Annotated in this window: 98 protein-coding genes, 1 other RNA gene and 1 other annotated feature (2 of these 100 running past the window's edge); of the genes, 56 read left to right on the forward strand and 43 right to left on the reverse strand. The window is 38.6% G+C overall.

Annotation, left to right across the window (positions count from 1 at the left end; translation table 11 throughout):
• On the forward strand, nt 1-554 hold the end of the coding sequence (gene pmbA / locus GWJ01_RS12675) for a metalloprotease PmbA (protein WP_109393136.1). 775 nt of this gene lie to the left of the window's left edge; only the last 554 of its 1,329 coding nucleotides appear in the window; the start codon falls outside the window, past its left edge; its stop codon occupies nt 552-554.
• Nucleotides 555-671: 117 nt separating this feature from the next.
• Here the strand turns inward: pmbA and rnk are convergent, their stop codons facing one another.
• The 12 genes from rnk to GWJ01_RS12735 all read right to left on the reverse strand — a co-directional run bounded on the left by rnk (nt 672) and on the right by GWJ01_RS12735 (nt 9,329).
• A complete protein-coding gene (rnk, locus tag GWJ01_RS12680; RefSeq protein ID WP_109393137.1) occupies nt 672-1,082 on the reverse strand; it encodes a nucleoside diphosphate kinase regulator in 411 nt (136 codons plus the stop codon).
• A 175-nt stretch (nt 1,083-1,257) separates the two neighbouring features.
• Nucleotides 1,258-1,530, reverse strand: a complete 273-nt coding sequence (gene npr, locus GWJ01_RS12685) for a PTS phosphocarrier protein NPr (RefSeq protein ID WP_006535359.1) — start codon at nt 1,528-1,530, stop codon at nt 1,258-1,260.
• Nucleotides 1,527-2,381: an RNase adapter RapZ gene (gene rapZ, locus GWJ01_RS12690; protein WP_023582880.1), complete on the reverse strand. Its 855-nt coding sequence runs from the start codon at nt 2,379-2,381 to the stop codon at nt 1,527-1,529. Before rapZ ends, npr begins: the two co-directional genes overlap by 4 nt.
• 79 nt (nt 2,382-2,460) lie before the next feature.
• Nucleotides 2,461-2,928: a PTS IIA-like nitrogen regulatory protein PtsN gene (ptsN, locus tag GWJ01_RS12695; protein WP_023582879.1), complete on the reverse strand. Its 468-nt coding sequence runs from the start codon at nt 2,926-2,928 to the stop codon at nt 2,461-2,463.
• 149 nt (nt 2,929-3,077) lie between these two features.
• Nucleotides 3,078-3,365, reverse strand: coding sequence for a ribosome hibernation promoting factor (hpf, locus tag GWJ01_RS12700; RefSeq protein ID WP_036913954.1), 288 nt, complete (start codon nt 3,363-3,365; stop codon nt 3,078-3,080).
• A gap of 23 nt (nt 3,366-3,388) precedes the next feature.
• A complete protein-coding gene (gene rpoN / locus GWJ01_RS12705; RefSeq protein WP_109393138.1) occupies nt 3,389-4,870 on the reverse strand; it encodes an RNA polymerase factor sigma-54 in 1,482 nt (493 codons plus the stop codon).
• A 59-nt stretch (nt 4,871-4,929) separates the two neighbouring features.
• Complete coding sequence (gene lptB / locus GWJ01_RS12710; protein WP_109393139.1) at nt 4,930-5,655, reverse strand: LPS export ABC transporter ATP-binding protein; 726 nt, start codon at nt 5,653-5,655, stop codon at nt 4,930-4,932.
• 6 nt (nt 5,656-5,661) lie between these two features.
• Complete coding sequence (gene lptA / locus GWJ01_RS12715; protein WP_075671459.1) at nt 5,662-6,195, reverse strand: lipopolysaccharide ABC transporter substrate-binding protein LptA; 534 nt, start codon at nt 6,193-6,195, stop codon at nt 5,662-5,664.
• Entirely contained in the window at nt 6,176-6,754 is a 579-nt protein-coding gene (gene lptC / locus GWJ01_RS12720) for an LPS export ABC transporter periplasmic protein LptC (RefSeq protein WP_075671457.1), read from the reverse strand. The genes lptA and lptC overlap by 20 nt, the downstream gene beginning before the upstream one ends.
• A 16-nt stretch (nt 6,755-6,770) precedes the next feature.
• Nucleotides 6,771-7,328, reverse strand: a complete 558-nt coding sequence (kdsC, locus tag GWJ01_RS12725) for a 3-deoxy-manno-octulosonate-8-phosphatase KdsC (protein WP_161711168.1) — start codon at nt 7,326-7,328, stop codon at nt 6,771-6,773.
• A 27-nt stretch (nt 7,329-7,355) separates the two neighbouring features.
• A complete protein-coding gene (kdsD, locus tag GWJ01_RS12730; RefSeq protein WP_109393140.1) occupies nt 7,356-8,330 on the reverse strand; it encodes an arabinose-5-phosphate isomerase KdsD in 975 nt (324 codons plus the stop codon).
• A gap of 18 nt (nt 8,331-8,348) precedes the next feature.
• Entirely contained in the window at nt 8,349-9,329 is a 981-nt protein-coding gene (locus tag GWJ01_RS12735) for a calcium/sodium antiporter (RefSeq protein WP_098941209.1), read from the reverse strand.
• A gap of 239 nt (nt 9,330-9,568) precedes the next feature.
• Here GWJ01_RS12735 and mlaF point away from each other — a divergent pair, with 239 nt between their 5' ends.
• From mlaF to GWJ01_RS12780, 9 genes are all read left to right on the forward strand, one after another.
• A complete protein-coding gene (gene mlaF / locus GWJ01_RS12740) occupies nt 9,569-10,381 on the forward strand; it encodes a phospholipid ABC transporter ATP-binding protein MlaF (RefSeq protein ID WP_109393142.1) in 813 nt (270 codons plus the stop codon).
• A gap of 3 nt (nt 10,382-10,384) precedes the next feature.
• Nucleotides 10,385-11,164, forward strand: a complete 780-nt coding sequence (gene mlaE / locus GWJ01_RS12745; protein WP_075671447.1) for a lipid asymmetry maintenance ABC transporter permease subunit MlaE — start codon at nt 10,385-10,387, stop codon at nt 11,162-11,164.
• 3 nt (nt 11,165-11,167) lie between these two features.
• A complete protein-coding gene (gene mlaD / locus GWJ01_RS12750; RefSeq protein WP_161711169.1) occupies nt 11,168-11,704 on the forward strand; it encodes an outer membrane lipid asymmetry maintenance protein MlaD in 537 nt (178 codons plus the stop codon).
• Between the two features lie 86 nt (nt 11,705-11,790).
• The gene (gene mlaC / locus GWJ01_RS12755) at nt 11,791-12,420 is read left to right on the forward strand and encodes a phospholipid-binding protein MlaC (protein WP_075671443.1); all 630 of its coding nucleotides are present in this window, start codon (nt 11,791-11,793) and stop codon (nt 12,418-12,420) included.
• A 1-nt stretch (nt 12,421) separates the two neighbouring features.
• Nucleotides 12,422-12,715: a lipid asymmetry maintenance protein MlaB gene (gene mlaB / locus GWJ01_RS12760; RefSeq protein ID WP_109393144.1), complete on the forward strand. Its 294-nt coding sequence runs from the start codon at nt 12,422-12,424 to the stop codon at nt 12,713-12,715.
• 140 nt (nt 12,716-12,855) lie between these two features.
• Nucleotides 12,856-13,110 carry a BolA family iron metabolism protein IbaG gene (gene ibaG, locus GWJ01_RS12765; RefSeq protein ID WP_006535338.1) on the forward strand — a complete coding sequence of 85 codons (255 nt, stop codon included), beginning with the start codon at nt 12,856-12,858 and terminating at the stop codon, nt 13,108-13,110.
• Nucleotides 13,111-13,158: 48 nt separating this feature from the next.
• Nucleotides 13,159-14,421, forward strand: a complete 1,263-nt coding sequence (gene murA, locus GWJ01_RS12770; RefSeq protein WP_109393145.1) for a UDP-N-acetylglucosamine 1-carboxyvinyltransferase — start codon at nt 13,159-13,161, stop codon at nt 14,419-14,421.
• A gap of 195 nt (nt 14,422-14,616) precedes the next feature.
• Nucleotides 14,617-15,678: a DUF2157 domain-containing protein gene (locus GWJ01_RS12775; RefSeq protein WP_109401359.1), complete on the forward strand. Its 1,062-nt coding sequence runs from the start codon at nt 14,617-14,619 to the stop codon at nt 15,676-15,678.
• Between the two features lie 33 nt (nt 15,679-15,711).
• The gene (locus GWJ01_RS12780) at nt 15,712-15,957 is read left to right on the forward strand and encodes a CPCC family cysteine-rich protein (RefSeq protein WP_109393147.1); all 246 of its coding nucleotides are present in this window, start codon (nt 15,712-15,714) and stop codon (nt 15,955-15,957) included.
• Between the two features lie 26 nt (nt 15,958-15,983).
• Here GWJ01_RS12780 and degS read toward each other — a convergent pair whose 3' ends face one another.
• The 3 genes from degS to zapG form a co-directional block, all read right to left on the reverse strand.
• Nucleotides 15,984-17,054 (reverse strand): outer membrane-stress sensor serine endopeptidase DegS, encoded by a 1,071-nt coding sequence (degS, locus tag GWJ01_RS12785; protein ID WP_161711170.1) that lies wholly within the window; start codon nt 17,052-17,054, stop codon nt 15,984-15,986.
• Between the two features lie 207 nt (nt 17,055-17,261).
• Nucleotides 17,262-18,653 (reverse strand): serine endoprotease DegQ, encoded by a 1,392-nt coding sequence (degQ, locus tag GWJ01_RS12790; protein ID WP_109401357.1) that lies wholly within the window; start codon nt 18,651-18,653, stop codon nt 17,262-17,264.
• Nucleotides 18,654-18,883: 230 nt separating this feature from the next.
• Entirely contained in the window at nt 18,884-19,288 is a 405-nt protein-coding gene (gene zapG / locus GWJ01_RS12795) for a Z-ring associated protein ZapG (protein WP_109393149.1), read from the reverse strand.
• 203 nt (nt 19,289-19,491) lie between these two features.
• On the opposite strand from zapG, the gene zapE reads away from it, so the two are divergent.
• The 5 genes from zapE (at nt 19,492) to sspB (ending at nt 23,692) form a co-directional block, all read left to right on the forward strand.
• Nucleotides 19,492-20,607, forward strand: coding sequence for a cell division protein ZapE (gene zapE, locus GWJ01_RS12800; RefSeq protein WP_109401356.1), 1,116 nt, complete (start codon nt 19,492-19,494; stop codon nt 20,605-20,607).
• A gap of 434 nt (nt 20,608-21,041) precedes the next feature.
• Nucleotides 21,042-21,470: a 50S ribosomal protein L13 gene (gene rplM / locus GWJ01_RS12805; RefSeq protein ID WP_006535327.1), complete on the forward strand. Its 429-nt coding sequence runs from the start codon at nt 21,042-21,044 to the stop codon at nt 21,468-21,470.
• A gap of 15 nt (nt 21,471-21,485) precedes the next feature.
• Nucleotides 21,486-21,878: a 30S ribosomal protein S9 gene (gene rpsI, locus GWJ01_RS12810; RefSeq protein WP_004245284.1), complete on the forward strand. Its 393-nt coding sequence runs from the start codon at nt 21,486-21,488 to the stop codon at nt 21,876-21,878.
• A gap of 656 nt (nt 21,879-22,534) precedes the next feature.
• Nucleotides 22,535-23,176, forward strand: coding sequence for a stringent starvation protein SspA (sspA, locus tag GWJ01_RS12815; protein WP_023582862.1), 642 nt, complete (start codon nt 22,535-22,537; stop codon nt 23,174-23,176).
• A 6-nt stretch (nt 23,177-23,182) separates the two neighbouring features.
• Nucleotides 23,183-23,692: a ClpXP protease specificity-enhancing factor gene (sspB, locus tag GWJ01_RS12820; RefSeq protein ID WP_109393151.1), complete on the forward strand. Its 510-nt coding sequence runs from the start codon at nt 23,183-23,185 to the stop codon at nt 23,690-23,692.
• A 117-nt stretch (nt 23,693-23,809) separates the two neighbouring features.
• Here sspB and GWJ01_RS12825 read toward each other — a convergent pair whose 3' ends face one another.
• The 4 genes from GWJ01_RS12825 to gltB all read right to left on the reverse strand — a co-directional run bounded on the left by GWJ01_RS12825 (nt 23,810) and on the right by gltB (nt 32,736).
• Nucleotides 23,810-25,078 carry an amidohydrolase gene (locus GWJ01_RS12825; RefSeq protein ID WP_109393152.1) on the reverse strand — a complete coding sequence of 423 codons (1,269 nt, stop codon included), beginning with the start codon at nt 25,076-25,078 and terminating at the stop codon, nt 23,810-23,812.
• A 14-nt stretch (nt 25,079-25,092) separates the two neighbouring features.
• Entirely contained in the window at nt 25,093-26,367 is a 1,275-nt protein-coding gene (gene dcuC / locus GWJ01_RS12830) for a C4-dicarboxylate transporter DcuC (RefSeq protein WP_098941196.1), read from the reverse strand.
• 501 nt (nt 26,368-26,868) lie between these two features.
• Nucleotides 26,869-28,266, reverse strand: coding sequence for an FAD-dependent oxidoreductase (locus tag GWJ01_RS12835; RefSeq protein ID WP_109401355.1), 1,398 nt, complete (start codon nt 28,264-28,266; stop codon nt 26,869-26,871).
• A 9-nt stretch (nt 28,267-28,275) separates the two neighbouring features.
• A complete protein-coding gene (gene gltB / locus GWJ01_RS12840) occupies nt 28,276-32,736 on the reverse strand; it encodes a glutamate synthase large subunit (RefSeq protein WP_161711171.1) in 4,461 nt (1,486 codons plus the stop codon).
• Between the two features lie 673 nt (nt 32,737-33,409).
• Between gltB and arcB the strand changes: the two genes are divergently transcribed.
• The 3 genes from arcB (at nt 33,410) to mtgA (ending at nt 37,356) form a co-directional block, all read left to right on the forward strand.
• On the forward strand, nt 33,410-35,746 hold the full coding sequence (gene arcB, locus GWJ01_RS12845; RefSeq protein ID WP_109393155.1) for an aerobic respiration two-component sensor histidine kinase ArcB: 2,337 nt from the start codon (nt 33,410-33,412) through the stop codon (nt 35,744-35,746).
• Nucleotides 35,747-35,983: 237 nt separating this feature from the next.
• Complete coding sequence (gene elbB, locus GWJ01_RS12850; protein WP_109393381.1) at nt 35,984-36,634, forward strand: isoprenoid biosynthesis glyoxalase ElbB; 651 nt, start codon at nt 35,984-35,986, stop codon at nt 36,632-36,634.
• Between the two features lie 20 nt (nt 36,635-36,654).
• Nucleotides 36,655-37,356 (forward strand): monofunctional biosynthetic peptidoglycan transglycosylase, encoded by a 702-nt coding sequence (gene mtgA / locus GWJ01_RS12855; RefSeq protein ID WP_109393156.1) that lies wholly within the window; start codon nt 36,655-36,657, stop codon nt 37,354-37,356.
• 2 nt (nt 37,357-37,358) lie between these two features.
• Here the strand turns inward: mtgA and GWJ01_RS12860 are convergent, their stop codons facing one another.
• Nucleotides 37,359-38,249 carry an AraC family transcriptional regulator gene (locus GWJ01_RS12860; RefSeq protein WP_109393157.1) on the reverse strand — a complete coding sequence of 297 codons (891 nt, stop codon included), beginning with the start codon at nt 38,247-38,249 and terminating at the stop codon, nt 37,359-37,361.
• A 494-nt stretch (nt 38,250-38,743) separates the two neighbouring features.
• Between GWJ01_RS12860 and GWJ01_RS12865 the strand changes: the two genes are divergently transcribed.
• From GWJ01_RS12865 to ureG, 7 genes are read left to right on the forward strand one after another with little or no spacing between them, the layout of a single operon-like run.
• The gene (locus GWJ01_RS12865) at nt 38,744-39,580 is read left to right on the forward strand and encodes an urease accessory protein UreD (protein WP_109401351.1); all 837 of its coding nucleotides are present in this window, start codon (nt 38,744-38,746) and stop codon (nt 39,578-39,580) included.
• Nucleotides 39,581-39,601: 21 nt separating this feature from the next.
• Complete coding sequence (locus tag GWJ01_RS12870; protein ID WP_023582851.1) at nt 39,602-39,904, forward strand: urease subunit gamma; 303 nt, start codon at nt 39,602-39,604, stop codon at nt 39,902-39,904.
• An 8-nt stretch (nt 39,905-39,912) separates the two neighbouring features.
• Nucleotides 39,913-40,239, forward strand: coding sequence for an urease subunit beta (locus GWJ01_RS12875; RefSeq protein ID WP_109393159.1), 327 nt, complete (start codon nt 39,913-39,915; stop codon nt 40,237-40,239).
• Nucleotides 40,236-41,939: an urease subunit alpha gene (gene ureC / locus GWJ01_RS12880; protein ID WP_161711172.1), complete on the forward strand. Its 1,704-nt coding sequence runs from the start codon at nt 40,236-40,238 to the stop codon at nt 41,937-41,939. Before GWJ01_RS12875 ends, ureC begins: the two co-directional genes overlap by 4 nt.
• 25 nt (nt 41,940-41,964) lie before the next feature.
• A complete protein-coding gene (gene ureE / locus GWJ01_RS12885) occupies nt 41,965-42,462 on the forward strand; it encodes an urease accessory protein UreE (protein WP_109393160.1) in 498 nt (165 codons plus the stop codon).
• A gap of 24 nt (nt 42,463-42,486) precedes the next feature.
• On the forward strand, nt 42,487-43,152 hold the full coding sequence (locus GWJ01_RS12890; RefSeq protein ID WP_161711173.1) for an urease accessory protein UreF: 666 nt from the start codon (nt 42,487-42,489) through the stop codon (nt 43,150-43,152).
• A 9-nt stretch (nt 43,153-43,161) separates the two neighbouring features.
• Nucleotides 43,162-43,779, forward strand: coding sequence for an urease accessory protein UreG (ureG, locus tag GWJ01_RS12895; RefSeq protein WP_006535303.1), 618 nt, complete (start codon nt 43,162-43,164; stop codon nt 43,777-43,779).
• A 112-nt stretch (nt 43,780-43,891) separates the two neighbouring features.
• Here ureG and dolP read toward each other — a convergent pair whose 3' ends face one another.
• From dolP to GWJ01_RS12915, 4 genes are all read right to left on the reverse strand, one after another.
• Entirely contained in the window at nt 43,892-44,470 is a 579-nt protein-coding gene (dolP, locus tag GWJ01_RS12900) for a division/outer membrane stress-associated lipid-binding lipoprotein (RefSeq protein WP_036933029.1), read from the reverse strand.
• A gap of 9 nt (nt 44,471-44,479) precedes the next feature.
• Entirely contained in the window at nt 44,480-45,070 is a 591-nt protein-coding gene (gene diaA / locus GWJ01_RS12905; RefSeq protein WP_004245257.1) for a DnaA initiator-associating protein DiaA, read from the reverse strand.
• Nucleotides 45,071-45,092: 22 nt separating this feature from the next.
• Nucleotides 45,093-45,470 carry a YraN family protein gene (locus GWJ01_RS12910; protein ID WP_161711174.1) on the reverse strand — a complete coding sequence of 126 codons (378 nt, stop codon included), beginning with the start codon at nt 45,468-45,470 and terminating at the stop codon, nt 45,093-45,095.
• 80 nt (nt 45,471-45,550) lie between these two features.
• Nucleotides 45,551-47,305: a penicillin-binding protein activator gene (locus tag GWJ01_RS12915; protein WP_109393165.1), complete on the reverse strand. Its 1,755-nt coding sequence runs from the start codon at nt 47,303-47,305 to the stop codon at nt 45,551-45,553.
• Nucleotides 47,306-47,366: 61 nt separating this feature from the next.
• Between GWJ01_RS12915 and rsmI the strand changes: the two genes are divergently transcribed.
• Both rsmI and rnpB read left to right on the forward strand, forming a co-directional pair.
• Nucleotides 47,367-48,245, forward strand: coding sequence for a 16S rRNA (cytidine(1402)-2'-O)-methyltransferase (gene rsmI, locus GWJ01_RS12920; RefSeq protein ID WP_075671389.1), 879 nt, complete (start codon nt 47,367-47,369; stop codon nt 48,243-48,245).
• Between the two features lie 60 nt (nt 48,246-48,305).
• An RNA gene (gene rnpB, locus GWJ01_RS12925) (RNase P RNA component class A) lies at nt 48,306-48,681 on the forward strand.
• 67 nt (nt 48,682-48,748) lie between these two features.
• On the opposite strand, the gene GWJ01_RS12930 is transcribed toward rnpB, so the two are convergent.
• Nucleotides 48,749-49,453, reverse strand: coding sequence for a pirin family protein (locus tag GWJ01_RS12930; RefSeq protein ID WP_109393166.1), 705 nt, complete (start codon nt 49,451-49,453; stop codon nt 48,749-48,751).
• 113 nt (nt 49,454-49,566) lie between these two features.
• Between GWJ01_RS12930 and GWJ01_RS12935 the strand changes: the two genes are divergently transcribed.
• Nucleotides 49,567-50,469: a LysR family transcriptional regulator gene (locus GWJ01_RS12935; protein ID WP_036933024.1), complete on the forward strand. Its 903-nt coding sequence runs from the start codon at nt 49,567-49,569 to the stop codon at nt 50,467-50,469.
• A gap of 88 nt (nt 50,470-50,557) precedes the next feature.
• Here the strand turns inward: GWJ01_RS12935 and GWJ01_RS12940 are convergent, their stop codons facing one another.
• The 5 genes from GWJ01_RS12940 to GWJ01_RS12960 all read right to left on the reverse strand — a co-directional run bounded on the left by GWJ01_RS12940 (nt 50,558) and on the right by GWJ01_RS12960 (nt 53,065).
• Nucleotides 50,558-50,950, reverse strand: coding sequence for a DoxX family protein (locus tag GWJ01_RS12940; RefSeq protein ID WP_075671385.1), 393 nt, complete (start codon nt 50,948-50,950; stop codon nt 50,558-50,560).
• A 184-nt stretch (nt 50,951-51,134) separates the two neighbouring features.
• On the reverse strand, nt 51,135-51,440 hold the full coding sequence (locus GWJ01_RS12945) for a YqjK-like family protein (RefSeq protein ID WP_227003101.1): 306 nt from the start codon (nt 51,438-51,440) through the stop codon (nt 51,135-51,137).
• Entirely contained in the window at nt 51,421-51,831 is a 411-nt protein-coding gene (locus GWJ01_RS12950; protein ID WP_109393167.1) for a phage holin family protein, read from the reverse strand. The genes GWJ01_RS12945 and GWJ01_RS12950 overlap by 20 nt, the downstream gene beginning before the upstream one ends.
• Nucleotides 51,832-51,837: 6 nt before the next feature.
• A complete protein-coding gene (locus GWJ01_RS12955; protein WP_161711175.1) occupies nt 51,838-52,143 on the reverse strand; it encodes a DUF883 family protein in 306 nt (101 codons plus the stop codon).
• 262 nt (nt 52,144-52,405) lie between these two features.
• Nucleotides 52,406-53,065 carry a DedA family protein gene (locus GWJ01_RS12960; RefSeq protein WP_109393169.1) on the reverse strand — a complete coding sequence of 220 codons (660 nt, stop codon included), beginning with the start codon at nt 53,063-53,065 and terminating at the stop codon, nt 52,406-52,408.
• 735 nt (nt 53,066-53,800) lie between these two features.
• Here GWJ01_RS12960 and sstT point away from each other — a divergent pair.
• Nucleotides 53,801-55,054, forward strand: a complete 1,254-nt coding sequence (gene sstT / locus GWJ01_RS12965; protein ID WP_109393170.1) for a serine/threonine transporter SstT — start codon at nt 53,801-53,803, stop codon at nt 55,052-55,054.
• A 110-nt stretch (nt 55,055-55,164) separates the two neighbouring features.
• On the opposite strand, the gene GWJ01_RS12970 is transcribed toward sstT, so the two are convergent.
• Entirely contained in the window at nt 55,165-57,183 is a 2,019-nt protein-coding gene (locus GWJ01_RS12970; RefSeq protein WP_109393171.1) for an oxidoreductase, read from the reverse strand.
• Nucleotides 57,184-57,452: 269 nt separating this feature from the next.
• Between GWJ01_RS12970 and GWJ01_RS12975 the strand changes: the two genes are divergently transcribed.
• Nucleotides 57,453-57,869, forward strand: coding sequence for a DoxX family protein (locus GWJ01_RS12975; RefSeq protein WP_109393172.1), 417 nt, complete (start codon nt 57,453-57,455; stop codon nt 57,867-57,869).
• Between the two features lie 150 nt (nt 57,870-58,019).
• On the opposite strand, the gene GWJ01_RS12980 is transcribed toward GWJ01_RS12975, so the two are convergent.
• The 5 genes from GWJ01_RS12980 to GWJ01_RS13000 all read right to left on the reverse strand — a co-directional run bounded on the left by GWJ01_RS12980 (nt 58,020) and on the right by GWJ01_RS13000 (nt 67,013).
• The gene (locus GWJ01_RS12980; RefSeq protein WP_109401348.1) at nt 58,020-60,818 is read right to left on the reverse strand and encodes a M16 family metallopeptidase; all 2,799 of its coding nucleotides are present in this window, start codon (nt 60,816-60,818) and stop codon (nt 58,020-58,022) included.
• Nucleotides 60,808-62,517 (reverse strand): ABC transporter ATP-binding protein/permease, encoded by a 1,710-nt coding sequence (locus tag GWJ01_RS12985; protein WP_161711176.1) that lies wholly within the window; start codon nt 62,515-62,517, stop codon nt 60,808-60,810. Before GWJ01_RS12985 ends, GWJ01_RS12980 begins: the two co-directional genes overlap by 11 nt.
• A 63-nt stretch (nt 62,518-62,580) precedes the next feature.
• Nucleotides 62,581-65,343 carry a TonB-dependent receptor gene (locus tag GWJ01_RS12990; RefSeq protein WP_109393174.1) on the reverse strand — a complete coding sequence of 921 codons (2,763 nt, stop codon included), beginning with the start codon at nt 65,341-65,343 and terminating at the stop codon, nt 62,581-62,583.
• Nucleotides 65,344-65,446: 103 nt separating this feature from the next.
• Nucleotides 65,447-66,475, reverse strand: coding sequence for a FecR family protein (locus tag GWJ01_RS12995; protein ID WP_227003100.1), 1,029 nt, complete (start codon nt 66,473-66,475; stop codon nt 65,447-65,449).
• Nucleotides 66,465-67,013: an RNA polymerase sigma factor gene (locus tag GWJ01_RS13000; protein WP_109401347.1), complete on the reverse strand. Its 549-nt coding sequence runs from the start codon at nt 67,011-67,013 to the stop codon at nt 66,465-66,467. The genes GWJ01_RS12995 and GWJ01_RS13000 overlap by 11 nt, the downstream gene beginning before the upstream one ends.
• A gap of 171 nt (nt 67,014-67,184) precedes the next feature.
• Here GWJ01_RS13000 and GWJ01_RS13005 point away from each other — a divergent pair, with 171 nt between their 5' ends.
• Nucleotides 67,185-67,982, forward strand: coding sequence for an energy transducer TonB (locus tag GWJ01_RS13005; protein WP_161711177.1), 798 nt, complete (start codon nt 67,185-67,187; stop codon nt 67,980-67,982).
• An 88-nt stretch (nt 67,983-68,070) separates the two neighbouring features.
• Here GWJ01_RS13005 and ettA read toward each other — a convergent pair whose 3' ends face one another.
• Nucleotides 68,071-69,738: an energy-dependent translational throttle protein EttA gene (gene ettA / locus GWJ01_RS13010; RefSeq protein ID WP_036911774.1), complete on the reverse strand. Its 1,668-nt coding sequence runs from the start codon at nt 69,736-69,738 to the stop codon at nt 68,071-68,073.
• 341 nt (nt 69,739-70,079) lie between these two features.
• On the opposite strand from ettA, the gene sltY reads away from it, so the two are divergent.
• Entirely contained in the window at nt 70,080-71,999 is a 1,920-nt protein-coding gene (gene sltY / locus GWJ01_RS13015) for a murein transglycosylase (protein ID WP_109393177.1), read from the forward strand.
• Nucleotides 72,000-72,100: 101 nt separating this feature from the next.
• The gene (gene trpR, locus GWJ01_RS13020; RefSeq protein WP_075671359.1) at nt 72,101-72,412 is read left to right on the forward strand and encodes a trp operon repressor; all 312 of its coding nucleotides are present in this window, start codon (nt 72,101-72,103) and stop codon (nt 72,410-72,412) included.
• A gap of 120 nt (nt 72,413-72,532) precedes the next feature.
• Here trpR and yjjX read toward each other — a convergent pair whose 3' ends face one another.
• A complete protein-coding gene (gene yjjX / locus GWJ01_RS13025; protein ID WP_023580954.1) occupies nt 72,533-73,069 on the reverse strand; it encodes an inosine/xanthosine triphosphatase in 537 nt (178 codons plus the stop codon).
• A gap of 51 nt (nt 73,070-73,120) precedes the next feature.
• Here yjjX and gpmB point away from each other — a divergent pair, with 51 nt between their 5' ends.
• On the forward strand, nt 73,121-73,768 hold the full coding sequence (gpmB, locus tag GWJ01_RS13030) for a 2,3-diphosphoglycerate-dependent phosphoglycerate mutase GpmB (protein ID WP_109393178.1): 648 nt from the start codon (nt 73,121-73,123) through the stop codon (nt 73,766-73,768).
• 43 nt (nt 73,769-73,811) lie between these two features.
• Here the strand turns inward: gpmB and robA are convergent, their stop codons facing one another.
• Nucleotides 73,812-74,720: an MDR efflux pump AcrAB transcriptional activator RobA gene (gene robA, locus GWJ01_RS13035; protein ID WP_109393179.1), complete on the reverse strand. Its 909-nt coding sequence runs from the start codon at nt 74,718-74,720 to the stop codon at nt 73,812-73,814.
• Between the two features lie 221 nt (nt 74,721-74,941).
• Between robA and creA the strand changes: the two genes are divergently transcribed.
• Nucleotides 74,942-75,400 carry a protein CreA gene (creA, locus tag GWJ01_RS13040; RefSeq protein ID WP_193528581.1) on the forward strand — a complete coding sequence of 153 codons (459 nt, stop codon included), beginning with the start codon at nt 74,942-74,944 and terminating at the stop codon, nt 75,398-75,400.
• 211 nt (nt 75,401-75,611) lie between these two features.
• Here creA and arcA read toward each other — a convergent pair whose 3' ends face one another.
• Nucleotides 75,612-76,328: a two-component system response regulator ArcA gene (arcA, locus tag GWJ01_RS13045; protein ID WP_006535263.1), complete on the reverse strand. Its 717-nt coding sequence runs from the start codon at nt 76,326-76,328 to the stop codon at nt 75,612-75,614.
• Between the two features lie 663 nt (nt 76,329-76,991).
• Nucleotides 76,992-77,112 (forward strand) — a sequence feature (Thr leader region).
• Between the two features lie 22 nt (nt 77,113-77,134).
• Between arcA and thrA the strand changes: the two genes are divergently transcribed.
• The 4 genes from thrA to GWJ01_RS13065 all read left to right on the forward strand — a co-directional run bounded on the left by thrA (nt 77,135) and on the right by GWJ01_RS13065 (nt 90,178).
• Nucleotides 77,135-79,594, forward strand: coding sequence for a bifunctional aspartate kinase/homoserine dehydrogenase I (thrA, locus tag GWJ01_RS13050; protein WP_109393181.1), 2,460 nt, complete (start codon nt 77,135-77,137; stop codon nt 79,592-79,594).
• Nucleotides 79,576-80,526, forward strand: coding sequence for a homoserine kinase (thrB, locus tag GWJ01_RS13055; protein WP_088493767.1), 951 nt, complete (start codon nt 79,576-79,578; stop codon nt 80,524-80,526). Before thrA ends, thrB begins: the two co-directional genes overlap by 19 nt.
• 3 nt (nt 80,527-80,529) lie before the next feature.
• Entirely contained in the window at nt 80,530-81,822 is a 1,293-nt protein-coding gene (gene thrC / locus GWJ01_RS13060) for a threonine synthase (protein WP_161711178.1), read from the forward strand.
• A gap of 163 nt (nt 81,823-81,985) precedes the next feature.
• Nucleotides 81,986-90,178 carry a calcium-binding protein gene (locus GWJ01_RS13065; protein WP_161711179.1) on the forward strand — a complete coding sequence of 2,731 codons (8,193 nt, stop codon included), beginning with the start codon at nt 81,986-81,988 and terminating at the stop codon, nt 90,176-90,178.
• Nucleotides 90,179-90,240: 62 nt separating this feature from the next.
• Here the strand turns inward: GWJ01_RS13065 and yaaA are convergent, their stop codons facing one another.
• On the reverse strand, nt 90,241-91,023 hold the full coding sequence (yaaA, locus tag GWJ01_RS13070) for a peroxide stress protein YaaA (protein WP_109401341.1): 783 nt from the start codon (nt 91,021-91,023) through the stop codon (nt 90,241-90,243).
• A gap of 304 nt (nt 91,024-91,327) precedes the next feature.
• Here yaaA and tal point away from each other — a divergent pair, with 304 nt between their 5' ends.
• The 5 genes from tal (at nt 91,328) to dnaJ (ending at nt 97,913) form a co-directional block, all read left to right on the forward strand.
• Nucleotides 91,328-92,281: a transaldolase gene (gene tal, locus GWJ01_RS13075; RefSeq protein ID WP_075674224.1), complete on the forward strand. Its 954-nt coding sequence runs from the start codon at nt 91,328-91,330 to the stop codon at nt 92,279-92,281.
• A 182-nt stretch (nt 92,282-92,463) separates the two neighbouring features.
• Nucleotides 92,464-93,447, forward strand: coding sequence for a tetratricopeptide repeat protein (locus tag GWJ01_RS13080; RefSeq protein WP_109393185.1), 984 nt, complete (start codon nt 92,464-92,466; stop codon nt 93,445-93,447).
• Between the two features lie 224 nt (nt 93,448-93,671).
• Nucleotides 93,672-94,259 carry a molybdopterin adenylyltransferase gene (gene mog / locus GWJ01_RS13085; RefSeq protein WP_088493762.1) on the forward strand — a complete coding sequence of 196 codons (588 nt, stop codon included), beginning with the start codon at nt 93,672-93,674 and terminating at the stop codon, nt 94,257-94,259.
• 483 nt (nt 94,260-94,742) lie between these two features.
• Entirely contained in the window at nt 94,743-96,668 is a 1,926-nt protein-coding gene (dnaK, locus tag GWJ01_RS13090; protein WP_109393187.1) for a molecular chaperone DnaK, read from the forward strand.
• 105 nt (nt 96,669-96,773) lie between these two features.
• Nucleotides 96,774-97,913, forward strand: a complete 1,140-nt coding sequence (gene dnaJ / locus GWJ01_RS13095) for a molecular chaperone DnaJ (RefSeq protein WP_109393188.1) — start codon at nt 96,774-96,776, stop codon at nt 97,911-97,913.
• Between the two features lie 77 nt (nt 97,914-97,990).
• On the opposite strand, the gene GWJ01_RS13100 is transcribed toward dnaJ, so the two are convergent.
• The gene (locus GWJ01_RS13100) at nt 97,991-98,836 is read right to left on the reverse strand and encodes a DMT family transporter (RefSeq protein WP_109393189.1); all 846 of its coding nucleotides are present in this window, start codon (nt 98,834-98,836) and stop codon (nt 97,991-97,993) included.
• A gap of 440 nt (nt 98,837-99,276) precedes the next feature.
• Here GWJ01_RS13100 and nhaA point away from each other — a divergent pair, with 440 nt between their 5' ends.
• Nucleotides 99,277-100,455, forward strand: a complete 1,179-nt coding sequence (nhaA, locus tag GWJ01_RS13105) for a Na+/H+ antiporter NhaA (protein ID WP_109393190.1) — start codon at nt 99,277-99,279, stop codon at nt 100,453-100,455.
• Nucleotides 100,456-100,645: 190 nt separating this feature from the next.
• Nucleotides 100,646-101,566 (forward strand): transcriptional activator NhaR, encoded by a 921-nt coding sequence (gene nhaR, locus GWJ01_RS13110; RefSeq protein WP_109393191.1) that lies wholly within the window; start codon nt 100,646-100,648, stop codon nt 101,564-101,566.
• A gap of 72 nt (nt 101,567-101,638) precedes the next feature.
• Here nhaR and rpsT read toward each other — a convergent pair whose 3' ends face one another.
• Complete coding sequence (gene rpsT / locus GWJ01_RS13115) at nt 101,639-101,899, reverse strand: 30S ribosomal protein S20 (protein ID WP_109393192.1); 261 nt, start codon at nt 101,897-101,899, stop codon at nt 101,639-101,641.
• Nucleotides 101,900-102,329: 430 nt separating this feature from the next.
• On the opposite strand from rpsT, the gene ribF reads away from it, so the two are divergent.
• From ribF to GWJ01_RS13170, 10 genes are all read left to right on the forward strand, one after another.
• Nucleotides 102,330-103,271, forward strand: coding sequence for a bifunctional riboflavin kinase/FAD synthetase (gene ribF, locus GWJ01_RS13125; protein ID WP_109393193.1), 942 nt, complete (start codon nt 102,330-102,332; stop codon nt 103,269-103,271).
• A 29-nt stretch (nt 103,272-103,300) separates the two neighbouring features.
• Complete coding sequence (gene ileS / locus GWJ01_RS13130) at nt 103,301-106,111, forward strand: isoleucine--tRNA ligase (RefSeq protein ID WP_161711180.1); 2,811 nt, start codon at nt 103,301-103,303, stop codon at nt 106,109-106,111.
• A gap of 3 nt (nt 106,112-106,114) precedes the next feature.
• Entirely contained in the window at nt 106,115-106,630 is a 516-nt protein-coding gene (gene lspA / locus GWJ01_RS13135; RefSeq protein ID WP_109401337.1) for a signal peptidase II, read from the forward strand.
• A gap of 69 nt (nt 106,631-106,699) precedes the next feature.
• A complete protein-coding gene (gene fkpB / locus GWJ01_RS13140) occupies nt 106,700-107,170 on the forward strand; it encodes an FKBP-type peptidyl-prolyl cis-trans isomerase (protein WP_088493753.1) in 471 nt (156 codons plus the stop codon).
• Nucleotides 107,151-108,104 (forward strand): 4-hydroxy-3-methylbut-2-enyl diphosphate reductase, encoded by a 954-nt coding sequence (ispH, locus tag GWJ01_RS13145; RefSeq protein ID WP_109393196.1) that lies wholly within the window; start codon nt 107,151-107,153, stop codon nt 108,102-108,104. Before fkpB ends, ispH begins: the two co-directional genes overlap by 20 nt.
• Nucleotides 108,105-108,328: 224 nt before the next feature.
• Entirely contained in the window at nt 108,329-109,150 is an 822-nt protein-coding gene (dapB, locus tag GWJ01_RS13150) for a 4-hydroxy-tetrahydrodipicolinate reductase (protein ID WP_161711181.1), read from the forward strand.
• A gap of 435 nt (nt 109,151-109,585) precedes the next feature.
• On the forward strand, nt 109,586-110,749 hold the full coding sequence (gene carA, locus GWJ01_RS13155; RefSeq protein ID WP_109401335.1) for a glutamine-hydrolyzing carbamoyl-phosphate synthase small subunit: 1,164 nt from the start codon (nt 109,586-109,588) through the stop codon (nt 110,747-110,749).
• A gap of 17 nt (nt 110,750-110,766) precedes the next feature.
• The gene (gene carB, locus GWJ01_RS13160) at nt 110,767-113,994 is read left to right on the forward strand and encodes a carbamoyl-phosphate synthase large subunit (RefSeq protein ID WP_161711182.1); all 3,228 of its coding nucleotides are present in this window, start codon (nt 110,767-110,769) and stop codon (nt 113,992-113,994) included.
• Between the two features lie 504 nt (nt 113,995-114,498).
• On the forward strand, nt 114,499-114,642 hold the full coding sequence (locus GWJ01_RS18935; protein ID WP_161711183.1) for a Hok/Gef family protein: 144 nt from the start codon (nt 114,499-114,501) through the stop codon (nt 114,640-114,642).
• A 179-nt stretch (nt 114,643-114,821) separates the two neighbouring features.
• Nucleotides 114,822-115,343, forward strand: the 5' portion of a protein-coding gene (locus GWJ01_RS13170) for an AraC family transcriptional regulator (protein ID WP_109393200.1). It continues 372 nt past the right edge of the window; only the first 522 of its 894 coding nucleotides appear in the window; its start codon is at nt 114,822-114,824; its stop codon lies beyond the right edge, outside the window.

Genomic DNA, 115,343 nt, shown 5'->3' on the forward strand with positions numbered 1-115,343 from the left:
GCATGATTTATCGAGAGTCTTCTTGTTTACTCGATAGTTTAGGTAAGCAAATTTTCCCTCAATGGTTAAATATTCAAGAGCGTCCTCACTTAATGAGAGGCTTGGCATCAACACCGTTTGATAGCGAAGGTGTGCGCACAACAGATGCCGAAATCATTAAAGATGGTGTATTACAAGAGTGGCTATTAACCACTTATTCAGCAAGAAAACTGGGTTTAAAAAGTAATGGTCATGCTGGTGGGATCCATAACTGGTATATCCCTGGGCAAGGTTTATCGTTTGATGCATTGTTAAAAGAGATGGGAACAGGTCTTGTTGTCACTGAATTGATGGGACAAGGCGTCAGCACAGTAACGGGTGATTATTCTCGTGGCGCGAGCGGTTTTTGGGTTGAAAATGGTGAAATCCAATACCCTGTAAGCGAAGTGACTATTGCCGGTAACTTAAAAGATATGTGGGCAAATATTGCCACTATGGGTGATGATATCGAGATACGCAGTAATGTTCAGTGTGGATCGTTGTTATTACCAGAAATGAGTATTGCAGGTGAGTAAATTTTAGATACTTATCGCGACCTTTAATCTCAGCCCGCAATGGGCTGAGATATCGCGTTTATCAGTGTGCTTTTCAATTTGAGAAGATAAAAATAAGACGCGAACCTTCAGCTCTGTTTAACGGTGTAATTCACCCGCAGCTTCCGGTTGGTATAGAATTTCTAATACTTTAACCTTGGTTTCAAGGCCATTTGGCAGCTTCCAACTGATCTCATCATCAACCGCTAAACCTAGTAGCGCAGCACCCATTGGTGCCATAACGGAAAGTTCAGTAGTGCTGTCTTTTAATGAAGCCGGATACACTAACGTACGAGTACGCTCTTCATTATTTTTTAAGTCCATAAAACGGACTTTGCTGTTCATTGTGACAATATTAGCAGGGATATCAGCTGGTGTAACAATGTCAGCACGATCTAATTCTTCATTCAATGCTTCAGCAATCGGGCTATCTGCAAATGCCGGTTGTTCAAGTAATGAATCTAAACGTTCAGCATCAAGTTCGTTGATGATAATTGTTGGCTTTGTCATACCACACTCCAATTTATTCCAATGCAAAACAACACCCCCACGGGTGAAGTGGGGGTGTTGTTAAACTCATATAAGAGATAATAGGCGGTTCTGTATAAAAAAGAAAGAGACAGTGATCACAGTCTCTTTCGGGTTATTTAGTTAAGAAATGCTAATCTATTGTTTTCTATTACGATTATTCTTCATCAAACCCCGATTCAAATAATGCGATAATAGCATCAATAGCTTCATTTTCATCACTACCAGTAACTTCTATATCAATTTGACTGCCTTGCTCTGAATCTAACATCAGCATAGCAATCACACTATCCGCTTGTGCTTCAACCCCTTCGTTGTTGCGTAAAATGACGGTTGATTGAAATGTTTTTACTAAATCAAACAATTTCATCGCAGGTCTTGCATGCATACCGAGTCGATTTTTAATCGCAACTTGTCGATATTGGGTCATTTGCGTTTTTCTAGTGTTCTGTGGCGTGATTGTACGTTTTTCCCTCTAGAGCGGAAATAATCTGCGAGTTGCTCCGCAACATAAACAGAACGGTGTTTACCACCCGTACAACCAATCGCAACCGTCAAATAACTACGGTTATTGGTTTCTAACATCGGCAACCAAAGTTCAAGGTAGCTTCTAGTTTGATAAATAAAGTTATGAACTTCGGTGTGTCTATCTAAAAATGCTGCGACAGGGCGATCAAGACCTGTCATTGGGCGCAGTTTAGGATCCCAATGTGGATTTGGTAAGAAGCGCACATCAAAAACATAGTCTGCATCAATAGGAATACCATGCTTAAAGCCAAACGATTCAAAGACCATCGTCAGCTCACGTTCACGCTTACCTAATAAGCGAGTACGCAACATTTCTGCGAGCTCATGAACTGACATCTCAGAAGTATCAATGATGAGATCAGCGCGTGATCGCAATGGCTCAAGTAGATCACTTTCGGTATCAATTGCCATTTCTAATGAAAGGTTCTTGGTCGAAAGAGGGTGAAGACGTCGAGTATCACTATAACGACGAATTAAGGTATTTCTATCTGCATCTAAAAATAAGAGTTGTGGAGAATATTCAGCGGGTAAACTTTCCAGCGCTTTTTCGAAGATCTCCGGCGACTCTGGCATATTTCGGACATCAATACTGACTGCGGCAGCAGAAGCATCACGTTCAGCCAGTGTTTTTGCGAGCTCAGGTAAAAGATCAACAGGTAAGTTATCAACACAATAAAATCCCATGTCTTCAAGCGCACGCAAAGCGACTGACTTACCTGAACCAGAGCGTCCGCTGACTATCATCAGCACCATGAGGTAGCTCCCCTATAATTTCCCAGTGATGAATATCATTCCACTGTATGCTATTCGCGTCCTACTAAACCCGTAGGGGTTATTCTGTGATAATCTGATAAAGCTCTTCATCACTTTGTGCGGAGCGTAGTCGGCGACATAAGTTTTTGTCTGCCAACTGTTTTGCAATCAAAGACAGTGTGTGTAAATGTTCCTTACATTGTGTCGCAGGAACGAGTAATGCGAACAACAAGTCGACAGGTTGATTATCAATAGCGTCGAAGGCAATAGGTTCGCTTAGGTGAAGAAACACACCAACTACTTTTTCTGTTTCATCACTTTCAATACGTCCATGAGGGATAGCTAAACCACCCCCAATCCCTGTTGTACCGACTTTTTCACGCGTCAATAAAGCTTCAAATATCAGTGTTTCGGGTAAATTAAGTGCTTTTGCTGCATTTTCACTGATAATTTCTAACGCGCGCTTTTTACTCGTGCAATGTACATCATTATGCGTACATGCCAGAGAAAGTACGTCGCTAATATTCATCTTTGTATCGTTGTTCATTGTCTTATTCACTTAGACCAGCAAACCAGATGCCACAAAGTGACATCTGGTTTTTTGTTACTGATATTGATTAGGCGTTGGATTAAACCGAGTCATAAACAACGCAGTAACTTCGCCGATTGTATCCCCATTTTACAATGGGAAATGAATTAATGTTGTCTCAGTTTATCTTTGTGTTTGGTTAATTGACGAGCCAGCTTATCCATTAATCCATCAATTGCTGCGTACATATCTTCTGCTTCTGCAGAAGCATGCAACTCACCGCCATTAACTTGAATGGTCGCTTCCGCGATTTTATTAACTTTCTCGACTTTCAGGATCACCTGAACGTTATTAATTTTGTCAAAGAACTGAGGTAATTTCGCGCTTTTTGCTTTGACTGTGTCACGCAGAGCATCGGTTAATTCAATATTATGACCAGTGATTTGAAGTTCCATAGTGTCTTCCTTCTCAATTATGCTCAAACCAACTCTTTGCGTTGATTTGAAGGCGGGATGGATAATGACTCTCTATACTTCGCAACAGTGCGTCGAGCAACTTGTATTCCAAGTTCTCCGAGCATATCAGCCAGTTTACTATCACTAAGTGGTTTCGCTGGATTTTCTGCTGCGATGAGTTTCTTCACTAAAGCCCTGATTGCTGTTGAAGAGGCTTCGCCTCCGCTATCAGTATTCACATGGCTAGAGAAAAAATACTTCAATTCGAAAATTCCTCTTGGGCAATGCAAAAATTTTTGCGTTGTCACTCGAGAAATGGTGGATTCGTGCATTTCAACCTGTTCAGCAATATCTGCTAACACAAGGGGTTTCATATGCTCTTCACCCAATTCGAAAAATGCCTGCTGTGTGTCAACAATGCAATGAGCGACTTTTAATAATGTCTCATTACGGCTTTCTAAACTTTTTATCAGCCATTTGGCTTCTTGTAAATTGTCACGAATAAATTTTCCATCGCTCTCATTTTGAGTTGATTGACCCAATGCCGCATAGGTCTCATTTATTCGTAGGCGAGGAATGCTATCTGTATTTAACTCAACTTGCCAGCGTTCACCTGATTTTTTTACCAGTATATCTGGAATAACATACTCTGACTCGCCTGTATCAATACTTAATCCGGGCTTAGGATCAAGAGACTGGATCATCTCAATAACAGATTTAAGTGTCTCTTCTCGTAACTTCGTTTGACGCATCAATTGGCGAAAGTCACGGTTACCTAGCAACTCTAAATATTGGCTAATCACTAACTGCGTTTCTTTAAGATAAGGTGTTTCTGTTGAAAAAGCGGATAGCTGAATCAAAAGACACTCTTTTAAATCACGCGCAGCAACACCAATAGGATCAAAGCGTTGGATACGTTTTAATACAACTTCGACTTCATCAAGCTCTAACTCATCATCGCCCATTCCAGCAAGGATGTCATCTGTTGTGACAGTTAAATATCCTGTTTCATCAATAGCATCGATAATACTTATCGCAATTGCTCTGTCTGTTTCTGAAAACGGAGTGAGATCAGCCTGCCATGTTAGGTAATCTTGCAATGAAGCAGTTGTTTCGCCTTGATACAGTGGAAGTTCATCATCAGTATAGTCATTACTGGTGCCAGAAGGTGTGCCTGCGGTGTAGATCTCTTCCCATTGAGTATCTAAAGGGAGATCGTCAGGCATCTCTTTTTGCTCTAAAGCATCCAGCGTATCGAACTCTTCAACTTCGTTTTCAGTTGTTGTTTCTGTTGTGGAGTCTGACTGATTTTCTGTATGAGAGGTATCATCTGAAACGGGATCTTGCTGATCATCGTCTTGTTCTAGAAGTGGATTAGACTCAAGCGCTTGCTGAATTTCTTGTTGTAATTCAAGCGTCGAAAGTTGCAACAAACGAATAGCCTGTTGTAGCTGTGGCGTCATTGCCAGTTGCTGACTAAGACGAAGTTGCAGACTTTGTTTCATAATAATGCGATGAGTCCTTTGCTGTTGTCATCCATGACAGAGTAAAAGTGAATCAAAGATTACAGGCGGAAGCCTTCACCTAAGTAAACACGTTTAACTTGCTCATTTTCAAGAATTTCTTCTGGTGAACCATGAGCAATAAGGTGACCTTGGCTGACGATATAAGCACGTTCACACACATCTAATGTTTCACGAACGTTATGGTCAGTAATCAGTACACCTAATCCATAATCACGTAGATGCTGGATAATTTTTTTAATATCTAATACGGAAATAGGGTCAACACCCGCAAAAGGTTCATCTAATAAAATGAATTTAGGGTTTGCTGCCAATGCCCGTGCGATTTCAACACGACGGCGTTCACCCCCTGATAATGATTGCCCTAAGCTGTTACGTAAGTGGCTGACATTAAACTCTTCTAGCAGCTCTTCTGCACGGTCTTTTCGTCCTTCAGGTGTTAGATCATGACGGATTTCTAAGATCCCCATAATGTTGTCATAAACGCTTAAGCGTCTAAAAATAGACGCTTCTTGAGGAAGATAACCAATGCCTTTACGTGCTCGTTCATGTAACGGTAACAGCGTAATGTCTTCATCATCAATTGTAATACTACCTGCATCACGAGCTACAATGCCAACAACCATATAAAATGTGGTTGTTTTACCTGCACCATTAGGTCCAAGTAAGCCGACAATCTCACCTGAATTAACGTTCAGGCTCACATCACCGACAACGGTGCGCCCTTTGTATGCTTTCGCTAAATTTTCAGCTTTTAACAGCGCCATAAAGTGTTACTTACCTTTGTTGTTAACACCAGGGCCTTTCTCTTGCAACTGGGAAGGCAGTAAAACAGTAGTTACTTGTTTACCTTTACCGCTAAAAGCTTCCATTTGCTGAGTTGGGACGAGATAAGTGATCTTATCACCGGTGATATTACTGTCTAATTGTTCAAGATAGGCTTTACCCGTTAAGGTCATTAACTCTTTATCCATTTCATAGGTCATTTTCTCGCCACGACCTTTGATAGGTTTGCCATCATCTTGTAACTGATAAAAAGTCACAGGGTTACCAAACGCTTCTATTACGATCCTTTTGGAGTCACCGCCTGGGCGTGTGACAACAACTTTATCAGCACGAATATCGATAGAACCTTGTTTGATCACAACATTTTGTGTAAAGGTTGTGACGTTTTTTTCTAGATCAAGCGACTGTTTCTCTGAGTTCACAACAATAGGTTGTTGTGTGTCATCTTTAAGCGCCATCGCAGGTACACTTATCGCTAAAAGTGTACCGATAATCAGTGTATTACGGATTTTTTGATTCATTAGGGATCTCATAATAGGTGTTTACCTTTTCAATCAGCTCTGCACGTTTCTCGCGCAGATTGCCTCGCATTTTTAAGCCGACTGATTTCAGTCCGACGCCGATAATAGTCACTTCATCATCAGAGGAAACATCCTGTGTATCCAAATTTGCAATAGCATTGTCTGTGCTTATTCTCTGTAGCTGAGAATCATCCGTTAAGCTATCAATTTGAACATCGCCATAAAGATAGAGCATTTTACTGTTTGTTAGCTTGGCTTTATTTGCGCGTACTGTCCATGTTGCATCCCCTGTCGGTGAATAGGTAGTTAAGACAGGGTTAGTAAACCATGTAAACTTTTGCTGAGCATAGTTTTTGACATCATCAGCAACAAGTTTATATCCGAGTATACCTGTTGGCTCGTAAACAAAAGATATCGATGATTTGGATTGATAGGTTGGCTGACCATCATCAACAATCTCACCATCACCGAATTCAGTGTTATTAGTATAGTTCCAGCCAATCAGCCCAAGGGCGATAATGGCAAGAATTAAGGTAAACCAGGATTTTAATTTATTCATTCTGTATCGTTATACGTTAAATCGAAAGACCTTTAGCTTCTTCAAGCCGACCTTGCGCTAAAAGGATTAAATCACACAATTCTCGTACTGCACCACGACCACCTGCAATGCGTGTCACGTAATTTGCACGAGGTGTTAGTAATGGATGTGCATCAGCCACGGCGACAGAAAGTCCCACTTTTTCCATTACAGGTAAATCAATCAGGTCGTCACCAATATAGGCTGTTTGTTCAGGTTTAAGGTTTAGTGTATCTAACAGTTGTTGATACGCCAAAAGCTTATTATGCTGACCTTGGTAAAGATATGTAATGCCAAGGGTTTTAGCACGATCTTCTAACAGCTTAGAGTGACGACCTGTAATGATAGCAACCTCAATGCCGGATGTAAGCAAACAACGGATGCCATACCCATCACGGACATTAAAGGCTTTTAATTCTTCGCCATTATTGCCCATGTAAATGAGTCCGTCAGACATCACACCATCAACATCACAAATCAGCAATTGGATTTTTTCTGCTTTTTTGATGATTTGCTCACTTACTGCACCATAACAAGTTTCTATCATTGTATTCATTTTTATCCTTCGAATGTTATGAATAGCTTATACAACACCAGCCTGTAATAAATCATGCATATGTAAAACACCTAACAGGATATCACTATCTTGTTCTGTTACTAATAGCGAGGTGATATGTTTTGCTTGCATTAAATTCAGTGCTTCAACCGCCAAACAATCAGGGCGAATACGAATACCGCCTTTTGTCATAACATCTGATATTTTGGCATTATTAAGGTCTATCCCTAAATCAAATATTCTTCGTAAATCACCGTCAGTAAAGATACCGTTGATCAGCATACTATCATCACAAATGACGGTCATACCTAATTTTTTACGGGTTATCTCGACAAGTGCTTCACGTAAAGTGGCGTCTTTAGTGACGCGTGGAATATCTGCCTCTTTATTCATTAAATCACTGACATGAAGGAGTAATTTACGACCTAACGCACCACCTGGATGAGAAAGAGCAAAATCTTCAGCAGTAAATCCACGGGCACGTAACAGTGCGATCGCGAGTGCATCCCCCATTACCAAGGTTGCCGTTGTACTGGTTGTTGGTGCAAGGCCTAAAGGACAGGCTTCTTTAGGTACTTTAATACAAAGATGAATATCAGACGCTTTCCCCATTGTACTTTGAGGAGTGCGTGTCATACAAATCAGTGTTATCTGTTTACGTTTAAGTACTGGGATCAGCGCGAGGATCTCGCTGGCTTCACCTGAGTTTGAAATTGCCAGAACGATATCTTTTTCTGTCACCATGCCTAAGTCACCATGGCTTGCTTCACCGGGATGAACGAAGAAAGAAGGTGTTCCTGTGCTGGCGAATGTAGCCGCAATTTTATGTCCAATATGGCCAGATTTACCCATACCCATAACAATCACTCGACCTTGGCAGTGAAAAATTTTTTCGCAGGCAAGAGTGAAGTCATCATTGATATATTGTTCTAGTTCAGCTAACCCATCACGCTCAATATGAAGGACTTTTTTACCCGCTTGCTGAAAATCAAACTCGGTCATTTTTTTGTACCATTTATTTTAGGTTAAGAGAGAATGTGCGACGCACAACACCGTAATATAAACAATAAAGCAAACTAACAAGAATATTCCTTTACCTCGATTAAGACGTCGTTTACGCCCTAATGAAAAGAGAGAAAACAGTAAACTGGCGACACCAAGCACAGCAAAGCTAAAATAAAATGTGTTGATATTAAATGTGCTTGGTGAGAGTAATGCTGGCATTCCTAACACAAAAGTTAGATTGAAAATATTAGCACCTATAATATTCCCTAATGCTAATTCATTCTCGCGTCTTAGTGCTGCCACAATAGTTGTGGCTAATTCAGGTAGGCTTGTTCCTATAGATAGCAAGGTTAAACCAACAAAAAAGCCACTAAGATGATACTGTTGCATTAAAATAAAGACATTATCCAATATCATTTGAGTAGCAACTGGAATAATAAGTAAAGCAATAACAACCCAAAAAAGTGCAACAGAATTACGGGGATTTGTCTGTAATTCGAAACGCGTTAAGGTTTCTAAAGGTAATACGTGACGCTCTTGCGTGAGTGTTTTATGCATCGTTTTTATCATTAGAAAGATGGATGCAAAACCAATAAAAAAGAGTAGCGTACCTTCTCTAAGCCCTAAGTTTCCGCTAGAAACGATAATGCCAACGAGCATGATGACTATAATCATCAAGGGAAGCTCTTTTTTGAGCACTGCGGATTGAATGTTCATGGGATAAATCATCGCGCCAATACCTGCGATGAGAAGAAGGTTGGTGAGTGTTGAGCCAATGGCCGTCCCGATAGCAATATCAGGCAAATTATGTACAGCTGCATCGGTTGAAACAAAAAGCTCAGGCAGTGAAGTACCAGTGCCTACAATTAAGATACCGATAACGGCTGGTGGGATTTTTAACGATTGCGCAAAAACGCTCGCACCATAAACTAATCGGTCTGATGCATAAACGAGTAGCATCAATCCAAAAATTAAAAGAGACAAAGTAATCAACATGCCATCAGTTTTCCAACAATGAGCGAATAAAGAAAAAACCAATAAGACAGGGCTGATAAAAAAACATATTGTCAAAAGGTTTTGCTAATTAACCATATTTTGACTAGCCAAGCACGAAAAGTAAAATTAACCGTGCAATAAATTGCTAAATAGTGGTGATTTCTTTGTAACATAGCGAATGACCTGCCAAAATAGCGTAAAAATTCGTTTATGCAGACAGGCTTGAGGATGTTTTATTCATGAACGCACAATCTGACAATCTAATTGAAGTGCGCAATATGAACTTCACTCGCGGTAGCAGAAAGATCTTCTCTGAGATTAATCTTGTTGTACCAAGAGGAAAAGTGACTGCGATTATGGGCCCTTCAGGGATTGGTAAAACAACCTTGTTACGCCTAATGGGAGGACAAATCCTTCCAGATAGTGGTGAAATTTGGTTTGATGGCGACAATATTCCTACGCTATCGCGCTCTGCGTTGTATCAGGCAAGAAAGAAAATGAGTATGCTTTTTCAATCGGGTGCACTGTTTACAGACATGAATGTGTTTGAAAATGTGGCATTTCCACTAAGAGAGCATACAAATTTACCTGAAGCATTGATCCGTACAACGGTGATGATGAAACTTGAAGCTGTAGGTTTACGTGGTGCGGCAAGTTTAATGCCTTCTGAATTATCAGGAGGAATGGCGAGAAGGGCGGCATTAGCAAGGGCTATTGCGCTTGATCCTGAACTGATTATGTTTGATGAGCCATTTGTTGGGCAAGATCCTATCACCATGGGTGTGCTTGTTAAATTAATTGATGAGTTAAATCATGCGCTTGGTGTGACTTGTGTTGTGGTTTCCCATGATGTACCTGAAGTGTTAAGTATCGCAGATTACGCCTATATTGTTGCAGAGCAGAAAGTCATTGCTCAAGGTAGCGCACAAGAATTACAGGACAATCCAAATAGGCAAGTAAGACAGTTTTTAGATGGTATTGCTGATGGCCCTGTACCATTCCGTTTTCCTGCGGGAGATTATCAGGACGACCTATTAGGACGAGGAAATTAGTACGTGGTAAATTTATTATCTCGCATTGGCGTTAGAGCGTTAGCGATTTTTGCAACCTTTGGTAGAGCTGGCATTATGCTCTTTCGTGCATTAGTCGGTAAGCCTGAATTTCGTAAACAGTGGCCTCTGTTACTGAAGCAATTGTATAACGTCGGTGTTCAATCCTTATTAATTATCATGGTATCTGGCTTATTTATTGGCATGGTGTTGGGATTACAAGGCTATCTTGTTTTAACAACCTTTAGTGCTGAAGCTAGCCTTGGCATGATGGTCGCACTTTCATTGTTAAGAGAATTAGGCCCAGTCGTCACGGCATTATTATTTGCGGGTCGTGCGGGCTCGGCTTTAACAGCTGAAATCGGCTTAATGAAAGCCACAGAACAAATTTCCAGTTTAGAAATGATGGCAGTCGATCCTTTAAGACGTGTCGTTGCACCCCGTTTTTGGGCGGGTCTTATTAGTATGCCATTGCTTTCACTTATTTTTGTTGCCATCGGTATCTGGGGTGGTGCAATTGTGGGGGTGGATTGGAAAGGGATCGATGAAGGCTTTTTCTGGGCATCTATGCAAGGTGCCGTTGAATGGCGACTCGATTTAGTAAACTGCTTTATTAAAAGTGTCGTTTTTGCTATTACCGTCACTTGGATAGCGCTCTTTAACGGGTATGACGCAATCCCAACATCAGAAGGGATTAGCAGAGCAACAACACGTACTGTTGTTCATTCATCGTTAGCCGTATTGGGTTTAGATTTTGTGCTAACAGCACTGATGTTTGGGAACTAAGTCATGCAAAGTAAAAAAATTGAAGTTTGGGTTGGTCTATTTGTTCTGATTGCGTTAGCTGCCGTGATTTTCTTATGTCTTAAAGTGGCTGATATTAAAGAAATGGGTAATCAACCGACTTATCGCGTTTATGCCAGCTTTGGTAATATAGGTGGGTTAAAAGAATGTTCCCCAGTTAAGATTGGTGGTGTGGTGATTGGCCGTGTTTCTTCTATCACTTTAAAAGAAGAAGATGAAGGGAATTATCGCCCTGAAGTCGCGCTCGATATTCTGAGCATTTATGACCACATTCCAGAAAGTAGCTCACTGTCTATTCGTACATCGGGTTTATTAGGTGAACAGTTCCTTGCATTGAATTTAGGCTTTTATGATGAAGCATTAGATTCTACTCTGCTCAAAGATGGAGGACGGATCACAAACACTAATTCAGCAATGGTATTAGAAGATCTGATTGGTCAATTCCTTTATAAAACGGGTGATGGTGATGATTCAGCAAAATCTGAATCTCAACCAACGCAAGAACACTCTGCATTACCTTAATCATTAATTCCTATACGATGCATTTATACATTTAGCGTCATGAATGCATCGTATTATTGAAACCCTATTTGAGGAGAAGCGAACGTATGTTTAAACGCTTATTGATGGTCGCATTATTAGTGATAACGCCTTTTGCAATGGCAGTAGATAAAACTAATCCTTACGCATTGATGGAAGATGCGGCGCAAAAGACTTTTAGTAAATTAAAAAATGAACAGCCTGAAATTCGTAAAAACCCTGAAGTTTTACGTCAAATTGTTCAGCAAGAATTATTGCCTTATGTACATATCAAATATGCGGGCGCATTAGTGTTAGGACCGCATTATCGTAATGCAACACCTGCACAACGTGATGCTTATTTCACGGCATTTGAAGCGTATCTTGCTCAAGTATATGGTCAAGCATTAGCGATGTATGAAGGCCAAGAGTACCGTATTGAGCCTGCAAAACCTTTCGCAGATAAATCAACTCTAACTATTCGTGTCACTATCATTGATACAAATGGTCGCCCACCTGTTCGTCTTGATTTCCAATGGCGTAAAAATAGCAAAACAGGCGAATGGCAGGCGTATGATATGATTGCTGAAGGTGTCAGTATGATCACAACAAAACAGAATGAGTGGTCAGATATTTTAAATTCTAAAGGTGTTGATGGTTTAACAAAACAGTTAGAAATCAGTGCTAAAACACCAATTACACTGGATGAGAAAAAATAACATGTCAGCTTCGTTAAATTGGGAAAAAAAGGAGAGTGTCCTCTATTTCCAAGGAACGCTAGATCGTGAAACGTTATTGCCAGCTTGGCAGCAACGTAAAGCATTATTAGCTGATATTAATATCATCGATATTTCTGCCTTAGGACATATTGATTCAACAGGGTTGGCGCTTTTTGTTCACTTAAAAGCAGAAATGGAAGAGCAAAATCGTCAATTTATTATTCAAGGCGTAAGTGAGCGTTTTCAGACCTTAATTACACTCTATGATCTTGATGAAATTATGAATATTGCCTAATACAGATTTTGAGTAAAGGTATTAAAAAGCCCCCTTCGTGATACTTTTATCATTAAGGGGGTTTTTGATGGTTTAAGAGTAGAGCGGATTCCATTAGGATAGACGACTGATTATTATTTTAACGTTGAGATTGAGCAATTATGGATACAAATGAAATCAAACAAGTATTAATGGACAGCCTGTCTTTAGATGAAGTCATCGTCAATGGTGATGGTAGTCACTTTCAAGTTGTCGTTGTTGGCGCAATGTTTGAGGGAATGAGCAGAGTAAAACAACAACAAACCATTTATGCCCCTTTGATGGAATATATTGCAGATAACCGTATTCACGCTTTGTCTATTAAAGCCTACACACCTGAAGAGTGGAAGAGAGATCGTAAACTTAACGGGCTTTGATTCAGTAGGTATACAGCGTACAGCAAAATAAAAAAGAGAGTTCTACAGATGGATAAATTTAGAGTACAAGGGCCAACCTGCTTATCAGGTGAGGTCACTATTTCAGGCGCAAAAAATGCCGCATTACCAATCCTGTTCGCTGCGATCCTTTCCGAAGAGCCAGTAGAATTAACGAATGTTCCTAAATTAAAAGATATCGATACTACGATTAAGTTACTTAATCGCTTAGGCACTAATGTTGAACGCAATGGCTCTGTTTTCGTTGATGCTCGTAACATTAATGAATTTTGCGCTCCTTACGAATTAGTAAAAACCATGCGTGCTTCTATTTGGGCTTTAGGCCCACTGGTGGCGCGTTTTGGTCAAGGTCAGGTTTCTTTACCGGGTGGTTGTGCCATTGGTGCTCGTCCTGTTGATCTTCATATTACAGGTTTAGAGCAATTAGGTGCTGAGATCACACTGGATGAAGGTTATGTGAAAGCACGTGTTGATGGACGTTTAAAAGGCGCGCATATCGTCATGGATAAAGTGAGTGTGGGTGCCACTATCACTATTATGACTGCTGCGGTATTAGCTGAAGGCAAAACCATCATTGAGAATGCGGCAAGAGAGCCTGAAATTGAAGATACTGCAAACTTCCTCAATACATTAGGTGCCAAAATCAGTGGTGCGGGCACAGATAGCATTACTATTGAAGGCGTAGAGCGTCTTGGTGGTGGTACTTATCAAATCCTACCTGACCGTATTGAAACAGGTACTTTCTTAGTTGCTGCTGCGATTTCTCGTGGTCGTGTTGTTTGCCGTAATGCCAAACCTGACACATTAGATGCTGTGTTGGCAAAATTACGTGAAGCAGGCGCTGATATTGAAGTTGGTGAGGATTGGATAAGCCTTGATATGCATGGCAAACGTCCTAAAGCGGTAACCTTGCGTACTGCGCCACATCCGGGTTTCCCAACCGATATGCAAGCACAATTTAGCCTTTTAAACTTAGTGGCTGAAGGTGCAGGAATGATCACTGAAACTATTTTTGAAAATCGTTTTATGCACATTCCTGAGTTAATCCGTATGGGTGCTCACGCTGAAATCGAAAGTAATACTGTATTATGTCACGGGGTTGAAAAGCTTTCAGGCGCACAAGTAATGGCAACGGATTTACGTGCTTCTGCAAGTTTAGTACTTGCAGGTTGTATTGCTCAGGGCACAACCATTGTTGATCGTATTTATCATATCGATCGTGGTTATGAAAATATTGAAGCTAAATTACAAGGACTAGGGGCAAAAATAGAACGTTTGCACTCTAATGACTAATTTATTTTAGTTATCCTTTTTTAGTTATTTAAAACCATAGTGCATTGTTGTGCTATGGTTTTTTTTACGCATTATTTTAATAAGACTCTCAATAGAATAGGATAATTCATAAGGCATTTCTTTCGTAGCAAGATACAGTAAGAAAAACAGACCTGTGTTATAAAAATCACTATGAGCTAATAGGAAGGAATATATATGCAGGTAACAAGGAAACAAGAGCGCCTGGTTCGTCAAGCACTGGATGAATGGCAACAATCTGGTGAGATTTCAGAACAAGAATATCAGCAATTAGGAAGTACATTGCACCGAATTCCCTTTGATTGGAAACGGTTGAGTCGCTATGCATTTTGGATAGCAATGGTGTGTTTGATTATTGCTGCTGGCAGTATCTTTAGTGATAGTGAATTAATTTATTATCTCGTTGAGATTTTTAGTGTTTCTGAAATTATGCGAGTGATATCTCCTGCACTTATTGCTTCAGTGCTCTATTTTTGGGGATTTAAACGTCAGCAAAAAGAAACACAGTGGCATTACAGTACCGAATTTATTCTCTTTTTAGGTGTGATGTTTACGGCTACTTTTCTTTGGCAACTGGGAGAATTGCTGGATACAGGAAGTGGCCATATTGCGCCTCTCTTTTTAATTGGCTGTGTCATTTATGGTGCAATTGGATTTATTAGTCGCTCCTCATTGGTGTGGCTATTCTTCTTATTGATGTTAGGAAATTGGTTCGGTGCTGAAACGGGCTATGTCTCTGGTTGGGGCGCTTATTGGTTAGGGATGAACTATCCTATCCGTTTTGTCTTTTTTGGTGCGATATTATTAGCAGGCTGTTATTTCCTACAAAATACGTTGATACATCGTCGTTTATTTACCATGACAAAAATAATGGGGCTCACTTATCTGTTTATTGCATTATGGATAATGTCTATTTTTGGTAATTACGATCCTGATACTTGGTATCGTACTTCAAGTCTGAATTTGTTACCTTGGGCACTGTTATTTGCTGTCGTTTCAGTTATCTGTATTTATATTAGCCTTAAAACAGATGACGGTATGTTAAGAGGTTTTGGCCTAACATTCCTTGGTATCAACCTTTATACCCGATTCTTTGAATATTTCTGGGATAGTTTACACAGTGCAATTTTCTTCTTTATTATGGCGGTTTCATTGATTTTAATTGGACGAAAAGCGGAAAAGATTTGGCATGCTGTTGAAAATAACTCAATTGCCAATAAAGAGAGTAAGAGCAAATAGTATAATTAATAATGTGATAGGAGAACCCATCCTATGGAAAAACGAAGTTGTCATATTCCTTTAGAAGTGAGTTGTGTTGCGTGCCATTATTTTGTTTTCAAAGATAAAGATGAGGCATTTTTTGAGATCTGCCCCGTATGTGGTTGGCAAAATGATGGTACTAAAGAAGGGCAATATAGCGGTTGTAATCACAGCACATTAGAGGACTATCGCAATACTGAAAGGTTTAAAGAAAATTGCTTACAAAGTGCGACGTTTTATATGAAATCTCCCTACTAGCCAAGCATAGGGAGATTTTTTGTTAGTTATGGTTCTGGTTGGTATTCAGAAATAGTGACATCAACATTAATCTCATTACTTTCCCGTAATAACGTGACAGGTAATACCGTACCAGGGCGTGTTTCTGCAATGTAATCCATCATTTCCATCGCGGAAGTCGCTGGCGCATGATTAATACTAAGGATGATATCACCTGTTTTTATTCCAGCTTTATCTGCTGGGCTATTTGGTGTGATCCTAAAAATGCGTAACCCTTGAATTTGCTTAATATCGGTATTCGATGAGCGAATTCTTGGTAATTCTTTTGCTGTAATACCAATAAAGCCACGGATAACACGACCATCACGAATTAGCTTATTCATAATTTTAACTGCAAGTTCGGTCGGAATAGCAAAACCTAACCCTTCGGCTGTAGGGCGGTATCCGTTATAGGAGCCTGAATCAAACGTCATAGTATTAATACCTACAAGCTCACCTTCAGTATTAATTAGCGCACCACCAGAGTTACCTTCATTAATTGAGGCATCTGTTTGTAGGAAATTTTGGTAACGAGTTGGACTTAATCCAACACGCCCCGTAGCACTGATGATCCCTTGCGTAATAGTTTGCCCAATATTAAATGGGTTACCAATAGCCAGCACAACATCACCTACATGAGAAATTCGTTTAGTATTAATGGGAATTGTAGGGAGTTTATCGGCATCTATTTTTAATACCGCAAGATCAGTTAAAGGATCGGAACCAACAAGTAAGCCTTCATAAAGATCACCATTTTGGAGTGCGATAAGGATCTGATCAGCATTATTGATAACATGTTGATTTGTCAGAATATAACCACGACCATCCATAATAACGCCAGCGCCTAGAGATGTTAGTTCACGGCCTTCCTGAGAAAAACTTCCCATCGTACTGCTATAAACATTAACAACCGCAGGGGCAGCTCGTCGTACCGCGGTGTTATAGCTAAAAGGCGCATTGAGAAAATCACCATTAAGTAGGCGTTCAATAAAAATAGGGCGAATTGAAGGGACTGCAATCAAAAGAATTGCTGCTGTGAGAAGACCAATTAGTGTTGATCGCAGTAACTTAGTTAACATAAAAATCCTGTATTTATGTCTGACTGTGAAATTATTCGCGTAGGAGCGGTGAGAATAGCATAGTTTAACTTATGAAAGCATCGCTCAGCGCATAAAATCCCCTTTTAAGCTAATGACTCTTATCAAAAATAGATATAAAAAAAGCCCTATAATGGAAGTTATAGGGCTAAAGAAATCAATAAATTAGATAGGTGAAAAGCTTACTTCTTAGCGCGGTGTATTACGTAACAGCAGGTAAATTTCTTCATTACCACGCTGAATATTCAATGCAAGAACAGGCGGTTTAGCATCAATTGCTTTACGTAAATCGCCTAGAGAGGTAATTGGCGTATTATTGATACCAATAATAAGGTCACCTTTTTGTAAACCTGATGCCGCAGCAGCGGAGTCTTTCTCAACAGAATCAACAGCAACTGCTTTAATTTGTTTGTTTAAGTAGTTACTTAATGTGGCACCTTGTAGTGCAGGAGAGAAATTATCGGCGCGAGTTGCATCTGCTGATTGTTTCTCTAATATCACTTTAACATCCATTGGTTTACCTTGACGGATCAAGCCAATTAGGATCTCTTTACCCGGCGGTGTAGTACCCACTTTAGCTCTTAATTCAGCAAAGCTATTGATACGTTTGCCATCAACTGAAATTAAAACGTCACCCGGTTTAATGCCTGCTTTTGCAGCGGATGAATCTGGCATGACTTCGCTAACAAAAGCACCTCGTTGTGCGTCAATATTAAAGGATTTCGCCAGATCAGAATTCATTTCTGTACCACGAATACCTAAGATGCCACGTTTAACTTCACCATGAGAAATCAGTTGTTGGCTAAGATCTCGCGCCATATTACTTGGGATGGCGAAGCCGATACCGATGTTGCCACCACCTGGAGCTAAAATAGCAGTGTTAATTCCGATTAACTCACCATTTAAGTTAACGAGCGCACCACCAGAGTTACCACGGTTGATTGAAGCATCAGTCTGGATAAAGTTCTCTAAACCTTCAAGATTTAAACCGCTACGACCTAATGCGGAAATAATACCTGATGTTGCTGTTTGGCCTAAACCAAATGGGTTACCTACTGCAACAGCAAAGTCACCAACACGTAATTGGTCAGAGTCCGCCATTTTAATTGCGGTTAAGTTAGTTGGTTTTTCAATTTGCAGTAATGCAATATCTGTTTGTGGATCGCTACCAATTAATTTTGCACTAAATTCACGACCATCATTAATTTGCAGTTGAATTTTATCTGCACCATCAACAACGTGATTGTTTGTTAATACATAGCCTTTTTGTGCATCAATAATGACACCTGAGCCTAAGCCTTCAAAAGGGCGAATACTTTGTTGTTGTGATGGAAAGTTTGGGCCAAAGAAGAATTTGAATTCTTCAGGCACTTGCTGGCTTTGTACTCGTGTTCCTGAAACGTGCACACTGACAACAGCAGGTAACACTTTTTCTAACATCGGTGCAAGGCTTGGCAGTTGTTCGCCTGATGGCATAACTGCAGGCAGTGCCGCCATACTGGTTGCTGGAATAGTAGAGAGTGAAAGTCCGACACTCATTGCTAACGCACTAAGTAATAATTTTCTTTTTTTAGTCAACATGAATTAGAGTCTCTTGATACAGTTATCAAAATAAAAGTTATTGCTCAAAATGAGCTCGATGTCACTAAGACCTGTACTGACAAAGGAAAGTTCATTAAGACATGATGTGCTTTGTTTCCTTTTACACGGATTTACAAGACAAAAGCTATCTTTAAAACCATGGCAAATAATTGTCATTTTATGATATTTAGTAGAAAGAAAAACGCCACAATAAATGTGGCGTTTTAATATTAATTGTCTTTTTTTTCTGTAGGTCTGAACAATCCAGATGCCCCTTCGGAGTAATCACGAGGTGGCATTTTTATTGGAGATTGATCATTAGCCGCTTCTGACTCACTTAATCGGTAATTAAATGGATTTTCTTGAGCAGGCATATCAGGCATGAGCTCATTAGAGCTTTTTGCCATATGTTGATAAAGCTGACGGTAATCTCTCGCCATGTTATCTAATAATTCAGCACTTCTAGCAAAGTGACTGACAAGTTCATTGCGATATGTATCAAGTTCTTCTTTTTTCGTGTCTAACTCTGCTTTGATAGCATCTTGTTGGCGAAGGGTGCTGTTACCGTAACGCATTGCAAGTGCGCCGATAATAAGACCGACAACTAATCCAATCAGTGCATAAACCCAAACCATGGCAACTCCTTTTCATCTAATAGTGAGGACGATGGATTCTTATAACATCATAACCGCTAAAAGGCATGGGTGGAATAATATCCTTAAGCTTAATATAAAATTCGTGTGTTACGTTGATGTTAAAACAATTCTTAATGCTTATAATAGAGGCATTCGACAGACACAAATCAGTATGTCAGAAAATTAAGGATAAGAGGGCATTCATGACTGTTAGTACGCCGTTATCACTTTATGAAGCCGCATTGAAGCAAGGTGATTATCAACCTGATGATGTTCAGAGAAAAACTGTTCTCCACCTTCAACAGATATACCATGCATTATTAAAAGAGACTCCACCAGAAAAAAATTCGCTAACACAGCGATTATTCGGGCGAATTCGCACAAAAAAACAGATTGTTGCACCAGAACGTGGTTTATATATGTGGGGTGGCGTTGGACGAGGTAAAACATGGTTGATGGATATGTTTTATCAAAGCTTACCGACAGAACGAAAACTTCGCTTACACTTCCATCGCTTTATGTTACGTGTTCAAGAAGAGCTGAAAAACTTACAAGGGCATGAAAATCCGTTAGAAATTATTGCTGATGGATTTAAATCACAAACCGACGTGCTCTGTTTTGATGAGTTTTTTGTTTCTGATATTACTGATGCAATGATTTTAGGTACCTTGCTTGAAGCGTTATTTGCTAGAGGTATCACGCTGGTGGCAACCTCAAATATTCCACCTGATGAGCTTTATCGTAATGGATTACAACGTTCTCGTTTTTTACCTGCAATAGAACAAATCAAACATCATTGTGACATTTTAAATGTTGATGCAGGTATTGATTATCGTCTTAGAACATTAACGCAAGCGCATCTTTTTTTGTCTCCGCTTAACGATGAAAATCGCCAGGAGATGGATAGAATTTTCATGCATTTGGCAACCAGTGAACCACAAGTTGATTGTACCTTAACCATTAATCATCGCCCTATGAAAGTAAGAAAAGCATCTAATGGTGTACTCGCTGTTAATTTTTCAACCTTGTGTATGGAACCGCGTAGTCAGCTTGATTACATTGAACTTTCTAAGCATTACCACTCTGTTTTGTTATATGACATGAAACAAATGGGAACATTAAATGAAGACGCTGCGCGTCGGTTTCTAGCGCTTGTTGATGAATTTTATGAGCGTAAGGTGAAACTTATTATTAATGCAAATGTAGAAATGAATGAGATTTACCAAGGTGATTTTTTACGTTTTGAATATCAACGTTGCTTATCTCGTTTACAAGAGATGCAAAGTGAAGAATATTTAGTTCAACCACATCTCGCTTAATTTTTAATTCTTGAAGAAAGTCATCTTTCATTATGGTAGGATGACGCAGGTTAAGTTGCTTGATGTTTTTTTCTATGAAAATAGAAAGTATTAGGCAGCTTACAAGCGCTCTGGAAAGGAACAATTCTTCTCTTCAGGTAGCAAGAATTTATCAGTCAAATCAGAAAAAAGTGCCAGATTCGTTTTTTTCGCTGAAATATTGAAAAAGAATTCAATTGTTTTTCAATTATGACTCGATTTTTTTTTCTGACTTCTCTATAATCTTGCGACCCCACGTTGCAGCAAGTTTTTTATTTCCCAAAAAACTCGCATTTTAGAGTCAGCAGTGCTACTCGAAGGGGTAGGTTTGCTGGACACAAGAGTCGTGTGAACCTCAATAGTATTTGAACCGAGCGTTCACCAACGTGTAACTAAACATTGGGTAATTTTCAATAATGAAAACTTTTACAGCTAAACCAGAAACCGTAAAACGCGACTGGTACGTTGTTGATGCAGACGGCAAAACTTTAGGCCGTTTAGCAACTGAAATTGCTAGCCGTTTACGCGGTAAGCACAAAGCGGAATATACTCCGCACGTTGATACTGGTGATTACATCATCGTTTTAAACGCTGAGAAAGTAGCGGTAACTGGTCATAAACGTACTGACAAAGTTTACTACCGTCATACTGGTCACGTAGGTGGTATCAAACAAGCGACTTTCGAAGAGATGATCGCCCGTAGTCCTGAGCGTGTAATCGAAATCGCGGTAAAAGGCATGCTGCCAAAAGGGCCTCTGGGTCGTGCGATGTATCGTAAACTGAAAGTTTACGCAGGATCTGAGCACAACCACGCGGCACAACAACCGCAAGTTCTGGACATTTAATCGGGATAATAGGCAATGGCTGATAATCAATACTACGGCACAGGTCGCCGCAAAAGTTCTTCCGCACGTGTCTTCATTAAGCCAGGTAGCGGTAATATCGTAATCAACAAACGTAGCCTAGAAGTTTACTTCGGCCGCGAAACAGCACGTATGGTTGTTCGTCAACCGCTGGAATTAGTTGATATGCTGGGTAAATTAGATTTATACATCACTGTTAAAGGTGGTGGTATTTCTGGTCAAGCTGGCGCGATCCGTCACGGTATCACTCGTGCACTGATGGAATATGATGAGACTCTACGTTCTGATCTGCGTAAAGCTGGTTTCGTAACCCGTGATGCGCGTTCTGTTGAACGTAAGAAAGTGGGTCTGCGTAAAGCACGTCGTCGTCCACAGTTCTCTAAACGTTAATTTGTTATCTTTTAGATATCAATTTGATGTTGAAAACCCGTCTTCACAGGCGGGTTTTTTATTTTTGACTTATTTGTGTTTATTAATAATAAAAATATAGTGTTGCTAAAGCATCATGCTATTACTCATAAAACAGGCTTTATGTAAGATAGCAGTAGTATTAAAAAACGTATTTTTTAGATGTTATCTCTAAATAAATTCATTTTTTGATATTATAATCTTAGTTTTAAGGTAGTGTGGCATATTGTGTTGAATTATTTGCATTAGCCCCCCTAAGTAACATGAATTCTGGTAGAATAGCGGGCTTTGGTGTCTTTCTTTCCATGACTTCACAATGTTGCCAACGGGTATATCGATAGTAATACCTGTAATGAATTTGAAAGCCATACCAAAATTATTATGACAATAATGATTGTTGAATGATTATTTTGGTATTACTTGATAATGATATGTGCCGCAAAGACAGGTGAGTTTTTAACCCTGTAAAATATGATTATCCCACGATAACACTGTTATACAGGTAGTTACCCAATGCAGTTAATAACTTAAATGTTTATTTAGGTCTACTGCGTTTGTGTGCTTGTCTTTTAGGAATGGGGAAATGGAAGGGGCATTGTGCTAATTCATTTCTTTAATTGATTAACTTGGAGGTTTTCATGGCTGTCGCTGCCAACAAACGTTCGGTAATGACTTTGTTTTCCGGTCCGACTGATATTTTCAGCCATCAGGTCAGAATTGTCCTAGCGGAGAAAGGTGTCAGTGTTGAAATTGAACAGGTTGAAGCTGGTAATCTTCCACAGGATCTTATCGATCTAAACCCTTACCAAAGTGTACCGACTTTGGTTGATCGTGAGCTGACCCTGTATGATTCACGCATCATCATGGAATATCTTGATGAACGCTTCCCTCATCCTCCTTTAATGCCAGTTTATCCTGTTGCTCGTGGTAGCAGCCGTTTAATGATGCATCGCATCGAGCATGATTGGTATTCTTTAATGAACACCATCGAGAAAGGAACAGAACAGCAAGCAAATGCTGCTCGTAAACAGTTAGCAGAAGAGCTACTGGCAGTCTCTCCTGTGTTTAAAGAATATCCTTACTTTATGAGTGAAGAGTTCAGCTTAGTAGATTGCTACCTAGCTCCTCTGTTATGGCGTTTACCAGTCCTCGGTGTAGATTTAAGTGGTGCTGGCGCTAAAGATGTACAAATTTATATGCAACGTGTTTTTGAGCGTGATTCATTCCTCGCGTCATTAACCGAAGCAGAGCGTGAGATGCGCTTACCTTCAAGAGGGTAATAAAGTATGGAGATTATGGATATGTCTCCGCGTCGTCCGCATTTATTGCGTGCGCATTATGACTGGATCATCGAAAACGATTTAACACCACACTTAGTTGTTGATGTGAATATCGATGGTGTCCAAGTCCCAATGGAATATGCGCACGATGGTCAAATTGTACTAAATATTTCATCTCGTGCAGTAGATAACTTAGAGTTAACACCGTATCAGGTTTTATTTAGTGCAAGCTTTGGTGGCATACCTCGTAAAGTACGAGTGCCTATGGCTGCTGTTATGGCTATTTATGCGAGAGAAAACGGTGCGGGAATGATGTTTGAGCCAGAGCCTGCTTATGAATCTGGTGCATCATTACAGTTTGCTGAAGATGAAAGTGAAGAGAATACTTTAACGCCTGTTAATGAAGGCTTATCGCTTGTCACTGATGGTACGGTAGAAACCGATACATCTTCACCGGATGATGATCCTGAGCCACCTCGCCCAACAGGTCGTCCGTCATTACGTGTTGTGAAATAAGAGAGCATCTTATTTGTATGAATGAAAAGCCCAGTTTATGAACTGGGCTTTTTTTATGTACAAAAAAAGCACTCTATATTGCTATAGAGCGCTTTATTGGATTGCATTACTGAAAAACTATTTCAGCAGTTCTTCTAAACAGCCGGTATAAAGATTAACCGCAGTCATTAATTGTTTTTCATCGAAATCAAAGCCGGCTTGGTGGTGACCTGCAGTTCTATCGGCACCAACAACGAAATACAGTGATTTACCACCACAACGTTGTACACGTTTTGCTAATACAGTTGCATCTTCACTTCCCCCAAATGGGCGAGTAGCAACGGCGGTTAACTCTGCATGTTTACCAACAACTTTGGTCATAATATCAATCAGTTCTTGGTCATTTGTCAGGTCAACGGCTTCACCCATGATCTCGCTTTCCATTTCTAACTGGAAGCTATGTGCTGCGCCTTCAGCCATACGTACTGCATTGGCAGCCATAAAGCTGTTGATCTCTTCGTTTTCACCGCGAACTTCAATTTGCATCTCAGCATTAGCTGGGGTGACGTTACGGCCTTCACCGGCTTTTAATACACCGATATTGATACGAGACATCCCTTTACCATGGCGAGAAATACCCAACATTTGTGTTGCTGCGTGGCAAGCACCAGCTAACGCATTACGACCTAATTCAGGCTCTGCACCAGCGTGAGATGGCGCACCTTTAAAACGGAAGTCATATTTAGTGGTACATAAGAAATGTGTTGGGTTGATAACAATTTCACCACTGTTTGCGATAAAACCTAAGTGCGCGCCTAAGAAGTAATCTGCATCATCGGCAATACCACTTTCAGCCATCGCACGAGCGCCACGAACACCTTCTTCTGCTGGTTGGAATAAGATTTTAACTTTACCAACGACTTTATCTTTATTCTCAACTAACCAATGAGCAACACCTAAACCGATAGAAATGTGCCCATCGTGACCACAAGCGTGCATTTCGCCAGCGTGACAAGAAGCAAAGTTCTCAGCATGAGGGCGGTGTTTAGTTTCGGTTGCTTCGTTAACACCCACACAGTCGATATCAAAACGCAGCGCTACTGTTGGACCTGCTTTACCACTGTCAAAGATGGCCACACAGCCTGTAAGTTCTTTCATCTCATCAAGCAGTGCTTCATCAACGTTGTGTTTTCTTGCAATAGCCAGCCCTTTCTCAACGACTTGGCGACGACGACCAAAAGCGAACTCTTGGTTGATAACTTCAGGACCAACTTTAACTTCTAAACCTAAGCTACGTAATTCTTTAACGATCTTTGCTGTTGTAAGAAATTCAGACCAACCAATTTCTGGATATTGGTGAAATTCGCGACGCCATTTAATTAATTTTTCGAGAGTAAGAGCTGACATATTCATTTCTCCACTTATAGCATGAATAACGCAACCGCGATGACGCCGATAATCATACCTGGTGCAGTACGTTTTGCGATTTCCATAGGGTTAATGTTTGCAAGGCCAGCACAAACAATCGCTGCACCTGCCAGTGGTGACATAGTACGACCTAACGCGCCAGATAATGCCGCTGCCATACCCATATCAGGGATTTCATAACCGAATTGTGCAGCATGAGGTGTTACTGTTTCGTTGAATGCGAATGCTGCTGCGTCACCAGAGCCTGTGATAATACCCATTAAGAATGGCCCTAAAGTACCACCCCAGCGAGCAAATTCAGGAGAATGAGTTAAGAAGTTGATGAACGCGTCGATTAAACCAGATGCTTTCAGACCAGCTGCGAATACTGCAGCTGCAATGATGATACCTAATACATCACCATAAGCATTACCCATACCTTTAAAGAACTCTTTCGTAATTTGAGCTGGGTTAGTTAATGTGATGAACAGGGCATAGATAGAACCGATTAACATTGCTGCAGGTACTGACAATTTGAAAGTGCTAAATGTTTCAAAGAATGGCAGAACTAACAGGATTAAAGGAATGAAAGGTGCTGTTGCATATAAGTAGTTAGGACGAACAGCTTCTGGCGTTGCTTGTGCTGATGAAGAAGATGCATCACCAGTAACAGAAGCCATTTTGAACTCTTTTTTCACTAAAGCGACAACAGCAAGTGAAACTGCAGCAATACCACCAGCCATTAAGCTGTATGGGCTATGGCGAGCGATTAAATCAACCACTTCCATATTTGCCATGTTAGCAACGAAGGCATTATGCGACATACCTGGGCTTAACATTGAACCGATAGTACCACATAACACTGCACCACCTGCGATAGCTGGGTGAATACGTGCTGCGATTAATAATGGAATGAGTGTTGCACCTACCGCAGCCGCACAACCTGCTGCTGATGGGATTGCGATATTAATAAAGTATGTTACGACAACAGTGGCTGGAATAAGGAAGAAGCCCAGACGAGTCATTACTTTTGATAAAACATGAACCAGATGCATATCGCATTTGGTATATTTCATAACATAAGCAAAACCCATACTCGAACAGATTGCTTGAATTAATGATGAAGACACCATGCGCTCGCTAAATGCGGTAAGCGCATCTAATGGGCTCAGACTTAAAATACAGAGTAATAAGCCTGCACCAATTAGCACCATTCGGGTTTCATATTTTTTTATTAGCAAATAGACAGTTACGATAATAACTGCTACTGCGATAAGTTGCATCACCATAGTGATCCCCTAGTTAATTATGACAATTTTATGAAAACGAACCTAACATCAATAAATTATATTTTTCTGTAAAGTTATTAGGTGACTCCATTATGAAGTTGGTAGATTGACAATATTTGATTGTTATCAAATTTAATAGCTGAAATAAAATCTATTTTTTTAGACTGTGATGTTATTAACAAATGCCGTAAAACCATTATCATTAAAAGATGACGGAAAGGTTAAATAAAAAGAGATAAAGTAAAAAATACGAAAATAAATTATATTTACTATAGATCAAGAGTGTTATTTTGATACAAAAAAGAATATCACTTTTTATCAGGCTATTATTCTAGAAATTACATTAAATGGTAATGAGAATGATTAATTGGTCAGATATCTTGATGATCCTTAAATACTATTTATTAATTTCATCGATAATATTGAAAAATTATCCCACTTAAATTAAATGGGATAATAAACAAGAGAAATTGTTATTTTAAATAACGAAAATAAAAATATTTAGCATGATAAATATCGCAATATGCCTTCGGCCGCCTCTCTTCCTTCTGCTATTGCAGTAACAACAAGATCAGAGCCTCGTACAATATCCCCCCCTGCAAACACTTTAGGGTTTGTTGTTTGATTTGGTATTTCTTGATTATCTGAAATAATAATTCTGCCTGAAGATGCATATTCAATATTATTTTCATCTAACCATGGGTAATGAGCAGGTTTAAAACCAAATGCCAGAATAACCGCATCAGCAGATAACACATGTTCACTTCCTTCAATAGAAGTTAATGTTTTATCGCCTTGAGTTTTAATAACGTGAATACCGACCACTTTATTTTGGTTATCGACTTCAATATCTATAGGTTGAAGATTAAATAAAAATTCGCCACCTTCTTCTTTGGCATTTTTTACTTCACGTTTTGAACCTGGCATATTGCTTTCATCACGACGATAAACACAAGTGACTTTATTTGCACCTTGTCGAATGGCAGTACGGATACAATCCATTGCGGTATCACCTCCTCCTAATATCACCACATTTTTATTTTTAAGGTCGATATAAGGTGTTTGAGGATCTTCATCATAACCCATTAAATAACGTGTATTCCCAATTAAATAAGGTAGTGCGCTATAAACACCATTAGCATTTTCATTAGGAAAATGACCACTTAAACTGTGATATGTGCCCAATCCAAGAAATACCGCGTCATATTGTGTTATTAGGGTATTTAGGGAGACATCTTTGCCTATTTCCGTATTGAGGCAAAACTCGATACCCATTTCACTAAATAATTCGCGGCGTCGGATCATCAGTGATTTTTCGAGTTTAAAAGAAGGGATCCCAAAAGTAAGTAACCCTCCAATTTCTGGATGCTTATCATAAACAACGGGTTTCACACCTTGTCGAATAAGAACATCTGCACAGGCAAGACCTGCGGGGCCTGCGCCGATAATCGCGACCTTTTTATCAGTCATTGTGACGTGAGAAAGGTCAGGGCGCCATCCTTGTGCTAAGGCTGTGTCATTGATGTAACGTTCAATATTGCCAATTGTGACTGCACCAAAATCATCATTCAGCGTACAAGCGCCTTCACACAACCTATCTTGAGGACAAACACGACCACAAATTTCAGGCAAACTGTTTGTTTGATGAGAAAGTTCAGCAGCCTCAATAATACGTCCTTCGTTTGCTAGTTTTAGCCAGTTAGGAATGTAATTATGAACAGGGCATTTCCATTCACAATAAGGATTACCACAGCCTAAACAACGATCGGCTTGTGCGGAGGCTTGTTGCGGTGAAAAAGCTTCATAGATTTCAACAAATTCAATTTTGCGAATTGCTAATGGTTTTTTGGTCGGCTCAACACGATTTAAGTCGATAAACTGATACACATTCTGACTCATAATATTCTCCTATTGTGCCTGAACGCGTAATTCAGCAGATGAACGACGAGGATGACCAAGCAACGCATTAACATCACTGGATTTTGGTTTCACCAATTTGAAATGTTGTGACCAATATTCCCATTGTGAAAGTAATCTTTCACCTTGTTGTGAGCCAGTTAGTCTGACATGTTCTGCAATCATGCCACGTAGATGTTCAGCAAGAATGGCAAAGGATGCAACAGGAAGCAACTCAATCGATGAAGTGTTGATCCGTTGTGATAATGTGAGATCTTCATCTAATAGATAGGCAAATCCACCAGTCATTCCCGCACCAAAATTAATCCCTGTTTTACCCAGAACACAGACAATACCACCCGTCATATATTCACAACCGTTATCACCAACACCTTCAACGACAGCAATTGCGCCAGAGTTTCTAACAGCAAAACGCTCCCCAGCCAATCCTGAAGCATAAAGTTTTCCGCCTGTTGCGCCATAAAGGCAAGTATTTCCCATAATGGTGGCGTGATGACTTTTAAATGCAGAGCCAACAGGAGGTGAAATGACAATACGGCCTCCAGCCATACCTTTACCAACATAATCATTGGCATCACCCACTAAGGTTAATTCAACGCCTTGTGCATTCCATACACCAAAGCTTTGACCTGCGGTTCCGGTAAAATAAAGTTTAATTGGTGTGGCAGATAAGCCACTTTCACCATATTTCTTGGCGATAATGCCTGATAATGTTGCTCCCACAGAGCGATCTGTATTACGGATATTAAAGTAGTGTGTTTGGCTTTTTTGTTGTTCGATAGCATCATAGGTTTGAGCAACAATTCGCTGATTTAACTCACCTTTATCATAAGTATGATTATTTTCCTGGAAATAAAGCGAATTGCCTGATGGTGAAGTTGCTGTTTCTAACAATCCACTTAAAGAGAGTTTTTGCTGTTTACTGCTCACACCTTCTAGGCATGAAAGCAGATCAGTTCGACCGATTAAATCGGTGATTTTTCTCACACCAAGTAAGGCCATTAACTCACGAGTTTCTTGCGCAATAAAACGAAAGTAGTTAATAACACGTTCAGGTAATCCATGATAATGATTGCGACGGAGTGTTTCATCTTGGGTTGCAACACCCATTGCGCAATTATTTAAATGGCAGATGCGCAGATATTTACAGCCTAATGCCACCATTGGCCCAGTACCAAATCCAAAACTTTCTGCGCCTAAAATTGCCGCTTTAATAATATCTAGACCTGTTTTTAATCCACCATCAACTTGCAAACGAATTTTATGGCGTAAATTATTTGCTACTAACGCTTGTTGAGTTTCAACTAAGCCTAATTCCCATGGGCTACCTGCATATTTTACGGAAGTTAAAGGGCTTGCACCTGTTCCGCCGTCATAACCCGCAATGGTTATCAAATCAGCGTAAGCTTTAGCAACACCTGTAGCAATAGTGCCTACACCAGGCTCTGACACTAGTTTTACAGAAATAAGTGCAGTTGGATTGATCTGTTTTAAGTCGAAAATAAGTTGTGCTAAATCTTCAATAGAGTATATATCGTGATGAGGAGGCGGTGATATTAGGGTAACACCAGGCACGGCATAACGCAGTTGCGCAATATAAGGTGTCACTTTATCGCCAGGAAGTTGTCCACCTTCACCGGGCTTTGCCCCTTGTGCGACTTTGATTTGTAAAACATCCGCACTCATTAAATAAGAAGGTGTTACACCAAAACGACCAGAGGCGATTTGTTTAATGCGAGAGACTTTATCGGTACCGTAACGTGCGGGATCTTCGCCACCTTCTCCTGAATTTGAAAAACCTCCCAATGTATTCATCGCTTGTGCAAGAGCTTCATGAGCTTCTGGGCTTAATGCCCCAATTGACATAGCGGCAGTATCAAAGCGTTTAAATAACTCGGTTTCATGTTCGACTTCTTCAATCGAAATAGGCGTTGTCTTGTTATTGAGAACTAACATATCGCGCAAGGTTGTGATTGGGCGCTGTTGCACTAGATTTGCGTAATGCTGATAGTCAGTATATTTCCCGCTATTTACAGCTTTTTGTAGTGCTTGAACGACATCAGGGTTATAAGCGTGGTATTCCCCTTTATGGGCGTATTTTAATAAACCACCCGCTTCTAAAGGATAACGGGCTAACCAAGCTCGCTTAGATAGATTAAATAAGTCGTGCTCAAAATCGCTAAAATCAGCGCCATTAATTCGATTATCAACGCCTGCAAAACAGAGCTCGACAACCCTATCATTTAATCCGACTGCTTCAAAAAGTTGAGAGCAACGGTAAGACGCCACGGTTGAAATGCCCATTTTAGACATGATCTTATACAACCCTTTGTTGATGCCGTTGCGGTAATTAAGCATCATTTGGGCATAGCTTGTTTGTAGGATTTGTTTATCAACACGTTGAGCTAAAGATTCATAAGCAAGGTAAGGATAAATAGCGGTAGCACCAAATCCAAGTAGTACAGCGAAATGGTGAGGATCACGGGCACTGGCTGTTTCAACAATGATATTGGCATCACAACGTAAATTATTGTCTACCAAAACTTTTTGTACTGCACCAACCGCCATAGGGGCAGGAATAGGTAGTCGCTCTTTAGTGATATTTCTATCTGATAAAACTAATAACACCGCGCCACTATGAACTTCCTGTTGTGCTTTTTCACATAATTGGCGTAACGCAGTTTCTAGATTGCATTCTGTTGGTCGATAAGTGATATCAAGATGAACAGAGCGGTAATAAGGGGTTTCTTGATTAACAAGTTGTTGAAAGTCGCTATAAAGCAAAATAGGCGATTTAAAGCTCAGTCTATGTGCTTGACCTTCTGCTTCACAAAACACATTCATCTCGCGTCCAATGCAGGTCGCTAAAGACATGACATGGGCTTCTCTTAATGGATCTATAGGAGGATTTGTGACTTGCGCGAATTTTTGTCTGAAATAGTCATAAATAAGACGAGGGCGTTGAGAAAGAACAGCAAATGGAGTGTCATCGCCCATTGAACCTGTCGCTTCTTGCCCATTTTCTGCAAGCACATGCAAAATGTTTTCAAGCTCTTCTTGGCTATATGCAAACTGTTTTTGATAAGTGGCTAATAAGGTGTCATCAAAAGCACGTTGTCCTGTGGCTTGCTGTTCTGGCAACTCTTCAAACGGCGTTAAGCGTTTGACATTGCGCTCTAGCCACAATTTATAAGGATGGCGTCTTTTTAAATCCTCATCGGTTTCGGCAGAGTGGAGAATACGTCCATGATGAGTATCGATAACCATTAGCTCGCCGGGACCGACGCGTCCTTTTTCTCGCACTTCATCAGGCTGATAATCCCAAATACCAATTTCAGAAGCGCAAGTGATGATGTTATCTGTGGTAATAACATAGCGAGCAGGGCGTAAACCGTTTCTATCTAGCGTACACGCAGCATAACGACCATCTGATAACACAATACCTGCAGGGCCATCCCAAGGCTCCATATGCATTGAGTTAAAATCAAAAAATGCCCGTAAATCCTCATCCATTTGTGGATTATTTTGCCATGCAGGTGGCACTAATAACCGCATTGCACGAACAATATCCATACCGCCATTGAGAAAAAGCTCTAGCATATTGTCGAGTGAACTTGAGTCTGAGCCACTCTCATTTACAAAAGGGGCGGCACTTTGTAGATCAGGAATAAGGGGTGTATGGAATTTATAGGCGCGAGCTCTAGCCCACTGGCGATTGCCTGTAATGGTATTAATTTCACCGTTATGTGCTAAATAACGAAAAGGTTGTGCAAGAGGCCATCTGGGAATGGTGTTAGTTGAAAAACGTTGGTGGAACAAACAGATTGAAGATTCCATCCGTAGATCAGCGAGATCGGTAAAAAAGCGTGGCAGATCGATGGCCATACAGAGGCCTTTATAAATCGTCACCAAATTAGAAAGACTACAAATATAAAAATCATTATCAGTAATGCGTTTTTCAATACGTCTACGAGCAACAAAGAGCCGTCTTTCAATATCGCTTATCCGCCAGCCAGCGGGTGCATTAACAAAGACTTGTTCAATTAAAGGAAGAGATGAAAGGGCGATACTACCTAGAATATCCGTGTTGATAGGGACTTTACGCCAGCCCACAATAGAGAGTGTTTCATTTTGAAGTTCTTCTTCAATAATAAGGCGGCATTGTGTCGCGATATTAGGGTCTTGGCTTAAAAATAGCATTCCAACAGCGTAGTTTTTGGCTAAATGCCAGCCTTTTTCCTCAGCAACTAATTGAAAGAAGCGATCGGGCTTTTGTAAAAGTAATCCACAACCATCGCCTGTTTTACCATCAGAAAGAATGGCTCCTCGATGTTGCATTCTGGCGAGACCGTGGATTGCATTTCTGACAATTTTATGACTGGCTTGCCCTTCAATATGCGCGATCAACCCAAATCCACAATTGTCTTTTTCCTGTGTCTTTTGATAGAGCATTTTTTTGCTTCCTACTTAGTTTACTGGGCACCTCAAAACAGAGCGCAAAAGGAACGTTTTGGCTCAAAGTATGTAGGTAAATTTATGGGTGCTCATCGGGTGATGTTGTGTTTGCTTAGCTTGGAGTGTTTTTTATATAGCTACGCAATGCCTTTTCAACTTATCGATAAATAAAAATGAGGTCAATGTGTAAGGAGATTTGACTAGAATAAGATGAATAAAAGAATTTTTATTTTAATTTATTGATAAATAAATAAAATGTTTGTTTTTTGAAGGAGGTTAATACCTATTTTTAGTGTGAGTTATATCACTTTATTTAAGCCATTTCGCTTTATCACATCCTTTAATGATAAAAGCGAGTAGTTAGTTATTCTAATGATTAGAATAAATTTAGTTTTTTATTGTTTTTATACATTTTGTATAAAAAAAGACAAATTGAATTTTTTCTAGTAAGGTCTATTTATCGTTGATATCGCTATCGTTTATGCAATTAAGTTTTGCATTATTTTTATGAATACATATATCGGAGAGGTTCTTGTTAAGAGAAAATAGAGAGTTAAATCAAACAAAGTAATGAGAAATAACTACTCTTAGCAAGATTTCTGAATGTTCGCCACTGCGCCAATTCATTTTTGGGTTATCATTCCATAGATTCAATATATTGGAGTTTTCAATGAAATTGCTCAAAGGGCTTGCCCAATACTACGTTGACTTAATGATGAGGCTGGGGCTAATTCGCTTCTCATTATTGTTGGCTTCTGCATTAGTTGTTTTAGCGATGGTTGTTCAAATGGCGGTGACATTCTTGCTTGCAGGTGATGTTACCAGTATTGACCTTGTTCGCTCTATTTTCTTTGGGCTGATTATTACGCCTTGGGCTGTCTATTTTCTCTCTGTTGTGGTTGAACAACTTGAAGAGTCACGACGCCGTTTATCTCGTATGGTGGATAAACTTGGGGTAATGCGTCAGCGCGACTTAGAGCTTAACTCTCAATTAAAAGAGAATATTGAGCAATTAAACTTGGAAATTCAAGAGCGTGAAAAAGTTGAAAAAGCACACCTTGAACTACTCGAAAAACTAAAAAGCGAAATGAAGCGTCGTGAATTGACGCAAATCGAGCTTGAACAGCAATCCTCACTTTTACGCTCATTCCTTGATGCCTCTCCTGACTTAGTTTATTACCGCAATGAAGACAATGAATTTTCAGGATGTAACCGCGCGACGGAATTACTGACAGGCAAAAGCGAGAAGCAGCTTATCGGTTTAACACCACTTGATGTTTATGACGAAGATATTGCAATAAAAGTGATGGAAACAGATGAGAAAGTCTTCCGTCATAATGTGTCACTCACTTATGAGCAATGGTTAGTTTATCCAGATGGACGCAAGGCTTGTTTTGAGCTGCGTAAAGTGCCGTTTTATGATCGTATTGGTAAACGTCATGGCTTAATGGGCTTTGGACGTGACATTACAGAGCGTAAGCGCTATCAAGACGCGTTAGAGAACGCGAGCCGTGATAAAACCACCTTTATCTCAACAATCAGCCACGAATTGCGTACACCGCTAAATGGTATTGTTGGGTTAAGCCGTATCTTATTGGATACCGAGCTTTCGCCAGAACAACTCAATTACTTAAAAACCATACATGTGAGTGCGATTACGTTAGGAAATATTTTTAATGACGTGATTGAAATGGACAAAATTGAGCGTAGAAAAATTCAATTAGATAACCAGCCAATTGACTTTACTGAATTTATTTCTGATTTAGAAAATCTGTCTGGACTGTTAGTACAGCCAAAAGGATTGAAATTCACACTGGAAGCAGAAGAAACACTACCACATAAAATAACCTCTGATGGAACTCGATTACGCCAGATCTTATGGAACCTCATCGGTAATGCCGTGAAGTTTACCCAAGAAGGCGAAATCAAAGTGCGTATTTGGCAAGAAGCGCCAGATAAGTTGTTCTTTGAAGTGAAAGATAGCGGAATTGGTATTCCAAAAAGTGAGCTGGAGAAGATCTTTGCCATGTACTATCAAGTTAATGATAGTCAAGGTGGTCGTTCTGCAACGGGAACGGGTATCGGACTTGCCGTCTCAAAACGCCTAGCACAGCATATGGGCGGTGATATCCGTGTTGAGAGTGAGTTAGGTAAGGGGTCTACTTTTACTCTCTCTATCGTCGCTCCTGCGATTGAAGAGCAGCACAATATCGAAAGTGATGATGAGCTCTTATTACCGGCTTTAAATATTCTTCTTGTGGAAGATATTGAACTCAATGTAATTGTCGCCTGCTCTGTTTTAGAAAAATTGGGTAATACTGTTGATGTAGCAATGACAGGGCAAGAAGCATTATCGATGTTTAAGCCTGATGAATATGACTTAGTGCTATTAGACATTCAATTACCAGATATGACAGGGTTCGATATTTCAAGAAAATTACGTCAAGAATTCGACAGTAATGAACTTCCTCCTCTTATTGCTTTAACAGCAAATGTTTTGAAAGATAAAAAAGAGTATTTGGATGCAGGAATGAATGATGTGCTAAGTAAACCACTTTCTGTGGATGCGCTTACCGCGATTATCAATAAATTCTGGGGGGATGGTGCGGTTTCTGTGCCATGTAATGAGTCATCGGAATTGTTGAATAAAAATGAAGAATTATTAGATATAGACATGCTGAATCAATACATCGAACTTGTCGGACCTCAATTAATCACTGATGGTCTAGATGTTTTTGAGAAGATGATGCCAAGTTATATGTCTGTCCTTGAATCTAACATGACTGCACGTGATCAGAAGGGCATCACTGAGGAAGGACATAAAATTAAAGGAGCAGCGGGTTCTATAGGTTTAAAACATTTACAGCAACTCGCTAAACAGATCCAATCATCGGAATTACCTGCTTGGTGGGACAATGTACAAGAGTGGGTAGATGAGCTAGAAAGAGATTGGAGAAAGGATGTGGAAAGTTTAAGAAACTGGTTATCAGACACTAGAAAAAAATAACCCCAACCGAAGGTTGGGGTGCGCGAATACTGCGCCAACACCAGGGAAACTTTTCTATCCGCTTTTTTTGATTCTCATTACATAGGCGAATAGGATGAAACTATTCCATACATCATACAAGCAACAAAATAGCAAAGATAAGTTTTTTTGTTACAAGAAACATTTAAATATGTGATGCCGATTGGTGTTTACACCTATAAATGGGTAACTAGTAATCTACTACAAACGGAGAAAGATATGAAATCAATTGCGGTAATTTTAAGTGGCTGTGGTGTATTCGATGGGAGTGAAATCCATGAATCAGTGCTCACAATGCTTGCTTTAAGCCAAAATAATGCTGAAGTTCATTATTTTTCACCTAATGATTTACAACCAACTGTAATTAATCATATTACAGGTGAAGAAAAATCAGAAAAAAGGAATATGATGGAAGAATCTTCTCGTATTTCTCGTGGGAAAATATCCCCTTTATCAGAGGCAAAGGCTGAAAACTTTGATGCTGTCATTATTCCTGGTGGTTTTGGTGCAGCGAAGAATTTGTGCAATTTCGCAACAAAAGGGAGTAACTGTGAAATTAACAAAGATCTCTTAAGGTTTGTACAAGCGATGCATCAGCAAAATAAACCATTAGGGCTAATGTGTATTGCACCTGTAATGTTACCAAAAATGTTAAATTCTCCAGTAAAATTAACAATTGGAAATGACACAGAAACAGCACATGCAATCGAAAAAATGGGTGGCGTCCATATAGATTGCCCTGTTGATGATATTGTTGTTGATGAAAAATATCGTGTTGTCACAACTCCTGCGTATATGCTTGCACAATCTATTGCACAAGCACAGGTAGGTATTGAGAAACTGGTTAAGAAAGTCCTTGAAATGGCATAAAGAGTAGGTAAAAACAGCAGATGGTACTGGTGAGAAAGTTAAAGAAAGTATTAATTATTTTAATTGCTTTATGGCTGTTAACAGTTGTGCTGTTTTCTTTTTTACCTGTGCCTTTTTCTGCTGTTATGGTTCAAAGACAAATTTCTGCTTGGAGTGAGTTTGATTTCTCTTATGTATCACATTCCACTTGGGTGGGTGAAAAAGAGATAGCATCAGTGATGTATTTAGCCGTGATTGCTTCTGAAGATCAAAATTTTCCCAAACATTGGGGCTTTGATTTTGATGCTATTGAGAAAGTTTTCAAAAAAAATCATAACAACGGGAAAACATTACGTGGTGCATCGACTATTTCTCAGCAAACTGTCAAAAATCTTTTTTTATGGGATGGTCGTAGTTGGATAAGAAAAGGGCTTGAGGCGGGAATGACGCCCGTTGTCGAGCTTATTTGGTCAAAAAAACGTATTTTAACCGTATACCTGAATATTGTTGAGTTTGGTGATGGGATCTTCGGTGTAGAGCAGGCTTCCCAACACTATTTTAGAAAGCCAGCAAAACAACTCACAAGTCATGAGGCCGCATTACTAGCCGCAGTATTACCTAATCCGCATATTTACCATGTAAATAAACCTTCTGCTTATACTCTAAAGCGGCAACAGTGGATCTTAAATCAGATGCGACTAATGGGGGGAATTAGCTTCTTAAAGAAAAATAATTTGTCATAACTCTATAAGGTTTGAAATATCTTTCTATTAGGCTCAGCAATCTTCTCTGATAGCTTTGTTATCGCTGAGGGATCGTTAGATTGGCGAGACTGAATACGAAATTGTGAAGGCGTCATGCCGTATTTACGTTTAAAAGCATCGCAAAAATAGGCATTACTGCCAAAACCACAGCGATGACTTATTTGAAAAACAGAGTAATTAGAAAATGTCAGGTAATTTAAAGCAATCCCCATTCTGACATCCAGTAATAGCTGACAGAACGAGACACCTTCTTTACTTAAATGCCGACGTAACGTTGATGGTGTTGTAAAAAGTGTTTTAGCCACATCTTCTAAATGCCATTTTTTTTGCGGATCTTGTGTAATTAAATGCGTAATTGCCTGATTTTTGGGCTCATCATAGTTAAATCGGAAGATATTTAAAATATCGATACCTTCTTGATACACCGCCATCAAAATAAAAAACAAACATTGCTGCATAAACATGGTTTCTTGAGATGGAGAGCCATGTGGAAGTGGTAAGCACTGTTTTAAAATTCCAAAATTACTTTTTATCACTTCAGGCGTTGATAAATGGTAAGCAGGTAGGTGGCTTGTTAGTGGTGAACTAGATTTAATTAAAGGCTTTAGTAAAGAGAAAACAGATTGAAGCTCTGTTTCACATAACACAAGCGTGTGTAGTTCAATCGATTTATGCGTAAATTGGCTGACTATATCGCAAGAGACTTGACTGTATTTCGGAATAATAAGCGTTAAATGGCTGGATACATCAATAGTTTGTCCATTGATGCAAATCGTACCTTTTGCGCCACTAACCATCGCTATCATCGGGTTTTCGATGTAAAACGTTTTTAAAGACATTTGGTTAGAGGACAGGATGTGTTTGTATTCCATGATCTCCGATATACCGTAGGCAAGTTAAGCATTAATCTTGCTTAAATGAACAATACTCAAAATTAGCTCATTGGTTGTATAAACTGATAAGCCACGTCTAGAATAATAAATAGAGAGATTATTCTAATTTAAATTAGTGTTGTCATGCAAAGCAGAATGAGAGTGAAGCAGAATATAATCTTGTTGATAAAACATGACTATATAGATATCTGCTCATTTTTTACATTTATTTTAAACAGTGTCATTTTTTCTAAATAAATTGCTATTTATTCAAAACGCATTTTTCGTAATAAGGTGTAGAATCGCGCGTCACAGACGAAGGAGATTATCCTGTTCTTAGGATATCACTGTTTGTCTTTTATCCACACCCTATCCAACATTCATTAGCTTATTTTCTATTTGATTTTGAATGACTCAATCTTATGGATAGCGCTGTATGTATTCACGTATTTTCCTGATTTATTGATAATTTTGCCGAGTTGGCAGGAGTGAGTATGTCTGACTTTTCAGGGAAGGGTTGGCTTGCTGAAATCGTTTTACGTTATGAAGTAAAACGCGAAATAACACGTCTTACAGAAAAGCGTCATATCGGCCCATTAATGGTTCAGCGTCCTTTTTATCCTGAGCAAGGTATTGCACACACTTATTTGCTTCATCCCCCAGGTGGTGTGGTCGGTGGCGATAAACTATTGATTAATATTGATGTGCAACCCCAAGCACATGCATTGCTCACAACACCCGGAGCCACTAAGTTTTACCGTAGTGCTGGCGGTGTTGCTCGGCAAGTTCAAACCTTAAAAGTGGCAGCTAATGGTTTTTTAGAGTGGTTACCTCAAGAAAATATCTTTTTTCCTGAAGCCCAAGTTCGCCTAGAAACACATATTCATATTGCATCTACTGCCAGATTTATTGGCTGGGAAATTCAATGTTTTGGTCGTCCCGTTTTAAATGAATGGTTTGAAGATGGCAATGTAAAAGGGCGTTTAAATATCTATATCGATGAAAAACTGACATTAACTGAGTCACTTTTTGTCGATGGTTTACAAAAAAGATCGGCTGCCATGCGTGAGTTTCCGATGTTGGGATCACTTTATATCTATCCCGCAGCTGACGAATTAAAAAGCCTTATTCAACAAAGTATCGAGGCTTTCTCCGCTTCTTATGATCATGTTATCGAATATGGTTTAACGGATGTAGACGGTATTTTAGTTTTACGGTTATTAGGCTCGCAAACAGAGCCGATGATGGCGTGTTTTGCTCAAGTTTGGCAAGCCGTCAGACAACACTGGTTAGGGTATTGCCCTGAGCCGCCTCGTATATGGGCGACATAATCGTTAATTTTAGGAGCAGAAATGGAATTAACACCAAGAGAAAAAGATAAATTACTGCTTTTTACAGCGGGTCTTGTTGCTGAAAGACGTTTAGCGAAAGGGCTCAAGCTTAATTATCCTGAAGCGGTTGCACTTATCAGTTGCGCCATTATGGAAGGGGCAAGAGAGGGTAAAACCGTTGCCCAATTGATGAGTGAAGGGCGTACTGTTTTGACGGCGGAACAAGTCATGGAAGGCGTGCCAGAAATGATCAAAGACATCCAAGTGGAATGTACATTCCCTGATGGTACAAAACTTGTTTCTATTCATGATCCTATTGTGTAGGTAATAACATGATACCCGGTGAAATTAGAGTTAACCAAGCATTAGGCGACATCGAACTTAATGCTGGTCGAGAAACAAAAACAATACAGGTTGCAAATCATGGTGATAGACCCGTGCAAGTCGGCTCTCATTATCATTTTTATGAAGTGAATGAGGCGCTGAAATTTGAACGAGAAGGCACATTAGGTTTTCGTTTAAATATTCCAGCGGGCATGGCGGTTCGTTTTGAACCAGGGCAAAGCCGTACTGTTGAATTAGTGGTTTTTGCTGGAAAGCGTGAAATTTATGGCTTTCATGGCAAGGTGATGGGTAAATTGGAGAGTGAGAAAAAATGAAAACTATCTCACGTCAAGCTTATGCAGATATGTTTGGTCCAACAACTGGCGACCGTCTGCGATTAGCTGATACTGAGCTTTTTCTCGAAATTGAAAAAGACTTCACCACTTATGGCGAAGAGGTCAAATTTGGTGGTGGTAAAGTTATTCGCGATGGCATGGGGCAAAGCCAAGTTGTCAATGCTGAATGTGTCGATGTGCTTATTACAAACGCAATTATTTTAGATCATTGGGGTATTGTAAAAGCGGATATCGGTATTAAAGATGGCCGCATTGTAGGTATCGGTAAAGCGGGTAATCCTGATGTTCAACCTAATGTAGATATTGTTGTAGGGCCTGCCACAGAAGTGGTTGCAGGTGAAGGCAAAATTGTTACCGCTGGTGGCGTTGATACGCATATTCACTTTATCTGCCCTCAACAAGCACAAGAAGGTTTAGTGTCTGGTGTCACCACGTTTATTGGTGGTGGTACAGGGCCTGTTGCTGGAACAAATGCAACCACAGTAACGCCAGGTATTTGGAATATGCACCGCATGTTAGAAGCCGTTGATGAATTGCCTATTAATGTGGGTTTATTCGGTAAAGGCTGTGTGAGTCAACCAGAAGCCGTTCGCGAGCAAATTGAAGCCGGTGCTATTGGTTTAAAAATCCATGAAGACTGGGGTGCAACACCGATGGCAATTCATAACTGCCTTAATGTTGCCGATGAAATGGATGTGCAAGTCGCTATTCACTCTGACACTTTAAATGAAGGCGGTTTCTACGAGGAAACTGTGAAAGCGATAGCTGGTCGTGTGATCCACGTTTTCCACACAGAAGGCGCAGGTGGTGGGCATGCACCTGATGTAATTAAATCAGTTGGTGAGCCGAATATTTTGCCTGCTTCTACTAACCCAACAATGCCTTATACCATTAACACTGTAGATGAGCATCTCGATATGTTGATGGTTTGCCATCATCTTGATCCGTCTATTCCTGAAGATGTGGCTTTTGCTGAATCTCGTATTCGCCGTGAAACCATCGCAGCAGAAGATATCTTACACGATATGGGTGCTATTTCTGTTATGTCGTCAGACTCACAGGCAATGGGACGTGTAGGTGAAGTTATTCTTCGTACTTGGCAATGTGCGCATAAAATGAAATTACAGCGCGGCACATTAGACGGTGATACCGCTGAAAGTGATAACCATCGTATTAAACGTTATGTGGCGAAATACACGATCAATCCTGCTTTAGCACATGGTATTGCACACGAAGTCGGCTCTATTGAGAAAGGTAAATTAGCGGATCTGGTTTTGTGGGATCCGGCTTTCTTTGGAGTGAAACCTGCGTTGATCATGAAAGGTGGCATGATAGCTTATGCGCCAATGGGTGATATTAATGCGGCTATTCCAACACCTCAGCCTGTACATTATCGCCCAATGTATGCTTGCTTAGGTAAAGCGAAATATCAGACGTCGATGATCTTTATGTCAAAAGCGGGCATTGAAGCTGGAGTGCCTGAAAAGCTGGGCTTAAAGAGCTTAATTGGTCGTGTTAAAGGCTGTCGTAACATCACTAAAGCTTCGATGATCCACAATAGTTATGTGCCTCATATCGAGCTTGATCCTCAAACCTATATTGTGAAAGCTGATGGTGTGCCATTAGTGTGTGAACCTGCAACGCAATTACCAATGGCACAACGCTATTTCCTCTTTTGATTAGCGTTTACCGAGAATGTAGAGAATGAAAAGATTTACTCAACTTATTGATAAACAAAAAGCACTTGAATTAGTAACGCCAGAAACAAAAGCTCTTACTTTATGCTTAACGATGGATGAAAGAACCAAAAGTCGTTTAAAAGTGACGTTAAGCGATGGGCAAGAAGCTGGGCTATTTTTGCCTCGCGGTACGGTGCTAAAAGAGGGTGATATCTTACTGTCAGAAGATAATACGCTAGTCACAATTGAAGCGGCAAAAGAGCAAGTTTCAACGGTATATAGTGACGATCCTCTGTTATTGGCTCGTGTTTGTTACCACTTAGGTAATCGCCATGTTCCATTACAAATCGAGGCGGGTTGGTGTCGTTATTTTCACGATCATGTTTTAGATGATATGGCGAGAGGTTTAGGTGCCAATGTGGTTGTGGAGTTAGAGAAATACCAACCTGAGCCGGGCGCTTATGGTGGATCGTCAGGTGGTCATCATCATCATTCTCATGGCGACCATCACCATCACCACTAATTATTTGAATAGGGGAGCTTATTGATGCTTGCAGATCTGCGCTTATATCAATTAGTCAGTCCTTCTTTACCTGTAGGATCGTTTACTTATTCTCAAGGGTTAGAGTGGGCGATTGAAAAGGGTTGGGTTTGTTGTCCTCAAACATTAGCGGACTGGCTAAGTACCCAAATAACCGGCACTTTAGCAACGTTAGAGCTTCCTATCTTACGGCGATTACAAGAAAATCTAGCTCAAGCCAAAATGAGTGAAGTGAAGTATTGGTGTGATTTTATTGTCGCAAGTCGTGAAACTAAAGAGTTGCGACAAGAAGAGCGCCAACGAGGCATCGCTTTTGCTCGATTACTTCCTCAATTAGATATTGAGCTAGATGAAACCTTACAGGCTTGTGTAAAACAGACACAACTCATGGCATTTGCGTTAGCTGCTGTGAAATGGAATATTTCTGCTGAAAAGTTATGTTGTGCTTACGCTTGGGGTTGGCTTGAAAATACGGTGATGTCAGGAGTGAAACTGATCCCTTTAGGGCAAAGTGCAGGACAGAAAATATTGTTTACATTAGCAGAGCAGATCCCCGCGATTGTTGAACAATCTACACATTGGCCCACTGAAGATATTGGAAGTTTTACACCTGCGCAAATTATTGCCAGTAGTCGCCATGAAACACAATACACTCGACTTTTTCGTTCATGAGAAATCTATATGCAAGAATATAATCAACCACTCCGTATTGGTGTTGGTGGCCCTGTTGGATCAGGAAAAACGGCACTGTTAGAAGTTCTTTGTAAAGCAATGCGCGACACTTATGAAATCGCAGTTGTCACTAACGATATTTATACTCAAGAAGATGCCAAGATCTTAACGAGAGCTGAAGCATTAGATGCGGATCGTATTATTGGTGTCGAAACGGGGGGTTGTCCTCATACTGCTATTCGTGAGGATGCATCAATGAACCTTGCGGCGGTTGAAGAATTAGCAATGCGCCACAAAAATCTTGATATCGTTTTTGTGGAAAGTGGTGGTGATAACTTAAGTGCGACATTTAGCCCAGAGCTTGCTGATTTAACTATTTATGTGATTGATGTGGCTGAAGGGGAAAAAATTCCACGTAAAGGTGGCCCCGGAATTACACATTCAGACCTATTAGTTATTAATAAAATCGATCTGGCACCTTATGTTGGCGCATCATTAGAAGTGATGGAAGCAGACACAGCAAGAATGCGTCCTGTGAAGCCTTATGTTTTCACAAATCTAAAAGAAAAAGTTGGCTTGGAAACTATTATCGATTTTATCATTGATAAAGGCATGCTAAGACGCTAACAGTTTGTTGAGAAAAGGCGAGTTTTAGTCGAGAAAGAAACTGTCAGTATCGGTTATTTATTATAAATACCGATACTGACAGGATAATACAAAAACGATGTTAGTAATGGGATCAGTTAAGGTAAGTAAATGCCGTGGTTACTTTTACTACGCCTTTGGTTTCACTGGCAATTTTTGCAACCGCAGCCCCTTCTTGGCGAGTCAAAATACCAAATAAGAACACTTCACCATTTTCAGTGATCACTTTTACAGAAGAAGATTTGACTGAATCACTGCCTAAAATTTGAGAGCGAACTTTGGTTGTTAACCATGTATCTGAAGACGCTGTGCCTAATGTCACAGGTTCGCCTTGGCGGACTTCGTTATAGACGTTATTCACGCCTTCAACCTTACTCGCAACTTGTTTTGCTGTATTCGCAACAGACATATCAGGGCTTTGGCCTGTTAACAGAATATTGCCTTGATAAGCCGTAGCTACGATACGTGAATTGCTTTTCTTGATCTGTTCGTTTTTGTTTAGAGCACCAGAAACTCGTGCTTCCAATGTACCATCGTCAACTTGTTGCCCTAATGAGCGAGGATCGGTTGCAGTCTTACCCGCAACTGCGGCAGTGCCGACAACCGCTGCGCCGATACAACCTTGCAGTAAAAGTGCAGAACATAGCACTGCAGTGATAGGAAGCAATTTCATAGTAACTCCTTAGTCATCCTGATGTGGGAATAATGTATTATCAATTAAATCACAGAGACAATTGACTGTTAGCATCTGAACTTCCTGTATTCTGACGGTGCGTTGAGATGGAATACGAATTTCAACGTCTTGAGGGCCTAATAATCCGGCAAGCTCTCCGCCATCATAACCTGTTAATGCAACAATGGTCATATCTCGTGTAACAGCGGCTTCAACGGCTTTAATAATACTTCTGCTGTTACCGTGAGTTGAGATAGCAAGTAGCACATCTCCAGCTTGTCCTAATGCACGCACTTGTTTTGCATAGATTTCATCGTGTTGCTGATTCCCCATAATTGCAGTCATCACAACGCTATCTGTGTTTAACGATAATGCAGGCAAGCTTGGGCGCTCTGTTTCAAAACGATGGATCATGCTGGCGGCAAATCGCTGTGCTGTTGCTGCTGAGCTACCGTTTCCACAGCTTAATATTTTATGGCCGTTTAACAAAGATTGAACCATCATCATGGCGGCTCTGGAAATGGCATCTGGTAATGCTTCTGCTGCTGCAATTTGAGTTTGAATACTCTCTGTAAAGCAGACTTTGATTCTATCAAGCACGTTAAGACCTATATAATCTAATTTAACGAATAAATTCCGTATAATCGAGAATGTTTTTTAGCCATATTAGCTGGCGTTGATTAAATGCACAAATATCAAAACGACAGTCTGAAGTCTCAATACTTTCTTGGCGTTGTGCTAGCCAACATTTTGCTGTATGCCATAAGCGACGCCGTTTTGAGGTAGTAATAGAGTTTATAGCATCACCAAATAAGATGTTACGTCTAAAACGAACCTCAACAAATACCCATGTCCTCTTTTCCTGCATAATAAGATCAATTTCTCCACAGGGATATCGGACATTACGCTCAATCAATATTAATCCTTGTTGGCGTAAATATTTTAGCGCTTTCTGTTCATAGTATAGCCCTAAAAAATAAGGGCTTTTAGAAAAAATCATCCATGATTTCCTTCTTTATATCACTCATAAAATAAACCGCCATTATGGCGGTTTATTTTAATGATAATTAACTGCGTGCATTATTGTGCAACAGGTTCAATCTTACCTTGTTTAAATTGCATCCAAGGAAGTTGTCTATAAACAGTACAGTTGTCTTCAACACGTAATGAGCCTGAAATACCATTAAAACGCAATGTGCCTTTTGTCAGATCATTGTAATTGTTTGCTAATGACCATGCATCAATTCCCATGGCATAAAGACGCATTAATGAGTAATCGTTCGCAAATTTGCTTGATGCTTTTTGCATTAACGGCAAATTAGCACCAGTCATCAATGGAATATCACTAAATTGAATACCATCCATCTCCATACGGAAATCAGGGCCTGTTCCACCTTGGTTACTACGCGAACTAACATAAATTGGTGGACGCTTTTTGGTACTGATCGCCATATCAATCATTGGTTTAATTAAGGTTAATTCATCGCTAGTCGCAATGATATAAACAGAATCAATGGCACCACCTGCTGATGGAATGGATTGAGTCTCTAATGGTAAAGGTGCATTAGCCGTTGGTAGAACAGGCGTACCCGTCATGCGAATACCCACACCACGGTTGATAGAGGCTTTTAAGCTTTCAACAGAGCTAAAAGTTTGTTGTAAAACGGTACCGCCGCCGGTGCGTTGCCATTCATCAGCAAATGTTTGTGCCATTCTTTGGCCAAATTTATTATCAGGAACAATAATTAATGGGGTTGATTTTTGCTGCTGACGTAAATGTTGTGCCGCATTACGGGTTTCATCTTCTGGTGAAAGAGAGAAGAAACAAACGGTTGTTGCTGAAGGAACACTGTCTAATTCATTTAATGCCAATACAGGTAAGCCACTTTGAAGCTCAATAGTCTTCATGACTTCAGGTTTTAGCAGAGGGCCGACAATTAAGTTAGCACCGTCTTGCTGTACTTTTTTCAGTAAAACATCGATAGATTGACTATTGGTATCATAAACAATCACTTGGCGAGAGTTTTGTGCAACAGGATCTAAGCGTAATGTTGTATCACCAGAAAATGTCGAGCTCTCTTTTTCTTGATCTTGAGTCGCTTGCGTATTTTCAGTTGTTTCTTTGGCGGTATCTGTTGTTGGTGTTTCAGTATTTTTGATACCTAATTCTTCTAAAATTGAATTAAGGCTATCGTCATTTTTAGGTGCTTGTGGCTCTGGCATTGCTTGAGGTTGTGGTAAACCACTTTGCGCATCAAGGAAGCCTTGACGAATAGCTTCACCAAAAACTTTCGCTTGCCCTGTTAAAGGTAACAATAATGCGATTTGGCTACTTGCACTCACTGAAGGTTGTGAAAGACGCAATAATGATGCTGGAAGTGTTAATGCGGCTGGGTTGCGAGGATAACGAGTCTGCCACTCTCTGACCGCTATTGATAACTTATCAGCATCATCTTTGTTGTATTCATAGGTATTCAGTAAGTCTAACCAACCTTGCAGTGTATTTTCATCTGCTTTGATAACAACACTACGGCGTTGCTCTGGTGTGAGTTTGGTTAGCGTGAGCCATGTATCATCAATATTTTTCTGATGCAGTTGAGGATCAGTAATTAATGTTTCTAACCCAATATAGGCCCTAATAACATCTAAAGATGCCAGCCCTTGAGCGTCATCAATCACTTTTTGAAATTGTTTCATCTCCATTTCTGCTTTTGCAGCGGGAGTGAGAGGTTGTTCTTGTTGCCCCGTCAGGGTACAACCTGACATAATCAGCGCAGAAAGTATCGCAGTATAGGATAAACCTGTTTTAAAACGCACAAAAATTGAGGAAAGCATACTGTACCCAGTGATGTTTTATAATTATGCTCAATTTTAAATCGGTCATTCGGAATAAACAATGAATCAACCTAATCGAGCAGCGGTAACGACATCCACACTGTACATAGTACCCACACCTATTGGTAATCTGGGCGATATCACCCAGCGGGCACTTGATGTGCTGTCTCATGTCGATTTAATTGCTGCAGAAGATACCCGTCATACAGGGCTTCTATTACAGCACTTTGCCATTAACGCACGTTTGTATGCGTTACATGATCATAATGAACAGCAAAAAGCAGATCAATTAATTAGCAAATTACAGCAGGGGCTAAGTATCGCATTAGTCTCTGATGCAGGTACACCATTAATTAACGATCCTGGCTATCATTTAGTCAATCAATGTCGTAAGAATGGCATAAATGTCGTGCCATTACCCGGCGCTTGTGCTGCTATTACGGCACTGTCTGCGGCAGGGCTACCTTCAGATCGTTTCTGTTATGAAGGCTTTTTGCCTGCAAAAACAAAAAGTCGTCAAGACTGTTTACGGTCATTATCAGAAGAGCCTCGTACATTGATTTTTTATGAATCAACACATCGGCTGTTAGATAGTTTAGCTGATATGGTGACAGTTTGGGGTGAAGATCGCTACGTAGTATTAGCGAGAGAGCTCACAAAAACGTGGGAAACTATTCAAGGCATGCCTGTTGGCGAATTACTTAAATGGGTTCTTGAAGACGAAAACCGCCGTAAAGGTGAAATGGTATTAATTGTTGAGGGTTATGAAAAACCCGTTGATGACGATTTTTCTCCTGAAGTATTACGGACATTGGCGATTTTACAAAAAGAGTTACCACTGAAAAAAGCAGCCGCAGTCACTGCAGAAATTTATGGCGTGAAGAAAAATGCACTCTATAAGCATGTCATTGAGCAAAATGGTGAAGCTCAAGACGAGTAAAGTGATTTTTTAGCTTCTTTTGCTATACATTTTCTACCAAAATCCCTATAATCCGCACCCTGAGTTGACTAGACAACCGCTGCTTTATCGTTGTCCCTTCGGGGGAGGCGGATAGAGGGGAGGAAAGTCCGGGCTCCACAGGGCAGGGTGCCAGATAACGTCTGGGAGGCGCGAGCCTACGACAAGTGCAGCAGAGAGTAAACCGCCGATGGCCTGTTTACAGGATCAGGTAAGGGTGAAAGGGTGCGGTAAGAGCGCACCGCGCAACTGGTAACAGTTTGTGGCATGGTAAACTCCACCCGGAGCAAGACCAAATAGGGGTTCTTATGGTGCGGCCCGCATTGAACCCGGGTAGGTTGCTGGAGCCAGCGCGCAAGTTCTGGCCTAGATGAATGGTTGTCCACGACAGAACCCGGCTTAACGGTCAACTCACCTCATAAAAAACCCTCGATTCACATTGTGTTTCGAGGGTTTTCTGTTTTTAAGCTCATCGAGATTGATTATCACGAGATAATATCAATAAATAAACCACGAAACTCAGCCGAGCTTTTCAATGTAATACTATGGCTATCTTGAATAAAAGCCCCATCACCACACTGGATTTGCCCATTTTCTTGTGTTGATGTTTGCAAATAGGTGCCGCCTTTTATGGATTGCAAAAAGCCTTTCTGTCCTTTTATTGGCAGTGTAATTTCATCGCCTGCTTGCAAATGAATATGATAAAGCCAGATAGTTTGCCTTAACATTAACGAGCCATCATCACCGGTAGGTGAGGCTAATAATTGATATTTTAAATTTTCATCTAATACCAATTTTTGTGAAGCTACACTTTCTTGTTGTGGACACGCATTTAACCACAATTGAATGCGAGTTAATGGCGTATCAGGACTACTGTTTTTCTCTATATACGTATCAGTATTATGCGGTGAAATAAGTAAGCACTCATTTTCTTTTGCCGTCAATGTACGCCCCATATTATCAAGGTATGTTGCTTCCCCTTGAAGAATAAGATTAACCACGTCCACATGAGGATAGGTCTTTGCTTTAAATTCAGAATTTGGAGCGAGCACTTCTTGGTTGAGTACTCTTAGCGTGCCATAGTCTAAAAAATGAGGGTCAAAGTAGTGGCCAAAGGAAAATGTGTAGCGAGCTTGTAGCCAACCATAATCCGCTTTACCACACTGTTGTGCTGTTCTGTATTTTATCATAGCGGTATTTTTCGAGTAGATTATCAATATATTTATCATAGAGGTATGGACTGTCTATTGTTAGCAAGTTAATCTGGTGCCTATAATCAAATTATTTGATAGAGATAAGTATAATGAGTAAAGACAAAGCAATTACGTTGGAATCTTTACGAGTCATGGATGCCATTGATCGTAGAGGGAGTTTTGCAGCTGCGGCTGATGAACTAAATCGAGTCCCATCGGCACTCAGTTATACCATGCAAAAATTAGAAGAAGATTTAGATGTTGTCCTTTTTGACCGTTCTGGCCATAGAACTAAATTTACCAATGTTGGCCGAATGCTACTTGATAGAGGACGCATATTACTTGAGGCGGCTGATAAATTAACGTCAGATGCAGAAGCCTTAGCAAGAGGTTGGGAGCCACATATCACTATTGTTTGTGAAGCGCTTACACCAGCTTCTCGACTCTTTCCTTTAGTTGATAAATTAGCAGAAAAATCCAATACGCAACTTTCGTTAGTAACAGAAGTATTAGCGGGTGCATGGGAAAGCTTAGAAAGCGGTAAATGTGACATTGTGATTTCACCCGATATGCATTTTCGTACTTCATCTGAAATCAACTTTCGCCCTTTATACAATACCACTAGCGTTTATGTTGCCAGCCCAGATCACCCAATTCATAACGAGCCTGAGCCATTAGCAGAAGAAACTCGCTTAAAATATCGGGGTATTGCGATTGCAGATACCGCAAGGGAACGCCCTGTATTGACAGTATTGTTGTTAGATAAACAGCGCCGTTTAACGGTCAGCTCTATTGAAGATAAACGCCGAGCGTTAATTGCAGGTTTAGGTGTGGCGACAATGCCGATTGATTTAATTGAAGATGATATTAAAGAAGGGCGTTTACGTGTTGTTGGCCCTGAATATCACCATGAAAATAATATTATTATGGCATGGCGCAGAGATAGCATGGGCGAAGCTAAATCGTGGTGTTTACGTGAAATACCTAAACTCTTTGCGAGCGATAAAAAATAAGTAAAACAAATATAAATAATGAGTAAGTTTTATTTTAAGCAAACAAAAAAGATCCCCTAGAGGATCTTTTTTGTTTCTAAACTCGTTATTACCAGTTTTTATTGAAAATACGATCTAAGCTCCATTTACCCGGGCCTGTTACAACCAGTAATAAATATCCACCTGCAATTGTCATGTTTTTCATAAACATTAATTGGTTCATGCCTTCAGCAAAATTACTGTGGAACAGTAATGCAGTTAAGAGAGTAAAGACTGCGGTAAAGATTGCTGTGGTGCGAGTTAAGAAACCAAATAAGATTGCTAATCCACCACCTAATTCTAATAAAATCGTCAGTGGTAATAAGAAACCGGGAACACCCATTGCTTGCATATATTGTTGTGTGCCTTCGTAGCCACCAATTTTTCCATAGCCTGCGCTGATAAATAAAATCGGCATTAAAATACGGGCAATTAATAACGCAATGTCTTCAAATTTTTTCATAATGTTTATTCCTAATTAAACTCTATTATCTGCAATGTATATCTGTTTATATTTGTATTTTCGTTGGTTAATTTTCTATTTTTAGAATTAATAACCACGGCTACGTTGTGAGGCATACAATAATAGGAAATTGGAAAAGAGGATATTAAGAAGAATTAACATTCTTAGACAAAAAAATTGATGTTCAATCTGAGGTTTTTTTGAAGGACTTCTGTATTGCCCGAATTAAGCCAATTGCACCGATAGCGCGTTGTCCTAATCGTATGATTTTTTTAGGGTGTTTAATACTGTAAAGAGAAATAAAACTAGCGCTTACTAAAAATGCAGGTTTTAAAGAGACTAAAATTCGCCACGCTTTATCATAAGGCTCTGTCACATCAAGCCAAGTTTGCGTGCTTTGCCCTAAATCAGAGCGCTGTTGCTGAATTTTATTCAACAACAGCTTTTTACGTCTTGCGAGGATTGCTTGCTTATTTTGTCTGTTCATCATGATATTGCTCCAAAAGACGTTTATCTAATTCCAATTGTTGGCGAGTGTCGCCTAACAAGGTGGAATTTCGCGCTTTTCTTAATGTCATGATGGCACCAATAAGTGCACAGAAAAGTAAAGTAGCGGTTGTGATAGCTAAAGCATAAATTCGATATTCAGGTGGAATAACCCAAAAAATCAGTATAAGCAGGCTCATTAGGCCAAAAGCGGTGAGTAACAGTGTGACGCCAGACATTAAAATAAGCTGGATCAGGGTAGTTTTTTCTTCTTCCAGTTCAATGGCGATTAGCCGTAGGCGAGTTTCAACCATGCCTATCACGATGGCACCAATTTTACTGAGAGAATTCAGAACCCCGGATGCGGGGCCCTGTGGTCTTTGAGTATCACTCATTACAAATTAACGTTTTGCTAGGAGAACACCAAGAACAACACCAACAGCCGCACCAATACCGACACCTGTCCATGGATTTTCACGAACATAGTTATCTGCTTTTCCGGCGATTTCTTTGGTGTTATCGACAATTTCTCGACCTGTATCGCTAAGTTTTGCACGAGAGCCTTTTATCGCCGATTCTGCTTTTGCACGCAGGTTTTGGATTTCTTCTTTGGATTTATCTGCAGAGGAGTTCAGCACTTCTTCTAGAGTATCAGCAAGAGATTTCAATTCACTACGCAGATCTTCATTTGAACGTTGATGAGACATAATTAACTCCTTTAATAGAGATAGACATGATACTTATAACAATAGACTAATTTTACCGCTTAATGAAATTAAATAATGACTTATTGGTAAAAAAAAGAGATAAATCTTAATAGATATCCGCAGTTAAAAGAATGAGAGGGTGTTAAGGCGAGTGTATAGCGAAATAAAATAAAGGCCTGTTCAATTGAATGAAACAGGCCTTTGTCATTTTTCTTACTGCTTTTTATGGCAGTCGGAATATCTTTATATTATTTGATAGATCTTACGCTTTCGCTTTTTTCTTTTTAATAACAACCCAGATGCTACCAATTAATCCTATAACTAATAGGCAAACAGGTAATAGCATAAGGATATTCATTAAATGGTGTTCGTACTGACGAAATAGTGGGCTATTACCTAATATATAACCCAATGTGGTCAGTATACCGACCCATAAAAGTCCACTTAACCAATTGAAAATCTGAAAGCGAGTATTATTCAATCCAGCAAGGCCGGCAATTGTTGGCAACAATGTTCTAACGAACGCTAAAAAGCGACCAATAAGTAATGCAGCTAAGCCATGACGATGAAAAAGCCCATGTGCGCGCTGGTGATAATGTTCTGGTAGATGTGATAGCCAACTGCGTACTAATTTCGTATTTCCAAGCCATCGCCCTTGAAGATAGCCCAACCAACAACCTAGGCTTGCTCCTGCAGTCAAAATAAGTAAGGTCAATGGAAAATCCATTGTATCTTTAGCAATTAACACGCCCACTAAAATTAATAAGCTATCTCCTGGTAAGAAAGCTGCGGGCAATACTCCGTTTTCTAGGAATAGTATGGTGAATAATAAAATGTAGATAATCCATATTAATGAAGGATTAGCTAAGGTTTCGTAATCTTGATGCCATAGCGCCAAGAATAGCTCTCTTACGATTTCCATATAAAAGGCTTCCTAAAACTGAGTCATTTGGGGGTAAATATAAAATCAATAGGTGTTGTAATCTATTTACCCGTTTTCTACTTCATAGGGTCTATTTTTCATTGTTTAAAACAGCAACACTCTAACAAAATCAGGAAAAACTAGACAGAAAATTTTTCAACTGGATGACGACACCACTTACGCATGGATATTGGATTGTGAAAAATAGACATCTAATCTTTTTTTGAGTTCAGAATAGAGAGTTTTTTAAATTAAACCTTAAGAAAATGAATATTATCAAAAGGCATTCTCTATTTTATAGAGATCATAAAAGATAAATTTTTAATATTAATTGAGAGAAAATAAAACGTTATCTTGTTTATATTGTTCATCTTTTTTTGTTTGTTTTTCATTCAAAACAAGGCGGTTCAGAGCAGATAATTGTTAGTTATAATGTTAATAAAAAAGGCTATCAGTTGATTAAAAAAAACAAAAAGAAGAGAAATAAAATAAAAAACAAGTAAGATAACTAAGTATAACTTACTGATAATAATAATTTCTTTCATTTTGTATTGGTACACTAAAAAGAACAAAATCCTATTATGATCACAGTTATGTTATTTTATTGTTAACAAAAACGGTTAATGCTGTATATTTTGCATAATCAGCTTTTCAGCGCGATTCAATTCCTTATACTGGCATTGCAAACACTCAATAATGCCTTTTTTAAATATTATTTTAAGTAATGGAATAGCTATGGATAAACAACAATCCAGAGTCTTCAGCCTGTTTTTTAAGGGAAGCCTCGTCAAACAAATACTCGTTGGTTTAGTCGCAGGGATCTTACTTGCTTGGTTAGCGCCAGAAGCTGCCAAGATGATGAGTCTATTAGGTACCCTGTTTATTAGTGCACTGAAAGCTGTAGCACCTATCTTAGTATGGGTACTGGTTATGGCTTCGATTGCTAATCACCGTCAAGGGCAAAAATCGAATATTCGCCCGGTATTAATTTTATATCTGCTAGCAACGTTCTTTGCTGCATTAACCGCAGTTGTTGCGAGCTTTATGTTCCCATCTGTTTTAACGCTGGTTGTTAACGAATCACAACTGTCACCACCTGAAAATATCGCTGAAGTGCTTAAAGGCGTATTAATTAATGTGGTTGCAAACCCTGTTGATGCGCTTCTCAATGGTAACTATATGGGTATTCTAGCGTGGTCTATCGGGCTGGGATTAGCATTACGTCATGCAAGTGATACCACTAAAGCCTTAACACAAGATTTAGCGGATGCAGTGACAAACTTGGTACGTGTTGTTATTCGTTTAGCGCCTATCGGCATTTTCGGCCTCGTGTCATCGACGATAGCAACAACAGGTTTTGAAGCTTTATCTGGCTACTTGCATGTTCTTGTTGTGCTAATTGGCTGTATGTTGTTTGTAGCTTTAGTTGTGAATCCAATAATTGTATTTTGGAAAATTCGCAGTAACCCATATCCATTAGTCTTTGCCTGTTTACGTGAAAGTGGTGTAACCGCCTTCTTTACACGTAGTTCAGCTGCAAATATTCCTGTGAATATGGCTATGTGTCGTCGTATGAATTTAAATGAAGACACTTATTCTGTTTCCATCCCATTAGGCGCAACCATCAATATGGGGGGAGCTGCAATCACTATTACTATTTTGACACTCGCGGCTGTAAACACTCTGGGGATGCCTGTTGATATCCCAACTGCGCTGTTATTAAGCCTAGTTGCTGCAATTTGTGCCTGTGGTGCATCAGGAGTTGCTGGAGGATCATTACTATTAATTCCATTAGCTTGTGGCATGTTTGGTATTAGTAATGATATTGCAATGCAAGTTGTTGCTGTTGGGGTCATGATTGGTGTGTTGCAAGATTCAGCAGAAACTGCATTAAATTCAGCAACGGATGTTCTTTTTACTGCAACAGTCTGTATTGCAGAAGATAATCGTATTACAGAAAACCCGTTAACTGAAAAAAATAATGGGTAAGTAGTTAAAAGTAGTAAGACAGGAAGTGCAGTAAAAATAATAATTAATAAAAAAATAGAACCCCACATTCTTATGTGGGGTTTCTTTTTTGCTAATATATTGATAATCCATTAAATATTAAGAGCTAATTCTGTTCCTTGTCTAATCGCACGTTTTGCATCTAATTTACTGGTATCCTTTGCACCACCAATAAGGTGAACGATTTTGTTTTTTGTTTCTAACGGTATCAGTAATGGGTGATAAGTACGTTGTCCTGTACACAATATAATATTATCAGCCATAAGAAGTTGTTGTTTGCCATCTTGTTCAATAACAAGGCCTTCTGGCGTAATTTTTTGATAATGGCAATGTGTTAAGAATTTAACGCCTTTTTTCTCTAATGTTAGCCGATGTATCCAACCTGTTGTTTTACCTAAATTCAATCCTATCTTTCCAGCTTTACGTTGGGTCATAACAATCTGTTTATTATCATCTTTTAATTGATTTTCTGGTTTTATACCGCCACGAGATGAAAGTGTTGGATCAATGCCCCATTCTTTATTAAAAGCACAGGGGCTTAGGCTACTGCATTGGCCTTTTTGTGTAAGATAAAGGCCAGTATCAAAGCCAATACCCCCGCTACCAATGATCACTACATCTTTGCCCACCGATTGATGGTGTTTTAAAACATCAAGGTAAGTTTTAACAATCTTATTATCTTGGCCTTCAATATCGGGAAGGTGCGGAGTAACACCACTGGCTAAAATAATCTCATCAAAATTTTCAAGATGATGAGGAGTAGCTTCGATATTATTTTTAACAATCACACCAGTGAGTTGTAGTTGTCGTTTAAAGTAGCGTAAGGTTTCCTTAAACTCTTCTTTTCCAGGAATTTGGCTAGCAATATTCAATTGTCCACCAATAACATCTTCTTTTTCAAAAAGAGTGACATGATGACCGCGTTTCGCGGCTGTTACCGCAAAAGATAATCCTGCGGGACCCGCACCAACAACCGCTAACTTTTTAGGTCGTTGGGTTGGTATAATAAGAAGCTCGGTTTCTCGACACGCAAAAGGGTTAACTAAACAAGAGGCGGTTTGGCCTGAAAATATTTCATCAAGGCATGCCTGATTACAAGCAATGCAAGTATTGATTTCATCTTCACGTCCTTGTTGCGCTTTAAGCACGAATTCAGGATCAGCAAGAAAAGGGCGAGCCATTGAAACCATATCGGCGCAGCCTTCTGCCAAAATAGCTTCTGCAGTTTGTGGTGTGTTAATGCGATTTGATGTAATTAGTGGGATATTGACCTTTCCCATTAGTTCTCGCGTCACATTCGCAAATTGGCCTCTTGGCACCATAGTGGCAATGGTCGGAATTCGCGCTTCATGCCAACCGATCCCTGTATTGATCATTGTTGCGCCCGCTTTCTCTACGGCTTTGGCAAGATAAAGCACCTCAGAAGCATCCGAGCCATCTTTAATTAAATCCAACATAGAAAGACGGTAAATAATAATAAACTGCTCACCGACGGCTTTTTTTATGCCTTCAAGAATACGTAAAGCGAAACGACAACGATTTTCAATATTTCCACCCCATTGATCGTTTCGCTGATTTGTGTGGCTGACTAAAAACTGATTAATTAAATAGCCTTCAGATCCCATTATCTCAACGCCATCATAGCCCGCTTTTTGGGCTAATTGAGCACAGTGAATATAGTCATCGATAGTTTGTTCGATTTGTTCATGACTCATTTCTGTTGGCATAAAAGGGGTTATTGGAGATTGAATTGCTGAAGGGGCAACTAAGTTTGGCTGGTAACTATAACGACCTGTATGCAAGATCTGTAAAGCAATTTTACCACCTTGTTGATGAACTGCATCCGTAACAAGTTGATGAGTTGTTAGTTGGTTTTCAGACATTAATGTCGCAGCATGAGGCAATAAGACACCTTGTTTATTGGGAGAGATCCCTCCAGTTACTATTAATGCAACACCTGCGGCCGCACGTTGGGCATAAAACTGTGCAAGCTTTGTAGCATCATTTGGATTTTCTTCAAGCCCAGTATGCATAGAGCCCATAAGAATACGGTTTTTAAGTACGGTAAACCCTAAATCAAGAGGCGAAAATAGATGAGGATAATGTGCCATCAGATACCCTTTTTAGACTGGTCAGATGAGATATCTATAGCATAACGAGAAGTGAGTGATTAAGAGTTCATTATGTTAATAAGTTGTGATCTTAATCATGGAAAAGGTGAATAGCACGTTATAAAGCAATAATAATCTAAGTGATTACTTAATGAGAACAAATAGTGATAATAAAAATCACACTCATTCATAATATTTCATCATATAATGTAGTGTACCTATTAATACGTATTAAAAATACACATCACTATTTTCAATTTGGAGACGTTATGATTAATAAATTTAATCAACTTGTTGACTGTTCTGACTTGGGTAAACTTGTATTACGTGTTTCTCTTGGTGTTTTAATGTTATTACATGGGCTTCATAAAATGGAACCGGGTGGATTAGCTGGTATTCAGGGGATGTTAGCTAATTTTAATCTACCCGCCTTTATTGCTTATGGTACCGTGATTGGGGAGGTGGTTGCACCTATCTTACTGATTATCGGTCTATTTACTCGTGCATCAGCACTTATTTTAGCAGGTACAATGTTTGTTGCTGTCTTGATGGTTCATTCTGGTGATTTATTTGCATTAAACCCTAAAACAGGGGGATGGGCACCAGAAAGTGCTGGCTTTTACCTATTTGCTGCGATAGCGGTGATGTTTTTAGGTAGTGGCCGTTTTGCAGTTAAAAAAGATTAATAAATTTAATAGTCAATAAAATTGAATGTTATTGCTGTAACTTGATTAAAATAGATGAATAAACGCCCAGATCTCACACTATATGCAGACTCGATCTGGGCGTTTTATTTTAAGCAATTTTATGGCTTATCGGTTTAACCTAAGTCATTTTTATTTTTGAGTTGCTGGCGTTAACTTAAAGACCTTTTCATTTTCACCTAACCACTGGCGAGCAACTTGGTTTATATCGTTAACACTTAATGTTTTTATAATGGCAGGATCAGTGAGTAAACGCTGATACTGTTGGTCATCTGTTGCAACTTGAGCAAGAGCATCTGTCCAATAACTTGCACTGTCATTCACCTGTGAATTTTCAGTTAGCCAGATATTTTTAGCCTCTTGTAACTCTTTCTCTGTAATACCTGACTGCTTAACTTCATTCACGACTTTACGGGCGAGAGTGATTAATTCATCTGCGCGTTCAGGTGATGCTGTAAAATTTAAACGACCGGTATAGTAGCTTGTAGGCACTTTCGTTAACATTTCAGAGAACCCAAGTGAATAAATTCCACCTGCTCTTTCACGTAGGTTGAGTCTTAAACGTTGACTGATCACTGTATCCAGTAAATTTAGCGTAAGTACTTGTTGTTGTGACCATTGAGCTGGTGCTGCATATTGAATACTTACCATACTCTTATCACTGCTTGCGATAGGGTATGTTTTGCTAAATGAAGTCAGCTTTGGATTAATAGCAGGATCTGCCCAGAATAGACGCCGTTCAGAGCGTGTCGGGAGACTTGCAACCCAGCGTTCAATCAGAGGTTTTACCTGATTAATATTGACAGGGCCACTGATAACTAATGTCATATCAGCAGGTTGTCCTAAGATCATTTGGTTTGTTTGCTGTAATTGTTGAGCAGTAAACTGTTTCCAAGCACCTTGCGGAGAAACCACTAAACGATTGCCATTTTGATAGCTTTCTTTATTGATCTTATCCAAGAAAGTGCGTTCAACGGGTGTTTTTGAAATTCCTAATGCCATGGCTTGCTTCTGTTGCTCTAACTTCTCACCATTAAACTGTGGAGACGTAATTTTTAGATGCATTAAGGTTAGCAAGGTTTCTAGTTCATCAATTGGCGCTTCGCCACGGAAACCATGGAATAACAGTTCACTGTAAGGGCGCAAACTAATTTGGTGTTGCTTAGTAAATAGCGCTAACTCACGCGCATTATAATTACCGTATCCACTCACTTCAGGTAATTTTAATGCCCATTGTACCATGCCTAAGCTTTGATTTGTTTCAAGTGAAGAGCCGCCCGGAATACGCAGTGAAACTTGAATATTATCTTTGAGATAACTGTCATTTTTCACAATCACTTTTACATTATTGCTCAGTGTCCATTCTTGTGTTTTTTCAATCGGAAGTGATTGCGTTGAAACAACTGAACCTGTGAGATCAGGTTTAATATCGAGTACAACAGCTTGAGTTTTTAGGGTAAATGCTCCCGGGTTTGATTGTCTAATTTCTTGCCAACGTTGCGTAGCTTTAGTTGCATTAAACAAATTAGCATCATTATCGGGGCCAATCACCGCAACTCGTGGTGATGATTGCTTTAGGTATTGAGCAAAATAAGCTGACAATGTTTCAGGGGTCACTTTATTGATTAATTGATAGCTTAAATTCAGTGCCTGTTTTTTCGTTTGAATTGGCATATCCAATTCAATAGCTGTTGTGATTTGGTTGGCCAAATAATCGTGCTCATAACGCTCTTCACCCGCAGCTTGTTGGCTTAGGCGCTTTAGCATTGCGTTACGGGCATTATCTAGCTCTTCTTGAGCCACTGGAACAGAGGCGAGGCGTTGAACTTCTGTAAATAAGATATCTAGTGCGCCTTGATAATCATTACCTTTAGGGTGCGCAATCATCAATTGTTGTGAACGACGAGAGTCTAACATTGAGCCTTGTGCATTAGCGCTAATAGAAGCTATTAAGCCATTATCAACAATAGTGGAAAAACGTTGATTTAAAATTGATAGCCATAATGAATCCATTAAATCTTCATATTGACCTTGGCGACTATTTAAAGGTGCTGGCAAAGTACGTTGCAAGGTGAACTGTAAAATACGCGAACCTTGCTCTTTGTCGAAAATCGTTTTGACCAGTAAATCTTTATGATCAATAAAATTGTGCCAAGAAGGATCATCAATTCCTTTATTTTCGCTATTTTTAGCGTTAAACAGATGCTTAATATCAGCAATAGCGTCGCCCTGATTAAAGTTACCAACCAGTACTAATGCCATTCTTTCTGGTTGATACCAAGTATCGTAATAGCGTTTTGCATCTTTCACATCGCCATGTTTAACGATTTCTAAATCGCCAATAGGATCACGGTCTAGATAACGGCTACCATAATAACGCAATTCTTCTAACTGGCGGTTAATACGAAAACCAATGCCTTGGCGCAAGCGCCACTCTTCAACAATAACAGGGCGCTCTTTATCAAACTCAATAGGGTCAAAGGTCATTTCAAATGCCCAGTCAGATAAAATCTTTAACCCTGTTTTAATTTGGATCGGGTTTGCATTTGGCAATGACAGTTTATAAGTCGTCGCATTTAAACTTGTCGCGGCATTAACATGACTACCTAATTTCATGCCAAGGCTCTCAAGTTGTTTAAAGCCTGTTGTTCCCGGAAAATGAGTTGTACCTTTAAATGCCATATGTTCAGTAAAGTGCGAAAAACCAAGCTGTTTTTCATCTTCTTGAACAGAACCACTTTTTACCAAAAGACGCATTTCAACACCGGTTTGTGGGCGTTGCAGTAAGTAAACGTCTAAACCATTATCTAGGGTAAAATGGCGAATATCAGGACGCAGTAATAGCGTACTTTTGTCATTTTGATTAGGGGTGTTTGCCGCACACCCTAAAAGTGAAAGACTGACTGAAACAATCAGTAATTTACGATACATATTCGGTAACTCCAGCAGATTGAGAGGAGGACACGGTAGGGGCTTTGAGTGAAATCACATTATCTGCAATCACATGTGTAAAGCGCTGGTGGCTGACTAACGCAATACCCGCGGTTGGCAGATGTTGTTTTAGTAACTGCAACATGTTTAATGCATTTTGTTCATCAAGTGCAGAGGTGGTTTCATCTAATAAAATAAGATCAGGTTTATTGAGCAATAAACGAGCAAAAATAAGACGTTGTTGCTCACCGCCTGATAGACGTGTTGTCCAATCCGTTTCAAGTGAAAGTTGATTTTTTATTTTGTCTAAACCCACCAAATGAAGTGCTTCTTCATACTCTTTAGTGGAGAATTGATTAGGCTGACAAGGATAAGCGAGCAAACTGTCTAAACGAGCAAAAGGCAGATACATACGCTGTGGGATCCAACACACATTTGGTGAACGTTGAATTTCCCCTTTAAAATAAGGCCAATGCCCACTTAGTGCTCTAAGCAGTGTTGATTTACCTAAACCAGAGCAACCTTCAATAACGGTTAATTCACCCGCTTTTACAGAGAAGTTAATATCTTGGATTAACAGGCTGTCATCTTGCATAAACAGAGAAAGATTAGCTTTTAATTTAGTCTGTTTATCGTTTAAATCAGCGACTTCTGGTTCATGATCGTGCTCTAAAAGCACCACAAAATTATAAAGACGTGTCACTGTTGCTTGCCATGCGGCAATCTCTTTATACGAGAAAATAAACCAGCTTAATGCACCTGCAACACTAGAGAATGCTTGTCTTAATTGCATTAATCCTCCTAGCATTAATTCGCCAGCAAGGAATTTAGGTAAGGCAAAAATAATCGGTGCCATTGCAGTGGCTTGTTGATAGCCGACAGTGAAGAATGCAAGATTTCTCTCGTAGCGGATAAGGTTATTCCAGTTACGAATAACCCCTAAAAAGCGGTCCATTAATTCGTTGCGATCACTGATTTCACCACGCTGACCTGCAATTGCATCGCCATGTTGTTTACGGGTGATGAGAGCAGTACGGTAATCAGCCTCTTTGCGCTGTTTATCCATATTAATCTTACGCAAGGGTGAGCCAATAAATTGCGTAATGGTTATCCCGATAATGGTATAGATAATACAAGCCCAGAACATATACCCTGGAATTGTCCACTCACTTCCTCCTAATGTGAAGGATATAGCGCCAGACAGTGACCAAAGAATAGTGGCAAAAGAGATAAGCGTGAGTAACGAGTGCAAAAATGTGACAGTTAAACGCATTGTTGATTCGATCAGTAAACGAATATCTTCTGCAATACGCTGATCGGGGTTATCAGGCTCTTGAGATGTCAGCCTTAACATGTAGTGCTTACTGTTTTTTGATAACCAGCGATCGAGCACTTGTTCAGTCATGCCTTCGCGCCAGCGAATAACCATTTTTTGGCGTAAGAAATCGCCCATTACTACAACAGTAATTAATCCTGCGATAATAATGACAAATTGTTGAAGAAGCTTGTAGAGCGCTTGTCCATCAAGTTGTTGTAATGCGTTATAGAAACTACCATTCCATTCATTCATTTTGACGTTAAACCAGACGGATGACAGGGTTAAGGTCAAAGAGACTATCAATAGAAACCAGCAGTAAAGGGCGGCGCGCCGCCCCCAAAAAGGTGAAACTAAATAGAAAAATTGTTTTATTGTTTTCATTGCTTATTGGTCATATTTTTATTGTATATCGACTTGGTTGCTCACATTAACTTCGTCAATTTATTAATAGTCGTAGCTAACTTGTAACCAGAACTGACGACCTGGCTCATACGATTTGTATTCTTTATCTTTGTAAGTAAAGTGATCAGCAACGTTTCGAGTATTTAATACGTTGTTAACTTCAATTGACACACCAACACCATGAGCAAACTCAGGTTGCCAGCTTAGTTTGGTATCCCAAGTAAAGCGGCTACTGTAGTTCTGTTTTTTATAGGCATAAATATAACCCGCTTCAGGTGTTTTAATTGGGTTGCCGTTATTGGTTTTTTCTGCTTGAGAGCGCCAGCTATTCCATTGTAATTGGTTAAACCAAGTCACATTCCATTCATCCCAAACACTTGTAAGATCTGCTGTGACTTTTAATGGAGAATTGAAGTTACCAGAGGGTAAGTCTTTGGCATCAATGATTTTTCCGTCATATAGCACTTTGTTTCGGTTAACGTTTTGAGTATTTGGACTAAAGTCGGCATAACCTGAATCTTTAGGGGTATTGGTTTTGCTTTGTTGCCAACTTATTGAAGCATTAAAAATATGATCAGCTTGTGCTAATTCCCAAGGCTGGCTATTTTTCACCGATAAAGTCACGGTATCGTGTGAACTACGGCCCTTGTTATTGAATGCACGAATATTCATTTTTTCGTAATCAGTGCTACCTGGATATTTTGTATCACTACGCACTTCATCACGACCATTACGATGAACGTATTGTAAACGCCAAGTGGTTGAGGCGATTTCTTGTTGCAAGCCCAATGTGAATTCGTCGTTGTAAGGCGTTTTTAAAGAATCTAGACCGTCAAAGTCTGTACGGTTATTCCAATTGGCATTAGGTGATTCGCAATCGAAGTAACAGTGTTGCAAGCCTGCATTTTGTGCCCCATACAATGCATAAGTTAACATGGAGCGGCCGTAGTAACGGTTTACACCACCGATTAAGAGCGTATTGCCTGTGCCCCAAATATCATAAGTACCACTTAAACGAGGTGAAATATTGTTTCTTTGAACAAAATCATCTCTATCTAAACGAATACCAGGACGCAGTGTTAAGCGTTTATATTGAATATTATCATCAAGATAGATTGCATAGTTTGTATAGGTTGCACTATGGCTTCCTGATCGGAAGCGTGTTGTATTTGAACGTCCGCCACTCCACTCGTTTGTATCGGGATTAGTTATTCCTGTATAGAAATAACTATAAAAATCTTTATCTCTGATATAAGAGCCTTTAGTTCGAGCAACTTCAAAGCCCGTTGTGGGCTGGTGTATGGTTGAGCCTAAGTCGAACGCGTTAAAGCGCATTATCGCTTTAGTGCTTACGGTTTCTTGATTACTCTTTAGATCACCCTGACCTCCACTGTTATAACTTGTTGGTGTTGACCAACCAGTAATTGCATCATCTAAACGAATAAAGTAATTTTGATCATTCGTTCGTTTATCTTCTAGTTTTTGATAACCCGTTGTTAATTCTAATGTTCCGAGATCTAATTTATGTTTATAAAGCGCAGTGAAACTTAAACCATTATGCTCATTATCATAGCCTGAGTTATAGACTGAACCTGAGAATAAATAGCTTTTATAACGCGCGATATTACTTGATAAATCAAGAGATTGGGTCTCTGAAATATCCCAAGAATATTTAATAAAATAGTTATCTGAGGTACGAGTTTGGTCACGATAACCTGCGTTTTGTTCAACTTGTTCTAATTGATAGTCAGGTGTGTGAATAAAACCTCCCGCACTACTCATCATCATCGGAATGGTTGATTCACGGCGAGAAGCAGAGAATATTAAACCTGTATGCTCAGTTAACCCTGTTTCAAACCAACCACCAAAGTTTTGTTTGTCGTATTTTTTCTGGAAACGGGCAGGATTACTAAAATCATTATTGGCTGTATCAAAATTTAGTTTTGGATCAGTAAAAATATTATTCCAGCTTGAACGCGTTGTGCGGTAATAAGCATTAGCATGAGTTTCACCAGACCAGCGACGACTCTGCACATCAACGGTGCCTCCTGTAAACCCGCCAAATTCAACAGGAATATTGTTATCGTAAACCGTGACGCTATCAATTAAACGACTATCAAGGTACATCCCTTGTTCATCACTGGTTACTCGAGTATTGGTTTCACCATTACCTGAATTAGCCGGATCAAAGTCATTGTTAAAGCTGACACCATCAAGTTTATAAGAGTTTTGATAACTGCTAGAACCATGAATAGAAATGCGTGAGGGTTTAATTTCACCCTGATTCATTGACGTGCTGTCATTATTGGAGAATTGAACTGCGGGGTTACTTTTTAGTAGGTCAGTGATGTTGCCATCACCGGTATTACGCTGTTTTATCTCTTCTGACGTGAGGTATTGCGGAGCGGAAATGACATCGGTAGCTGGGTGATAAGTACTACCGACACCGGTGACTTTAACTTCAGGAATAACAATCGCGTTAGTTGTGGCGAGAGGACGAATAACAAATCCACTTCCTTGTGGAATAATTTCTAAACCACTACCAATTAAGACTTTTTGTAATGCAGTTTGGGTTTCAAATTGACCTGAAAGTGCTGGAGCCCGCAGGTTTTTGATCGAATTTGCATCAAATAAAATTTGTACTTGCCCTTGTTTTGCAATGGCACTTAATGAATCAGCCAAAGACTGTTCTGGCAAAGCCACTGAAACGGTAGATGCATAAGCGCAAGGTGCGACAATAGTGGTACTTATTAGCAATGCTAGCAGAGACCTCTTAAGGATCTCTTTTTTGTTATTCATTTTCATTTCACCAATCCCATTCACTAACTTAATAATTGTTGTTACTAGGGAAGAGGGTGAAATGAGAATTATCCTCACCTGTAAAAAAGAATATTTTTCATATTTCTTTTTACTTGTTGATAATTAACGCATTATTTTTATCAGTAAAAACGACATTAACCGGCAATATAAGTGGAATTGCGGTAATAAAGTCTTTGGCATCATTTATGTTAGCTATTCCCGAGACTTTCATGTTGGCAATTTCGGGTGAGGAAATTTGAATATTGATATCAAGATAAGGTTTGAGTTTAGCTATCACTTCATTTAATGGACGCTCAAAGAAATGCAGTTGGCCAAAACGCCAACTTCCCACGGAATCAATGTTGACCGAAGAGATAACAAAATTGTCATTTGCTAATGTGCTGGTGGCTTGAGAGCCTGCATATAAATAGGCTGGGGACGATTTTGGTGTTGCTTTTACTTCAACAATCCCTTCATGGACAGCAACGTTAATTTGGTGGTTATCATAGCGACTAACTTCAAATTCAGTGCCGACAACTTTAATTAATCGAGTATCCGCATGAACATAAAAGGGGCGATAAGGATTTGATTTGACCTTGAAATAGGCTTGTCCTTTATCTAACCATAGCTGTCTTTCTGCTTGCACATAAGCCACTCTTACCTGTGTGTTTCTGTCTAAATAGACTTTAGAGCCATCAGCTAAGGTCATTTCTTTCGGTAAGTCGCTGGTTGCAAGCGTCATATTATCCATCAATAATGCAGGTAAATGACTATAAGGAAGATACAAAACAGTAAGTAAACAAAGAGTAGCAGTGGTGTGGATCATTGGACGCCAAGGAGAGCGTTTTTTCTTTTCAACTGTGGCTATTGTTGGTCGTGGTAATGCATCGCATTGACGCCAGATCCCCGCAATATCTTGATACGCTTGCCGGTTTACATCATTTTCTATCCATATTTTAAATGCTTGGCGTTGTTTGGGAGTCATCCTTTGGCTGTGTTGTCGGGTGAACCAAAGGGCTGCTTGCTCATCAGTCGATTCATTGAGTAATTCATCATTAGTCTCCAAAAAAAAGGAGTCTAGATCCTCATCTGTGTGAGGTTTCGTTTCCGGTATGTTTTTCTCCGGCTTACTCATCATTCGTGCACTTCTCCTGTCCTGCATCGACATATCTTTTGCAATGTAATAGGGCAGCAGCAATATGTTTTTCCACCATGCTGATTGAGATTTCCATTTGCTCTGCAATTTCGCTTTGTGATAGTCCATCAAAACGATAAAGAACAAATGCTTCTCGACGGCGTGGAGGTAATGTTTCAATTGCTTCGCTAAGTAGATCTAAACGCTGTTGATGCTCAAGGACATATCCCGGATCAAGCTCCGTGGTATAGCTTTGAGCGGCGTCATCTAGTTCATAATCATCCTGATAGATATCTTTTTGCTTTTGATTTTTTCTCCAATGGTCAATCAAAACGTGGTTCGCTATTTTAAACAGAAAAGCACGCTGTTCTTGTACAGGTGTTTGTTCTTTTCTGTTTAGCCATAGTGTAAACACATCTTGAGACAAATCATCTGCATCATGGTAATTACCCGTACGTTTGTGGAAAAAACGCACAAGTTGTCCATAGGTTGATTGATAGGCACAACTAATTTTTTGTGCCAATGATTTATCGCTAGCCATAATCTCTGGTGTCTAAAAAAGAGTGAAATAATAAGCTCTTACTGCTTCTCATGCGAACAAGTTATGATAATTATCAAGCTAATTTTTTATTGTATTATTAATAATAAGCAATATCATTTGTGTTTATATTATGCCTATAATTCACAAGAAAGAAAATCTGAGGCAAGAATTATGAGTAGTATGTCGGCGACTTTTTCGCGCCGTGGTTCATTTTCTATTGGTGGATTAACCGCCAGTATTTTATTTCATGCAACGTTAGTTGTTGTCGCTATTGGCTGGATAACATCTAAAGATGAACGCCATGGCGTTTTACCACCCGCGATGACAATGGATCTTGGTATCTATCAACTAGCACAGGCAGAAACAAAAGAAGTTCCTGTTGGGCCTGAGAAAGTGATGTCTGTTCCTGAGCCAGCAGAAACAGAACCAGAGCCTGTGAAAGAAGTATTGGATTTGCCTAAAATGCCAGTAGTGGCACAGGGTACTTATGAGCGCATTCCAGAAAAACCGAAAGTAAAGCCAGTGGTTAAACCAAAGCCGGTTGCAGTAAAAGTCCCTGATGATCTTCCTGTCTCAGAAGCGCCATCGGATGTAACAAGCGCGCCTGTTTCAGGCTCTAATACAAGCAGTAGTGCTCAGTTTAATAGTTTATCTTCCTCTTCTGTGAGTGGACAGATAGGATGGGAAAGCTTGGTTCATAGCCATATTAATGCCTATAAACGTTATCCTCGAACAGCATTGCGCTTTAAAGCAACGGGCGTGACACAAGTTTCTATTGTGTTAAATGCCAAAGGTGAATTATTAGATGTAAAAGTAGAAACATCATCAGGTAATCGCCTTCTTGATAAAGAGGCTTTAAATACAATTAAACGCGCTTCGCCATTTCCAGTACCAGAAAGTTATCGTTTAGAAAATGGGAGTATTTCGTTTACGGCACCTTTAAGTTTTGATTATAAACAGAACAGTTAACCAAAACGTTATGTGCTAGATCTTAAAATATAAAAAAGCAGAGAATAATCTCTGCTTTTTTATTATCGAATACCGTAAATAAATTCGATTATTTACTCATACGTTTGTACTTCATGCGACGAGGCTGAATAGCATCGTTACCTAATGTACGTTTTTTGTATTCTTCATATTCAGTAAAGTTACCTTCAAAGAATTCCACTTTACCTTCATCTTGGTAATCGATGATATGTGTGGCAATACGGTCAAGGAACCAACGGTCATGGGAAATAACCATCGCACAACCTGGGAATTCTAACAGGGCATTTTCTAATGCACGTAAAGTTTCAACGTCGAGGTCGTTGGTTGGTTCATCGAGCAGTAACATATTACCGCCAACTTGCAGCAGTTTAGCAAGGTGTAAACGACCACGCTCACCACCAGACAGTTCGCCAACACGTTTACCTTGATCAACGCCTTTAAAGTTAAAGCGACCAACATAAGCACGGCTTGGAATTTCAAAATTACCAATACGCATAATGTCTTGGCCACCTGAAACTTCTTCCCAAACCGTTTTACTGTCATCCATACTATCGCGGAACTGATCAACCGATGCCAACTTAACAGTATCACCAAGTGTTAAGGTGCCTGAATCAGGTTGCTCTTGACCAGAGATCATTCGAAATAGTGTTGATTTACCCGCACCGTTAGGGCCGATAATACCGACAATCGCCCCTTTAGGAATAGAGAAGCTTAAATCATCGATCAGAACGCGATCACCATAAGATTTTGTTAGATTATTAATTTCTAACACTTTATCCCCTAAACGTGGTCCAGGTGGAATAAAGAGTTCACTGGTTTCATTACGTTTTTGATAATCAACGTTGTTAAGTTCTTCAAAGCGAGCAAGACGAGCCTTACCTTTTGCTTGACGACCTTTAGGATTTTGGCGGATCCACTCAAGTTCTTTCTGAATAGATTTATGGCGAGCCGCTTCGGTTGCCGCTTCTTGCTCAAGACGTGCATCTTTTTGCTCTAACCATGAAGAGTAGTTACCTTCCCATGGAATACCTTCACCACGGTCAAGTTCTAAGATCCAACCTGCTACGTTATCAAGGAAGTAACGGTCGTGCGTGATCGCCACAACGGTACCTTCATAATCGTGTAAGAAGCGTTCTAACCAAGCTACAGATTCTGCGTCTAAGTGATTAGTTGGTTCATCTAATAACAGCATATCTGGTTTTTCTAAAAGAAGACGACAGATAGCAACACGACGGCGCTCACCCCCTGAAAGTTTCTCAATTTTCGCGTCCCATTCAGGTAAACGCAGCGCTTCTGCTGCACGCTCTAATTGGTTTTCAAGGTTATGCCCATCATGAGATTGAATAATCGCTTCTAGCTGACCTTGTTCTTTTGCTAATTTATCGAAATCAGCATCAGGATCGGCATAAGCCGCATAAACTTCATCAAGGCGGTTTAATGCGTTTTTCAGTTCGCTGACGGCTTCTTCAACGGCTTCACGTACGGTATGTTCAGGATTTAATTTTGGTTCTTGTGGTAAGTAACCAATTTTAATACCTGGTTGTGGACGTGCTTCACCTTCGATATCAGTATCAATACCTGCCATGATGCGTAGTAATGTTGATTTACCGGCACCATTAAGACCAAGCACACCAATTTTCGCGCCCGGGAAGAAGCTGAGTGAAATGTTTTTAAGGATATGTCGCTTAGGCGGGACTATTTTCCCGACACGCAACATACTATAAACGTATTGAGCCACTATAATTACCCTTTGATTATAAAAGAGATTTTATCTGAGGAGCCACTTTTCGCGCTAAAAACAAATTTTTTGTAATTAAGCCGCGTGTTTATGGCACCAAAATGAACAATAGCAAAGTCAATGTCAGTATTTGCCAAAGACCCGAAAATGATGAAAGTCGCCAGTATACCCGATTTATAAAAGAAAACCTTAGTCAAAAGAGAGGTTTTTATCTACCTTTCGTACTTCCTCTGAAAGTAATGAATATTTATCTTAAAGAGGGGAACTTACATTGTTAATGATTATCATATTAGCTAATGTATTCAGTCTTTGGTGGTTCTATTTGAAGTGGGAGAAATTACGTGGTAAAGCAAACATGGTCATTAGCAGTAGCAATAGGTGCATTGTGTTTTTCTACATGGGCACAAGCTGATTCATTAAGTGAACAACGTGTTCGTTATCAAGAAATTAAAGCTGCATGGGATCTTAAAAAAATAGATGAAGTAGAAAAATTACTTCCAACATTGCAAAGTTACCCACTTTATCCCTATTTGGAATACCGTCAAATTACGGACAATCTTGATGTGATTGCACCAGCTGTAGTCACTGAATTTGTAGCCAAATATCCTACATTGCCACCAGCAAAAGCACTTCCTTCTCTATTTGTAAATGAATTGGCAAAACGCCAAGAGTGGCAAAATTTACTGACTTTTAGCCCAAATCCACCCAACCCTAAAGCTGCAAGATGTAATTATTATTATGCAAAATGGGCAACAGGCGATATTCAAACCGCGTGGGTAGGTGCTAAAGAAGCATGGCTAAATGGCACCTCAATGCCATCAAGTTGCGATGCTCTTTTTGATGAATGGCAAAAGGCGAATCAATTAACTCCAGAATTAGTGTTAGAGCGCATTAACTTAGCGATTAAAAATGGTAATACGGGACTTGCTGCTTACTTGGCACGGCGCCTTCCTCAGAATTATCAAACTATTAGCGATGCCTTGGTTGAATTACAAGACTATCCAAACTTAGTGGGGCGATATGCAACCGCTCTTTCACCGACGGATTTTTCTCGCTCAATCATACAATCTGCATTTTCTCGTTGGGCAAGAAAAGATGCAGATGCAGCTAGAGCACAAATTGATAATATCGCACATGCCCAAAAAATGACGGCGAGTGAACGTCAGTTAATGCGTGATACGGTGGCGTGGCAATATATGCCTTATGCGACACCAGAGCAGGTAAAATGGCGTGATAGCGTTATTCAAGACACTGCATCTGATACATTGCGTGAGCGTCGAGTACGACTAGCATTAAGCCAAAACCAACCAGCTGAATTGGCATTATGGCTAGAAAGACTCTCACCTGAAAGTAAAAATAAGGAAGAGTGGCGTTATTGGCGTGCAATGGTGTTGCAATCACAAGGTAAAAACAGTGAAGCACAAGCTATTTTAGAAGCGCTGACACAAAATCGTGGTTTTTACCCTATGGTTGCAGCGACCAAATTAGGTAAGCCTTATGTGATGGTAATAGATAAGGCACCCAGTGTTTCACCAAGTATCCCTAATCAGCCAGAAATACAGCGTGTTCGTGAGTTAATGTATTGGCAAATGGACAACTTAGCGCGATCAGAGTGGGCAAACTATATTGCTTCACAGCCAGCGCAAATACAGTCTGAATTAGCGCGTTATGCGTATGAGCAAAAATGGGCTGATTTAGCAGTACAGGCCACGATCACAGGTAAAATGTGGGATCATCTAGAAGAACGTTTCCCTCTTGCTTGGAAAAATGAGTTTGAGCAATACACGAAAGATAAATCAATAGATCGCAATTATGCGATGGCAATTGCTCGTCAAGAAAGTGCGTGGAACCCACAAGCACGCTCTTCAGCGGGGGCAACAGGTTTAATGCAGGTAATGCCAAAAACAGCCGAATTTACGGTAAAACAGGCGGGTATTACGGGTTATGTCAGTAGTGCGCAGTTAACAAATCCTGTGAAGAATATTGAGATTGGTACGGCATATCTTGATTCTGTCTATCAACGTTTTAACCAAAACCGTATTTTAGCAAGTGCTGCGTATAATGCGGGGCCTGCGCGCGTTGATCGTTGGTTATCTGATGCAAATGGTCAATTAGATGCAATAGCGTTTGTTGAAAGTATCCCTTTTGCTGAAACGCGAGGTTATGTCAAAAATGTACTCTCTTTTGCAGTTTTCTATAGCTACTTTGCGGGTGAACAGCAGCCTGTACTGACTCAAAATGAGTGGAATAGTCGTTATTAAGAGATAATAGCGCGGATTTATCGTCGGGGCCTCTTTGTACATTAGCAAAGTATGTTATATTGTGTACTAGTTAATGAGTGTGGCAAAAAGAGGTTCCCACAATGCAAGATCCTGCATTATCACCTGAAGAGAATGAGCACTGGCTAAGATTTGTTGCGTTATTACAACATGCTTTTGAGCAAGATGTGCAATTTCCTATTTTACAACTTTTAATGACACCCGATGAACGTAGTGCTTTGGCAACGCGAGTCCGCATTGTGCAAGAGCTAATGCGAGGCGATTTAAGTCAGCGTGAGTTAAAAGAAGAGTTAGGCGTTGGTATTGCCACCATCACTAGAGGCTCTAATAGTTTAAAAACAGCGCCACATGACGTGAAATTATGGCTTGAAAAAGAGCTAATGACAAAGAAATAGTTGCGTTGTTATGATATAAACTAGAGTAATAAAAAAGCCATTTAATCATTTGATTAAATGGCTTTTTTGTTTCTTATTTATCTAAAGCTGATATATCTAAAAAACGTATCAGATTAATTATTAATCTTCTTTTTGATTGAGTTCTTTATAGATATCATGAGTGACGGGCACTAATGCCAGCACTAATGCTTGTTGATACACAGAAGTACGACTAAGTAGGCCATCAGTAAAATAACCAATCGCACCACCGCGCTGTTTAATATTATCAATCTTTGTTAAGAAAGCCATTTCATCGCCAAGCTCGCGACCTTCACGGATCCCTTTTAAGATCTGTTCTGGTAGCATAAGGCTTGCAGAGCGTGATTCTCCACGAATTTGCCCATGTTCGACAACAATCCAAGCAAAAGTCATATCATCTTCAATACCGGCTTCGACGCCAACCCAAAAATCAGCTTCAGGGCGAACTTGACGAGCCGCCATCACACGTTGACGTGCGCCAGTTCTCGTTTCTGTATTTCCGATAGGTTGCTGTGGAACACGGCTATCGACATTAATATCTTCAATATCAAAGGTATCTTTACCGAATACTTGCTCAAAGGCGAGTTTTATCGCGTTGATTTTTGCTGGATTCGTAGTGGCTGCAATGACATGATACATAATGAATTAATCATCCTTTGAAAAATTAGAGCAGTATAACGGAAAAAATGTATGTTACAGGTCTATCTTGTTCGCCACGGTGAAACTGAATGGAACGTGGCGAGACGTATTCAAGGGCAATCTGATAGCCCACTAACAGCAAATGGTGTGCGTCAAGCACAGCAAGTTGCTGAAAAAGTAAAATCAGCAGGCATTACCCACATTATCTCAAGCGATCTTGGCCGCACTCGTCAAACGGCAGAAATCATTGCACAAGCTTGTGGCTGTGAAGTGATAACTGACCCACGTTTACGTGAACTCAATATGGGCGTTCTTGAACAGCGAGAGATCGCAACATTAAAGACACAAGAAGAGGCTTGGCGCAAGAGTTTGATTGATGGTACACCTGATGGGCGAATTCCCCAAGGAGAATCAATGGCAGAATTAGCAAGTCGTATGCAGGCTGCGCTAAATCAATGTCTTGAGTTACCCGAAAATAGCCGTCCTCTCTTAGTCAGTCATGGTATTGCTTTAGGGTGCTTACTGAGCACAGTATTGGGATTACCTGCATATGCAGAACGCCGTTTAAGATTGCGTAATTGCTCGATTTCACGCGTTGACTATCAAAATAGCCCTTGGCTTGCCAATGGTTGGGTGATTGAAACGGCAGGTGATGTAAGTCATCTTACTGATACTGCATTAGATGAAGTTCAGCGCTAAAAAATAAAAGCTCTCTTTTTCATATCATAAAGAGAGCTTTTTATTATGCGGTTACATCTTCACGTTTAATGGGAATGTAATATTCAAAACGTTCGATATGATCTTGTGGCTCTGTCACCATCTCATTGCTGTAACGCACATTTTTAAGATAGTATTTTTCAACATCATAGCCTTTACGGCGTGTTAATCCCATATTGGGTAAACAGACACCATAAATTAGGAATAAAAACTCCTGCATTGCGCCTCGTTTTGCCTCACCTTCAAAATCAAAGCGAATATAATCACCGCCAGCGAGAGAGACTTCATTTGCTGCATCATCATCAATAAACGTTGCATAATCTGGCTCAACGGCAGTTGTATAAAGTACGCGCTGTTCGTCTTCATGCTCATCGCTATGTTGAGTGTGATGAAGCCCATACACTTGATGAGGAACGGCACTTATCTTACTCATATAGTAGTGCCAGAAGGTTTGACGCATGTTAGAGCAGGCCTCAGCCCATTGCTCAAGGGTATGGCTGCAAGTTTGCTCAATACCAATTAATTTCTTCTCAGATAACGTTACAAATTCCCATTTAGGTAAATTTTGAGGATCTAAGGTAATTGGTGGACAAATTCCTACCGCACACCATTCATCAGAACGGCGATAAAGAGCGGGTGTTCTATCAAATTGCTTTTTAAAAGCGCGGGTAAAAGTCTGTTGAGAATCAAAACGATATTGCAAAGCAATGTCTAAAATAGGGCGGCTCGTTAAACGTAATGCAACGGCTGCACGGGATAGGCGCCTTGAACGAATATAAGAACCAATCGCTTGTCCTGTAACTTCTTTAAACATGCGTTGTAGATGCCACTTGGAGTAACCCGCTTTAGTTGCGACATTATCGAGGGATAATGGCTTATCTAGGTTACTATCAAGCCAAGCGAGCAAATCACGTATGATGTTGGTTTGATCCATACATCTCCCTTAGTCATATTCGTTTATTTATTGCTGTAGATGGTAAATAGCCTGAACATCTATAACAAGTTATATTGTTAGACAATCGTAAAATATAGTCTTTTTCATCGACTAATGTACACAAATTCTTCTATCAGTTAGTAATGGATTGTTTTATTCTAGATGGAATTATTTTCTCATCTTTTCAATGGAACAAGGTAAATATGTTAAATTTCAAAAAGATGTTAGCTGTATCTATCTTACTCCCTTTTTCTTTGATGGCAAAAGCAGAAGAAATTGGCTACGTGGATACGGTATTTAAATTTTTTGGCGCTAACCATAAAATTGTGATTGAAGCATTTGATGATCCTGAAGTTAAAAATGTCACATGTTATTTAAGTCGAGCAAAAACTGGGGGCATTTCAGGAAGTTTAGGTCTTGCTGAAGATACTGCTGATGCGGCAATCTCTTGCCAGCAAGTAGGGCCTATTGAACTAAGTGAAAAGGTTATTAAAGGAAAAAATAATGGTGATGTTGTTTTCCAGAAAAGAACATCACTTGTATTTAAAAAGCTTCAAGTTGTGCGTTTTTACGATAAACAGCGTCATGCTCTGATTTATCTGACTTACTCAGATAAAGTCATTGATGGTTCGCCAAAAAATGCGATTAGTGCAGTACCTATTATGCCGTGGAAAGAGTGATTTTTATTTGCTAAAGAAATTAATGGTTAATAAAATTAATACGAATAAGGTTTAAAATTTTTTTTAAAAATAAGTTATATTTTTTTTCAAAACAGTTGCTGAGATCAATTTTCACCTTTTGTGATTTTACTAACTCTTCTTTAGATGAAAGAAAACCCCCGAATATTATTCAGGGGTTTTCTATTAGTTAAGTGCTTGATGTTGGATCAAATCACTCGTCTAAATCACCACAGAAGCGATAACCTTCACCATGAATTGTTGCAATGATTTCTGGTGTATCTGGTGTTGATTCAAAATGCTTACGAATACGACGGATGGTTACGTCAACAGTACGATCATGAGGTTTCAGTTCACGGCCTGTCATTTTCTTCAGTAATTCTGCACGAGTTTGGATTTTTCCAGGATTCTCGCAGAAATGTAGCATCGCACGAAATTCACTGCGTGGTAATTTATATTGTTCACCAGCAGGGCTGATTAGTGAGCGACTGTTAATATCAAGCTCCCAACCATTGAATTTATAGCTTTCAACTAAACGACGTTCTTCCGTGCCATTAACTAAATTCATGGTACGTGACAGTAAGTTACGTGCACGAATCGTTAATTCACGAGGGTTAAATGGTTTAGTAATGTAATCATCGGCACCAATTTCTAGGCCTAAGATTTTATCTACTTCATTATCACGACCCGTTAGGAACATTAATGCAACACTTGCCTGTTCACGTAATTCACGAGCAAGTAATAGCCCATTTTTACCAGGAAGATTAATGTCCATAATGACCAGATTAATATCATGATCAGATAGAACATTGTGCATTTCGTTGCCATCAGTGGCTTCATGTACGATATACCCTTCAGCTTCGAATATGCTTTTCAGGGTATTACGAGTAACAACTTCGTCTTCAACAATCAGAATGTGCGGGGTTTGCATATTTGCTACCTAAAATTACCAAAAATAGAAAAAGGAAATCTGTGTTTAACTTCTGTGTGCATTTGTGTGGTTATTCATTTTTGTTATTAGCACGTAAAAACTAGACCCAGATTGAAATTCGATAAATAACCATCACGTTATTACAAAGCTTGCAATTTTAATCGACAATGAACGCTAAAATCAGAATGCAAAACGCCCATAGTCTATTAACAGCAATATAACACCAGTTGTATTAAATACCATCTAAAAAGCTAACTTTTGTTGACACATATCAAAATCAAGATAACAGCTTAACCTTGATTTCAATAGTTAACTATATAATTTGATTTATGTAATGTAAAAGAAAAATATATGTTAAATATAGTGGGGTTTATTTTTTTTTCCAGTTTTGTTACACAATTTAAACTAGCATAAAATACCTTATTCCTTATAAAAGTACAAATCCCCAAATAACCCTAAAATGGTAGCTTTATTTTCTTTGTTTATCCCTTTGTGATAGCAATATCTATACTACAATAGAGGTAAGGATCGAATATATTTTATTTAAGTTGAGTTTATTTTTCGGTGAAAAAAAAGAAAAAATTTGACATCTCTCTCGCTTTGCTTTAACCAGTATATAGTCAAACTAATTTTGAGACAGACAGGATAGTTATGCGCATTTACAGCCCAGCTAAAATGACAATTATTACCACCACCACCGGAATCTTATATTGCGGGGCGGGCTGTCGCATATAAAAAACGAAAATCGAAAAAGCCCGCATTGAGAAATGCGGGTTTTTTTTTGGGTGAAAAATCAGGAGAGCTGTATGCGAGTGTTAAAATTTGGAGGAACTTCAGTTGCCAACGCAGAGCGTGTGCTGAATGTTGCTGATATCGCTGAGAAAAAAAGAGAGCAGGGACAAGTCGCTCTCGTATTATCAGCACCAGCCAAGATAACTAACTACTTGGTTGCAATGATTGAAAAAACGGCAGAAGGCGAAGATCCTCTCACTCAAGTACGAGAAGCTGAGCAAATTTTTGCTAACTTATTACAAGGTCTAAGAGAAAAACAGCCTGGTTTCGATTATGAACGCTTAAAAGATAAAGTTGAGCGTGAATTTGCAGAGATCAAACATATTCTTCATGGGATCTCTTTATTAGGCCAATGCCCAGATAGCATCAATGCAGCGATGATTTGTCGTGGTGAAAAGCTTTCTATCGCCATTATGGAATCTGTTTTACAGGCTCGTGGCTACAATGTCACTGTAATCGATCCAGTAAAAAATTTGCTCGCACAAGGTCATTATTTAGAATCTACTGTTGATATTCCTGAATCTACTCGTCGCATCTTAGAACTCAATATCGCAAAAGACGATATGATTTTAATGGCTGGTTTTACTGCGGGTAATGAGAAAAATGAACTCGTGGTATTAGGCCGTAATGGTTCAGACTACTCCGCTGCTGTATTAGCTGCTTGCTTACGTGCAAAGTGTTGTGAAATTTGGACCGATGTTGACGGTGTTTATACTTGCGATCCTCGTTTAGTTCCTGATGCACGCCTGTTAAAAGGGATGTCATATCAAGAAGCGATGGAACTCTCTTACTTTGGTGCTAAAGTACTTCACCCTCGCACAATTGCGCCTATCGCCCAATTCCAAATTCCTTGTTTAATAAAAAACACAGGCAATCCAGATGCTCCGGGTACATTAATTGGTGATGGTCAAAAAGACGATAGTACACCCGTTAAAGGGATCACCAACCTTAATAATATGGCGATGATCAACGTATCAGGCCCCGGTATGAAAGGTATGGTAGGGATGGCTGCTCGTGTGTTTTCTGTTATGTCGAGAGCGGGGATTTCTGTTGTCCTGATTACACAATCTTCTTCTGAATACAGCATCAGCTTTTGTGTGCCACAAAAAGAGCTTATTAGAGCGCAAAAAGCATTATCAGATGAATTCTATTTAGAATTAAAAGATGGTGTACTTGATCCATTAGATATCATGGAAAACGTCGCTATCATATCTGTTGTTGGTGATGGTATGCGTACTTTAAAAGGGATTTCAGCGCGCTTCTTCTCTGCATTAACTCGTGGCAATATTAATATTGTAGCTATTGCACAAGGTTCTTCAGAACGCTCAATTTCAGCTGTTATTGCGAATGATTCAGCGACCAATGCTGTGCGTTTGTGCCATCAAATGCTTTTCAATACCAATCAAATTGTTGAAGTCTTTATTGTTGGTGTTGGTGGTGTAGGTAGCGCGTTAATTGAACAGATCCATCGCCAACAAGCATGGTTAAAAAATAAGCATATCGATCTTCGTGTATGCGGCATTGCTAACTCAAGAGCCATGCTGAAAGATATGCAAGGTATTGATTTAGATAATTGGCAGCAAGCTTTAAAAGAAGCCAAAGAGCCTTTTAGCTTTAGCCAACTTATTCGTTTAGAAAAAGAGTACCACTTCTTAAATCCAGTGATCGTTGATTGCACGTCAAACGAAGAAATTGCACAACAATACGCAAATTTCTTACAAAATGGCTTTAACGTGGTTACACCAAACAAAAAAGCGAATACGCTGTCGATGGATTATTACTATCAAATTCGACAAGCTGCGGAAGCTTCACGCCGTAAGTTCTTATATGACACTAACGTAGGTGCAGGTTTACCTGTTATTGAGAACTTACAAAACTTGCTAAATGCAGGCGATGAGTTAGTTCAATTTAATGGTATTCTTTCAGGATCATTATCTTACATTTTTGGTCAATTAGATGAAGGTAAAAGCTTATCTGAAGCAACTCTTTCAGCAAAAGATAAAGGTTTTACTGAGCCAGATCCTCGTGATGACCTTTCAGGTATGGATGTTGCGCGTAAACTGCTTATTTTAGCGCGTGAAGCGGGTTATAAATTAGAACTAAGTGATATCGATGTAGAGCCTGTACTGCCTGCTTCATTTGATAGCTCTGGTGATGTGGCAAGCTTCTTAAATCGTTTACCTCAAGTTGATGTTGAATTTGATGCTAAAGTCGAAGAAGCACAAAAAGCAGGTAAGGTATTACGTTATGTTGGCATCATCAATGAAGGTAAATGCCAAGTTAAGATAATGGCAGTTGATGCAAATGATCCTCTGTTTAAAGTGAAAAATGGTGAAAATGCTTTAGCCTTTTACACTCGCTACTATCAACCTATTCCATTGGTATTACGTGGATATGGTGCTGGTAATGATGTTACTGCTGCTGGGGTGTTTGCAGATGTATTACGTACCTTATCATGGAAATTGGGAGTTTAAGCGTGGTTAAAGTTTATGCACCAGCATCAATAGGCAACGTGAGTGTCGGATTCGATGTCCTTGGCGCGGCAGTTTCACCTATTGATGGGCAATTACTGGGTGACTGTGTCACCGTTGAAGCGGCTTCGGCATTTACACTTGAAAGTAAAGGGCACTTTGTTAGCAAATTACCTTCAGATCCTAAGCAAAATATTGTGTATCAATGTTGGCAGTTGTTTTGTGAGAAGTTAGGCAAAGAACTTCCTGTTGCAATGACACTTGAGAAAAATATGCCAATTGGTTCTGGTTTAGGATCAAGTGCTTGTTCTGTTGTTGCGGCATTGGTTGCGCTTAATGAATTTGCTCAAAAGCCTTTTGGTGAAAGGCAATTGCTGCTGATGATGGGCGAGCTTGAAGGACGTATTTCAGGTAGTGTTCACTATGATAATGTTGCGCCTTGTTATTTAGGTGGCTTACAACTTATTTTGGAACAAAATGGCACTATTTGTCAGTCCGTACCAACTTTTGATGATTGGTATTGGGTCATGGCATATCCGGGGATTAAGGTATCTACGGCAGAAGCTAGAGCAATTTTGCCAAAACAATACTCTAAAGCTGACATCATTAACCACGGTCGTTATTTATCTGGCTTTATTCATGCTTGCCATACTCAGCAATCAGGATTAGCCGCTAATTTGATGCAAGATGTGATTGCTGAGCCTTATCGCACCCAACTTCTTCCTGGGTTTGAAAAAGCCAGAGAGGCTTCGCAGAAGAAAGGCGCATTAGCTTGTGGCATTTCAGGCTCAGGGCCTACCATTTTTACTATTAGTGATTCATTAGAAATCGCACAAGAGATGGCCGAATGGCTGAAACAAAACTACGTACAAAACAGTGAAGGCTTTGTGCATATCTGCCGTATAGATACGCGTGGCGCAAGACAGATAGGGTAAGTCATGAAATTATATAATTTGAAAGATAATCAAGAGCAAGTCAGTTTTGCTCAAGCAGTAAAACAAGGTTTGGGTAAACAGCAAGGGCTCTTTTTTCCTCAAGACTTACCTTCGTTTTCTAAAGCTGAAATTGATGAATTATTAGCACTTGATTTTGCAACACGTAGTAGCCGTATTTTAACGGCCTTTATTGGTGATGAAATTCCTGCTGATGTATTAGCAAAACGTATTAGCACAGCATTTGCGTTCCCAGCACCAGTAACCCAAGTTGAAGATGATGTGAGTTGTTTGGAGCTTTTCCATGGCCCAACACTGGCGTTTAAAGACTTTGGTGGTCGCTTTATGGCGCAAATGTTGTCCGAAGTTGCTGGCAACCAACCAGTGACTATTTTAACGGCAACATCAGGTGACACGGGGGCCGCTGTTGCTCATGCTTTCTACAAATTAGAAAACGTACAAGTTGTTATTCTTTATCCTGAAGGCAAAATTAGCCCGTTACAGGAAAAACTGTTCTGTACATTAGGTGAAAATATTCACACTATTGCAATTAAAGATGACTTTGATGCTTGCCAATCATTAGTAAAACAAGCTTTTGATGATGAGTTCTTAAAGAAAACAATGTATTTGAACTCAGCAAACTCCATTAATATCAGTCGATTACTTGCTCAAATTTGTTATTACTTTGAAGCGGTTGCTCAAATTCCAGCAGAAAAACATGAACATCTAGTGATTTCAGTGCCAAGTGGTAACTTTGGTGATTTAACGGCTGGTTTATTGGCTAAATCAATGGGATTACCTGTTAAGCGTTTTATTGCAGCTACAAACGAGAACGATACTGTTCCTCGCTATTTAGATAATGGTAAATGGGAGCCTCATCGTACTGTTGCAACACTTTCTAATGCAATGGACGTTAGTCAGCCAAATAACTGGCCACGTATTGAAGAATTGTATCGCCGTAAAGGTTGGGGTCTTTCTGATCTTGCTCATGGTTCAGTAAATGATGAAATAACAGAAGAAACAGTGCGTGAACTTGCGAAGAAAGGCTATATTTCAGAACCGCATGCTGCGATTGCATATCGTTTACTGCGCGATGAACTTCAAGACGGTGAATATGGTTTATTTTTAGGAACGGCTCATCCAGCGAAGTTTAAAGAAAGTGTTGAACGTATTTTAGGAGGTGAATTACCATTACCTAAAGAGCTTGCGGAGCGTGCAGATAAAGAGTTACTCTCACATTTCTTACCTGCTGACTTTGCTCAATTACGTGCATTTTTGCTTGAACGAGCACCTAAATAAAAATCGCATTAAATAATTAGATATGTATTTAATTAAATAGCCCAACAAGATGTTGGGCTATTTTTTTATCTAAAATAGGAAAATCAGTATTTAAAAAATATAAAATTAAATTTATATATTTTATTTCCAGTAAACAAATTAATTAGAACCAAGGAAATTAAATATGAATGGATTCAAAGAAGTAACGTTTAAAGATAATATTAATAGTATTGTATTAAAAATAGAAAATCATATAAAAGAAAATAGGTCTGAATTATTTTTCAAGATAGAGTCTATAAAAAGAATATTAACAGAGAATTATATTTCTATTTTTATTTCTAAAAATGAATATGCTGCAGATGAATTCTTAGAAAAAATAAATAATAATTTTTTACTGTATCATAAAAATGACTTAACGAAAGATTTTGATTTTATTAGAAAAGAAATAAATTTAAGTATAGAAACCTTATTTTTTAATAGTGCTAAATTAGCAAGTAGAGAACCCAGTAAAATTCAAAAAGAACGATTGAAACTATTAATTCAGAATAATTTATCTGGTGATTACTATTTGGATTTTGAAAATAATAAGGTATTTATGCAAATAGATAATGAAAATAATGTTTTTAAAATTATCAACTTTGATGGATATGCTGATTTTTTTTATAATAAGAATGAGTTAATAAATACAATTTATGATCTTATAAGTGATAACAGTAATAGTAAATTTATATATTATCGTTTTTATCATAGGAAAGAATATATTAGCTACTTTAATAATACGGAAAATTGGAAAGTAAATAATAAAGATATTATTAGGGAAATAATTAATGATATTAAGAAAAAGAAACAAATAAGCATTAATGAATACATTTCTATTGAATTAAATGAAAGTTATTCATACAAAAATATTTTTATTATCAGAGATAAATTAGAAAATACAGAAAAGGTGTTACATATTTATGTTGATGATATAGAAGAATCATTTACAATTGCAAAATCTAAATATAATCAGATAACAGAAAGTGGAGAACATTTACTTTACAAAGCGGGTACGGGTTGGTTCATTACTAAAATAAAAAATAATATTATAAAGAAATTCTCACAATATATTGATTTATTAAAACCTTTAGAAAGAGTAATGAGTCGAGTTAATTTAATTACTTCAACAGAAACTAATTATGATTTTAGCCATATTCATAATTTAGCTGGATTATGTTATGGATTGAGTTTAAATTATTTAGTTGAAGTTAGGAATGGCGGTTTAGAAGGAGGTAATAAATACTTATTTTGGTTAAAAGAAAATATACGTTCTTATCAAAGTGAAAAAGAAACTATAGTTGATAAACTTGATTCTATTTTATTTAGTAGTATACAAGAGTATGAAGTATTAAATCTAATCAAAGAAATAAAAAATATTATATTTTCTCAACATTTCCAAATGGAAAGATTAAATAAAAAAGTACAATATTTTATTTTTGATTCAATAAAATCAATTGAATATAGCCAAATATTAGAGAGTCGAGGATTAAAAGGATCACATGTAGAAAAAATAGTATTTGATAAAAATAAAATTAATGAATACTTAGAATATATTATGAAAAATAATGATGACTATTACGCTATTATTGGGTTTAAAGATCATGCTATTGCTATTTCATATAAAAAATACTCTGAAAATAATTATAAATTTTCTTTGTTTGATTCTAATAGTGAATTGTTAGAATATTCTAGTATTAAATCTATAAATGAAGTATTAGAGAATAAAATGGATTTTTATGGTCCACATGAAGTTAATAATGAAAAATATATTATTTTCGATGAGTATAAAAAAAGTGAAATTTCAAATTACCAAAGTGTTTGGGATTATAATAATATAGAGATAAATAAAGGTGTTGCTGAAAATATAAAGAAAATAGGTTTTTCATTGCCTTTCAATGACAACATTATAGGACGCATTATTCATTATAATGAGCAGCGAGATCTTATTGTTGAGCTTAACAGAGATAACAAAATTATAGAAGTTATTGTAAAAGATTCAAATGTCGATGAAGGGGTTTATTTAATAAAAAATTATCTTTCTCAGATAATAAAAAACGATAAAGCCAGTAAGATTATCTTAAATAAAAGCGATAATGGTGATATTAGTATTCAAGAAGCTACATTTGATTCTTTTCAAGAAATAAGGAAAGATAAGAGTTATATTGAATTTAATGATATATATTACAGTGAGTTGATTAAGATTAATAGTTATTTATTAAAAGGAAATAAAGCAACATTATTAAATGAAATCACTTCTTTAATTGATGTGTTAAAAGGAAATATATACTTTGACAAAATAGTAGCAAGTTTTTCTCTTATTAATAAAATAGATGATTTTAATCAAGGGAGCAAAAATATATCAATTGTTAATATATTAAATAAAGTAAAAGAAAAACTAGAGAATAAACTGTTTTATGATGAATTAATCTATGGAAAAGATAAGTTAATCGCATTATCTGAAAAAAATAGTTCAGTTGCTGCCAAATTCTATCAATTAATGCTTAATGAAATTAATGAAGGAAAAAATGGGGTCAGTAATTTTATTTACAATAATATTATTGAAAGCCCTTATTTATTATTAGATAAAAATAGAAGTGTGGGTATATATGGGTATGATTATACTATTGAATTTAAAGGGGATCATCAATACTTAAATGAGTTAATTAAAGGGATTGATATTCCAGAATTAAAAAATAAATTACTAATTGAAGATCGAAATAAGTTACATTTAAAAGAGAATTATAAAAAATTATCAGAATATAAAGATCATGAAAATATAAATAAATTACTCGTTTTCATTGAAAACAAAATAGACTTGAAAAGAAAAAGTAACTTAAGTTCTTATCATGATTTATATTTTGATTTTTTTGCAAATCAGCAATTTACAAATAAAATGATTACTCACGAAATAGCCCAGTTAGAAGATTATTTTCTTAGTAACTATCGTGAAAAAAATTATGATTATCATCCAAATAATTTCTACCTTAATGAAGATGATCCTAGTGTTCTTTTAGGTAAATCATTAAATAAAAATAAGAATGAAATAGATTGTAGCTATTTATTATTTGATGACAGCAAGGAAAATTTTAAGTTTCTATTTTCTGAGAATGCAATATTTACTGATAAAATGATAGACAATATTATTGCTGATAATATAGATTCATTCTATCAAGATGATATTACAAATTATTTTTATAATGGTGTTAAAAGTGAAGAATTAGCCTTTTATTTAAAGGATAAACCAGAAATAAATCATTTTATAGACTATTGTCTAAAAAATAGAATACGAATTACAGTTGTAGGAAATAGTGATAAATGTTTTTTTAATCAAGATTTTATTAGACAGAAAAATGAAGTAGAAAAATTACATGATATTATTTTAGAAAATCAATTTTTTAATGAAAAAACAGTTGTTTTTGCTAAAAAAGAGAAGTTATTAAGTTATCAATATGGTGATTTTTTTATTGAGGGTATTGCTCAGCGACTCAATATGCCTATTTATCAAGTAATTGATAATAAACTATCTCTATCAAAGGATAATGTAATTGTTAAACCTCTAATTGAACGAAAACATATAGATAAACCTTTACTTGAAAATATAGTATTATCAGATTTAATTATTTCTGATATGGAATATAATAATATAAAACCTACTTCGCTTAATGAAAAAATAAAAGAAGAAAGTAAAAAGTTAATTCAAGAATTATACCAATTTGTTTCTAAAAAATATCCTAATTATCGCAATGATAAAGAGTTTAAGCTAGGCTACAAAAAAGATATTAGAACTGTTATTTATGATTATTCAGATAAAACAACAGTATTAGATATCTTTGATTATATTAAAATTAATCATTATGATATTAATATTTTTCAACTTGGTTCTATCATTAATAAAGTTGATAATATGAATGTCAAACAGAATAGGGAAAAACTAAAAGAACTTAGTGATAAACTTATCAATAATGATATTTCAATAAATGCTGCATACAAAAAATATCAATATGAGTTATCTGCTTTTTTTAACGTTTCAGGTAAAACAAAAATAGAGAATAAGTTAACACAAATAATACATGATCCATTGATTAATAAAAAATTTAATCAATATTTAATGGGGGAAATAACATATCAACAATGGCAATTATTGGATTCTTTATCAAAAGGAACACTGACATTAGCTGAAAAAGCAAATAAAACAATTGAAGTGGTTCATGCAATTTATGATAACCCAACCTTGATAAGAAAACTAAGCCTATTTTCAAAGAGTTTACTTAATTCATTTTTCGATGGGAATAAAAAAGGTATTTTATATCGAGTATTACTCGATAATATTTCTACATTTAAAAACTATAAGAAATTAATTGATAAACTTCAACGTATTATCTATATAGAGACTAATAAAAAGGGACTTAAAGTATCTTCACCAGCTGAAGCACTTAATAAAGTAAGTACTTTAAATTTTTTGGATTTCTTCGATAGTAGGAATAATATTAGCTCTAATAAAAATAAAGAAATAGTAAAAATAAATGACATACCTTTTGATAAAAATTTATTAATTAGTCTCGGTGCGAAAATAAACAATAAAAATATAGATTCGATTTCATTAAATATGCTGACTAAATGGAAAGAAAAATTAATATTTGTTCCTCATCATCTTAATGATTATTTTTTTTCACTCTCTGGTAGTGAAGAAGATAAGAAAATTATTTCACTTTTTAGAACCTTATTAAATAATAAAAAAAACAAAATTAAGCATCTACTTTCTAATGATACAAGTAGAATTGACTATTTAATGGCATCTAAAAGACTCTCTGAAATCATTAAATTAGGTAGTAAAAATTATGATATTAATGATTGGAATACATTGAGGAAAAACTCGTTAAATATTCCTCGGCATATGAAAATAATTAGTAAAATTGGCTACGCTAATATTACGTTTGGTATGTGGCAATCAATCAACGCTACATTTATGCTTGCCGAACAGCTCAATGACCCATTATTAACTGCAAAAGAACGTAAAGAGATTATTAATAATCTAGCCATTATGTGGTCTGAAATGGCTTACAATGGCCTTTCTGAAATGATTGAAATTACTTTAGCTAAAGGGTTACTAAAATATAGACATAACCCATTGGAATACGTCAATAAAATAAGCACAAGAATTAGCATTGGGCTTAATGTGCTTTCTATTGGATTCGATATTTATAATGCTTACGACAACTTTAGCCGAATTTCAGTTGGTACAAATGAAAAACAACGCATCGATTATATTGTCAATGGCTCTTTAGCGGTTGTTTCGGGATTGGTTACATTAGGTGTTTCTATTGCGATGCTTGCAGGCTCTACTGTTGCTGGCCCTGTTGGTATTGTTGCTGGCGCGGTTATAGCTTTAGCAACCTCAATTTACAATGCGGCAAGGCTTATCGAAGAAGCAAAAACAAAAGTTCATTTTACACCTATAGAAGAGCTTAATAATGGATTTTATGCCTTTTTAGTAGGTGATCTTATTCCTGATAAAAAAAATGAAATTATTTATTTAGAAACAGAAACACAATTAGAAGCAATGATTGATAAAAAGGCGATTAGTTATCTTGAGGAAATAAAAAAGAAATCTTATCTTAGTCGTTATTTTTACACTAATGAAAAACAAATATATCAAGAATATTATTATTATAAAGTTGTACCCAATCTAATGGGGAAAAAATTAGATTCAATTTTAAATCCTTTGGGAGAATATATTTCTCAACGAATATCATTAAATATAAATCAAGAAGAAGCAGAAAAAATAGCTTCGCTTTCTTATCATTTACGTGCAGAAAAGACAGAGTATAAATATTATCTTCCGAAAGAAGCTATTGCTACGAATGAAACACTTATTTTTGATATGGATTTTTATGTCGATGAATTAAAGCGTTATAATCTAGATATTATTTATGATAATGGCTCTCCTATTTTTGATAATATTGTTGATAGTGATTTTATTAAAAAAATAAAAACAACAAAAGAAAACAGCATCCTATTATTTGGTGAAAATAAAGTAATAGAAAATTTAACTAAATCCAATCAGGATAGGAAATATTATTCATCTGGTTGGGACGAGAACGAAGATTTTTATTTTAATACTCATAATGGTGATGATATTATTGTTGCTCCTTCGAACGTTAAAAATAATTTTGATATCTATAATGGAACTAAGAGGCTAAGTGGAGGAAATAAAGATGATGTATTTAATTTATTTACCTCAGAATCTCCACTTTATGCAAGTCGTTTTTATGGCAGAGAAGGAAATGATACTCTTCGTATTATAAAAACGACAAGTAAATATCAAGGATATGAGGTTAATTTATTAGATAACTACATCAAATTTACGTATTCAGAAGAACAAACAAACAGTCAAAACTTCCATTCAAAGCTTTTTCTGTATCAAGAAAATGACTATCTTTATTCAAAGCAATTAACTGATTCTATGCCTAATATTGTATTACAAGATCAGCACGTTATTGCTTATTTAGATAGTGTTGAAAATGTTATAGGAAGTGAAGTGGGTAATGATGTTATTTATGGAAATCAAGAGGATAATTACTTAGATGGTGTTGGTGGTGCTGATTTATTATATGGATTAGGCGGAAATGATACTTTGGCTTTACAAGAGGGATATGCAGAAGGCGGTGATGGAAATGATAATTATCTTATATTAAGAGCTTCTTTAGAAAATAATTATAATATTCAATTTGAAACGATTATTAATGAAAAAAATGATGAACAGTCTAGTGTTGTAAGACTAAATTATCATTTTGATGAAATATCTTCTATCTATCGTCAAGGAAAAGATATTATTTTTTACATTAAAGTGAATGATGGTAATAAATATAATGAATCGATTTATCATTTAATGACGCTGAGAAATGTGTATAGTAGCAAAGAAAATAATTTATTAGCTCATCGTTATACTTTGACAACAATGGATGGTTTTATATTAACAGCAAACGAAAGTAAAACTATTGAAAATGATGTATTATATGATTTTAGTTATTTAGATAAATATAATAATACTGAAGAAAATCTTCAATCATTATATCTTAATGACAATAGTAGTTTTTTATCGCTTTCATACTCGAATAAAACTAAAAAAATTAGCTTATCACCACAACTAAAATATAGTGGATTTTCTTCGGGAGAAAATTTACGGTTTGGTCTTCAGGGTAATTTTCAAAATAATTATTATTTTGGTCTTACAAAAAATTCGTTTATTACGCTTAGTTCAGGGAATGACAGTTACCAAATTGAAACATTTTTAGCTTCCGACAAAAGTGACAAAATTAAAATTTTATTCCCTGATAATAGTGAAAAACTATCTCATCATGATACCAGTCATTTCTTTTTATCTGACGTGAGCGGTTTTGATTTAGTGTTTTATAATAATGTTCTATCACATCGTTATCATCCAGATATTTACTTAAAACTCGCTTTTGAACCTTCTCATATTAATAGTATTTGGGGATCAGGAATGCAGATTCGCTTTATTGATAAAGATAATACGGTTTTCACTCTTCCTGCAAAAGAGAGTCGGCAACGTTTACTTGTTCCTATTACAGATCTGAATTTAACGATAACAGCAGAAGATGATGTGCTTATGATCCCTGAATCACTCACCTTAAATAGAGAGACATTATCTGCATATTCTCTTTCTTTCTCGCCGTTTTATTCGCTTGCCTCTCAAAAACAATCAAATCAGGCGGTTGATTTATTAGCCATAATTGAGCCAATGGAAGGGAATGATATTGTTGTTAATCGTAATAAAAATAGTTCGGTGATTAATGGTGGAAAAGGGGATGATCAAATTGTCGTTAACCACGGACATCATATTTTAATTGCAGGGGAGGGAAATGATAACCTCAATGCAGGAAGCGGAAATGACTTATTAATTTCAGAATTTGGTGATGACTATTTGAGTGGTGGTGTGGGCCATAATGTTTATATTGTGAACAAACGCCATGGTGAAGTAACGGTTTATGATGAAGGGAGCTGTAGCCACCTTTTTATTTCAGGATTATCAGAACACGATAAGCTTATTGCTTCTCAAGTAGATGATGATATGCAGTATAAAACGCAGGATAATCAGTTTGTTTTAACTGTAAAGAGACCACAAGATGAAGCAGCAGATAAAACGGTTTCTATTATTGAGAAACAAAGTGTACTTTCAGCGCAATCTCTTGCTGCAATTATTCAAGAAATGGCACAGTTTAATGAGCAACAATTAACGATAATGCAAGGTAGTGAATTTACTTCACCATCAGCATGGTCGCCATTACCCGTGGTAGTAAAGTATTGGGAATATTAACAATTAAAAAATAGCCCTTGAATAAGGGCTATTTCATCATTGATCGTTTTATTAAACGATATCTATTTAGCCATAGATTCTGTACGTTTAAATACTAGGGTATTGCCCTCTGATTCTGCTGAATTAAACTGATAGCCTTCAAGATCAAACTCTTTAAGTTGTGCTTTGTTGGTCAGTTTTTCTTGAATAATAAAACGGCTCATTAATCCACGAGCTTTTTTAGCGTAGAAACTGATAACTTTATATTTGCCATTTTTTTCATCAAGGAAAACAGGTTTAATAATTTCAGCATTGAGTTTCTTCGGGTTAACTGATTTAAAATACTCATCAGATGCTAAATTAATAAGAATATTGTCACCTTGTTCTTCAAGTGCTTTGTTTAACGCTTCTGTAATGGTATTTCCCCAAAATTGGTATAAATCACTTCCTTTGTTATTTTTTAGCTTTATTCCCATTTCAAGGCGATAAGGTTGCATTAAATCAAGAGGGCGAAGCACGCCATATAAGCCAGAAAGCATACGTAAATGCTGTTGTGCAAATTGAAAATCATCTTCAGAAAAAAGTTCAGCTTGCATTCCGGTATAAACATCACCTTTAAATGCCAAAATAGCTTGGCGTGCATTCTCTGGTGTGAAATTAGGTTGCCATTCACCAAAACGAGCAGCATTTAATCCTGCGAGTTTATCGCTTATTTTCATTAAGCTAGCGATGTCGCTAGATGATAATTTTCGACATTCTTCGATAAGTTGTTGGGAATATTTTAGCAATTCAGGTTGGGTGAAGTGCGTTGTTGCTAAAGGCGATTCGAAATCCAGTGTTTTAGCTGGTGAAATGGTGATTAGCATAATTCCCTCGATACGTTATTTTAATGTTGACCAAATATAGCAAATTCTTTCGATTAAAGACTAAATTATAGTAATAGGAAAAAACAATAGTTTCTCTTATTTGTCGTAAAACTCGACAGTTTAAACGATTCAGCCTGTAATTATCTTCTGTTTTTTTCCGCTTTTGTTTTGCGAAAACGTTTGGCATTCAAATAATTGCTTTGTATGAATCTAAGCGTCTTGTAGTGTGAGCAGTCCATGTTATTATCAATAGATATCCGCAGGTGACTGCAAACAGATTTACCTAGTAGATGAGATAAACAAAATGACCAACAAATTGACTTCTTTGCGTAAGCTGACAACTGTTGTTGCTGACACTGGTGACATCGCAGCAATGAAACTGTATCAGCCACAAGACGCAACTACCAACCCATCTTTAATTTTAAATGCAGCTCAAATTCCTGAATATCGTAAATTAATTGATGAAGCGATTGAATGGGCTCGTTCACAAAGCGATTCTCGTGAACAACAAATCGTTGATGCTTGCGACAAACTGGCAGTAAATATCGGTTTAGAAATTTTAAAACTGATCCCTGGTCGTATTTCAACAGAAGTTGATGCACGTCTTTCTTACGACACACAAGCGTGTATCGAAAAAGCACGTCATCTAATGAAACTTTATAATGATGCCGGTATCAGTAACGACCGTATTCTTATCAAATTAGCATCTACTTGGCAGGGTATCCGTGCCGCAGAGCAATTAGAAAAAGAAGGTATCAACTGTAACCTGACTTTACTGTTCTCTTTTGCTCAAGCGCGTGCATGTGCTGAAGCAGGTGTTTACCTGATTTCTCCATTTGTTGGTCGTATCATGGATTGGTATAAAGCCAATACAGATAAAAAAGAATTTGCTCCTGCTGAAGATCCTGGTGTGATTTCTGTTACTGAAATCTATAACTATTACAAACAACACGGTTATAACACTGTTGTTATGGGCGCAAGCTTCCGTAATATAGGTGAGATTTTAGAATTAGCAGGTTGTGATCGTCTGACTATTGCTCCAGCACTGTTAAAAGAATTATCAGAAGCTGAAGGTGAAGTTGAACATAAATTATCTTATAAAGGCGAAGTGAAAGCGCGTCCAGAAGCTATCACTGAAGCTCAATTCTATTGGGAGCACAATGCTGACCCAATGGCAGTAGATAAATTATCTGACGGTATTCGTAAATTTGCTGTCGATCAGGAAAAATTAGAGAAAATGATTGCGGATTTATTATAATTCGTCGTTAAATTCTTATAAAAATCTTAAATACCCATCTTATATAGGTGGGTATTTTCATTTTTTTCTCTCAAAATAACATTTAAGTAAATTTTAAGATTAAATTGATTGGAATATATTATTTATCCGGTAATAATTATAAAAATATATTATTAAAATACTCTATTTATTATTGGTGAATTATGAAAAAGATTGTCTTGGCAACGGTATTTGCATCGTTATTTTTTAGTGGCGCTGCAATGGCAGAAAGCAAAACCGCATTCTCTTTACCTGCAATTGAAAAAAGTGCTGAAAGTGGAAATTCAGCATCTCAGTATCAATTGGGCATAAAATATGAGAACGGCGAAGGTGTTGAGCAGGATGCACAAAAAGCACTGGAGTGGTATACCAAAGCGGCAGAGCAAGGTCACGCTGAAGCACAGTTAAATTTAGCACTTATGTATGACATGAGTGATGATATCGACCGTGATGCAGAAAAAGCAGTTTATTGGTATAACAAAGCGGCTGTTCAAGGTGTCTCTTTAGCCCAATACAATCTTGCTGTTTCTTATGATGATGGTGATGGCGTAGAGCAAGATCATGAGAAAGCAGTGTATTGGTATACTAAAGCCGGTGAGCAAGGTGATAGTGATGCACAATACAACCTTGGTATCTCTTATGATGAAGGTATCGGTGTAGCACAAGATCATGAAAAAGCTGTAGTTTGGTATACCAAAGCAGCAGAACAAGGCCATGCTGACGCACAATATAACCTTGCTGTTTCTTATGATGACGGTGAAGGTGTAGAACGTAATGGCACTAAAGCAGTTTTTTGGTATACCAAAGCAGCAAACCAAGGTAATCGTGATGCGCAAAATAACTTAGGCGTAATGTACGATGAAGGCGATGGCGTCGCTAAGGACGCGCGTAAAGCGGTTGAATGGTATAAAAAATCAGCTATACAAGGTAATGGTCTGGCACAAAATAACTTAGCTTTAAACTATTACTATGGTAAAGGCGTTAAACGTGATCTGAAAGAAGCTTATGCATGGTTCTCTGTTGCTGTTGAAAATGGTGATGGTGATGAAGCTATGTTAAAACGTACTGCTCGTGCATTAAATGCAGCACAATTAGCTGAAGCAAAAAAATTGGCAGCTTCTTATATTGCTAAATATATTGATGAGTAATATTAATTAATATTATTCAAGATTAAAGAAAGGGAGCTTATGCTCCCTTTCTTATTTTTAGTTAAAGCTAAATAAAAATAGATTGTTATCATTTCTTTATTATCTATTCTCAATAATCAAATATTAAATATCAGTAATATATTGAGATTCCTTTTAATTCTCTTGTGTTCTCATGGTAATATCTGCGCGCAAGTTAGATGGTTATTGATTAATTGAGGTTTGATATGAACGAATTACGCATAGGGTTAGTTTCTGTTTCTGATCGCGCATCAAGTGGGGTTTATGAAGATAAAGGCTTACCCGCTTTAGAAGCTTGGCTAAAAGCTGCATTAACAACGCCTTTTCATATCGAATCACGTTTAATTCCTGACGAACAACTCATGATTGAACAAACACTGTGTGAACTTGTTGATGAAGTTGGCTGTCATTTAGTGTTAACAACAGGGGGAACCGGGCCTGCTCGCCGTGATGTTACTCCTGATGCTACATTGGCTATTGCAGACAGAGAAATGCCAGGCTTTGGTGAACAAATGCGCCAAATTAGTCTGAAATTTGTGCCTACGGCTATTTTATCTCGCCAAGTTGGTGTTATCCGTAACCAAGCGTTAATTCTAAATCTGCCGGGGCAACCTAAAGCTATCGCAGAAACGTTGGAAGGGTTAAAAGATAATGACGGCAATGTAATTGTTAGCGGTATTTTTGCCAGTGTACCGTACTGTATTCAACTGCTTGATGGTCCTTATGTCGAAACAAATGAAGCTATCGTTGCAGCCTTTAGACCTAAATCAGCTCGCCGTTCTACTTCAGCATAAATAATGTAAAAGGTTATTTTTGTCATCACACTTCTGGCTAGGAAATGTTCTGACTCAGTTTGGATAACGCAAAGGTAACCTTATATTTATTTGATATTTTTATTGTGAAAATTAAAAGATGTTATTTTTCAATTGATTATGTTTTTATTTTAAGCCTAGACTTAAAAAAGCATTTCAGATAAATCATAATGCTATTTGTGATTGAACTAACGTTATGAAAAATAACAACTTTTAATCCTTCCTTTATTCTCAGACACAAAATTTTCGCATTTTTTGCATTTTTTTTCATTATTCCCCTTGATGAATGTATTTATGACCCCATCTTCTTTTCAACTGCAATTACCACTATTGAGTTGCGTTGATTTTATATCCGCTTCGAGATGATATTGTTAAGTCTATTAATTTGTGACTTGAAAAATGAATATTCATCCGCATATAGATTGGTAGTCAAATTGATAAAGAATTCTCTTTGGAGGCGTTTAAATGGGTAAAATTATTGGTATTGACCTGGGTACAACTAACTCTTGTGTTGCTGTAATGGATGGCAAAAATGCCCGGGTTATCGAAAACAGTGAGGGCGATCGTACTACTCCTTCAATCGTTGCTTATGCACAAGATGGTGAAATCTTAGTTGGTCAACCTGCAAAACGTCAGGCAGTGACTAACCCACAAAATACTTTATTTGCCATCAAACGTTTAATTGGTCGTCGCTTTGAAGATGATGAAGTTCAGCGTGACGTTGCTATCATGCCTTACAAAATTGTAAAAGCTGATAACGGTGATGCTTGGATTGAAGCGCGTAACGATAAAATGGCTCCACCACAAGTATCTGCTGAAGTCCTGAAAAAAATGAAGAAAACAGCAGAAGACTATTTAGGTGAAGCTGTTACTGAAGCAGTTATTACTGTTCCTGCTTACTTTAACGATGCTCAACGTCAAGCAACTAAAGATGCTGGTCGTATCGCAGGTCTTGACGTTAAACGTATTATTAACGAACCAACAGCGGCTGCTCTGGCTTACGGTTTAGATCGTGAAGTGGGCAACCGTACTATCGCAGTTTACGACTTAGGTGGTGGTACATTCGATATCTCTATCATCGAAATTGATGAAGTCGATGGCGAAAAAACCTATGAAGTTCTGTCAACCAATGGTGATACTCACTTAGGTGGTGAAGACTTCGATAGCCGTTTAATTAACTACTTAGTTGATGAGTTTAAGAAAGAGCAAGGCATTGATCTGCGTAACGATCCATTAGCAATGCAACGTCTGAAAGAAGCAGCAGAAAAAGCGAAAATCGAATTATCTTCTGCACAACAAACAGATGTTAACTTGCCATATGTCACTGCAGATGCGACTGGCCCTAAACACTTAAATATCAAGGTAACTCGTGCAAAACTGGAATCTTTAGTTGAAGATTTAGTTAAACGTTCAATGGAACCAGTACGTGTTGCATTAGAAGATGCCGGCCTGAAAGTTAGCGAAGTTAACGACGTTATTCTGGTTGGTGGTCAAACTCGTATGCCAATGGTTCAAAAAACCGTTGCTGATTTCTTTGGTAAAGAACCTCGTAAAGATGTTAACCCAGATGAAGCTGTTGCAATGGGTGCGGCTGTTCAAGGTGGTGTATTAGCAGGTGATGTTAAAGACGTTCTGTTACTTGACGTAACACCACTGTCTTTAGGTATCGAAACAATGGGTGGTGTAATGACTTCCCTGATCGGAAAAAATACCACAATCCCAACTAAACATAGCCAAGTATTCTCTACTGCAGAAGATAACCAATCCGCTGTAACTATTCACGTATTACAGGGTGAACGTAAACGCGCAAGTGATAACAAATCACTGGGTCAGTTTAACTTAGATGGTATTCAAGCGGCACCACGCGGTATGCCACAAATCGAAGTTACTTTTGATATCGATGCTGATGGTATCCTGCATGTATCAGCGAAAGATAAAAACAGTGGCCGTGAGCAAAACATCACAATCAAAGCTTCTTCTGGTTTAAATGAAGATGAAATCCAAAAAATGGTTCGTGATGCAGAAGCAAACGCAGAAGCTGACCGTAAGTTTGAAGAATTAGTACAAACTCGTAACCAAGCTGACCAATTAGTTCACGGTACTCGTAAACAAATTGAAGAAGCGGGCGATAAATTACCAGCGAACGATAAAGAAGCTATCGAAAAAGCGGTAAGCGAGTTAGAAATTGCTTCTAAAGGCGAAGATAAAGACGCGATTGAAGCAAAAATTAAAACATTAGTTGAAGCTTCTGAAAAACTGCTAGAAATCGCACAACAACAAGCTCAAGCTGGCGCAGCAGGTAATGCCGCTGGTGCTGATGCGAGTGCAAAGAAAGATGACGATGTTGTCGATGCAGAATTTGAAGAAGTTGACGGCAAAGACAAGAAATAATGCCCTTAACGGGCCGCGGTAACTCACCTGTGAATAGTTACTGATACCGAACACGGGCGTCGAGGAAACTCAACGCCCGTGTGCTTATGTCAAGGGTAATCTAGAATGGCGAAAAGAGATTTTTACGAAGTACTCGGTTTAAGTAAAACTGCCGACGAAAAAGAAATTAAACGTGCATATAAGCGTTTAGCAATGAAATATCACCCAGACCGAAATCAAGGTGATAAAGAATCAGAAGTAAAATTCAAAGAAATCAAAGAAGCCTATGAGATCTTAAGTGATGCTCAAAAGCGTGCTGCTTATGATCAATATGGTCATGCGGCATTTGAACAAGGTGGATTTGGTGGTCAAGGCGGTGGCGGCTTCGGTGGTGGCGCTGACTTTGGTGATATCTTTGGTGATGTATTTGGCGATATTTTTGGTGGTGGTCGTCGTCAACAACGCGCAGCGCGTGGCTCTGACTTACAATACAACATGGATCTAACTCTAGAAGAAGCGGTTCGTGGTGTTGCTAAAGAAATTCGTATACCTACACTAGAAACATGCGACAAATGCCATGGTAGTGGTGCTAAAGAAGGCACATCAGCAGAAACATGTTCTACTTGTCATGGTGCTGGTCAGGTTCATTTACGTCAAGGTTTCTTCACTGTACAGCAGGCATGTCCAACTTGTCATGGCCGCGGTAAAGTGATTAAAGAGCCTTGCTCTAAATGTCATGGTGATGGTCGTGTTGAACGCTCTAAAACGTTGTCTGTCAAAATTCCAGCCGGTGTTGATACAGGCGACCGTATTCGCTTAAGCGGCGAAGGTGAAGCCGGTGAAAATGGTGCACCAGCAGGCGATTTATACGTACAGGTTCATGTTCGCCAGCATCATATTTTTGAACGTGATGGCAATAACCTTTATTGTGAAGTGCCTATTAACTTCGCTATTGCTGCTTTGGGCGGTGAAATTGAAGTCCCAACACTTGATGGCCGTGTAAAACTTAAAATTCCAGCAGAAACACAAACTGGTAAAATGTTCCGCATGAAAGGCAAAGGTGTTAAATCAGTACGCAGTAGCAGTATTGGTGACTTAATGTGTCGCGTTGTAGTTGAAACACCTGTTAAACTCAATGAGAAACAAAAAGAGTTAATGCAACAACTGGGTGAATCATTCGGTGGCAAGAGTGGTGAGAAAAACACTCCTCGCTCTAAAAGTTTCTTAGATGGTGTGAAAAAATTCTTTGATGATTTAACCAAATAATTTTTCTTATCACCTTCAAGAAAGCCTGATGATAAAGACTGTCATCAGGCTTTTTTTATTTGAAGGGTATTTCATATTTACCCTATCTTGATGGCAACAATACCCGCTAAAATCACTAAACACGCTAATAGTTGTTTACGATTAAATTGCTCTTTTAACAGATAAACAGATAAGATCATGGCGAATAACACGCTGGTTTCTCTTAAAGCAGCCACAAGTACGATTGAAGCATGACTCATCGCCCATATCACAATGCCATAGCTTACCAATTGCATGATCCCACCTAAAAATGCGGGTTTCCAATAATCTTTTATTTTGGCTTTTAAATGTTGGCGATAACGAAGCCAAGCAAGTAAATACATTGCAACACCATTTAAAAAGAAGAGCCATAAAATATAAGCAAAAGGTGTTTCACCTACACGAGAGCCATTACCATCAGACAGGGTATAGCTTGCGGTAAATAATGCGGTAAGCAGCGCAAAAAAGAGTGCATCTTTACGTAAATTAAACTCTGCTATTTTCCTACTGCGTGAGATAAGGATAATACCCAAAATGATAAATAAAATACCTAGCAAGCCAGCTATGGGTAGTGTTTCATGGAAGAGAAAGAAGCCAAGAAAAGCGGTCATTAATGGCGCACTACCGCGAGAGATAGGATAAATCTGATTAAAGTCAGCCAAGGTATAACAACGGCTTAAAGAGAGTGTATAACCAATATGAAATAAAACAGAAAGGACAAGCCATTTCCATGCACCAACATCAGGTAGCCCAACCCAAAACAGGGCGGGTAGTGTTACAACACCAGAAAAGAAAGTCAGTAACGAGATCCCTAAAAATCGATCACTGCCTACTTTAACCAATGCGTTCCAACATGCATGAAAGATAGCAGCAAATAAAACGGCAATAAAAACAGTAATCGACATATTGATAAAAACCTTAATATGGAAAGGGTAATTTTTTATAAAACAATAACACAATGGTTAACGAGTGGATACGTCACTATTTTTTATCATCTGAGATTATTTAAAGCGTGAGGAAACAGAGCTAGATTATTTTCAGTAATGAAAATTGATATGTTTGACCTATTTTATCGATTGTAGGTAATTATCAAAAAAGAGGCTTGTTTTTACTTATTTATAAAAAATAATCTTTTTATTCAATGTGTTGACTTTGATTTTTTAAATTATTCCAATTTTTATATCACTGAAGGAACGTGTTGATAAATTGATATTATTCATCCTATTTTTCTTGATATTTCTTTCATTAATCGAATAATCCGAGTTATTATCCATAAATAATCTGTTTTTTACGAATTCATGATTAGCATATTATTAACAAGATTAGAGATTTCGAGGTTAATATTATGACGGCAATTATTAGACAATTTTTGAGATTAGAGGCATCAGGCGGTATTCTTCTGATTATTGCTGCTATTATCGCATTGATTATGGCGAATACACCTCTAAGTGCTTTGTATAATGAGTTTTTATCTATTCCTATTATGATCAAATTCGGTGCTTTCGAACTTGATAAGCCATTATTACTTTGGGTAAACGATGCCTTAATGGCGATCTTTTTCTTAGTGGTAGGATTAGAAGTTAAACGTGAATTAAAAGAAGGCTCTTTGGCTCAGCGTGATAGAGCTATTTTCCCTGCAATAGCCGCAGTGGGGGGCATGTTAGCTCCAGCATTGGTTTATTTGATGTTCAATAGTACTGATGCCATTGGACAGCAGGGGTGGGCAATTCCTGCAGCAACAGACATTGCTTTTGCACTGGGTGTTATGGCGTTACTTGGCAAGCGTGTTCCTGTTGAGCTAAAAGTCTTCTTATTAGCATTAGCTATTATTGATGACTTAGGTGTAATCGTTATTATTGCGCTTTTTTATTCAAAGAGTATTGCACTAATACCTCTCGCTTTGGCAGGGTTGATAGTGATTGCTCTGGGTGTAATGAACTGGCGTAAAGTGGGTAATACGGCTGCTTATTTAATTCTTGGGTTCATCTTATGGGTGTGTATTTTAAAATCAGGTATTCATGCAACGATTGCAGGTGTGATTGTTGGATTCCTTATCCCATTAAGAAATAAAGAAGGGGATTCTCCTTCTGAAGAATTAGAGCATGTGTTGCACCCTTGGGTTGCCTATTTTATTTTACCGCTGTTCGCATTTAGCAACGCAGGGGTTTCTTTAAATGGCGTAACGCTTGATGGCATGTTGTCTGCCTTACCGTTAGGTATCGCGTTAGGTCTATTTTTAGGTAAGCCGATTGGAATTTTCCTCTTTAGTTGGATTTCGGTAAAACTAGGCATTGCAAAATTACCAGATGCGATTAATCTTAAACAAATATTTGCAGTGTCTGTGCTATGTGGTATCGGTTTTACTATGTCTATCTTTATAGCAGGATTAGCATTCGATGGTGCGGATGAAGCTTATAATACCTACGCTAAGCTTGGTATTTTAGTAGGTTCAACGGTAGCCGCTATTGTGGGATATTTGTTGCTTCGCTCTGTTTTGCCGAAGTTAAAAACGAAGTCAATATAGGGAAATTTATTACGGATTTGAGTTTCTCAACACAATAAATACCGAGCTATATATTTAAACCTACGGTGCAATACAATGTATTGTGCCGTAGGTGTTTTTATGAGGATTGGATACAAGGAAAGCCAATCGCAAACTAATGCGTTATTAAATAGTCTGTGTTTGAAGCACAGAAGTTGAAAGGAAGATAACTATGCGGGTGTCACATCTCAATTTTAACCATCTTTATTATTTTTGGCATGTGTGTAAAGAAGGCTCTGTTGTGGGTGCAGCGCAAGCGCTGTATCTGACACCTCAGACAATAACAGGGCAAATTAAAGCATTAGAAGAAAGATTGGGTGGCAAACTATTTAAACGCCAAGGAAGGGGGTTAGTTCCTTCAGAGCTGGGGCAACTCATTTTTCGTTATGCCGATAAAATGTTTATGCTCAGCCAAGAAATGCTGGATATCGTCAACTACAGCCGTGAATCGAACTTACTGTTTGATGTCGGTGTTGCGGATGCATTATCTAAACAATTAGTCAGTCGCGTATTAGAAACAGCTTTGATTGATAATGAGCAAATCCACCTGCGCTGTTTTGAATCGACTCATGAATTATTACTCGAACAATTAAGTCAGCATAAGCTGGATATGATCCTATCCGATTGCCCTGTGGATTCGTCACAACAAGAAGGTCTGTTCTCTGTAAAGCTTGGTGAATGTAATATGAGCTTTTTTTGCAGTCATCCTCTTCCTGAAAAACCATTTCCTGAATGTTTAGAAGAGCGAAAACTCCTCATTCCGGGTCGTCGATATATGTTAGGCCGCCATTTATTAACATGGATACGTAACAAAAACCTTCAAGTGGAAATATTGGGTGAGTTTGATGATGCGGCATTAATGAAAGCATTTGGCTTAAATTATAATGCTATCTTTGTGGCGCCTTCACTGTATACCGATGAAACTTTTGCTCATAGTAATATCGAAGAGATTGGGATGCTTGATACGGTAAAAGAAGAGTACTATGCAATTTTTGCAGAGCGAATGATCCAACATCCAGCCGTTCAACGTGTTTGTAATACGGATTTTTCAGAGCTTTTTAATGGAGACAAGAAGAGTGTTGCAAACCCATAAGTGGATTGTGATTAAAAAGCAGAAAATAAAAAACCGGCATAAGCCGGTTTTTTATAACACAAGAAAGCAATATTACATTGCTTTGATTTGTGCTTGCAGATTAGCTTTATGACGTGCAGCTTTATTCTTGTGAATTAAGCCTTTAGTTGCCTGACGGTCAACAAGTGGTTGCATGTCATTAAATGCTTTTTGTGCTGCTTCTTTATCACCTGAAGCAACTGCTGCGTATACTTTTTTGATGTAAGTACGCATCATAGAACGACGGCTTGCGTTGTGCTGACGACGCTTTTCAGACTGAACCGCACGTTTCTTAGCTGATTTGATATTAGCCAAGTTCCAACTCCCAAATATATTCTAGCGAGGACAAATACAAAGGTGAAGGAATATGCCTTTTCAACCTAAGTTTGTCAATGGATTTATACAAAATTAGCGTCGTTGTACGCGACACTTGTTTCGTTGTGATGGCGCAAGATTTTATCAGTTAAGACGGGTAGAATACAGTCTTTTGAGTGAAAAAATCATCAAAATCGTGTATATGAGTAATAAATAATAGATTCTAATAGGATCTATGCTGGATTTTATGCAGTTTTATAACCAAGAAGTGAGTGATAGTCCATTTTTGTTTGATGTGAGCAATCAAATTTAAGAATAACAGTGAATCGACTTGTCGAGATATTACTCATCAATAAACATTGATATATTGGGTTACTCTCAAGCCTTTGACAAGGTATAATCCAATAATTTCCACGGTATTGAGCCAGTTATGGAGCTAATTCGCGGTATACAAAATATTAGAGCGCTACACCACGGTTGCGTTCTGACAATTGGGAATTTTGATGGTGTCCATAGAGGCCATCAGGCATTATTGAAACATTTGAAGCAAGAAGCGTCACAGCGAGGATTACCTACTGTTGTGATGACATTTGAGCCTCAACCACTTGAGTTCTTTTTACCAGAAAAGGCACCAGCACGTCTGACTCGCTTACGAGACAAGATAAAGTATTTGGCTGAATGTGGTATTGATTACCTTTTGTGTGTCAAGTTTGATAAACAATTTGCAGCGCAAACCCCAGAAGAGTTTGTTTCATCACTATTGGTGAATAAATTAGGGGTGAAGTTTCTTGCTATTGGCGATGATTTTCGCTTTGGCAAAAACCGTGAAGGTGATTTTCACTTTTTACAACAAGCCGGTGCAAGATATGGATTTGAAGTCGCTAATACCGAAAGTTATTGCGATAAAGGATTGCGTATCAGTAGCACTGCGGTACGAGAAGCGTTACTCAATGATGATTTAGTCCTTGCTGAATCACTACTGGGACATCCTTACAGTGTTTGTGGGCGTGTTGTTCATGGTAATGAATTAGGTAGAACTATTGGTTTTCCGACAGCCAATATTCCTATGAAACGCTTAGTTGCACCCGTTAAAGGCGTTTATGCCGTTGATGTCTATTTATCAGATAATCAATCACCTTTACCTGGTGTGGCAAATATCGGAAGTCGTCCTACTGTACAAGGGAAGGGCGTACAATTAGAAGTTCATTTAATCGACGTTAATATGGATTTATATGGACGTCGTATTGATGTTGTGTTACGAAAGAAATTACGTAATGAACAGCGATTTGCATCATTGGATGCATTAAAGCAGCAAATCGCAGATGATGTGGCTACTGCTAGGGATTTTTTATCGCAGCGGTCGGAGTCATAAACTAGCGGAAAATTGGAACTGAGAATCGAATGAGTGACTATAAAAATACCCTGAACTTACCAGAAACAGGGTTCCCTATGCGCGGGGATTTAGCAAAGCGCGAGCCAGAGATGTTATCACGTTGGTACAAAGAAGGTTTGTATCAAGCAATTCGTCAGGCTAAAAGTGGTAAAAAAACGTTTATTTTGCACGATGGCCCTCCATACGCCAACGGCAATATTCATATTGGTCACTCAGTAAACAAAATTCTCAAAGATATTATTATTAAATCCAAAGGGCTGTCAGGCTTTGATTCTCCGTACATTCCAGGATGGGATTGTCACGGATTACCTATCGAACTAAAAGTTGAACAAATCGTAGGTAAACCTGGAGAGAAAATATCGGCAGCGCAATTCCGCGAGGAATGTCGTAAATACGCTTACGAGCAAATCGAAGCACAGAAAAAAGATTTTATTCGTTTAGGGGTTCTAGGAGATTGGGAAAAACCTTATCTTACAATGGACTATAAAACTGAAGCGAATACTATCCGTGCATTAGCGCGTATTATCGCAAATGGCCACTTGTTAAAAGGGGCTAAACCTGTTCACTGGTGTACAGCGTGTGGCTCATCATTGGCAGAAGCTGAAGTCGAATATTACGACAAAACTTCACCTTCCATTGATGTGCGTTTCACTGCCGTTGATCCAAGTGCAGTTGCCGCAAAATTCCATGCAACAACGGATAAACCAATTTCTTTGGTTATCTGGACAACAACGCCTTGGACATTACCCGCTAACCGCGCTATCGCATTAAATGCAGAATTTAATTATGCCTTAGTCTCTTTTAACGATGAATGCGTGATTTTAGCCGCTGATCTTGTTGAAGGCGTAATGAAGCGTATTGGTGTAACGAGCTGGACTGTTTTAGGTGAATGTAAAGGTGTTGATTTAGAGCTACTGCGCTTTAATCATCCATTTATGGGCTTTGATGTACCTGCAATTTTAGGTGATCACGTTACGTTAGAAGCGGGTACAGGTGCTGTTCATACTGCACCAGGTCACGGTCCTGATGACTTTGTTATTGGTCAAAAATACGGCTTAGAAGTTGCAAACCCTGTTGGACCAAATGGTTGCTACTTAGCAGGTACTTATCCAACATTAGATGGCGTTTTTGTTTTTAAAGCGAATGATATCATTGTTGAACTACTAAAAGAGAAAGGCGCTCTGTTACATCATGAAGCCTTACAACATAGCTATCCTTGTTGTTGGAGACATAAAACACCAGTTATTTTCCGTGCCACACCACAATGGTTTATTGGCATGGATAAAAACGGTTTACGTCAACAATCATTAAAAGAGATCAAAGGTGTTAAATGGATCCCTGATTGGGGCCAAGCACGTATTGAATCAATGGTTGAAAACCGCCCTGACTGGTGTATTTCTCGTCAACGTACTTGGGGTACGCCAATGTCTCTGTTTGTTCATAAAGAGACTCAAGAGCCGCATCCTCGTACTTTAGAGTTGATGGAAGAAGTTGCAAAACGTGTTGAAGTGAGCGGCATTCAAGCATGGTGGGATTTAGATATCCGTGAAGTGCTGGGTGATGAAGCTGATGATTACATGAAAACGCCAGATACACTGGACGTATGGTTTGATTCAGGATCAACACACTCAACAGTCGTTGATGCTCGCCCAGAATACCATGGCAATTCAGCTGATATGTATTTAGAAGGCTCTGACCAACACCGTGGTTGGTTTATGTCTTCACTGATGATTTCGACTGCAATCAAAGGTAAAGCACCTTACCGTGAAGTTTTAACACACGGTTTTACCGTAGATGGTCAAGGCCGTAAAATGTCTAAATCTATCGGTAACACAGTCAGTCCTCAAGATGTAATGGATAAACTGGGTGCTGATATCCTGCGTTTATGGGTTGCATCAACAGACTACACTGGTGAAATCGCTGTATCTGATGAGATCTTAAAACGTTCTGCAGATACTTATCGTCGTATTCGTAATACCGCACGTTTCTTCTTAGCGAACTTAAATGGTTTTGATCCTGCAAAACACCAAGTTAAGCCAGAAGAGATGGTGACACTTGATCGCTGGGCAGTAGGTCGTGCGAAAGCCGCACAAGCGGATATTCTAAAACACTATGAAAATTACGATTTCCATAATGTTATTCAGCGCTTAATGCAGTTCTGCTCAGTGGAAATGGGTTCTTTCTACTTAGATATCATCAAAGACAGACAGTACACTGCGAAAAGCGATAGCGTTGCTCGCCGTAGTTGCCAAACTGCGTTATTCCATATCAGTGAAGCATTAGTTCGTTGGATGGCGCCAGTTATGTCATTCACAGCAGATGAGATCTGGAATGAGTTACCGGGTGAACGTGCAAAGTATGTCTTAACTGAAGAATGGTATACCGATTTATTTGGCTTAGATGCATCAGAAACTTTAAATGATGACTACTGGGCTGAATTACTTGCTGTTCGTGGTGAAGTCAACAAAGTATTAGAGCAAGCTCGTACAGATAAACAACTGCGTGGCTCTTTAGAAGCATCAGTAACTCTGTATGCAGATAAAGCTTTGGCAGATAAGTTAAATGCGTTAGGTAACGAACTGCGTTTTGTTTTATTAACATCTCAAGCGAAAGTGGCAGATATTAATGAAGCACCAGAAACAGCATTAGCTTCTGATATGGCGGGTTTAAAAATCGCCTTTAACAAAGCAGATGGCGAAAAATGTCCTCGTTGCTGGCATTATGCGACAGATATCGGTCAAGTAGCGGAACACGCTGAATTGTGTGGACGCTGTGTTACTAACGTAGCCGGTAACGGTGAAGAACGTAAGTTTGCTTAATTAATGAAGAAAACACTTTGCTCTACAGGTTTACGCTGGCTATGGCTGGCCGTCGCCGTAGTGGTGTTGGATTTAGGAACAAAACAGTATTTTATGCAGACATTTCGTCTGTATGAATCTGTTGCTGTGATGCCTTTTTTCAATTTCACTTACGCCCATAACTATGGTGCTGCCTTTAGCTTTTTAGCAGATAAAGGGGGATGGCAACGTTGGTTTTTTGCACTGATTGCATTAGTAATCTGCATTACGTTATTGGTAATGATGTATAAAAACAAAGCGAGTGCCAAACTAAGTAACGTTGCTTATGCGCTAATTATTGGCGGAGCATTGGGTAATCTCTCTGATCGTCTGATCCATGGGTTTGTAATCGATTTCCTTGATGTTTATGTCGGAGATTGGCACTGGCCTACCTTTAATATTGCTGATATGGGGATTTGCATCGGTGCTGGGCTTATCATTATTGAGAGTTTTTTCCCTGATAAAAATGTCAGTCCTCAAGATGCAAAAAAGCAAAAGTAATCAGACAAGAAGTTAACTAAAATAACCCCTGCCTTATGGCGGGGGTTACGCTTAATAGAAGGTATTAGTATGGTTATGCAGGTACTCAACGACAGCGCAGTGTTGCTGAATTTCACTTTAAAGTTAGCAGATGGCTCTGTTGCTGAATCTACACAAGCGCATGGTAAACCCGCTCTTTTTCGTTTAGGTGATGAAAGTTTATCGCCAGCCTTAGAAGCTGAATTATTGGGATTATCAACGGGAGATAAAAAAACCTTTACGCTTGCGGGTGAACATCTTTTTGGTAAATACAATCCTGACTTGATCCAATACTTTATGCCTTCTGACTTTGCAGAGTCTGGTGTGCCAGAAGCAGGAACTATCATGCTATTTACAGCAATGAATGGTAGTGAAATGCCGGGCATTGTTAGAGATGTCACTGAAGATTCTGTGACGGTTGATTTTAATCATCCGTTAGCGTCAGAAGAAGTGACATTTGATATTGAAGTCGTCGGCATCAATCCTGAGGAGGAAACAACACATGCAAATACTGCTGGCTAACCCACGAGGCTTTTGTGCGGGTGTTGACCGAGCTATCAGCATTGTTGACCGAGCTCTGGAAATCTATGGCGCACCTATTTATGTTCGCCATGAGGTTGTTCATAACCGCTATGTCGTTAACGATTTACGTGAACGTGGCGCTATCTTTATTGAAGAAATTTCAGAAGTCCCTGATAACGCGATTTTAATTTTTTCTGCTCATGGTGTTTCTCAAGCTATTCGCCAAGAAGCTCGTTCACGTAATTTAACTATGCTTTATGATGCAACGTGCCCATTAGTCACTAAAGTTCATATGGAAGTGGCAAGAGCAAGCCGTAAAGGCAAAGAAGCGATTTTAATAGGCCATGCGGGACATCCTGAAGTTGAAGGCACAATGGGGCAATACAATAACCCTGAAGGGGGAATGTATTTAGTTGAGTCACCTGCTGATGTTTGGAAATTAGAAGTAAAAGATGAAGATAATCTTTGCTTTATGACTCAAACAACGCTTTCTGTTGATGATACATCTGAAGTGATTGATGCTTTAAATGCACGCTTCCCAAAAATTATTGGGCCTCGTAAAGATGATATCTGCTACGCAACAACCAATCGCCAAGAAGCGGCAAGAGAACTTGCAGAAAAAGCAGATGTTGTATTTGTAGTTGGTTCAAAGAACTCATCGAACTCTAATCGTTTAGCGGAGCTTGCACAGCGAGCAGGTAAGCCTTCTTATCTTATCGATAGCTTTGAAGATATTGATGAGTCATGGGTCGCTAATGTAAATATTGTTGGCGTAACCGCAGGGGCTTCAGCGCCAGATATTTTAGTTCAACAAGTATTAGAACGTTTAAAAACCTTTGGTGCTGATGAAGTGATCGAATTATCGGGACGTGAAGAAAATATCGTTTTTGAAGTCCCTAAAGAGCTTCGTTTAGATTATAAAGTTATCGAATAAAACGATCTAGAAAGCGTGATTTTTAAAAGCAGAGTTTAAATCTCTGCTTTTTTATATCTAAAGTTAAATGAATAATAATGCTGTTCATCTCTTTTACTGATAATGATTACGGTTTTGTGTGTTTTTCTTATCTCGAACGTTAAATGCTGGCATCAAGCGGATGACATCGCTAATCTGTAAACAATAAATAGAGATAATAAGTATCGTTAAGGAGAAATTTAGTTATGTCTGCAAAAGAACTTCGTCTTGCTGTCGTTGGTGCTGGTGGTCGAATGGGGCGCCAATTAATTCAGGCAATTTCTCAACAAGAAGGAACCATTTTAGGTGCTGCTTTTGAGCGTACTAATTCTTCATTGATTGGCGCTGATGCCGGAGAATTAGCGGGTATCGGGCATATCGGTATCACAATCACTGATAACTTGTTGGCTCAAGCGAATGAATTTGATGTATTAATTGATTTTACGCGTCCTGAAGGAACACTTTCTCATATCGCATTTTGTGTAGAGCAGAAAAAAGGCATGATCATTGGTACAACGGGCTTTGATGATGAAGGCAAAAAAGCCATAGATGATGCAGCGAAAATTATCCCGATCGTGTTTGCCGCTAACTTTAGTGTTGGTGTTAATTTAGTGCTTAAATTACTTGAAAAAGCAGCTAAAGTGATGGGATCTTACACTGATATTGAAATCGTAGAAGCTCACCATCGTCATAAAGTTGATGCGCCATCAGGTACTGCATTAGCAATGGGAGAGTCTATTGCAGATGCGTTAGGTCGTGATCTTAAACAGTGCGCAGTTTATGAGCGAGTTGGGCACACGGGAGAGCGTGATCCTCAAAGTATCGGATTCGCTACTATTCGTGCAGGCGATATTGTGGGAGAGCACACTGCTATTTTTGCTGATATCGGTGAGCGAGTAGAGATAAGCCATAAGGCTTCTAGTCGAATGACATTTGCAAACGGCGCTGTTAAGGCGTCTATTTGGTTAAGTGATAAAAAATCTGGTCTTTATAATATGAAAGATGTGCTTTCATTGGAAGATTTATAATTTATAAAAAATGTAATTTATTGAAAACTCATAATTATTTTTATATTTATGAGTTTTTTATTTTATTTGTGGTGTTTTTTATTTATTTGTCTTTTTTTTGTTTGTTATCTCTGTTTTTTTCTTTGTTTTTACCTACCAAGATACATCAAATCCTTATTTTACGCCTTCTTTCTTTATTTTTTAAGTTATCTTGGTAAGCAAACGGTTAAATTTGTAAGAATGATTATATAAATTGTCACTTGGTTGGCTAAATTGCTAATGAATGATATTTTTTAAATTAAAAAGGTGTTTTTTCTAGACATCTGGCTATTCGATCTTTAGAATGCGCCCAATTTGCCAAAAATTTGCCCAATTTTATGTTTTTGGCATTGATTTAGAGTCTTAAATCTGAATTAATATGCATGAAATGTGATTTATTATTCTCTGGAGGGCGTTTTGATTAGAAAAGCTATACTGGTTCTAGAAGATGGGACCGAATTCCACGGCAAGTCGATTGGCGCAGAAGGCGCCGCCATCGGTGAAGTCGTTTTTAATACTTCAATGACCGGTTATCAAGAAATACTAACCGACCCTTCTTACTCCCAACAAATTGTTACTCTCACTTATCCCCACATTGGCAACACCGGCGTTAATTGTTCAGACGAAGAATCAGAAACCATCCATGCTCAAGGCTTAATTATTCGCGACTTGCCATTAGTGATGAGCAACTATCGTGCGCAAGAAACGTTATCTGATTATCTTAAACGCCAAAATATTGTCGCTATTGCGGACATTGATACACGTAAGTTAACTCGTTTGTTGAGAGAAAAAGGCGCGCAAAACGGTTGTATCATAGCCGGTGAACATCTTGATACCAAACTTGCTCTTGAAAAAGCCAAGGCCTTTCCTGGCTTAAAGGGAATGGATTTAGCCAAAACAGTAACTGTCAAACAGCCTTACCAATGGACTCAAGGTAGTTGGACGTTAGAAAATGAATTACCAGCAGCTAAATTAGCGACTGAATTGCCACTGCATATTGTAGCGTATGATTTCGGTGTGAAACGTAATATTTTACGTATGTTGGTAGATAGAGGGTGTCGAGTCACCGTTGTACCAGCACAAACGTCAGCGCAAGATGTTTTAGCCCTTTCTCCTGATGGCATTTTTCTTTCCAATGGCCCCGGGGATCCAGAGCCCTGTGATTATGCCATTAACTCTATTCAAACCTTTTTAACTACTGATATTCCAATATTTGGTATTTGCTTAGGGCACCAATTACTCGCATTAGCTAGTGGTGCAAAAACCATCAAAATGAAATTTGGTCATCATGGTGGTAACCATCCTGTTAAAGATTTAGATAAAAATACTGTGATGATCACAGCGCAAAATCATGGATTTGCTGTTGATGAAACATCACTTCCAGCCAATTTACGTGTGACACATAAATCTCTGTTTGATGGTTCTTTACAAGGTATTCATCGAACAGACAAACCTGCATTCAGTTTCCAAGGCCACCCAGAAGCTAGCCCGGGGCCACATGATGCCGCACCTCTTTTTGATCACTTTATCGAGCTTATCGCGCAATATCGTCAAAACCTGCAATCAGTGACAACAAAATAAATCAGGAGCGAAAGAAAATGGCTAAAAGAACAGATATCAAAACAATCCTGATTTTAGGTGCTGGGCCGATTGTTATCGGACAAGCGTGTGAATTTGATTATTCAGGCGCTCAAGCATGTAAAGCCCTGCGTGAAGAGGGATATCGAGTTGTTTTGGTAAATTCAAATCCTGCAACCATTATGACCGATCCTGAAATGGCTGATGCAACGTACATCGAGCCTATTCACTGGCAAGTTGTGAGAAAAATTATTGAAAAAGAGCGTCCTGATGCGGTATTACCGACAATGGGGGGGCAAACTGCACTGAACTGTGCGCTAGAGTTAGAGCGCCAAGGTGTTTTAGCTGAGTTTGGTGTCACCATGATTGGTGCAACAGCTGATGCAATTGATAAAGCAGAAGATAGACAACGCTTTGATAAAGCGATGAAAAAAATCGGTTTAGATACTGCACGTTCAGGTATTGCACATAACCTTGATGAAGCTTTTGCTGTTGCTGAACAAGTTGGTTTTCCTTGTATTATTCGCCCTTCATTCACGATGGGGGGAACAGGTGGCGGTATTGCCTATAATCGTGAAGAATTTGAAGAAATCTGTATCCGAGGTTTAGATTTATCGCCGACTAATGAATTGTTAATTGATGAATCACTCATTGGTTGGAAAGAGTATGAAATGGAAGTTGTGCGCGATAAAAACGACAACTGCATTATCGTTTGCTCTATCGAAAACTTTGATGCAATGGGAATTCATACAGGGGATTCCATTACTGTCGCACCAGCACAAACCCTTACCGACAAAGAATATCAAATTATGCGTAATGCCTCGATGGCGGTATTACGTGAGATAGGTGTTGAAACCGGCGGTTCTAATGTTCAGTTTGCCGTTGATCCAAAAACAGGGCGCTTGATTGTTATCGAAATGAACCCTCGGGTTTCGCGTTCATCTGCGCTTGCCTCTAAAGCAACAGGTTTCCCAATTGCGAAGGTTGCTGCAAAATTAGCAGTAGGTTATACCCTTGATGAGCTGATGAATGATATTACTGGTGGGAGAACACCCGCCTCTTTCGAACCATCCATTGATTATGTTGTCACAAAAATCCCTCGCTTTAACTTTGAAAAATTTGCAGGAACAAATGACAGATTAACAACACAAATGAAATCTGTTGGCGAAGTGATGGCAATTGGTAGAACACAACAAGAGTCCTTGCAAAAAGCATTACGAGGCCTTGAAGTTGGGGCGACAGGTTTTGATCCTAAAGTCGATTTAGACGACCCTGAAGCATTAACGAAAATTCGCCGTGAGCTAAAAGAAGCCGGTTCAGACAGAATTTGGTATATCGCAGATGCTTTCCGCGCAGGACTATCCGTTGATGGTGTATTTAATCTCACCAATATTGACCGCTGGTTCTTAGTTCAAATTGAAGAAATCGTGCGTCTTGAAGAAAAAGTTAGTGAAGTTGGTATAAAAGGGTTAAGCGCTGATTTCTTGCGTCGGTTAAAACGTAAAGGCTTTGCTGATGCACGCTTAGCTAAAATACTTAACGTAAAAGAGCACGCCATTCGCCAATTACGTGAGCAATATCAACTCCATCCTGTCTATAAACGCGTTGATACTTGTGCGGCAGAATTTGCTACTGATACGGCTTATATGTACTCGACTTATGAAGAAGAGTGCGAGGCAAATCCACATCAAGATAAACCTAAAGTGATGATCTTAGGTGGTGGACCAAATCGTATAGGGCAAGGGATTGAATTTGATTATTGCTGTGTTCATGCGGCTCTTGCGTTGCGTGAAGACGGTTATGAAACCATCATGGTAAACTGTAACCCTGAAACGGTTTCAACAGATTATGACACCTCTGACAGACTCTATTTTGAACCAGTTACGTTAGAAGATGTGCTTGAAATTGTACGTATCGAAAAACCGAAAGGGGTGATTGTGCAATATGGTGGGCAGACACCATTAAAATTAGCCCGAGCGTTAGAAGCAGAAGGTGTGCCAGTGATTGGGACAACACCAGATGCGATTGATAAAGCAGAAGATCGTGAACGTTTCCAAAAAGCGGTTGATAAATTAGGGCTTAAACAGCCTGAAAATGCCACTGTAACCGCGTTAGAAGAAGCGGTAGAAAAAGCACAATTGATTGGGTATCCGCTGGTGGTTCGTCCTTCTTATGTACTTGGTGGACGAGCAATGGAAATTGTTTATGACGAAGTTGATTTACGTCGCTATTTCCAAACTGCAGTCAGTGTGTCAAATGATGCACCTGTCTTATTAGACCGTTTTCTTGATGATGCGATTGAAGTCGATATTGATGCGATTTGTGACGGTAAACAAGTAGTGATTGGCGGCATTATGGAGCATATTGAACAAGCCGGTGTTCACTCTGGTGACTCGGCTTGTTCACTGCCTGCTTATACTCTAAGCAAAGAAATTCAAGATGTGATGCGTAAACAAGTCCGTGAGCTTGCTTTTGAATTAGGTGTAAAAGGGCTGATGAATGCACAATTTGCGGTGAAAGGTGATGATGTTTATCTTATTGAAGTCAATCCTCGTGCCGCTCGTACCGTACCTTTTGTGTCAAAAGCCACAGGTGTGCCATTAGCGAAAGTCGCCGCGCGTGTCATGATTGGTCAAAGCCTTGAAGAGCAGGGGATCACAAAAGAAGTCATTCCACCTTATTACTCGGTAAAAGAAGTGGTTTTACCTTTCAATAAGTTTGCAGGCGTTGATCCGATTTTAGGGCCTGAAATGCGCTCAACAGGTGAAGTGATGGGTGTTGGAACAACCTTTGCTCAAGCCTTTGCTAAAGCGATGTTAGGTAGCAGCTCTACCATGAAGAAAAAAGGTAGAGCACTTCTTTCTGTGCGTGAAGGTGATAAAAAGCGAGTTGTTGATTTGGCGACGAAATTGCTAAAAAGTGGATTTGAATTAGATGCTACACATGGTACAGCTATTGTATTAGGTGAAGCGGGAATAAATCCACGCTTAGTCAATAAAGTGCATGAAGGGCGACCGCATATTGAAGATAGAATTAAAAATGGTGAATATGACTATATTGTTAATACCACATCAGGTCGTCAAGCCATTGAAGATTCTAAAATTATTCGTCGCAGTGCATTAAGATATAAAGTCCATTATGACACGACGCTAAATGGCGGATTTGCAACAACACTATCATTAACGGCAGATCCGACGGCGAGTGTTATTTCAGTGCAAGAAATGCATAAAAAGATAAATAAAATTTAAGTTTATTTATTGCCGTAATAATGCTCCCGAATATGAGGAAACTTGTATTCGGGATTTTTTGTTTTTTTATCGCTATTTAAAAAAAGAAAATTTTACGGAAAAAAGAAAGCCCCAAATAAATTTATTTGGGGCGATTGCAAAACAAAGAGGTGGGTGCGGATCTTTTTTTCAAGTAAGGAGTCAAGAAAATAAAACAAGTTAATTTCTTTGTTTTAGCGAATTTATTTTGTCTTTTTTTGGTGTTTGAGTCAATAGTAAATCATTTTACTTAATAAGGTAACATGTTGTTTTAACTCGATTAAATTTTTAATTTACCACTGATAAGGTATAGGGGATAGAGAAATTTCTGTTACTATATTGGTGGGTGCTTGGATCATTTTGGTTCAAGCATTTTGCAAGAGCCAGAAAGAGAAAAGCCCCGAATTTTATTCTCATAAAATCCGGGGACAGACTCAAACCTGAACAACTTGATTCTGTCTCCTTTTCACAAAGGAGTCAATAAAATTGACTAAAATAACCTTATTTGGAATTACTGTTATTTGTGCGACCGTTCTTTCTTTCACAATGATTGTAGGTGAACGATTATTTTCTCTTAACATTAGTGATGGAAGCACTGTAGTTCAAGCTATTTTGATGTGCAATAAATAGTTTGGTGGGGGAGGTTTTCTCCCCCCAATTTTTCTTCAGGTTGTTAGATTTGTGGTACAAGCACCCTGTCTTTAAAATAGATTATTCGGCATAAATGATAATGATTGCTATTTCGTTGAATGTTTGACAATATAGCTGACAACATAGGTGATTATTTACTCTGCTGATATCTTTCTATTATGTCTCAACACTCTTCATTCTATTCATACATTGGTTATCAACCTAAGCATCAGCAGGTTGAAGAATATCGCTTTCAAGACCAAATTCTATTGCGCCAAGGTGTATTAGAAACCACGGAAGATCTGCAGATTGAAGAGACTTATCAAGCCGGCTTTAATTTAGTGGCTGTTCATAGTGGAAGTGTGATTAGTGAAAGTGTCAATGGGCAGAAAATAGAGATAGCAACACCAAGTATTTTTATTGCTAATAGTGTTGAACGCTATTCTTTATTGAATCAATTTAAATCTGGCGATCCCCTAAGATACACATTATTGCAATTATCATCTCAGTGGCTTGAGCAACAACATATTTTGTTGCCCCCTATACTGCAACAAAACCAATCACTCATGCTGCATCATCTGACTATGGATAACACTTTTTTGGCGTTAACCATGCAGTTATTTCAAAACCCAGTTCATGACTCTTTAAAACCACTTTATTACTCTGGCAAAGCGTGTGAATTTGCTTCATTAAGTTTGCAA

Source organism: Proteus sp. G2618 (genome assembly GCF_009915995.1).
Lineage (GTDB): Bacteria > Pseudomonadota > Gammaproteobacteria > Enterobacterales > Enterobacteriaceae > Proteus > Proteus terrae.

Coding starts and splice junctions, on each gene's coding strand:
- rnk (WP_109393137.1), bottom strand. CDS start 1,082: ATGACAAAGCCAACAATTATCATCAACGAACTTGATGCTGAACGTTTA.
- npr (WP_006535359.1), bottom strand. CDS start 1,530: ATGACCCAATATCGACAAGTTGCGATTAAAAATCGACTCGGTATGCAT.
- rapZ (WP_023582880.1), bottom strand. CDS start 2,381: ATGGTGCTGATGATAGTCAGCGGACGCTCTGGTTCAGGTAAGTCAGTC.
- ptsN (WP_023582879.1), bottom strand. CDS start 2,928: ATGAACAACGATACAAAGATGAATATTAGCGACGTACTTTCTCTGGCA.
- hpf (WP_036913954.1), bottom strand. CDS start 3,365: ATGGAACTTCAAATCACTGGTCATAATATTGAATTAACCGATGCTCTG.
- rpoN (WP_109393138.1), bottom strand. CDS start 4,870: ATGAAACAAAGTCTGCAACTTCGTCTTAGTCAGCAACTGGCAATGACG.
- lptB (WP_109393139.1), bottom strand. CDS start 5,655: ATGGCGCTGTTAAAAGCTGAAAATTTAGCGAAAGCATACAAAGGGCGC.
- lptA (WP_075671459.1), bottom strand. CDS start 6,195: ATGAATCAAAAAATCCGTAATACACTGATTATCGGTACACTTTTAGCG.
- lptC (WP_075671457.1), bottom strand. CDS start 6,754: ATGAATAAATTAAAATCCTGGTTTACCTTAATTCTTGCCATTATCGCC.
- kdsC (WP_161711168.1), bottom strand. CDS start 7,328: ATGAATACAATGATAGAAACTTGTTATGGTGCAGTAAGTGAGCAAATC.
- kdsD (WP_109393140.1), bottom strand. CDS start 8,330: ATGACCGAGTTTGATTTTCAGCAAGCGGGTAAAAAAGTCCTTCATATT.
- GWJ01_RS12735 (WP_098941209.1), bottom strand. CDS start 9,329: ATGTTGATTACTTTGTCTCTTTTAATTTTTGGATTGATGCTACTCGTT.
- mlaF (WP_109393142.1), top strand. CDS start 9,569: ATGAACGCACAATCTGACAATCTAATTGAAGTGCGCAATATGAACTTC.
- mlaD (WP_161711169.1), top strand. CDS start 11,168: ATGCAAAGTAAAAAAATTGAAGTTTGGGTTGGTCTATTTGTTCTGATT.
- mlaC (WP_075671443.1), top strand. CDS start 11,791: ATGTTTAAACGCTTATTGATGGTCGCATTATTAGTGATAACGCCTTTT.
- mlaB (WP_109393144.1), top strand. CDS start 12,422: ATGTCAGCTTCGTTAAATTGGGAAAAAAAGGAGAGTGTCCTCTATTTC.
- ibaG (WP_006535338.1), top strand. CDS start 12,856: ATGGATACAAATGAAATCAAACAAGTATTAATGGACAGCCTGTCTTTA.
- murA (WP_109393145.1), top strand. CDS start 13,159: ATGGATAAATTTAGAGTACAAGGGCCAACCTGCTTATCAGGTGAGGTC.
- GWJ01_RS12775 (WP_109401359.1), top strand. CDS start 14,617: ATGCAGGTAACAAGGAAACAAGAGCGCCTGGTTCGTCAAGCACTGGAT.
- GWJ01_RS12780 (WP_109393147.1), top strand. CDS start 15,712: ATGGAAAAACGAAGTTGTCATATTCCTTTAGAAGTGAGTTGTGTTGCG.
- degS (WP_161711170.1), bottom strand. CDS start 17,054: ATGTTAACTAAGTTACTGCGATCAACACTAATTGGTCTTCTCACAGCA.
- degQ (WP_109401357.1), bottom strand. CDS start 18,653: ATGTTGACTAAAAAAAGAAAATTATTACTTAGTGCGTTAGCAATGAGT.
- zapG (WP_109393149.1), bottom strand. CDS start 19,288: ATGGTTTGGGTTTATGCACTGATTGGATTAGTTGTCGGTCTTATTATC.
- zapE (WP_109401356.1), top strand. CDS start 19,492: ATGACTGTTAGTACGCCGTTATCACTTTATGAAGCCGCATTGAAGCAA.
- rplM (WP_006535327.1), top strand. CDS start 21,042: ATGAAAACTTTTACAGCTAAACCAGAAACCGTAAAACGCGACTGGTAC.
- rpsI (WP_004245284.1), top strand. CDS start 21,486: ATGGCTGATAATCAATACTACGGCACAGGTCGCCGCAAAAGTTCTTCC.
- sspA (WP_023582862.1), top strand. CDS start 22,535: ATGGCTGTCGCTGCCAACAAACGTTCGGTAATGACTTTGTTTTCCGGT.
- sspB (WP_109393151.1), top strand. CDS start 23,183: ATGGAGATTATGGATATGTCTCCGCGTCGTCCGCATTTATTGCGTGCG.
- GWJ01_RS12825 (WP_109393152.1), bottom strand. CDS start 25,078: ATGTCAGCTCTTACTCTCGAAAAATTAATTAAATGGCGTCGCGAATTT.
- dcuC (WP_098941196.1), bottom strand. CDS start 26,367: ATGGTGATGCAACTTATCGCAGTAGCAGTTATTATCGTAACTGTCTAT.
- GWJ01_RS12835 (WP_109401355.1), bottom strand. CDS start 28,266: ATGAGTCAGAATGTGTATCAGTTTATCGACTTAAATCGTGTTGAGCCG.
- gltB (WP_161711171.1), bottom strand. CDS start 32,736: ATGCTCTATCAAAAGACACAGGAAAAAGACAATTGTGGATTTGGGTTG.
- arcB (WP_109393155.1), top strand. CDS start 33,410: ATGAAATTGCTCAAAGGGCTTGCCCAATACTACGTTGACTTAATGATG.
- elbB (WP_109393381.1), top strand. CDS start 35,984: ATGAAATCAATTGCGGTAATTTTAAGTGGCTGTGGTGTATTCGATGGG.
- mtgA (WP_109393156.1), top strand. CDS start 36,655: ATGGTACTGGTGAGAAAGTTAAAGAAAGTATTAATTATTTTAATTGCT.
- GWJ01_RS12860 (WP_109393157.1), bottom strand. CDS start 38,249: ATGGAATACAAACACATCCTGTCCTCTAACCAAATGTCTTTAAAAACG.
- GWJ01_RS12865 (WP_109401351.1), top strand. CDS start 38,744: ATGTCTGACTTTTCAGGGAAGGGTTGGCTTGCTGAAATCGTTTTACGT.
- GWJ01_RS12870 (WP_023582851.1), top strand. CDS start 39,602: ATGGAATTAACACCAAGAGAAAAAGATAAATTACTGCTTTTTACAGCG.
- GWJ01_RS12875 (WP_109393159.1), top strand. CDS start 39,913: ATGATACCCGGTGAAATTAGAGTTAACCAAGCATTAGGCGACATCGAA.
- ureC (WP_161711172.1), top strand. CDS start 40,236: ATGAAAACTATCTCACGTCAAGCTTATGCAGATATGTTTGGTCCAACA.
- ureE (WP_109393160.1), top strand. CDS start 41,965: ATGAAAAGATTTACTCAACTTATTGATAAACAAAAAGCACTTGAATTA.
- GWJ01_RS12890 (WP_161711173.1), top strand. CDS start 42,487: ATGCTTGCAGATCTGCGCTTATATCAATTAGTCAGTCCTTCTTTACCT.
- ureG (WP_006535303.1), top strand. CDS start 43,162: ATGCAAGAATATAATCAACCACTCCGTATTGGTGTTGGTGGCCCTGTT.
- dolP (WP_036933029.1), bottom strand. CDS start 44,470: ATGAAATTGCTTCCTATCACTGCAGTGCTATGTTCTGCACTTTTACTG.
- GWJ01_RS12910 (WP_161711174.1), bottom strand. CDS start 45,470: ATGATTTTTTCTAAAAGCCCTTATTTTTTAGGGCTATACTATGAACAG.
- GWJ01_RS12915 (WP_109393165.1), bottom strand. CDS start 47,305: ATGCTTTCCTCAATTTTTGTGCGTTTTAAAACAGGTTTATCCTATACT.
- rsmI (WP_075671389.1), top strand. CDS start 47,367: ATGAATCAACCTAATCGAGCAGCGGTAACGACATCCACACTGTACATA.
- GWJ01_RS12930 (WP_109393166.1), bottom strand. CDS start 49,453: ATGATAAAATACAGAACAGCACAACAGTGTGGTAAAGCGGATTATGGT.
- GWJ01_RS12935 (WP_036933024.1), top strand. CDS start 49,567: ATGAGTAAAGACAAAGCAATTACGTTGGAATCTTTACGAGTCATGGAT.
- GWJ01_RS12940 (WP_075671385.1), bottom strand. CDS start 50,950: ATGAAAAAATTTGAAGACATTGCGTTATTAATTGCCCGTATTTTAATG.
- GWJ01_RS12945 (WP_227003101.1), bottom strand. CDS start 51,440: ATGATGAACAGACAAAATAAGCAAGCAATCCTCGCAAGACGTAAAAAG.
- GWJ01_RS12950 (WP_109393167.1), bottom strand. CDS start 51,831: ATGAGTGATACTCAAAGACCACAGGGCCCCGCATCCGGGGTTCTGAAT.
- GWJ01_RS12955 (WP_161711175.1), bottom strand. CDS start 52,143: ATGTCTCATCAACGTTCAAATGAAGATCTGCGTAGTGAATTGAAATCT.
- GWJ01_RS12960 (WP_109393169.1), bottom strand. CDS start 53,065: ATGGAAATCGTAAGAGAGCTATTCTTGGCGCTATGGCATCAAGATTAC.
- sstT (WP_109393170.1), top strand. CDS start 53,801: ATGGATAAACAACAATCCAGAGTCTTCAGCCTGTTTTTTAAGGGAAGC.
- GWJ01_RS12970 (WP_109393171.1), bottom strand. CDS start 57,183: ATGGCACATTATCCTCATCTATTTTCGCCTCTTGATTTAGGGTTTACC.
- GWJ01_RS12975 (WP_109393172.1), top strand. CDS start 57,453: ATGATTAATAAATTTAATCAACTTGTTGACTGTTCTGACTTGGGTAAA.
- GWJ01_RS12980 (WP_109401348.1), bottom strand. CDS start 60,818: ATGTATCGTAAATTACTGATTGTTTCAGTCAGTCTTTCACTTTTAGGG.
- GWJ01_RS12985 (WP_161711176.1), bottom strand. CDS start 62,517: ATGAAAACAATAAAACAATTTTTCTATTTAGTTTCACCTTTTTGGGGG.
- GWJ01_RS12990 (WP_109393174.1), bottom strand. CDS start 65,343: ATGAAAATGAATAACAAAAAAGAGATCCTTAAGAGGTCTCTGCTAGCA.
- GWJ01_RS12995 (WP_227003100.1), bottom strand. CDS start 66,475: ATGATGAGTAAGCCGGAGAAAAACATACCGGAAACGAAACCTCACACA.
- GWJ01_RS13000 (WP_109401347.1), bottom strand. CDS start 67,013: ATGGCTAGCGATAAATCATTGGCACAAAAAATTAGTTGTGCCTATCAA.
- GWJ01_RS13005 (WP_161711177.1), top strand. CDS start 67,185: ATGAGTAGTATGTCGGCGACTTTTTCGCGCCGTGGTTCATTTTCTATT.
- trpR (WP_075671359.1), top strand. CDS start 72,101: ATGCAAGATCCTGCATTATCACCTGAAGAGAATGAGCACTGGCTAAGA.
- yjjX (WP_023580954.1), bottom strand. CDS start 73,069: ATGTATCATGTCATTGCAGCCACTACGAATCCAGCAAAAATCAACGCG.
- gpmB (WP_109393178.1), top strand. CDS start 73,121: ATGTTACAGGTCTATCTTGTTCGCCACGGTGAAACTGAATGGAACGTG.
- robA (WP_109393179.1), bottom strand. CDS start 74,720: ATGGATCAAACCAACATCATACGTGATTTGCTCGCTTGGCTTGATAGT.
- creA (WP_193528581.1), top strand. CDS start 74,942: ATGTTAGCTGTATCTATCTTACTCCCTTTTTCTTTGATGGCAAAAGCA.
- arcA (WP_006535263.1), bottom strand. CDS start 76,328: ATGCAAACCCCGCACATTCTGATTGTTGAAGACGAAGTTGTTACTCGT.
- thrA (WP_109393181.1), top strand. CDS start 77,135: ATGCGAGTGTTAAAATTTGGAGGAACTTCAGTTGCCAACGCAGAGCGT.
- thrB (WP_088493767.1), top strand. CDS start 79,576: ATGGAAATTGGGAGTTTAAGCGTGGTTAAAGTTTATGCACCAGCATCA.
- thrC (WP_161711178.1), top strand. CDS start 80,530: ATGAAATTATATAATTTGAAAGATAATCAAGAGCAAGTCAGTTTTGCT.
- GWJ01_RS13065 (WP_161711179.1), top strand. CDS start 81,986: ATGAATGGATTCAAAGAAGTAACGTTTAAAGATAATATTAATAGTATT.
- yaaA (WP_109401341.1), bottom strand. CDS start 91,023: ATGCTAATCACCATTTCACCAGCTAAAACACTGGATTTCGAATCGCCT.
- tal (WP_075674224.1), top strand. CDS start 91,328: ATGACCAACAAATTGACTTCTTTGCGTAAGCTGACAACTGTTGTTGCT.
- GWJ01_RS13080 (WP_109393185.1), top strand. CDS start 92,464: ATGAAAAAGATTGTCTTGGCAACGGTATTTGCATCGTTATTTTTTAGT.
- mog (WP_088493762.1), top strand. CDS start 93,672: ATGAACGAATTACGCATAGGGTTAGTTTCTGTTTCTGATCGCGCATCA.
- dnaK (WP_109393187.1), top strand. CDS start 94,743: ATGGGTAAAATTATTGGTATTGACCTGGGTACAACTAACTCTTGTGTT.
- dnaJ (WP_109393188.1), top strand. CDS start 96,774: ATGGCGAAAAGAGATTTTTACGAAGTACTCGGTTTAAGTAAAACTGCC.
- GWJ01_RS13100 (WP_109393189.1), bottom strand. CDS start 98,836: ATGTCGATTACTGTTTTTATTGCCGTTTTATTTGCTGCTATCTTTCAT.
- nhaA (WP_109393190.1), top strand. CDS start 99,277: ATGACGGCAATTATTAGACAATTTTTGAGATTAGAGGCATCAGGCGGT.
- nhaR (WP_109393191.1), top strand. CDS start 100,646: ATGCGGGTGTCACATCTCAATTTTAACCATCTTTATTATTTTTGGCAT.
- ribF (WP_109393193.1), top strand. CDS start 102,330: ATGGAGCTAATTCGCGGTATACAAAATATTAGAGCGCTACACCACGGT.
- ileS (WP_161711180.1), top strand. CDS start 103,301: ATGAGTGACTATAAAAATACCCTGAACTTACCAGAAACAGGGTTCCCT.
- lspA (WP_109401337.1), top strand. CDS start 106,115: ATGAAGAAAACACTTTGCTCTACAGGTTTACGCTGGCTATGGCTGGCC.
- fkpB (WP_088493753.1), top strand. CDS start 106,700: ATGGTTATGCAGGTACTCAACGACAGCGCAGTGTTGCTGAATTTCACT.
- ispH (WP_109393196.1), top strand. CDS start 107,151: ATGCAAATACTGCTGGCTAACCCACGAGGCTTTTGTGCGGGTGTTGAC.
- dapB (WP_161711181.1), top strand. CDS start 108,329: ATGTCTGCAAAAGAACTTCGTCTTGCTGTCGTTGGTGCTGGTGGTCGA.
- carB (WP_161711182.1), top strand. CDS start 110,767: ATGGCTAAAAGAACAGATATCAAAACAATCCTGATTTTAGGTGCTGGG.